Here is a 115,343-nt window from a genome sequence, read left to right on the forward strand (position 1 = left end):
GCTGCCCAGGACGATCAGGAGCAGGACCCCGGTGAAGACGAGCAGGGGGAGCGGCTGGCGGTCCCACACGGACAGGACGTACAGCGCCATCGACGCGAGCAGGGTCACGGTCACCATCACCAGGAACAGCTCGGGCGTCGAGTCGTCCGCCAGGACCTCCCGCAGCCGGCGCACGGTCTCCACACCGCCGTCCCACTCGTTGTGCCACAGCCGCTGTACGGCGAAGTAGCCGTCCCAGCGGCCCAGGCGCAGGCCCACCCAGCCGACGTAGACGAGCCAGCCCGCCGGGGCGAGGGCGGCGGCCGCGAGGGCGCGTGCCGAGAAGCCGCGGCGGAGGGAGAGCAGGGCCGTCACGGTGACCGCGGCGGCCAGCGCGATGCCCGTCGGGCGGGTCAGCCCCGACACCGCGGCCAGGGAACCCGCCCACAGCCAGCGGCCGGTGAGCACCGCGTACAGCGCCCACGCGGCGAACGCCGTGAACAGGGACTCCGTGTAGCCCATCCACTCGACCAGGCCCACCGGGAGCGCCGCCCACAGGACGGTCAGCAGCACGCCCACACGGCGGCCGTGCAGATGGCTGCCCACCGAGTGGATCCCCCACGCGGCGAGGAACGAGCTCGCGACCGCGATCACCAGGCCCGTCGTCGCCCGGGTGCCCGGCGTCAGCACCGCGACCGCCTTGACCAGGAAGGGATAGAGCGGGAAGAAGGCGAGGTTGTTCGCGTCGTAGGCGGTGCCCAGGCGGTGCGTGTAGCCGTGTTCGGCGATGCCCAGGTACCAGCCCGCGTCCCACTCCGTCGCCAGGATCGGCCAGAGGCCGTGGTGCTGCCGGTGGGCCCACAGGGCGAGCAGCAGCAGGCCGGTGACGCGTACGGCCGCGTAGGCCAGGAGCGCGGGGGCCGCGCGGCGCAGATGGGCCAGGAGTCTGGCGGCGCGGGTGGCGTCCCGCGGCGGGCGCCGGATGTTCGGGACGAGTCCGCCCGGGGCGTTCCGATGTGGGGCGGATGTCGGCCGGGAAGCGGTCGAGGGCACGCGGCAGCTCCTGGGACTCGGTGTGCGCTACCGGTAACCGTTCCTCGGTCACGCGGTCGCGCACGGGAGCGCTGCGTCAACTGCCGTGCGGAAATCACCCGTAAGGGCGGCGGGAAGGGGTTCGCTGCGGGTGGGCCCGTCACTGTCTGCTCGACGGTGACGGGCCCACCCGGGCGGTGCCAGCGGTGTCAGATGCCGGCCGCGGCCGACAGGTCCCGCTTGATCGCCGTCAGCAGCTCGGTGGCCTTCGCGTGGGCCGCCGGGAGGTCGTCGTGCGTGCCCACGGGCACCACGACCTCCAGGTAGCACTTCAGCTTCGGCTCCGTGCCGCTCGGGCGGACGATGACGCGGGCGCCGTCCAGCGTGTAGCGCAGACCGTCCGTCGGCGGGAGCTTGTCCGTGCCCTTGGTCAGGTCCTCGGACTTCGTGATCGCCAGACCCGCGAGCTCGGTGGGCGGCTGTTCGCGCAGCCGCCGCATGGCGTTCGCGATGACCGACAGGTCCTCGACGCGGACCGAGAGCTGGTCGGTGGCGTGCAGGCCGTACTCGACGGCGATGTCGTCGAGGAGGTCCAGGAGCGTGCGCCCCTGCTCCTTGAGTTCGGAGGCGAGCTCGGTGATGAGGAGGGCGGCGGTGATGCCGTCCTTGTCGCGTACGCCGTCCGGGTCGACGCAGTAGCCCAGCGCCTCCTCGTACCCGTACCGCAGACCCTCCACGCGGGCGATCCACTTGAAGCCGGTGAGGGTCTCCTCGTACGGCAGCCCCGCCTTCCCGGCGATCCGGCCGAGCAGGGAGGAGGACACGATCGACTCGGCGAACGTGCCGCGCGCGCCCCGCCGGACCAGGTGCTCGGCGAGCAGCGCGCCGACCTCGTCGCCGCGCAGCATCCGCCAGTCGGCGCCCGCCTTGACGGCCACGGCGCAGCGGTCGGCGTCCGGGTCGTTGGCGATGATCAGGTCCGGGCCGGTCTCGCGGGCCTTCGCGAAGGCGAGGTCCATCGCGCCCGGCTCTTCCGGGTTGGGGAAGGCGACGGTGGGGAAGTCCGGGTCCGGTTCGGCCTGTTCGGCGACGAGGACGGGGGCGGGGAACCCGGCCCGGGCGAAGGCCGCGAGCAGCACGTCCTTGCCGACGCCGTGCATCGCCGTGTAGACGGTGCGGGCGGTGCGGGCGGAGCCCCGCGCCAGCACGGCGTCCGTACGGGCCAGGTAGGCCTCCAGGACGCCCTCGTCGAGGGTGTCCCAGCCGGAGTCCGGGCGGGGTACGTCGGCGAGTGCGCGCACCGCGTCGATCTCCGCCGCGATCTCGGCGTCCGCCGGGGGCACGATCTGCGAACCGTCGCCGAGGTAGACCTTGTAGCCGTTGTCGCGGGGCGGGTTGTGGCTGGCGGTGACCTCCACGCCGGCCGCCGCGCCGAGGTGCCTTATGGCGTAGGCGAGGACGGGGGTGGGGAGCGGGCGGGGGAGTACGGCTGCCCTGAGGCCGGCGCCGGTCATCACGGCCGCGGTGTCGCGGGCGAAGTCCGCGGACTTGTGGCGGGCGTCGTAGCCGATGACGACGAGGCCGTTCGTCTCGCCCTTGCTCTTCAGGTACGCGGCGAGGCCGGCGGCGGCGCGGATGACGACGGAGCGGTTCATGCGCATGGGGCCCGCGCCGAGTTCGCCTCTCAGGCCGGCGGTGCCGAACTGGAGGGTGCCGCTGAAGCGGGCGGCGAGCTCGGGCAGGGCCTCGGCGTCGATGAGCTTGGCGAGTTCGTCACGGGTTTCCGCGTCGGGGTCCTCGGCCAGCCACGCCTTGGCCCGTGCGATGAGTTCGTCCTGCACCTCGGGTGCACCTCTCTCTTCGTTCGTACGTTGCTGTGTACCCGGTTTTCCTCGCCCCCGCCGCCCCTACCCGTCCCATCCCCCAGGGGCTCCGCCCCTTCGACCCCGGGGGTTGTGTTTCGTCTGCGGGCCGGTGGGGGCCGTTCGCGCAGTTCCCCGCGCCCCTAAAAGGGGCGCGGGGAACTGCGCAATCTTTTAGGGGGGTCTGGGGGCGCAGCCCCCAGGGACGGGGCGAGGAAAGTCCTACAGGCGGTCCAGGACCTTGGTCAGGAGTTCGCCCATGCGGGCGGCGGAGTCGCGGCCGGCCTGGAGGACTTCCTCGTGGTTGAGGGGCTCGCCCGTCATGCCGGCGGCGAGGTTGGTGACGAGGGAGATACCGAGCACCTCGGCACCGGCCTCACGCGCGGCGATGGCCTCAAGCGTGGTCGACATCCCGACGAGGTCCGCCCCGATGACCCGCGCCATCCGGATCTCGGCCGGCGTCTCGTAGTGCGGGCCGGGGAACTGCGCGTACACGCCCTCCTCCAGCGACCTGTCGATCTCCTTGCACAGGGCGCGCAGGCGAGGGGAGTAGAGGTCCGTCAGGTCCACGAAGTTCGCGCCGACGATCGGCGACGTGGCCGTCAGGTTGATGTGGTCGCTGATCAGCACCGGCTGCCCGGGGCGCATGCCCTCGCGCAGACCGCCGCAGCCGTTGGTCAGCACGATGGTCTTGCAGCCCGCGGCGACGGCGGTACGCACGCCGTGCGCGACGGCGGCGACCCCGCGGCCCTCGTAGTAGTGGGTGCGGCCCAGGAAGACCAGGGCCCGCTTGTCGCCGATCTTGTACGAGCGGACCTTGCCGCCGTGGCCCTCCACCGCCGGCGGGGGGAACCCGGGCAGCTCGGTGACCTGGAACTCGGCGTCGGGGGAGCCGAGCGCGTCCACGGCCGGCGCCCAGCCGGAGCCCATCACGAGGGCGACGTCGTGGGTCTCGGCGCCCGTGAGTTCGCGCAGGCGCGAGGCGGCGGCGTCGGCGGCGGCGTAGGGGTCGCCCTGGATGTCGTCCGGAAGAAGAGATGCGTTCACGCGCATGAGGGTAGCTGGTCCAGGCCTACGCGCGTAGATGACAGAGCTCACGGTCTTGCGATCGTTGTCTTGTCGTTTCCAACAAAGGGGACCCTTGGTTGGAGACGGAGGATTCCCGGGGCGCCACTGCGCCGGAGATTTCAGCAGGGGCGCTTGCGCAGCTCCATCACATAGTCGTGCGGCGCTCCCGCCGACTCCGCCGCGTCCGCGATCTCACCGAGGTACCGCGCGGAGGGCAGTCCCCCCTCGTACCCGTTGAGTACGTACACCCACGCCGGCTCCTCCCCCTCCAGCGTGTGCACGCGTACGCGCATCCGGCGGTAGATGTCGAGGCCCACACCCTCCCAGCGGTCCATGGAGTCCTCGTCCAGGGGCGCGATGTCGTACAGCGTCACGAAGACCTGGGAGCGCGGTGCCTCGACGATCGTCACGAGCGCGCCCTCCCAGCCCATGTGCTCGCCCCCGAAGGTCAGCCGCCAGCCGTTCAGCCAGCCGGTGGCGCGCAGCGGCGAGTGGGGAGCGCGGCGTGTCATGAGCCGCGGGTCGAGATTGCCGGCGTACGCGGCGTAGAGCGACATGGGGTCGAGGGTACGGCAGCGACACGTACGCCTCTTGCGTAACAGAAGGAGCTCGGATGCACGCGCGGTGCCCCCCTGGGCGGAAGCACCTTGAAGCGTGCGGGACAATGGAGTACGTGACTCGGATCGTGATCATTGGTGGCGGACCCGGCGGGTACGAGGCGGCGCTGGTCGCCGCGCAGCTCGGCGCGGAGGTGACCGTCGTCGACTGCGACGGTCTGGGCGGGGCGTCGGTGCTCACCGACTGCGTGCCGTCGAAGACCCTTATCGCTACGGCCGAGGTGATGACCACCTTCGACTCGTCGTACGAGGAACTGGGGATCATCGTCGCCGACGACACCCCTCCCATGGAGCAGGCCGCCCGGGTGGTCGGGGTCGACCTCGGGAAGGTCAACCGGCGTGTGAAGCGGCTCGCGCTCGCGCAGTCGCACGACATCACGGCCTCCGTGACCCGGGCCGGCGCGCGCGTCCTGCGCGGTCGCGGCCGGCTCGAAGGCATGCAGGGCCTGGACGGCTCGCGCAAGGTCGTCGTTCGGGCCGTGGACGGCACCGAGGAGACTCTCACCGCCGACGCCGTGCTCATCGCGACCGGCGGTCACCCGCGTGAGCTGCCCGACGCGCAGCCCGACGGCGAGCGGATCCTGAACTGGACCCAGGTCTACGACCTCGATGAACTGCCCGAGGAGCTCATCGTCGTCGGTTCCGGTGTCACCGGTGCCGAGTTCGCCGGTGCCTACCAGGCGCTCGGGTCGAAGGTGACCCTCGTCTCGTCCCGCGACCGCGTGCTGCCCGGCGAGGACCCGGACGCCGCCGCCGTCCTGGAGGACGTCTTCCGGCGCCGCGGCATGAACGTCATGGCCCGCTCCCGCGCCGACTCCGCCAAGCGGGTCGGCGACCGCGTCGAGGTCACGCTGTCCGACGGCCGGGTCATCTCCGGTTCGCACTGTCTGATGGCCGTCGGCGCCATCCCGAACAGCAGCGGGATGGGCCTGGAGGAGGCCGGGGTCAAGGTCAGGGACTCCGGTCACATCTGGACCGACAAGGTGTCCAGGACCACCGCTCCGGGTGTGTACGCCGCCGGTGACGTGACCGGTGTCTTCGCCCTCGCGTCCGTCGCGGCGATGCAGGGACGTATCGCCATGTACCACTTCCTGGGCGACGCGGTGGCCCCGCTGAACCTCAAGACGGTCTCCTCGAACGTCTTCACCGACCCCGAGATCGCCACCGTCGGCTACTCGCAGGCCGACGTCGACGCGGGCAAGATCGACGCCCGGGTCGTCAAGCTGCCGCTGCTGCGCAACCCGCGCGCCAAGATGCAGGGCATCCGTGACGGCTTCGTCAAGATCTTCTGCCGCCCCGGCACCGGCATCGTCGTGGGTGGCGTGGTCGTCTCCCCGCGCGCTTCGGAACTGATCCATCCGATCTCGATCGCGGTCGACAACAATCTGACGGTCGAACAGATCGCGAACGCGTTCACCGTGTATCCCTCCCTGTCGGGCTCGATCGCCGAGGTCGCCCGGCAGTTGCACACCCGGAAGGCCACGGGCGAAGGCTGACGGTTTCCGGCGACTCTCCGCTGGTCACAGGGAGTTGTCGACCATTCGTACGGCATAGGCGGCGCGAGTAGGCGCGTATACCACTCCGTGCCCTGCCATGCGAACAACTTCTGTTATTCGGCGCAAACTGCTGAAAGCAGACGGTCGTTGGGGTTACTGTCAGTTTCGTGTTCGCTGCAGAACGTCGCCAATTGATCCTCGAAATGGTGCGAGCGAATGGAGCCGTGTCGCTCCGTGAGCTCGCCCGCGTCGTCCAGACCTCCGAAGTGACCGTACGGCGGGACGTGCGCGCACTGGAGGCAGAAGGACTCCTCGACCGCCGGCATGGCGGTGCGGTATTGCCGGGCGGGTTTACGCGGGAGTCCGGCTTTCCGCAGAAATCGCATCTCGCGACCGCCGAGAAGACGGCCATCGCCGATCTCGCCGCGGGTCTCGTCGAAGAGGGCGAGGCCATTGTGGTGGGGGCGGGCACCACCACGCAGGAGCTGGCTCGCCGGCTCGCGCGGGTGCCCGGGCTGACCGTCGTCACCAACTCCCTTCTGGTGGCACAGGCGCTGGCCCATGCCAACCGGGTCGAAGTCGTGATGACCGGCGGCACCCTGCGCGGTTCCAACTACGCCCTGGTCGGCTCCGGCGCCGAGCAGTCCCTCCAGGGGCTGCGCGTCTCCCGGGCCTTCCTGTCGGGCAGTGGGCTCACCGCCGAGCGCGGGCTCTCCACGTCCAACATGCTGTCGGCCTCGGTCGACCGCGCGTTGGTGCAGGCCGCCGCGGAGGTCGTCGTCCTCGCCGACCACACCAAGCTCGGCACGGACACCATGTTCCAGACGGTGCCGACCGACTTGATCACCCGCCTGGTCACGGACGAGCCACCCCCGCACGACGACCGCGCGGTCACCGAACTGCAGGCCCTGGCGGACCAGGGCGTACAGATCGCGGTGGCCGGGTCATCCGCATCCGGCGGCGCGGGAGGCGATCCCGTCCCGGCGGGGCGCCAGCCACGCCGGGACGTACCGCTCCCCGGGCCGCGCCGCGGCCAGGTGGTACCGGGCGCGGGACCCCAGCTGCGCAGCGCGACGGTCCTGGGCGAACAGCCCCAGGGCGAGCGCGCACGGGTGGCGGACCTCCGCCGCCGCTGAGCGCTCCGCTGGAAATCCGGTGCGTCGTCCGCGGGCCCGTCGTGGCTGGTCGAGCCCGTGCGGCGGAGCCGCATGTCGACACAGCCCCGCGCCCCTTCAGGGCGCTGCTGTACCGCACCGGACTTCGCCGGAGCCGCTGAGGCTCTGTCGTCGTGGCCGCCGACATGTGTCGGGGCGTACAGCGCCCGCCTCGCGCACCCGGCTGCCGCACCACGCGAGGCCCGAACCGTCGCTCGGCGTTCCGCGAGGGGTTGCGCCGGACGTCGGCACGTAGGACGCGTCGCGCCGCGGGGCTCTCCGGGGGCCCGGGCGCCCCCGCTCTCTCCCGCGCGGTCGCGCCCACCATGGCTTTCACCTGTTCTCTCCTGCCTCGCGGCCGCGGTTCACCGTGCCGTCGGGGGCTGCCGAACGGCCTTCCCGGGCTGGGGAAAAGCCGTATCTTGGTCTGGTACGTCCCTTGGCGGGAGCAGCGCCGGGAGAGTGTGCATGGAGATCAGCGGTGCGGACGGGCGCCGCGTGCTGCGGCTCGTCCGGGAGGCCGAAGAGGCCGGATCTGTCGAGGAGTTGCGGGAGCGCGCGCTGCTGGCGCTGATGGAACTGATCCCCTGCGACGCGGGCCAGTGGTACCGGCTCTCGGCCGACTCCCTGACCACGGGCCTCGCCGCCCTCTCCCACCCCGAGGGCTCCTTCCACGAGGACCCGATGGTGATCTACAACCATCCCCTGGACCACCCGCTGACCGAGGTCATGCTCCAGACACCGACCCCCGAGGCCTGGAAGGTCAGCGACGTGGCCGGGGACCGGCAGTGGCAGCGCACCCACTGCTTCAACCTGGACTTCCGGCCCTTCGGGATGCGCCGGCACCTCGTCGCCTCGGGCGGCTCGGACACGACGATCGTCAAGGGGTACGCCCTCGCCCGCGGCGGCAGCGACTTCAACGAGAGGGAACGCGACCTCCTCGGCTTCGCGCAGCTCCAACTCGCGGCGGCGGAACGCCACCTGGCCGAGCGCAAACGCCTGATCGCCCTCTCCGCCGTCGCCCTGGAACTGGTCGGCAGCCAGGGCCGCGGCGTCGCCGCCCTCGACGAGCACGGACACCCGTACGCCCTCAACGCGGCCGCCGCCGCCCTGCTGCCCCTCGTACGCGAGGACCCCCGCGTCACCGGGACCGTGCCCTTCGCCGTACGCCATGTCGAGGTACGGCCCCTCTCCGCGACCGCGCCCGGGCTCCCCACACTCCTGCTGCTCCGCGACCTCGCCCAAGGGCGCGCCGCCGCCCGGCTGTTCGGCGTGACCGAGCAGGAGCACCGGACCCTGGTGCACCTCGACAGCGGCCGTACGGCCACGGAGGCGGCGAACAGGATGGGGCTCTCGGCGGCGACCGTACGCGGCTATATCGCGTCCCTGCACCGGAAGCTGGAGGCCGGGCACACGGCGGCGCTGCTGCGGCGCGGCAGGGACCTGGGGCTGCTCGACGACTGACCGCAGGCAACGGCCCTGACGCGGCCCGCCCCCCGGCACGCGAGGACACGACATGTCGCGACCGGTCAGAATTGACGGATGGTCATCGGCCAGGTCCGGTCGCTTCACTGGGGGCAGGACGTCCCGACCAGGGGCGGTCTGCCAAGGGGGACTCCGATGACCGCGACGCCGTCACGCGCACATACCGTTGCCGAAACCACCGCTTCGGGGGCCACGACAGGCCGCAGGATCATGGCGGTCACGGCGGCGCTCGGCCCGCTGCTGTTCGCCGTGGCCATAGCGCTCGTTCCGTACGGGACCGCCGACTCCAACAAGGAGATGATCAACCAGATCGCCAACCACCGGTCGATCACCGAACTCACCGTCTGGGGCTGGGTACTGGGGACGATCGCCCTCGTGGCCGGCACGGTCGTCGTGGGGCTGCTGGCCATGCGGTACTCGCCGAAGCTCGGGCTGTGGGGGATGCTCCTGCTCGGTACCGGAATGCTGGCGATCTCCGTGACGCCGTCGCTGGACGTGGTCGCGCTCGGCGGGCTCGACAAGGGCGTGAGCCAGTCGGTGCTGGCCAAGATCGGGGACGGCACGTTCGAGCTGCCGGTGGTCGGTGTGCCGACCCTCTACTTCGTGCTCGCGCATGTCGTGGGCGCGATCCTGCTCGGGGTGGCGCTGCTGCGGGGCCGGGTGATCGCACCCTGGGCGGCCTGGGTGCTGATCCTGTCGATGCCGCTCAACGTCGTCGGTTACGCGGGCGGCATCATGCCCGTCACCGTCCTCTCCTTCGTGATGATGGGCATCGCCTTCGGGGTGGCGGGCCTGGTCATCATCCGGCAGGGCACCGGCTGGGTGCGTACCGCATAGCCACGGGGGACGGGGGAAGAACGAAGCGCCCGGCGGACTGACTGCTCCAGTCCGCCGGGCGCTTCGGGTGTCACACAGAGAACTGAGCGATCAGTCCTTGATTTCGCAGATCGCGGCGCCGGAGGTGACGGAGGCGCCGACTTCCGCGCTCAGGCCCTTGATGGTGCCGGAGCGGTGCGCGTTGAGCGGCTGTTCCATCTTCATGGCTTCCAGGACGACGATCAGGTCGCCTTCGTTGACTTCCTGGCCTTCCTCGACGGCGACCTTGACGATGGTGCCCTGCATCGGGGAGGCGAGGGTGTCGCCGGAGGCGACCGGGCCGGACTTCTTGGCGGCGCGGCGCTTGGGCTTGGCACCGGCGGCAAGCCCGGTGCGGGCCAGCGACATGCCCAGCGAGACGGGCAGGGAGACTTCCAGGCGCTTGCCGCCGACCTCGACGACGACGGTCTCGCGGCCCGGCTCCTCCTCGGCCTCGGTGTCGGTGGAGGTCGTGAAGGCGGGGATCTCGTTGACGAACTCGGTCTCGATCCAGCGGGTGTGGACCGTGAACGGCGCGTCCGAGCCGCCCAGTTCGGGGGCGAAGGCGGGGTCGGTGACGACCGCGCGGTGGAAGGGGATGGCGGTGGCCATGCCCTCGACCTGGAACTCCTCCAGGGCGCGGGCGGCGCGCTGGAGGGCCTGCTCGCGGGTGGCGCCGGTGACGATCAGCTTGGCGAGCAGGGAGTCCCAGGCCGGGCCGATCACACTGCCGGACTCCACACCCGCGTCCAAACGGACGCCCGGCCCGGAGGGCGGGGCGAAGGTGGTGACGGTGCCGGGGGCGGGCAGGAAGCCGCGGCCGGGGTCTTCGCCGTTGATGCGGAACTCGAAGGAGTGGCCGCGCAGTTCGGGGTCGCCGTAGCCGAGAGCCTCGCCGTCGGCGATGCGGAACATCTCGCGGACCAGGTCGAGTCCGGCGACTTCCTCGGTGACGGGGTGCTCGACCTGCAGACGGGTGTTGACCTCCAGGAAGGAGATCGTGCCGTCCATGCCGACGAGGAACTCCACGGTGCCCGCGCCGACGTAGCCGGCCTCCTTCAGGATCGCCTTGGAGGACGCGTACAGCTCCTCCACCTGCGCATCCGACAGGAACGGCGCGGGCGCCTCCTCGACCAGCTTCTGGTGGCGGCGCTGCAGCGAGCAGTCACGGGTGGAGACGACCACCACATTGCCGTGGGAGTCGGCCAGGCACTGGGTCTCCACGTGCCGGGGCTTGTCGAGGTAACGCTCGACGAAGCACTCGCCCCGGCCGAACGCGGCAACCGCCTCGCGGACCGCCGACTCATACAGCTCGGGGACCTCTTCCAGGGTGCGGGCGACCTTCAGACCGCGCCCGCCACCGCCGAACGCGGCCTTGATCGCGATGGGCAGGCCGTGCTGCTCGGCGAACGCGACGACTTCCTCCGCGCCGGAGACCGGGTCGGGGGTGCCGGCGACCAGCGGGGCGCCGGCGCGCTGGGCGATGTGCCGGGCGGCGACCTTGTCCCCCAGGTCACGGATGGCCTGCGGGGGCGGGCCGATCCAGATCAGTCCGGCGTCGAGAACGGCCTGGGCGAAGTCGGCGTTCTCGGACAGGAAGCCGTACCCGGGATGGATGGCGTCCGCCCCCGCATCCTTGGCGGCCTGCAGCACCTTGGCGATGTCCAGGTAACTGGTGGCCGGGGTGTCACCGCCCAACGCGAACGCCTCGTCCGCCGCACGGACATGCAGAGCGTCCCGGTCCGGTTCCGCATACACGGCAACGCTCGCGATCCCGGCATCCCGGCACGCCCGGGCCACGCGGACAGCGATTTCGCCACGGTTGGCGATGAGCACCTTGCGCACGATGGCTCCCTCCTTGAAACAAGCCGAGTTTAGGGACTGCCGACACGACCTTTCGACCCGTCCCCAGTGGTGAGCTTGCCCACACGGAGCGTGATGCGAGGCTCGCCGGACCCTCAAAATCCCTTGTCGCACCACGGCACGCAGGAATCCTTCCCTGAACCCTAGCCCTCCGATGTGGTCAAGGTCTCTGTCCCTCCGTGCTGCGCCCCACAACGTTTCTTTGTGGAGTCCCTACGAATGGCCCAATGATTCTTTGCCCTCGGCAGAACACTTGTCCCGCGCTTTACCCGTTAGTAGCGTTCGGGATGTCTCGAACGTACTTGGGGTAACGGCACTCGGAAGTGGGTGGGGACCGGTGGTACGCAGACCGGTGGCGTGGGTGGCGGCGATCGTGCTCTTCGTGGAGGCGCTCGGCATCGGGTTGCTGAACTGGTTCCTCGGCGTGGTCGTCGACCGCCAGGACATGTCCATGGCCGGCCTCGACTCGGACATGATGTCCGTGTCGTCGAAGGCCGGGGGGGTGGTCTTCGGCCTCTACTTCGCGGCGTGCGGCCTGGTTGCCCTGCTGGTCGCCCTGCGCGACCGCGCCCCGGGTCTCTTCGGCCGCGTCCTGCTCATCAGCGCCGCCGTGGTGCACGGCCTGCTCGGCGCGTTCACGGTGGGCCTGGTGGGCTGGGGCGCGTTCGCCTTCATGATGGTGGTGCTCGGGCTGATCGTGTTCACGCTGATGGCGTACGACCGCCGGGAGGCCGCCGGTCCCGCCGACGCCGCGCCCGGGGACGGCGAGGACCCCGAGGGCGGCAAGAACGGCGACACCGGAGGCGGAGCCCCGATCGCCGCTCCGCCGGCCCCGTCGGCGTCCTGATCGCCTCTCCTGATCACTTCTCCGGCGGCGTCCACAAGTCCGTGATGCCGACGCCCAGTTCGGCCAGCAGACGGCGCACCAGCGGCAGCGAGATCCCGATGACGTTGCCGTGGTCGCCGTCGATGCCCTCGATGAACGGGGCCGAGCGGCCGTCGAGGGTGAACGCGCCCGCCACGTAGAGGGGTTCGCCCGAGGCGACGTACGCGGCGATCTCGGCGTCGGTCGGGTCGCCGAAGCGGACCACTGTGGAGGCGACCGCGGCGACATAGCGCTTGGCCGCCGTGTCGTAGACGCAGTGGCCCGTCTGCAGCGTGCCCGCCCGGCCGCGCATCGACTTCCAGCGGGCGGTGGCCTCCTCCGCGTCGGCGGGCTTGCCGAGTGCCTCCCCGTCCAGGTCGAGGACCGAGTCGCAGCCGATCACCAGTGCGCCCTGGACCTCGGGCTTCGCCGCCACGACGGAGGCCTTCGCCTCGGCCAGCGCGAGCGCCAGTTCGGCGGGGGTGGGCGCGGTCACGGCGTCCTCGTCGACCCCGCTCACGATCACCTCGGGGGCGAGTCCGGCCTGCCGCAGCAGGTTGAGCCGGGCGGGGGACTGCGAGGCGAGCACGAGACGGCGGCGCGGCTGATCGGTCATGCGGTCAGGGTATCGGCGCCGATCGGCCCCCGTCGTACCGCCGGTTCACCCGACACGTGCCACCGGCTCACATGACGCCGAGCACGATCATCGCGAGCACCATGGCCAGCGCCATGAGAACGCCCAGGCGCCGCAACATGTCCTGCATGTCGCGGAGTTCCTTGGGGGGCTCGTTCTCCGGGTCGGACCACAGCATGTCTTCGATCGTGCGGCGGCGAGGGGGTCGCGCGCCTGAGTACGCGTACTCAACTTGCGTACGTCCCGTGTAAATGGGTCTGAGGTTTCTTTAGTGCCCGTGCGCCTGCTACGGTCATGAGGTCAGCTAAAGGAACCCTGGTCCCTTTTAGGGAGGGAACTGCCGTGTTCACCACCGCCTGGACCGCATCGCCCCAGCTCCCCAGCGAAGGCTTCACCCCCAACTGGTCGCGCGAGGGCTTCTGGCGCCAGTCGCTGCGCCAGGTCGTCCGCCTCACCGCGGGCGGCGACCGGCTCCGTGTCCGGCTCTCCCACACGTACGGCACCTCGCCGCTGCGGATCGCGGGCGCCACCGTGGCCCGTACGAGAGAAGGCGCTGCCGTCGAGGCGGACTCGGTGCGGCGGCTCACCTTCGAGGGGGCCGCCCATGCCGAGATCCCGGCGCGCGGGCTCGTCGTCAGTGACCCGGTCGAACTCGCCCTGGAATCCCTGGAGTCGGTGACCGTCACCCTCCACTTCGACACCGCCACCGGGCCCGCGACCTTCCACGCGCAGGCCTTCGCGACCAGCTACCGGGGGGAGGGGAACCGCCTCGACGACATCGACGGGCGGGGCTTCGGTGAGACCACCGAGTCCTGGTACGTCCTCTCGGCCGTCGAGGTCGACACGGGCGGCCGTACGGACGCCGTGGCGCTCTTCGGGGACTCTCTCACCGACGGCTTCGGCTCGACCCCGGGCGCGAACCGCCGCTGGTCCGACGCGCTCGCCGAACGCACCGGGCGGCCCGTGCTCAATACGGGCATCGGCGGGAATCTGCTGCTCAACGACTCGGCCTGGTACGGCGAGAAGGGCGTCCACCGCCTAGGGCGCGACGTCCTCGACCACCCCGGCGTGGACACGCTCGTGGTGCTCCAGGGCCTCAACGACATCGGCTTCAGCGAGACGGACGAACAGCCGACGTACAAGCCCGCGCCGGTGCTGGAGGCCGATGAACTCATCGACGGCTACCGGGAGTTGATACGGCAGGCGCGCGCGAGGGGGCTACGCGTGATCGGGTCCACCCTGCTGCCCTTCGGCGGCTCCGACCACGGGGGCGAGCACGCGGCGAAGGTGAGCCACGAGGTGAACGAGTGGATCCGCGGCTCGGGGGAGTGGGACGCCGTGGTGGACCTCAACCGCGTGCTGGCCGATCCGGGAGACCCGGACCGGCTGCACCCGGCGTACGACTTCGGCGATCACCTGCACCCGAACGACTCGGGGTACGCGGTGATGGCCGAAGTCCTGGCGGAACTGCTCTAGCGCGACTGCTTCAGCGCAACCGCTTCAGCGCAACCGTTTCAGCGGAACTGCTCTAGCCGGGCCAGTACGTGCGGCTCCAGGCCTTCGGGCCCGGGGCCGGTACGCGGCTCATGGCCACCCTGGCCGGGTCCGCCCAGGCGTCCGGCTCGTGCGGCGCGCCGGACGGGGTGGAGACCGCCGTCGCGGCGCGCGCCCTGACCACCGCCAGTGCGGCGGCCAGCTCCTCCGGGGTCGGATTGCCCCGTACGACCTTGATCGTCATGTCTGCTCCCAGGATCCGGGTCTACAGGGGTCTACAGCGGGATGTTGCCGTGCTTCTTCGGAGGCAGTGATTCCCGCTTCGTACGCAGCTGACGCAGACCCCGGACGACGTGGGAGCGAGTCTGGGACGGCATGATCACGCCGTCGATGTAGCCGCGCTCGGCCGCCGTGTACGGGTTCAGCAGCGTGTCCTCGTACTCCTGGATCAGCCGGGCCCGGGTCGCCTCCTGGTCCTCCGCAGGAGTCGCCGCGATGGTGCGGCGGTGCAGGATGTTCACCGCGCCCTGTGCGCCCATCACCGCGATCTGGGCCGTCGGCCAGGCCAGGTTGAGGTCGGCGCCGAGGTGCTTGGAGCCCATGACGTCGTACGCGCCGCCGAACGCCTTGCGGGTGATGACGGTGATGAGGGGGACGGTGGCCTCGGCGTACGCGTAGATCAGCTTGGCGCCGCGGCGGATGATGCCGGTGTGCTCCTGGTCGACGCCCGGGAGGAAGCCGGGCACGTCCACGAAGGTGATGACGGGAACGTTGAAGGCGTCGCAGGTCCGCACGAAGCGGGCCGCCTTCTCGGAGGCGTCGATGTCGAGGCAACCGGCGAACTGCATCGGCTGGTTGGCGACGATGCCGACGGGGTGACCCTCGACCCGTCCGAAGCCGGTGAGGATGTTCGGCGCGAACAGCGCCTGCGTCTCGAAGAACTCGGCGTCGTCCAGGATGTGTTCGATCACCGTGTGCATGTCGTACGGCTGGTTCGCGCTGTCCGGCACGATCGTGTCCAGCTCGCGGTCCTCGTCGGTGAGGGTGAGGTCCGCCTCCTCCGGGAACACCGGGGGCTCGCTGAGGTTGTTGGACGGCAGGTACGACAGCAACTGCTTGACGTACTCGATGGCGTCCTTCTCGTCCCCGGCCATGTGATGCGCCACGCCGGAGACGGAGTTGTGGGTCCTGGCCCCGCCCAGCTCCTCGAAGCCGACGTCCTCGCCGGTGACCGTCTTGATGACGTCCGGGCCGGTAATGAACATGTGCGAGGTCTGGTCGACCATGACCGTGAAGTCGGTGATCGCGGGGGAGTACACGGCGCCGCCCGCGCAGGGCCCGACGACGAGCGAGATCTGCGGAATCACGCCGGACGCATGGGTGTTCCGGCGGAAGATCTCCCCGTACATCCCGAGGGCGCTGACGCCCTCCTGGATACGGGCGCCACCGGAGTCGTTGATACCGATGACCGGACAGCCGGTCTTCAGCGCGAAGTCCATCACCTTCATGATCTTCTGGCCGAAGACCTCGCCGAGGGCGCCGCCGAAGACGGTGAAATCCTGCGAGAACACGGCGACGGGGCGGCCGTCGACCGTGCCGTAGCCGGTGACGACACCGTCGCCGTACGGGCGGTTGTTCTCCAGCCCGAAGTCGGTCGACCGGTGCTGTGCGAACTCGTCGAACTCGACGAAGGACCCTTCGTCCATCAGCAGCTCGATGCGCTCACGGGCCGTCAACTTGCCCTTGGCGTGCTGCTTTTCGACGGCGCGCTCCGAGCCGGCGTGCGTCGCTTCTTGGATGCGGCGCTGCAAGTCCGCGAGCTTGCCCGCGGTGGTGTGGATGTCGGGGTGTTGCAGCTGTTCCGGCTCGGACATCGGGATGCGGCTCCCTGCCTGATCTAAGGGGACGTGAGGGTGAGGTGCTCAGAAGGGGGGGGCTTGCTGGGGGCTTGCTACTCATCCGTAGCGTAGTGGCGTGCCTACTGTTCGGCAGTGCGGCGTTTACCACACCTAGGGTGGGTTGCATGACGCCGCGAGATGCTTCAGACGCGAACGACAATCGCTGGTCCGACCTGGACCGTCCGCCGCTGAACGCGGCCTCCTTGCGCAGGGCGCTGGTCCGCGAGGACGGGCTCTGGCGCGATGTCGACGTGGTGCAGCGCACCGGGTCCACCAACTCCGACCTGGTCGCCCTGGCCACGGAGCAGAACGCCGACGAAGGCGTCGTCTTCGTCGCCGAGGAACAGAACGCCGGGCGCGGCCGGCTGGACCGCCAGTGGACGGCGCCCGCCCGCTCCGGCCTCTTCTTCTCCGTCCTGCTCAAGCCGACCCAGGTCCCCGTCGAGCGCTGGGGCTGGCTGCCGCTCCTCACCGGCGTGGCCGTCGCGACGGGGCTCTCGCGCGCCGCCGGCGTCGACACGGCACTCAAGTGGCCCAATGACCTGCTGGTGACCGTGGGCGGGGAGGAACGGAAGGCCGGCGGCATCCTCGCGGAGCGGGCGGGCACCGACGCGGTGGTGGTCGGCATCGGCATCAACGTCACGCTCCGCGAGGACGAGCTCCCTGTGCCCGGGGCGGGGTCGCTGGCGCTCGCGGGGGCGGCGACCACTGACCGTGACACCGTGCTGCGTGCCGTGCTCCGCTCCCTGGAGCAGTGGTACGAGCGCTGGCGCGCCGCCGGGGGCGATCCCGTCGCATCCGGCCTCCAGGACACCTACGCCGCCGGGTGCGCGACGCTCGGCCGCGCTGTCCGGGCCGAGCTGCCCGGCGGGGGGTCCATCACGGGGGAGGCGGTGGCCGTGGACGGTTCCGGGCGCCTGGTCATCGCCACGGAGGAGGGCGTACAGCAGCCGGTGGGCGCGGGCGACGTGATCCACCTCCGCCCGGCGTAACCCCCATCCCGTTCCTGGGGCTCCGCCCCAGACCCGGTTCTGTTGTGTTCTGGCTGCGGGTGGGTGGGGGCTGGTCGCGCAGTTCCCCGCGCCCCTAAAAGCACCCGGGGCGGGCCGGGGGCGAAGGGGCGCAGCCCCGAGCCTTCAGGGGCGCGGGGAACTGCGCGACCAGCCCCCACCGTCCCGCAGACGACTCTCTTCAGGGGCGCGGGGAACTGCGCGACCAGCCCCCACCGTCCCGCAGACGACTCTCTTCAGGGGCGCGGGGAACTGCGCGACCAGCCCCCACCGTCCCGCAGACGACTCTCTTCAGGGGCGCGGGGAACTGCGCAATCTTTTGGGGGGCTGGGGGCGCAGCCCCCAGGAACGGGATGGGACGGGTAGGGGCGGCGGGGGCGAAAGAACCTGGTTGCCTCGGGTGCAGGCGTCAGGAGTGAGCCAGCGCACACCTGCCGTAGAGTTGACCGCGGTCGATACCTGACCGCGGCAGATCGGAAGGGCAGCAGGCGTGACCGTCGACGACACCGGCTCCGACACGGGTTCCCACCCCGCCCCCGACGGCGAGTCGCCCCGTACCGCCGGGTCGGTCACGGACGAGACCCCCACCCGACCGGACGTACGGTCCGACCCCGGCCCGGACAGCCGTTACGAACGCCGCCCCGACCCCCGGCACGACACGAACGCCCGTCTGGACGCACACCCCGACCCGGACTCCGAAGAAGACCCCCTGGCACTCCGCCTGGAAGGGCTCATCCTCGGCGCCGAACGCCGCTACACCCCGTTCCAGGCCGCCCGCAGCGCAGGCGTCTCCATGGAACTGGCCTCCCGCTTCTGGCGCGCCATGGGCTTCGCCGACATCGGCCAGGCCAAGGCGCTGACGGAAGCGGACGTCCTCGCCCTGCGCCGCCTCGCCGGTCTCGTCGAGGCGGGCCTGCTGAGCGAGGCCATGGCCGTGCAGGTGGCGCGTTCCACCGGCCAGACCACCGCCCGCCTGGCCGAGTGGCAGATCGATTCGTTCCTGGAGGGGCTGACCGAGCCCCCGGAACCGGGAATGACGCGCACCGAGGTGACGTACCCCCTGATCGAGCTGCTCCTGCCCGAGCTGGAGGAGTTCCTCGTCTACGTCTGGCGGCGCCAGCTCGCCGCCGCGACCGGACGCGTCGTACAGGCGGCGGACGACGCCGAAATGGTCGACCGCCGTCTCGCCGTCGGCTTCGCGGACCTGGTCGGGTTCACGCGGCTGACCCGCCGCATGGAGGAAGAGGAGCTCGGCGAACTCGTAGAGGCCTTCGAGACCACGGCGGCGGACCTGGTGGCCGCGCACGGGGGCCGCCTCATCAAGACCCTGGGCGACGAGGTCCTGTACTCGGCGGACGACGCCGGTATCGCCGCCGAGATCGCGCTGCGTCTCATCGAGACCATGGCGAACGACGAGACGATGCCGGAGCTGCGCGTCGGCATCGCCTTCGGCACGGTGACCACTCGAATGGGTGATGTGTTCGGTACGACCGTGAACCTGGCGAGCCGCCTCACCTCGATAGCGCCACGCGACGCGGTCCTGGTGGACGGCGCCTTCGCGGAGGAGCTGATCCGCACCGGTGACGCCCCCGCCTCCGAGGCGGAGGCCGCCGAAGCCGCGGCCGCCGCGGAGAAGGAGGGCGAGGAACCGCCCTCCTACCGCTTCGCCCTCCAGCCGATGTGGCAGCGCCCGGTCCGCGGCCTCGGCGTGATCGAACCCTGGCTGCTCGCCCGCAGGGACGCCGAGGCCTAGGTCTTCCTGCCGTCTGCCCAGGTTTTCCAGCCGTCCATCCGTCCAGCCCTCTAGCGGAAGCCCAGCGGCGCCGTCAGGTCGTTCACGCAGATCCCGACGATCGGTACGCACACGCCCGGCGCGCCAGGTCCCGGGGCCGGGGCGTGGGTGGTCGCGCCGGGGGCGGGCTGCGTCGCGGCGGGAGTGGTCGCGGCCGGGGGCGGTGGCGTGGCCATGGGAGCGGTGGGAATGCCCGTCGCGTCCGGTGCGGGGGCCGCGGGGGCGCTCCCGCGAGCCGACGGGATCGACGCGGGCCCCGTGGTCGTCGGAGACGACGTCGGTGCGAGGCTCACGCCCGGCGTCGGCGTCGAGCCGGCCCCGCCCATGACCGCCGTCGCCGTGGCGGCCACCGGATGTGCGGCGGAGGGCAGGGCCTCGACGGTGGTGACGGCGTCGCCGGCCGCGTCCGTGACGGTCGCCCCGGTCGGCTCGGCCTCCGCGCTCCCCCCACCCCCGATCATCGACTCCGGCGTCATCCGTACGAGGCTCAACACCCCGGCGGCGAGCGCGAGTCCACCCACGGCGAACAGCACCCGCCGCGGCCGGGGCCTGCGATGCCGCCCCCTGACCGGGCGCTGCCAGAGGGGAGCGGGGGCCGGACCGCTTGCGGGAGTGCGCTCGGCGGATGTGGCGGATGTGGCGGATTCGGTGGACGTGGCGGGCGTAGGCGCAGGCCTGCTCGGTGTGCGGCGCCTCGCCGCTCCGTCGTAGGCGGCTGCCCCGCTCGTGGACGGCGACGCCTCCGTCGCCGGGCCGGCCCATGCGCCCCCGCCGGTCGGAGCGGCGAGTCCCTCGCTGCCGCTGCCGGTCGGTCCGGCGAGTCGGTCGTTGCCGGTCGTCATGAGATCCGCCCATGTGCCGTCCACCGCCTTGGGCTCCGCCGACGCCTCCCTTGGGGGTGTGCGTCGCGGCTCCGGCCGGGTCTTCGTGGCCTGCGTCGTCTGTCGGTTCGTCATGGTCGTCCCTCCCCAATGTGCCCGCGCCCCCCGAACGCGTTGTGGCGGTGCGCAGGTTATGTGCGGTTTGGGGGTGGCGGAGCGGAGTTGGGCGGGATGTCACCCGAACGGGGAGGTGCGGGGCGAGGGGACGGGTTTCGTCGGGCGGCGTCGGCTGCGATGATCGGAGGCGTCGGAAGTTAACCCGCGTTAACCAGTCATCGGGAGGGTGTCATGGCGGAGCAAGGGGACGAGCGGCGGTTCGGGGAGTTCGTCGCCGTACGGCGGCACGAGTACGTCGCGGAGCTCGCCCTCGACCGGCCCAAGGCCATGAACGCGGTGTCCACGGACATGGCCCGGTCGATCGCCGCCGCCTGCGAGGCGCTCGCCGCCGACCGTGACGTACGGGTGGTCGTGCTGACCTCCACCCACGAGCGTGCCTTCTGCGTCGGCGCCGACCTGAAGGAGCGCAACTCCTTCACCGACGCCGACCTGGTGCGGCAGCGGCCGGTGGCGCGGGCCGCGTACACCGGTGTCCTGGAGCTGCCGATGCCGACCGTCGCCGCCGTGCACGGCTTCGCGCTGGGCGGCGGGTTCGAGCTGGCGCTGTCGTGCGACCTGATCGTGGCCGACCGTACGGCGGTCGTCGGGCTGCCCGAGGTGTCCGTCGGGGTGATCCCCGGTGGGGGCGGTACGCAGCTGCTGCCCCGCCGGGTCGGTGCCGCGCGTGCGGCCGAGCTCATCTTCTCGGCGCGGCGTCTGGAGGCCGCCGAGGCGCGGGAGTTGGGCCTTGTGGACGAGCTGGTGGCGGAGGGCGAGGACCGGGCTGAAGCCCTCGCGCTCGGTGCCCGCATCGCCGCGAACTCGCCCGTCGGGTTGCGGGCGGCCAAGCGTGCGCTGCGGCTTGGGCAGGGGCTCGATCTGCGTGCGGGGCTTGAGGTCGAGGATGCCGCCTGGCGTTCCGTGGCCTTCTCGGGGGACCGGGCGGAGGGTGTGGCGGCGTTCAACGAGAAGCGTGTGCCGCGGTGGCCGGGGGAGTAGGCGTTTCTCGCCCCCGCCGCCCCTACCCGTCCCATCCCTGGGGGCTGCGCCCCCAGACCCCCCTGAAAGATTGCGCCGTTCCCCGCGCCCCTCAACAGTCGGCTGCGGGCCGGTGGGGGTTGCTCGCGCAGTTCCCCGCGCCCCTAAAAACCCGGGGCGGGCGGGGGATCGCGGGGCGCAGCCCCGCGCCGTTAGGGGCGCGGGGAACTGCGCGGCCAGCCCCCACTCACCCGCAGTCGACACGCAACCTCACCCGAACCACCGCCTCGGACCCCTGTTCGCCGCATCAATGTCCCGAAATGCCACAGTTTTACCTAGCCTGGAGTGATGGGTGAGGACAGGCGGCTGAGGGCTGTGGTGGAGCTGTCGCAGGGGATGGCGGCGGCGCACACCCCGCGCGAGTCGTGGCGGGCCGCCGCGCTCGGCGCGTGCCATGCGCTGGCCGGAAGCTTCGCCGCGCTCTCCGTGTGGGAGCGCGAACTGGGCCGGCTGCGGGTGCTCGCCAATGTCGGCGAGCGGGCCCCGGACGAGGACGAGTTCCCCGACGGGGAGGCCTACCCGGTGCACCAGTTCCCGGAGATCACCGAGTTTCTGCACGAGCGGTGGGCGGGCGGCGGTGAGCCCAACGCTTGGGTGGAGACGGCGGACGGCCCGGCGGGAGGCGGCGCCGGGTACTGCCATCAGCGTGTCGCCGCGCTGCGCCGCCGCGGGCGCGGCTGCTGTGTCGTCGCGCCGATCGTGCTGCACGGTCGTGCGTGGGGCGAGCTGTATGTGGCCCGGCCGGCAGGCGTTCCCGTCTTCGACCGGGGCGACGCCGACTTCGCGACCGTTCTCGCCTCCGTGGTCGCGGCCGGGATCGCCCAGACCGAGCGGCTGGAGGAGGCGCGGCGGCTGGCGTTCACCGACGCGCTCACCGGGCTCGCCAACCGGCGTGCCGTGGACGTGCGCCTCGACGAGGCCGTCGAGCGGCACAAGGAGGACGCGGTCGTCGTCAGTCTCGTCGTCTGCGACCTCAACGGGCTCAAGCGCGTCAACGACACCCAAGGGCACGCGGTGGGTGATCGGCTGCTCGAACGGTTCGGGTCGGTGCTGTCCCTGTGCGGGGCCATGCTCCCGGGCACCCTCGCCGCACGCCTCGGCGGCGACGAGTTCTGTCTGCTGGCGGTGGGCCCGGCGGCGGACGAGGTCGTCCGTATCGCCGATGAACTCTGCCGCCGTGCCGCCGAGTTGGAGCTGGGGGAAGGCGTGGCGTGCGGGGTCGCCTCGACCGAGGATCCGATCGGGCCCGTGCGGTCCGCCCGCCGGCTGTTCCGGCTGGCCGACGCCGCGCAGTACCGGGCCAAGGCCGTGCGCGCGGCGAAGCCCGTGGTCGCCGGGCGCGAGGGCCCCGACGACCCGGTCGTACGCCTCGCGGACGCGCCGTCGCCCACGGAAGGGGAGCGCCGCCGCTTCCGGGGACGGCATGAGCGCCGCCCGTGAGGGACGTCGGACGCGGAGGGGGCGCCCTGTGTGACGTACGTCGAAGTAAGGGGTAAACCGGCCACCCGCTAGTGACATCATCGAATTCACTGCGTACGCTCCTGAATATGGATATGCACACTGTGGTGGTGGGGACGTCCGGGGTGACCGCGTCCGACGTTCTCGCCGTGGCGCGCGACGGCGCCCGGATCGAACTCTCCGACGAGGCGGTGGCGGCCCTCGCCGCGGCCCGCGAGATCGTGGACGCGCTGGCGGCCAAGCCGGAGCCCGTCTACGGCGTCTCCACCGGTTTCGGCGCGCTCGCGAGCCGGCACATCAGCCCGGAGCTGCGCGCCCAGCTGCAGCGCAACATCGTCCGCTCGCACGCCGCCGGGATGGGCCCGCGCGTCGAGCGCGAGGTTGTCCGCGCGCTGATGTTCCTGCGGCTCAAGACCGTCTGCTCGGGGCACACGGGCGTGCGGCCCGAGGTCGCGCAGACCATGGCGGACATCCTCAACGCCGGGATCACCCCGGTCGTCCACGAGTACGGCTCCCTCGGCTGCTCCGGCGACCTGGCGCCGCTGTCCCACTGTGCGCTCACGCTCATGGGCGAGGGCGATGCCGAGGGTCCGGACGGTGTCGTACGGCCCGCGGGCGAGCTGCTCGCCGAGGCCGGCATCGCGCCCGTCGAGCTCCGCGAGAAGGAGGGCCTCGCCCTTCTCAACGGCACCGACGGCATGCTCGGCATGCTGGTCATGGCCCTCGCCGACCTGGAGATGCTCTACAAGTCCGCCGATGTGACGGCCGCGCTCTCCCTCGAAGCCCTCCTCGGGACGGACAAGGTCCTCGCCCCCGAGCTGCACGCCATCCGCCCGCACCCCGGGCAGGGAGCGGCGGCCGCCAACATGCTGGCCGTGCTGAAGGGTTCGGAGCTCACCGGGCACCACCAGGACGGCGCCCCGCGCGTCCAGGACGCCTACTCCGTGCGCTGCGCCCCGCAGGTCGCCGGCGCCGGCCGCGACACCCTCGCCCACGCGCGCACGGTCGCCGAGCGCGAACTCGCCTCCGCCGTCGACAACCCGGTCGTCCTCCCCGACGGCCGCGTCGAGTCCAACGGCAACTTCCACGGCGCCCCGGTCGCGTACGTCCTCGACTTCCTCGCCATCGCCGCCGCCGACCTCGGCTCCATCGCCGAGCGCCGCACCGACCGGCTGCTCGACAAGAACCGCTCGCACGGCCTGCCGCCGTTCCTCGCGGACGACGCCGGCGTCGACTCGGGCCTGATGATCGCCCAGTACACGCAGGCCGCGCTGGTCAGCGAGATGAAGCGGCTCGCCGTACCGGCGTCCGCGGACTCCATCCCCTCCTCCGCGATGCAGGAGGACCACGTGTCGATGGGGTGGTCGGCCGCGCGCAAGCTGCGTACCGCCGTGGACAACCTCACCCGGATCGTCGCCATCGAGCTGTACGCCGCCACCCGCGCGATCGAGCTGCGCGAGGGCCTGACCCCCGCCCCGGCGTCGCAGGCGGTCATCGACGCCGTCCGCGCGGCCGGCGTCCAAGGCCCCGGCCCGGACCGCTTCCTCTCCCCGGACCTGGAGGCGGCGGACGCCTTCGTGCGCGGCGGCCACGTGGTCGCGGCGGTGGAGCCGGTGACCGGACCGCTGGCCTGACCGGAGCACTTCCGGGCCGCCGCTGTCACAGCGGCGGCCCGGAGTGTGCTACTGTCTCATTGATACGTTTTTGGTACCCATTTACTTTGTGCGCCTGATCGGAATCCTCCGCAGGCGCGTTTTGTTTTACCGGCATCTCCGGCTTTCCCGGTGCATCTCCGGATGGGACCCTCACCTATTCAGGAGAAAAACTATGGCTACTGGCACCGTGAAGTGGTTCAACGCGGAAAAGGGCTTCGGCTTCATCGAGCAGGACGGCGGCGGCCCCGACGTCTTCGCCCACTACTCCAACATCGCCAGCTCCGGCTTCCGTGAGCTGCTGGAGGGCCAGAAGGTCTCGTTCGACGTCGCCCAGGGCCAGAAGGGCCTGCAGGCGGAGAACATCATCCCCGCCTGATTTCGGGGACGCGCTTTTCCAGAGCCGGGGCCCCGCACCTTCGGGTGCGGGCCCCGGCTCGTGCTGTGACTGCTCATGAATGTGGTGAGCGCTGTGCGTGCAGTCCGTGGGGCCCAGGAAGGAAATCCAGATCCAGCATGACTCGATCCGAACGTCCCGTCCGTAAGCGGCCGGCAAACGCGCGCGGCGCCCAGACCGGCGGCTCCGCGAAGACCGGCGGCTCCGCGAGGAGCGCGGGCCGGAACACCGGCCGGGGCGCCGGCAAGGGCGGTGCCCGCAAGGTCGCGCCGCCGCAGGAGTTCTCGCTGCCCGAGACCATCACGCCCGCGCTGCCCGCCGTCGAGTCCTTCGACGCGCTGGACATGCCCGCCGCGCTGACGAAGACCCTCGCCGCCCAGGGTGTCACCGAGCCCTTCCCGATCCAGGGCGCGACCCTGCCCAACTCCCTTGCCGGGCGCGACGTTCTCGGCCGGGGCCGCACCGGCTCCGGCAAGACGCTCGCCTTCGGGCTCGCCCTGCTGGCGCGCACCGCGGGCCGCCGCGCCGACTCCAAGGCGCCGCTCGCCCTCGTCCTGGTCCCCACCCGTGAGCTCGCGCAGCAGGTCAACGACGCGCTGACGCCGTACGCGACCGCCGTGAACCTGCGCGTGGCCACGGCCGTCGGCGGTATGTCGATCAGCCGGCAGTCCGGCACGCTGCGCCGCGGCGCCGAGGTGCTGGTGGCCACCCCCGGGCGGCTCAAGGACCTCATCGAGCGGGGCGACTGCCGCCTCGACCAGGTCGCGATCACGGTGCTCGACGAGGCCGACCAGATGGCCGACATGGGCTTCATGCCGCAGGTCGTGGCGCTGCTCCAGCAGGTCGAACCGGGCGGTCAGCGACTGCTGTTCTCGGCGACGCTCGACAAGAACATCGACCGTCTCGTGCGGATGTTCCTGACGGACCCCGTGGTCCACTCGGTCGACCCCTCCGCGGGCGCGGTGACCACCATGGAGCACCACGTGCTGCATGTCGCCGACGAGACCGACAAGAAGGCCGTCGCCCTGCGGATCGCGGCCCGCGACGGCCGCGTCATCCTCTTCGTCGACACCAAGCGCGGCGCCGACCGCTTCACCAAGCGGCTCCTCGCCAACGGCGTACGGGCGTCCGCGCTGCACGGCGGGCGCAGCCAGCCGCAGCGCAACCGCACCCTCGACCAGTTCAAGACCGGTCAGGTCACCGCGCTGGTGGCCACCAACGTGGCGGCCCGCGGCATCCACATCGACGACCTCGACCTCGTGGTCAACGTCGACCCGCCGACCGACCACAAGGACTACCTGCACCGCGGCGGCCGTACCGCCCGCGCCGGTGAGTCCGGCAGCGTCGTCACCCTCGTACTGCCCGAGCAGAAGCGCGAGATGACCCGCCTCATGGCGGACGCCGGCATCACCCCGCGCACCGCCCGCGTCAAGTCCAGTGACGAGGAACTCACCCGCATCACCGGCGCCCGCGAGCCCTCCGGCGTCGCGGTCGTCATCGAGGTCCCCCAGCCCGCCGAACAGCCGAAGCGCACCAGCAAGCCCCGCCGCGCGACCGGCGGCGGCGCCAGGCGCCCATCGGTCTCGGGCACGGGCACGGGCGGCGGCACGGAGTCCCAGGGCCGTCAGCAGCAGCGGTCCCGTCGCGGCGCGAACCCGGCCGCCACGACGAACGGCGGCACCGCGGCCCGCCGCTCCAGCACCACCGGCGGCACCAACGCCCGCCGCAGCGACACCGGCGCAGCGAGCCGCAGGCGCCGGGCGGCTTAAGCGGATCCGGAGACGCCCCGCGCCCCGTAAGGGGCGCGGGGCGTCGACATGTGCGGCTCCGCCGCGTGGGCGCGCCCAGCCACAAACGACCCGCAGGCTCTCAACGGGCCGGTGGCGCCCCGATAAGGGGCGCGGGGCTGTGACATGTGCGGCTCCGCCGCGTGGGCGCGACCAGCCACGAATCACCCGCGGCCAACAAACGACCCATCACGGCCGCCCCGTCACAGGTTGCCGAAAAACCCGGGATCCACCGAGTCCAGCTTCAACGCGAAATCCCGGTGCAGACTCAGGAGTTCCGCAAGCGGCACCGCCCGCCGACTCGTCGAGTGAAGGTCCCGCCGAGCCTCCGCCGACCACAGGAACGGCACGACCGACAACCCCTGCCTCCCCGTCAGCGCACCGGACTCGCCCCGCCACCCGGGCCACCGCAGGGTGTCGTAGAACGCCTCCGTACCCTCGGTGAGAAGCCAGTTGAGCCAGGCTCCATGGCCCACCTCAAGGGCATCCCACCGCAGCGAGTCCGGCGCGAAGTACACCATCTCGCCAGGACGTCCGGGACGGCCCGCCGCCTCGGGGTCGGCCCCGTTCAGCACGAAGACCCCGCCGAGCACGTCATGCCCGACCACAAGCCCGTTGAAGGGCCGCCAGGCCGGATCGAGCCGCTCGGGGAACCCGTTGACCTCGGCGAGGCTCGGCAGGCCCGTCACCCCGCCCGGCAGCCCCGTCGGCACACCGGCGCCCGGGCTGCCGTAGATCCGCAGCCACCCGCTGTCCAGCACCACCCCACCGCAGTTGAGCACCATGCCGCCCAGCCAGGAGCGCGCGGTGATCTGCAGCTGGTGCAGGGTCGAGCGGCCCTGGGCCGGGTCGCCGGGCAGCACCTCCATGGACACCCCGCTGGAGGCGAGTGCCTCGGACAGCAGCGGCCAGGCAGGTTCCTCGACATCGGTCAGCTCGGTCAGGTCACGCATGGGTTCCCCGTGGATTCTGGGTATTCCGGGTCGGGCGTACCGACCTCAGTAGGCCATCGTGCGCTCCCGGCGCACCGAATAGGTCACGAACCCTGCGCCCAGGCCGAGGAAGAGGGTGCCGCCGACGACGTACGGCGTCGTGTCGACGCTTCCGGTGTCAGCGAGCTGAGTGTCATCGCCACCCGACTCCGTGCTCGACTCCGTTGACGCCTGGACCGCGTTGGTGGTCGTCGTCCCGGAAGTCGAGGTATTCGCGGTGGTCGTGGAAGTCGACGCCGAGACGCTCGGGCTGGGTTCGTCCTGGGTCGCGTTGGCGCTCGGGACGAACCACAGGGCCCCCAGGAGGGTCCCCGCTGCGGTGGCGGTCAACAACGATCGACGTGCGGCGGACACGAAATATCGATCCCCTTGTGGCGCTGGCGAATTGGCCGTGTGGGGCGATGCTAATGAAAGGCGCGGGTCGTGGGAAAGTCGCGCAACCTGTGGGTCGTACGCTCCGTCCCATGAGTACTCCTGAGACATCACAGTTTGTACGGCTTCGTGTCGAACTGGTGCTGGAAGTCGACGACGCCGACTCCGTCACCAAGGCCGCGCTGCGCCGGATCGCCGACGACACGGGCATGCCCGTCGACGAACGGACGCACGCCGAGAATGCAGTGACGGAAGACACTGCCGAGGCTCTCGCCTATCTCGTCGATCCGTTCGACCTGGTCAGCGAGGTGCCGGGGATCGAGCTCGCGCAGGCCTCCTGGAGCAGCGAGCCCATTGACTACGACCCCGATTCGCCGGATTGGGATCTCGACGAGGATGATGCTGACGAGGACGACGAGGAAGACGTACTCGGCTGACGCGGCTTGGGGGAATCGTGACCCCGGGCGGCAACCTCCGTCCGGGGTTTCGTCGTCTCAGGAGACGCACTGACCACCTCCGCACCGCTCGGTCCACCTGTCTGGACGTGGTGTGCCCCACACATCCAAGGGATGTGGAACGGGACGAAACGGTCGTAGCGTTGATTGTTCTTACGGGGCTCTCGTGCTCTTTTGGGGATTCGGCGACGATGGAGAAGCGTGTGATGACGGACAGTAAGCGGCGCAAGGGCCTGATGGCCGCGTCCGCACTGCTCGGCGGGGTGCTGGTGCTCTCTGCGTGCAGCGGAGGCGACGCCAAGGCCAGTGGCTCGGACGGCGGCGACAGCACGTCGCAGGCCAAGGTCGACGAGGCCGCGGCCAAGAAGGCCTCCGAGGCCCAGATCAAGATCACGCCCAAGGACGGCTCCGACAACGCCTCCATCAACAACGCCGCGGCGGTCACCGTGAGCAAGGGCACGCTCACGTCCGTCAGCATGAAGACCGCGGCCGGCACCGCCGTCGCCGGTCAGATATCCGCCGACAAGAAGAGCTGGAAGCCCTCCGCCCAGCTCGACCGCGCCACCACGTACAAGGTCGCCGCCGAGGCCACCGACTCCGCGGGCCGCACCGCCCACGAGAACGCCTCGTTCACCACGGTCTCCCCGGCCAACAGCTTCATAGGCAATTTCACGCCGGAGGACGGCTCCACCGTCGGCGTCGGCATGCCGGTCTCGATCAACTTCGACAAGGCGATCACCAACAAGGCCGCCGTGCAGAAGGGGATCACCGTCTCCTCCACCAGCGGCCAGGAGGTCGTCGGCCACTGGTTCAGCGCCAACCGCCTGGACTTCCGCCCCGACGACTACTGGACCGGCGGCTCCACCGTCACCCTCAAGCTCAACCTCGACGGTGTCGAGGGCGCGAGCGGGGTCTATGGCGTGCAGCAGAAGACGGTCACCTTCAAGATCGGCCGCAACCAGGTATCCATCATCGACGCCAAGACCAAGACGATGAAGGTCACCCAGGACGGCAAGACCATCAAGACCATCCCGATCTCCGCCGGTTCGCCCGAGAACACGACGTACGAGGGCCAGATGGTGATCTCCGAGAAGTTCAAGGAGACCCGGATGAACGGCGCGACGGTCGGCTTCACCGACGACGACGGCAAGGGCGAGTACGACATCAAGGACGTACCGCACGCCATGCGTCTGTCGAACTCCGGCACCTTCATCCACGGCAACTACTGGGGCGCGAAGTCCATCTTCGGCGCGGTGAACACCAGCCACGGCTGTGTCGGCCTGTCCGACACCAAGGGCGCCAACGACCCCAACACACCTGCCGCGTGGTTCTACAGCCACTCGCTGATCGGTGACGTCGTGGTCGTCAAGAACACCGGCGACAAGACCATCGCTCCGGACAACGGCCTCAACGGCTGGAACCTGGACTGGGCGGCATGGAAGGCCGGTTCGGAGGTCTGATCCCGCATCAGTCCGGCTTCACCCCCGCATCAGCCCCGCTTCACCCCCGCATCAGCCTCGCTTCCGACGGCGGCGGTCCCCTTCACGGGGGGCCGCCGCCGTCGCGTTTGTGTGGATTGCTATGCGGAGCACAGCATTCCGAGGCTGCGCACAGTTCAATCAACCGGTAAACCACAGCCTTCTCATCGTTCTCTTATTTCGGCCTTATCCCATCATCACGCGCCGTACCTAGCTTGCGGCCCATGTTCTTCACCTACCTGAGGCGCGAACTGCGCCGCCGCAGAAAGGCGGCCCTCGTCGTCGCCTCCGGGCTCGCCCTGGGCATCGCCCTGGTCATCGTGGTCAGTTCCGTGTCCTCGGGCATGGAGAAAGCCCAGGGCAAGGTGCTCCAGTCGCTGTACGGACTGGGTACCGACATGACGGTCACCAAGGCCGCGGCACCCGCCGCGAGCAGCAGCGACCGCCCGCGCTTCAACTTCGACGCGCAGGACAACGGCGACGACTCGGAGCAGAGCAGCGACCGCGTCATGGTCCAGGGCTTCCAGACCCTGGCCTCCTCGACCGTCACCAAGGTCAACACCCAGAAGGGCGTCGCGGACTCCGTCGGCGGGCTGAGCCTCCAGGTCATCAAGGTCAACGGCTCGTTCACGCGGGGCCAGTTCCAGCAGGACCAGAACAGCGGCGGCAACAACCAGCAGGGCGGCGGGCAGGGCCAGCCCAACGCCCAGCAGTCCCCGCAGGGCCGCGTCGAGGGCGGCGGCGCCAACTTCGACGTCAACAACTACTCGGTCTACGGCACCGATGTCACCAAGCCGGCCCTCGGCCCGCTGACCTCGTCGAAGATCACCAGCGGTCGTACGTTCAAGACGTCGGAGACCAACGCCAAGGTCGTCGTCGCCGACAAGTCGTACGCCAAGGAGAAGAAGCTCAAGCTCGGCAGCACCGTCACCATCAAGAGCGTCAAGTACAAGGTCATCGGCATCGCGACGCCGGACAGCGGTGACGCGGCGGCCAACCTCTACATCCCGCTCAAGCAGGCCCAGACGATCAGTGACTCCAAGAACAAGGTCACCACGATCTACGTCAAGGCGTCCGACTCGCAGCAGATCAGCAGCGTCAAGAGCACCATCCAGAAGAACATCTCGGGTACGACCGTGACGACCTCCGCGGACCTCGCGGACACCGTCTCGGGTTCCCTGTCGACCGCCTCCAGCCTCGCCTCGAACGTCGGCAAGTGGCTGTCGATCGCGGTGCTCGTGGCCGCGTTCCTGGTGGCCGGTCTGCTCACCTCCTCGGCCGTCTCCCGCCGTGTGCGCGAGTTCGGCACCCTCAAGGCGCTCGGCTGGAAGTCGCGCCGGGTGACCGGCCAGGTCGTCGGTGAAGCCATCGTGAACGGTCTGGTCGGCGGCGCCCTCGGTATCGGGCTCGGCCTCGCGGGCGCCTATGTCGTCACCTCGATCAGCCCGACCCTGTCGGCTCAGGTGGGGAGTTCGGGCGGCGGCGCGGCCGGCGGTCCCGGCGGTGGCGGCGGCTTCGGCGGTCCCGCACGGCAGACCGCGTCCAAGGCCCTCGACGTCGCGCTCACCGCGCCCGTCAGCCTCAACACCATCGCCGTCGCGGTCGCCCTCGCTGTCGCGGGCGGTCTGATCGCCGGTGCCTTCGGCGGCTGGCGTGCCTCCCGGCTGCGGCCCGCGGACGCCCTGCGCCGCGTCGAATAAGCCCAGCCCCCTTCCGTAAAACAGGAGTTGCACGATGTACGAACTCAGAGGCGTCACCAAGCGCTATATGCGGGGCAAGGATACGGTCGACGCGCTCGCCGGTATCGATCTGACCATCGGGGACGGCGACCGGCTCGTCATCCAGGGTCCCACCGGTGGCGGAAAATCGACCCTTCTCCAGATGCTCGGCGGGCTCGACCGTCCCACCGCGGGCAGTGTCGAACTCGACGGCACGGACATGGCGAAGCTTTCCGAGGCGAAGCTCACCAAAGTGCGCAGTGAGAACATCGGTTTCGTCTTTCAGAGCTTCAACCTGATTCCCACGCTCACCGCGCAGGAGAACGTGGAGACCGCCCTCGTACCCCTCAAGGTGAAGGCGAAGGAACGGCGCGAACGGGCCGCCGCCGCGCTGGAGTCGGTGGGCCTGGCCGAGCGCCTCGGGCATCTGCCCGCCGAGCTCTCCGGCGGCCAGCAGCAGCGTGTCGCCATCGCCCGCGCCCTGGTCAAGCAGCCGAAGGTGCTGCTCGCCGACGAGCCGACCGGCAACCTCGACGAGTCCATGCGCGACGAGATCATGGACGTACTGGAAGCCATGTGGAAGGAGCACGGGCTCACTTTCATCATGGTCACGCACGATTCCGCGATCGCGAAGAAGGCCCCGAGGCTTGCGACGATCCGCAAGGGCAAGATCACCGTCAAGGAGAACGCGGGAGCATAAAGGAGTACAAAAGGGGGAGCGCGGGAGCGTAGCGGAACAACTCCGTCAACTCTTCACTGCCACCTCTCTATTGAGCGGCCGATCACCCCCCGGGCATACTTGCGTATTCCGGGGGGTGTACGCGCATGCGTACGGGACGTCCCCCCGGCCGGACGAATGGGGAATTCGCCCGGACCTCATCTCAGGGGGAGACTTGCGCAGACAAGTGAAAAGGGCGTGCGCGGCGACCATCGCCACGGCGGCTGCCGTGGCTCTGGCGGCGGGAATGACCAGCCCGGCGTCGGCGAAGGCAGAGCGTGCGAGCAGCGCTTCCGCGGCCAAGGCGGCGGGGCTCACGGCCCGGCACCACATCACGCTGATCACCGGTGACCGGGTGGCCGTCGACGCGAAGGGCCGCGTCGTCGCCATCGAGCGCGCCAAGGGCCGCGCCCACATACCCGTGATGGTCCGCAAGGCGGACGGCCACACCCTCGTGGTGCCGGCCGACGCCCAGCGACTGATAGCCACCGGCAAGCTCGACCAGCGGCTGTTCGACGTCACCGAGCTGAACAAGGCGGCGACCCGCAAGGCCCAGAAGCAGGGCCTGAAACTGATCGTCGGCTACAAGGGAGCCGCGACGGCCGCCAAGGCCGACGTCCGCGAGGCGGGCACGCTCCGCCGGACCCTGAAGTCGCTGAACGCGGACGCGGTGCTCACTCCGAAGCAGGACGCGGCGGAGCTCTGGTCGGCGGTCACCAACGGCGGCAGTACGGCCTCCGGCATCGCGCACGTCTGGCTGGACGGCGTCCGCAAGGCGAGCCTCGACAAGTCGGTGCCGCAGATCGGCGCCCCGAAGGCGTGGGCGGCCGGTTACGACGGCAAGGGCGTCAAGATCGCCGTCCTCGACACCGGTGTCGACGCGACCCACCCGGACCTCAAGGACCAGGTGATCGCGGCCAAGAACTTCTCCACCTCCGCCGACGCGACCGACAAGTTCGGCCACGGCACGCACGTCGCCTCGATCGCGGCGGGCACGGGTGCGAAGTCGGGCGGCAAGTACAAGGGTGTCGCGCCCGGCGCGAAGATCCTGAGCGGCAAGGTCCTCAGCGACGACGGCTACGGCGACGACTCCTCCATCCTCGCGGGCATGGAGTGGGCCGCCGACCAGGGCGCCGACGTCGTCAACCTCAGCCTGGGCGGCGGCGACACCCCGGAGATCGACCCGCTGGAAGCCGAGGTCAACAAGCTCTCCGAGGAGAAGGGCATCCTCTTCGCGATCGCCGCCGGCAACGACGGCGACTTCGGCGAGCAGACGATCGGCTCCCCGGGCAGCGCGGCCGACGCGCTCACCGTCGGCGCCGTCGACGACAACGACAAGCTGGCCTCCTTCTCCAGCCGCGGCCCCGGCCTCGACGGCGCCATCAAGCCCGACGTGACCGCACCCGGCGTGGACATCACGGCGGCCGCGGCCCCGGGCAGCCTCATCGACCAGGAAGTCGGCGAGAAGCCCCCGGGCTATCTGACGATCTCCGGTACGTCGATGGCGACCCCGCATGTCGCGGGGGCGGCGGCGATCCTCAAGCAGGAGCACCCGGACTGGACGTTCGCCGAGCTCAAGGGCGCGCTGACCGGCTCCGCCAAGGGCGGCAAGTACACGCCGTTCCAGCAGGGTTCCGGCCGGATCGCCGTCGACAAGGCGATCAAGCAGTCCGTGATCGCCGACCCGAACTCGGTGAGCTTCGGCATCCAGCAGTGGCCGCACACCGACGACAAGCCGGCGACCAAGCAGCTCACCTACCGCAACCTCGGCAAGACCGATGTCACGCTGACTCTCTCGGCGACCGCCACCAACCCCAAGGGCCAGGCGGCTCCTTCGGGCTTCTTCACGCTCGGCGCGAAGACGGTGAAGGTCCCGGCGGGCGGCAAGGCCTCGGTGGACGTCACCGTCAACACCAAGCTGGGCGGCACCACGGACGGCGCGTACTCGGCGTACGTGACGGCCACGGGCGGCGGCCAGTCGGTGCGGACCGCGGCCGCGGTGCAGCGCGAGGTGGAGTCGTACGACGTCAAGCTGAAGTACCTCGTGCGAGACGGTGAGCAGCCCATCCACCTCACCGACCTCTACGCCTACTCGGGGCTCGGCAACGGGCGGGACTACTTCTCGCAGGGCACCGCGAGCACCGAGACCATCCGCGTGCCCAAGGGCACCTACATCCTCAACTCCCAGCTGGTCAAGGACCTCACCTCGGTCGACGGCGGAGTGGACTGGCTCGTCCAGCCCAAGCTGACCGTCACCAAGAACCAGACGGTGACCATCGACCAGCGCACCGCCAAGTCCGCCGACATCACGGTGCCGGACGCCGGGGCGAAGCCGCTGTCGGCGATGGTCTCCTACATGTACGACCCCGCCGGCATCGGTATGGGCCTGGGCCTGGACTCCTTCGCGGCCCTGCGGGTGGCGCACGTCGGCCCCGCGGTCACCTCCGGCCTCTCCCAGAGCTGGTCGGGTATGTGGGCCAAGGGCGACGACTCCGAGTACGACGTGTTCACCGGCGGCAAGGTCACCAAGCTGCAGGGCGCGCACGTCAAGCACTACAAGGCGAGCGAACTGGCCACGGTCAAGACCAACCTGGGGGCCGCGGCCTCCGGCAAGACGGGCGCCGTGAGCGCGTACGGCTACCTGCCCGACGACTTCTCCTTCGGGGTCGCCGTCGAGCAGAAGCTGCCGGGCACCCGCACGCTGCATGTGTCCACCGGTGACAAGGTCCAGTGGAGCCTCGACTTCGAGCAGTACGGCGGCAAGGACGCCGACGGCTTCCCGATCAGCGAGGCCTTCTACACCCTGGGCGAGCCGCAGACCTTCAAGGCGGGCGACAGCTACACGAAGACGTTCAACACCGGCGTCTTCGGCCCGAAGCTCAGCAGCCTCTACGGCATCTACCGCAACGGCAAGTACATCTACGGCTATCTGCCGGTGTTCGCCGACGGCCAGTCGCACGCCGGTTCGTCCGTCTACAGCTCGGTCAAGACGACCCTGTACCGCAACGGCACCAAGATCGCCGAGACCGATGACGCGCTGGACGGCAGCGGCCAGTTCAAGGTGCCGGACGCGGACGCGGCGTACAAGCTGACCACGTCCATCAAGCGTTCCGTGAAGGTGGCCGCGGCCTCCACACGGATCGACGCGAGCTGGACGTTCCACTCCAAGAAGGTCGACGACGCGAAGCTGCCCATCTCCACGGCCCGCTTCGGCGCGTCCCTCGGCCTGGACAGCCGCGGCCCCGCCGACAAGAAGGTCACCATCCCGGTGACCGTCCAGGGCGCGGCCGCGGGCACCAACCTCAAGTCCCTGGCCGTGTACGTGTCGTACGACTACGGCCAGACGTGGACCAAGCTCGACGTCAAGAACGGCAAGATCACCTTCAAGAACCCGGCGAAGGGCAAGGGCATCTCGTTCCACGCCAAGATCGCCGACAAGAAGGGGAACAAGTCGACGATCTCTATCTACAACGCGTACTACGGGAAGTGAGCCAGTACAGGTAGTGAGCCCATAGCGAACGGCCCGTCGGAAGGAAAGCTTCCGGCGGGCCGTCCGTGTTTGGTTGGGGCCATGACCGTTTCGACTGTCGAATACATCCGGTACCGGATTCCCGAGCAGCAGTCGGCGGAGTTCCTCGCCGCCTACACCCGGGCCGCCGCCCAGCTCGCCGCGGCCCCGCAGTGCGTCGACTACGAACTCGCGCGCTGCGAGGAGGACTTCGAGCACTTCACCCTGCGGATCACGTGGACCTCGACCGAGGACCATCTGGAGGGCTTCCGGAAGTCGCCGCTCTTCCCCGACTTCCTCGCCGAGATCCGCCCCTACATCGGCAACATCGAGGAGATGCGCCACTACAAGCCGACGACGGTGCGTGGCACGGGCGCCTCCGTCCCCACCCTCTACGCCTGGGCGGGCGGCGCCGAGGCCTTCACACGGCTGACATCGGCGTTCTACGACAGGGTCCTCAAGGACGACCTCCTCGCGCCCCTCTTCGCCGACCTGGCCCCCGAACACGCCGTGCATGTCGCGCTCTGGCTCGGTGAGGTATTCGGTGGCCCCGCCGCGTACTCCGAGTCGCAGGGGGGTCACGGCCACATGGTCGCCAAGCACATGGGCAAGGGCATCACTGAGGTCCAGCGCCGCCGCTGGGTGAACCTGCTCCAAGACGCGGCCGACGACGCCGGCCTCCCCACCGACGCCGAGTTCCGCTCGGCGTTCGTCGCGTACGTGGAGTGGGGTACGCGGCTGGCTGTCTACTTCTCCGGCCCGGACGCGGTGGCTCCGGGGGAGCAGCCGGTGCCGCGGTGGACGTGGGGGGCAGCACCGCCGTACCAGCCGTGAGGCGGTTTTCGCCCCCGCCGCCCCTACCCGTCCCATCCCGTTGCTGGGGGCTGCGCCCCCAGACCCCCCTAAAAGATTGCGCCGTTCCCCGCGCCCCTTAACAGTCGGCTGCGGGCCGGTGGGGGTTGCTCGCGCAGTTCCCCGCGCCCCTTTTAGGGGCGCGGGGAACTGCGCGAGCTTTTAGGCGCGCCCCCACCCACCCGCACCCGACACACAACCCACGGGGTCTGGGGCGGAGCCCCAGAAGGATGGGACGGGTAGGGGCGGCGGGGGCGAAGGAACCCTACTGAGGGGACGTCGCGCCGGCGCGGGTCGCGTCCGTGCCCCAGCTGGCGAGCAGGCGGAGGGCGTCCGCCGAGGCGGAGCCCGGCTCGGCGTGATACGTGATCAGGGCCAGCTCGCTGTCGTCGGTCAGCCGGAACGACTCGAACTGGAGCGCGAGGTCACCCACCAGGGGATGCCGCAACCGCTTCACCCCATGGCTCTTCTCCTTCACGTCATGCGTCGCCCACAACCGCCGAAAGTCCTCACTCTTCACGGACAGCTCCCCCACCAGCGCGGACAGCCGAGGATCGTCCGGATGGCACCCCGCGTCCATCCGCAACACACACACGATGTCGATCGCCTTCTGCTCCCAGTCCACAAACAGATCGCGATACTCGGGCTTGAGAAACACCATCCGCGCCCAGTTCCGCTCCTGCGGCGGCAGCTCCGACCAGTCCCCGAACACGGCCGCGGCCATCCGGTTCCACACGAGGATGTCCGACCGCCGCCCGGTGATGTACGCGGGGACCCCGTCCAACGTGTCCAGCAGCTGCCGCAAGGCACCCCGTACCTGCTGCGGCCGAGCAGTCTGCTTCTTCTTGTGCTGCTTGGGCTTCGCGAGGTGGGTGAGATGCGCGTGCTCGGCGTCGGAGAGCCGCAGCGCGCGGGCGATCGCGTCCAGCACCTCCGCCGACACGTTCCGCCCGTTCCCCTGCTCAAGGCGCGTGTAGTACGCGACGGACACCCCCGCCAGCTGCGCCAGCTCCTCGCGGCGCAGCCCGGGCACCCGGCGGTGCCGCCCGAAGTCCGGCAGCCCCACGTCCTCCGGCTTCAGCCGGGCCCGGCGGGTGCGCAGGAACTCGCTGAGCTCGGCACGCCGGTCCAGCGGCAGCCCGGGCTCGCCCGCGGGGCCCTGGGAGGGCAGTTCATCCATACGTCCAGTATTCATGGTCGTACGCAGAGAAGCCTGACCCCATCAGTAGTAGGACCAGCGGACGTACGCAGAGCCGTGGCCTGGGTGAACCCTGTGAACTGGGGCAGGCTGAACGCCGTGCCCGGCCGAAGGCAGCCGGGCACAGCACAGACCACTCCTGAGGAGAACCCCCGGCATGACCACTGTTGCTGCGTACGCCGCTCCCGCCGCCAAGGCTCCGCTGGAGCGCACCACCATCGAGCGTCGCGAGGTCGGCGAGTTCGACGTCCTGATCGACATCAAGTTCGCCGGTATCTGCCACTCCGACATCCACCAGGCCCGCGAGGGCTGGGGCGAGGCCATCTTCCCGATGGTGCCGGGCCACGAGATCGCCGGCATCGTCTCCGAGGTCGGCCCCGGCGTCACCAGGTTCAAGGCCGGCGACCGCGTGGGCGTCGGCTGCCTGGTCGACTCCTGCCGCGAGTGCGAGAACTGCAAGGCGGGCCTGGAGCAGTACTGCACCGGCGGCAACGTCGGTACGTACAACTCGGTCGGCAAGGACGGCGAGCCCACCTACGGCGGCTACTCCGAGAAGATCGTCGTCGACGAGAACTTCACCGTCCGCATCCCCGACGGCCTCTCCCTCGACGTGGCCGCACCGCTGCTCTGCGCCGGCATCACCACGTACTCCCCGCTCAAGCACTGGAACGCCGGCCCCGGCAAGAAGGTCGCCGTCCTCGGCATGGGCGGTCTCGGCCACATGGGCGTCAAGATCGCGCACGCGCTGGGTGCCGAGGTGACCGTCCTGTCGCAGTCCCTGCGCAAGAAGGACGACGGGCTGAAGCTGGGCGCCGACCACTACTACGCCACCAGCGACCCGGAGACCTTCAAGGAACTGCGCGGCACCTTCGACCTGATCCTGTCGACCGTGTCCGCCCCGCTCGACCTGGACGCCTACCTGTCCCTGCTCAGGACCGACGGCGCCTTCGTGAACGTGGGCGCGCCCGAGGAGCCCGTCTCCCTCAACCTCTTCTCGGTGATCGGCGGCCGCAAGACCCTCGCGGGCTCCGGCATCGGCGGCATCCAGGAGACCCAGGAGATGCTCGACTTCTGCGCCGCGCACGGCTTGGGCGCCGAGATCGAGCTGATCGGCGCGTCCGAGATCAACGACGCGTACGAGCGGGTGCTGGCGAGCGACGTCCGCTACCGCTTCGTGATCGACACCGCCACGATCTAGTGACATCGCAACGATCTGGCTAGTACTTCTGGCGTGGACGGCGCCGACCGGTCGTACGACCGGTCGGCGCCGTCGGCGTTTCCAGGGCCCGTACTGCCCGTACGGCCGGTCAGCGCCTGCCCGAGCGTCCCAGCAGCCACAGCAGATAAGGGCCGCCCACCAGGGAGGTGAGCGCCCCGACCGGAATCTCCAGTGGCGGGATCAGGGTGCGGGCCACCAGGTCGGCGGCGACCACGACGACCGCTCCCGTCAACGCCGAGGCGATGAGCGGCAGTTGAGGGGTGCGGGTGAGGCGGCGGGCCAGTTGGGGGCCGGTGAGGGCGACGAAGCCGATCGGGCCCGCCGCGCCTGTCGCGGTCGCGGCGAGCACCACGCCCAGGACGGTCAGGCCGAGTTGGGCGCGGTGCACGCGGACACCGAGCGCGGCGGCCGTGTCGGCGTCCAGGCCCAGCGGCCGCATCGCCCGGTTCGCCCACACCAGGGCGGGGAGCGCGAGCAGGAGCACCAGGCCGAGGGGCCCGGCCTGTTCCCAGCCCCGCCCGTTCAGGCTGCCGGCCAGCCACAGTTTGAGCTGCTCGGCGGCGGCCAGTTCGCTCTCGGTGAGGTAGAGCTGGACGACCGCGGAGAGCGCGACGCCGATGCCGACTCCGGTCAGCACGAACCGGCTCGGCTGCATCCCGTGCCGCCAGGCCAGCACATACACCAGCGCGGCGGCCACGAGCCCGCCGGTGACCGCGACGGCCGGCAGCGCGCCGGGGGAGGCGACCGTGCCGGTGGCGAGCGCGAGGACGGTGGCCGCGGCGGCCCCGTGCCCGACGCCGATGACGTCCGGGCTGGCCAGCGGGTTGCGCGTCACGGTCTGCACCAGCGCCCCGGACAGCCCGAGCGCGGCGCCGACCAGCGCGCCGAGCACGATCCGCGGCACCCGCAGCTCCCCGACGACCAGGTCGTACGGGCCTCCGTGGCCGCGCAGCACCCGCCAGACCTCGCCCGGTGGGACGTACGACTGGCCGGCGCACGCCGAGAGCAGCATGACGCCCGCGAGGAGGAGCACGAGGACGGCGGCGACGGCGGCGGAGCGCCGGTGCAGGAGGAGGGAGAGGCCGCGGAAGCGGAGTACGGAGAGTCCCGCCGGGCGCGGGCGGCCGGGCGCGGTGGTGGTCACGCGCTCACCCCGGATCCCGCGCTCACTCCGGATCCCGCGCTCACTCCGGTGGCTGCCGCCGTCACGCGACCGTCCCCTTGCGCCGTACGAGCACGACCAGCACCGGAACCCCCACCAGCGCGGTCATCACCCCGGCCGGGACCTCCGCGGGCGCGCGGACCACGCGCCCGGCGACATCCGCCGCGAGCAGCAGGGCCGCGCCGAGGAGGGCGGAGAGCGGGAGGGTCCAGCGGTGGCCGCCGGAGACGAGGCGGCGGGCCAGATGGGGTACGGCGAGGCCGATGAACGCGATGGGGCCCGCGGCGGCGACCGCCGACGCCGTGAGCACGGTCGCGCCGAGCGCCGCGCAGCCCCGTACGAGCGCGACCCGGTGGCCCAGCGCCCGTGCGGTGTCGTCGCCCAGCGCGAGCGCGTCCAGGCCGCGGGCGCAGGCCAGCACGAGGAGCGCGCCCGCGAGGAGGAAGGGGAGCATCCGCCCCACCGTTCCCGCGTCGCGTCCGCCGAGCGCGCCCACCTGCCAGAAACGGAACTGGTCCAGCGTGGCGGAACTCGACGTCAGTACGACGGTCGTGGCCCCCGCCGTCATCGCCGACAGCGCGGTCCCGGCGAGCGCCAGCTTCACCGGGGAGGCGCCGCCGCGCCCGCGCGAGGCGATGGCGTACACGACACACGCGGCGACGACGGCACCGGCGAAGGCGTACCAGACGTACCCGGCGAAGCCGTTCGCGAGCCCGAGCGCGATCGCGCACACGACACCGGCCGCCGCGCCCTGGCTCAGCCCGAGGATCCCCGGATCGGCGAGCGGATTGCGGCTGACCGCCTGAAGTGCCGCCCCGGCGAGCCCGAGCGCGGCCCCGGCCGTCAGCCCGATCGCGGTGCGCGGCACCCGCAACGACCGTACGACCAGGGCGTCCGGCGTACCGCCGCCGTGCACCAGGGCGTCGAGGACGGCGGACGGCGGGACGGGCCGGGTGCCGACGGCGAGGCTGAGGGCCACGGCCGTGACCGTGAGGAGGAGAGCGGCGGTGAGCCAGGCGGTGCGCCGGGCGGCCGTCGTACGACCGGTCACGTGCCCAGGGTGTCCGCGAGCTGCTTGATGACGAGCCGTGCGGCGGTCGGACCGGCGTTCAGGTACCACGGGTCGTCGTCGACCTTCACCGCGTGCCCGGCCTTGACGGCCTTCATCGACTTCCACAGCGGTCCGGCGAGCACGCTCCCGGCGTCGGTCCTGGACGCGTCGCCCTGCACCGAGTAGAAGATCCAGTCCCCGTCGGCGACATCGATGCTCTCCGCGCCGATGTCCTGCGAAATCGCCTTGAACCGCTGCGACTTGGGCCGGCCGAGCCCCATGTCGAAGGCGAGGGACCCGGTGAAGGACGAGACGCCGAACATCCGCGTGCGGCCTGGCGTGAACCGCACCATGGAGACGGCGGTATCGCCGAGACTCCTGCCCCGCTCGGCGGCGTCGCCGGTGATGTCGTCGAGCATCTCCCGCGCCTGGCCGTCCTTGCCGATGGCGTCGCCGACGAGCAGCAGGTCCCGCTTCCAGTTGATGCCGTTGCCGGCGGTGATGACGGTCGGGGCGATCTTCTTGAGCTTCGGGTAGAGATCGCCGAGCGAGTCGTTGGCGAGGATGAGATCAGGCTTGGCGGCGGCCAGGCTCTCCAGATTCGGCGCGGTACGGGTCCCCGCGTCGGTCATCTTCGCGAGCGCCTTCTTGTACGTCGGGAAGGCGTCCTGGAGATAGTCCGGCACGAGCCCCGCGTTGTCGGCGCGCGTGGTGGCGGCCGGTACGACGCCCAGGGACAGCAGGTCGTCCAACTGGCCGGTGCTGAGCACGGCGATCCGCTTCGGCGCCGCCTTGACCTCGGTCGAGCCCTCGAAGTGCCCGACGGTGCGCGGGAACTTCCCGTCCGCGTCGGTGTCCGACCCCATCCCCTTCGCGAGGGCACTCGGCGCGGCGGACGGCCCCTCCGAGGCCCCGGCGACGAGATTGCGCGACCCTCCGCCGCCCGCCTCCTTGGCATCGTTGTCAGCGCCCGCCGAGCAGCCGACCACCATTCCTCCGACGACGGACACGGCCAGAACGGCCTTCCACCTCAACGCGCGCACAACCACTCCGACCAACCATTCCGATCAGCGACTAAGGCAAGGCTTACCTTAGTCGCATGTCGGCGGGGCGTGGGACCAGGGGGTCGGGAGCCGTCTCCGGTCGCGGGCTCAGTGAACGGAGAAGCCGCCGTCAACGAAGATGGACTGTCCGGTGACGTAGGCGGAGGCGCGGCTCGCCAGGAACACCGCCGCGCCCTCGAAATCCTCGGCCAGACCATTGCGGCCGACCATCGTGCGCGCGGCCAGCGCCGCCACCTTCTCCGGGTCGGTCGACAGTCGTGCGTTGAGCGGCGTCATCACGAACCCCGGCACCAGCGTGTTGCAGGTGACGCCGTAGGGCGACCAGGCCTCGGCCTGCGAACGGGCCAGCGACTCCAGCGCCCCCTTGGAGACACCGTAGGCGCCGCTCTGGACGAACGCCCGATGCGCCTGCTGGGAGGTGATGTGGATGATCCGCCCGAAGCCCCGTTCGGCCATACCGGGCCCGAACCGCTGTCCCAGCAGGTAGGGCGCCTCCAGGTTCACCGCCATCGTGGTGTCCCACACCTCGTCGCCCAACTCACCCATGGGCGGACGCAAGTTGATACCGGCGGAGTTGACGAGGATGTCGGGCTCCCCGAATGCCCCGGCTGCCTCCTCGGCCGCCGTACGCACGCCGTCACGCGTGCTCAGATCGGCGCTCACCCAGGCCGCCCGACAGCCGTCCGTCGTCAACTCAGCGACCGTCGCCGTCAGCTCCGCCTCCTTGCGCGCCACGACCACGACACTCGCCCCCGCACGCGCCAGGGCCCCGGCGATGGCCCGGCCGATACCGGAACTGCCACCGGTCACCACGGCGACGCGTCCGTCCAGCGAGAACAGTTCGGAGAGATAGGTCTGCGAGATCATTCCCGCACCCTAGAGGGGGAGTGCCGGCGGAAGTGGTTGGGGGCGCCGGACGGGGCGTTCCTGGGCAACAGGAACGCGAGTCACCTCTTCGGCAGCGGGAGTGGGAGCCACCCGGCACAGACACGCCGTCGTCGCGGGTCATGCGTTCGGCAGAGGCTGCTCCGTCCAAACGGTCTTGCCGTCGTGGGTGTAGCGGGTGCCCCACCGCTCCGTGACCTGCGCGACCAGGAAGAGCCCGCGGCCGCCCTCGTCCGTGCTGAGGGCCCGTCGAAGGTGAGGGGAAGTGTGGCTGGTGTCGGACACCTCACAGATCAGGCAGTGCGTACGGATGAGGCGCAGAGTGACGGGGCCGGCCGCGTACCGGTAGGCGTTGGTGACGAGCTCGCTGGCGACCAGCTCGGTGGTGAAGGCCAGTTCCGACAGCCCCCATTCGGTCAGTTTCGCCGTGGTCAGCTCCCTGGCACGGGCAGCGGAGGTTGCTTCCAGGGGCAGCTGCCATGTGGCGACATTCTGTGGGGGCAGCACCCGGGTACGGGCGATGAGCAGCGCGATGTCGTCGATGGGGAGGTGCTCCTTGGGCAGCAGCGCTTCGACCACGGCATGGCAGGTGCTGTCCAGGGGATCGGCGGAGTGGGCGAGACATTCGTGCAGGTGCTCCAGCGCGGCGTCGATGTCGCCGTTGCGCGCCTCCAGAAGACCGTTGGTGTAGAGCGTGAGCAGGCTTCCCTCGGGGAGGTCGAGGTCGTACGTCTCGAACGGCAGTCCGCCCAGTCCGAGCGGTGGGCCTGCGGGCAGGTCGAGCACGGTCACCTGGCCGTCCGGCGTGGTCACCATCGGCGCCGGGTGGCCGGCACGCGCCAGGGAGCAGTGCCGGGAGACCGGATCGTAGACCGCGTAGACGCAGGTGGCCCCCAGCATCTGCTCGATCATCGACCCATTGCCGCCGGTGTTCGCCTCCAGCTCGGTGGCCAGCAGACTGACCAGATCGTCCAGCCGCGCCACCACCTCGTCCGGTTCCAGGTCGAGGCTGGCCAGGGTGCGCACGGCGGCGCGCAGGCGGCCCATCGAGGCCGCAGCGTGGATCCCGTGGCCGACCACGTCTCCCACAACGAGGGCGACCCGGGCCCCTGACAGCGGGATCACGTCGAACCAGTCACCGCCGATGCCCGGTTCACCGCTCGCTGGGAGGTATCGGCAGGCCACCTCGACGGCCGGCAGGTCGGACGCCGCGCTCGGCAGCAGACTGCGCTGCAGAGTCAGGGCGGCGCTCTGCTGCTGGGTGAAGCGGCGCGCGTTGTCTATGCAGACGGCCGCACGCGAGGAAAGCTCCTGGGCCACGGCGGCATCGTCGTCCTCAAAAGGCTCCGAATGGCGCGATCGCCACAGGCTCACTACGCCCAGTACCAGACCGCGCGCAACCAGGGGCGCCGCGATCAGCGAATGAACTCCGAGACCCAAGGCGATCTCGACCCGCCGCCGGTCCATGGCGTACCACTCGGGGCGGAGGGACAGCAGTCCTTCACAAATCGGGCGACGCTCGAACAGGCACCGCGCCTGCGGAGATTCCGGAAGCAGCGGGACCACATCGCCTTCCTGGAACGGGACGCGGTGTTCTGGGGGTGAGAGGGCAGCTCGGAGCAGCGGACCTGACGCACCGGGAACCGGGTCGTCACCCAGTGTCACCGGCTTGAGGAGATCCACCGAGCAGTAGTCGGCCAGGCCGTGGACGGCCACCTCGGCCAGTTCCCGGGCGGTCTGTGTCACGTCCAGTGAGGTTCCGATCCGGGCGCTTGCCTCATTCAGCAGGGCGAGCCTGCGTTGGGCCCGGTGGCGGTCGGTCACGTCCTCGATCGTCTCGGCCACGCCGAGAATCCGGCCCGAGGGGTCTTCCATCCGGAACGCCGAGACGGACACGATCCGCTCCCGGCCCGGATCATGGCGTGCCCGGGCCGACTGCTCCGTGAAGATCAACGGCTCGCCGGTCTCCAGGACGTGCCGGACCCGCTCCTCGGTCGGCCCCGCGTCCTCGTCGATCATGAATTCGCGAGGGCGACGGCCCACCGGCGCCTCGGCCGGGACACCGCTTGCCTTCTCGACCGCGCGGTTGACCCGAATCACTCTGCTGTCCGGGCCGTAAGTGACCAGACCGATCGGGGACCGGCGGTAGAGGCCGTCCAGCAGCGCACGGTCCCGCTGCCAGGCAATGACCTCCGCGGCGGGGGCTCCGACCAGAACCCACTCCTGACCGTCCCCGCCCCGAGTGACCGCGCGGGCCCGGAAACCCATCTCCACCCGCCGTCCGTCGCGGTGTCGGACGGGCAGGACCCCGAACCAGCCCCCCGTCCTCATGGCGTCCACGACGACGGACCGCACGACAGGCAGGTCAAGGGCGTCCACCAGGAGGTCCTGCCACGCCCGTCCGATCACTTCCTTGGCCGGATAGCCCAGCAATTCCTGTGCACGTGCGCTCCAGCCGACCACGGTGCCTTGATCGTCGAGCACCGCCGAGGCGCCACGCCTGAGGGCGAACGGATCCTCCGGACTCTCGCTGAAATGCATCGACGGCATCGCCATAGCCACCACCTTGCCTACATGACTCCGATGTTCCTCCCCGCGGTCTCCGTTCGCGACCCTCCCGCTTCTCTCGGCCCGGCAGTCCGGCAGGAGTGGCATGGCGACGCTCGGCGTGCATCGAATGGGGTGGCCGCGTTCGCTGCCTCAGCAAGACGATCCGGCCGTGGCACCGCGGCAATGGCGATCGGTGCCACGGCCGGTCGGGCTGTGCTCGGGCCGGTTCGGCTACTGCTCCGATGCCTCCGGCACCCCGCCCCCACACGACCGGCCAGCGGGAGCTTGGCAGCGTGCACCTGAAGCGGTCCGTCATCCCCTCAGGTGGGCAACGAGTTCGTCTCCAAGGGGGTAGGGGCGTTCCTGGGGCAGCAGTCGGGCGGCGGAGTCCAGGTCGCCGCCGCTGACGAGGGCGTGGACCTCGTGGGCGAGCGGGGTGACGTCGCGGATGGCGACCGTCCACTCGTCCGCGTAGCGTCGCGCAGCCTCACCCGAGAGGCCGAGTTGCAGGGACCGGTACGGCAGGGGCCGCAGGTGCAGGTCCCGTTCGGGGTCCCATTGGACGCGAGCGGGCGCGCGCTTCAACTGGCGCTGCCAGGCGGCTCGGTCGGGGTGTACTCCGTGGACGTAGCTCGACAGGCACGCGTGGCGCAGCGCCCACTCGAAGCCGTCGCGGGTGATCTCCACGGCCAGGACGGTCTCCTGACCTGCCTTCGTGCCCCAGCCGCAGCGGTACATCATCCACAGGAACGACGGCTTGATCCACGTCATCCTGTCCCGTTTCCACGCGGCGGGGAAACGGCCCTCGCGGACGGCGGGCAGGCCGATCTCCGGGGAGTACGCCTGGTAGACAGTGATCGTGGATTCCGCGTGGGCCGCGCGGATCCTGCGTTGCGGTTCTTCCATGGCGTACAGCGTGAGGTCGGCCCCGTTCAGGCGGCCATCGATTTTCCACCGTCGTCGGGTACCGCTGGTGTCATTTCCTACTCGGACAGCGGGACTTGGCCGACGGTGTTGCGTCACCAGCCCGCTCGACCTGAAGTCATTGCAGGTCGAGCAGACCGACAGCGGCGCGGTCCTCCGGAGTGGGACGACGGTCCAGGGCGTCGACCTCGGACGACCTCGCGCCTGTCATCCGTCGGCGGGCGCCACGCCGATCGGGCACGAAACGCCCGTCCCGCCGATCCCGCAGTACCCCGCCGGATTCTTGTCGAGGTACTGCTGGTGGTACCCCTCCGCCGGATAGAAGGTGCGCCCCTCCGCGGGGAGCAGCTCCGTCGTGATCGTGCCGTAGCCCGAGCCCGTGAGGACCTTCTGGTAGGCCTCGCGGGAGGCGGCCGCCGTCGCGGCCTGGGCCGGGGTGTGGGTGTAGATGGCGGAGCGGTACTGGGTGCCCACGTCGTTGCCCTGGCGGAAGCCCTGGGTCGGGTTGTGGGACTCCCAGAAGACCTGGAGGAGCCGCTCGTACGACACCACGGACGGGTCGTAGACCACGCGGACCGCCTCCGTGTGGCCGGTCAGGCCCGAGCAGGCCTCTTCGTACGTGGGGTGCTCGGTGAAGCCGCCCTGGTAGCCGACCAGGGTCGTGTACACGCCCGCCGGGAGCTGCCAGAACTTGCGCTCGGCGCCCCAGAAGCAGCCCATGCCGAAGTCGGCGATCTCCAGGCCCTCGGGGTAGGGGCCGAGGAGCGGGGTGCCGAGGACCGTGTGGCGGTCGGGGACCGTGAAGGTCGGCTCGGGGCGGCCGCGCAGAGCCTGCTCGGGGGTCGGGAGCTGCGGTGTACGGCTGTGCAGGAACATGCGGTCTCCACGGGGGTTACTGGGGCACGGGGCCGGGGGGTGGGGTCCGTGCTGTTCAACGTATGAACCCCGGCCGGAATTCCGACGGCCCGGTGGCCGGAGTGCGGGCTGCCTGGTGGCCGAAATTCCAGCGGCTTGGGGGCGCGGGCGCCCTGCCTCAGTGCGACAGCGTCGCCGGGCTCCCACCGTTCGCCTCGTACCCCGCCACCGCCAGCGCCCGGTATATCGCGTAGTCGGCCGCCGGGTCGGCGGTGAGGGTCCAGGGCAGTGCGCCCACGTGGCCGTCCACGTGCACCAGCTGGTTCATCGCCTCCGACCAGCGCTCGCCGCGGACGAGGAAGAAGACCAGGAGGTGGCGGACATGCGCCAGCATCGGGTCGTCCGGGCGGGCCGCGTGGACCGCGAAGAGCGCGCCGTGGACCGCCTTCGTCACGACCTCGCTCTGGTAGAAGCTGCGGACCAGGTTCACCTCGGGGAGGTGCTCGAAGACCGCGAAGAGGGGCATCGCGGCGAGGAGGGAGCCTTGGGGGGCGCGCGCTGCCGCCGCCTCCGCGAAGGAGTTCGCCACCTCCCGCGTGCCGTGCCACTTCTCGCACCAGTAGTGCAGGGCCGCCAGGTGCGCTCCCATGTGGGACGGCGCGCGGTCCAGGATCTTCAGCCAGAGCTTCTCGAACTCCGGCTGGGGGTAGGCGAGTCCGCGGGCCACCGACAGTTCGATGATGTACGGGACCGGGTCACCGGGGGAGAGGAGGGCCGCCTCTCCGCACGCCGCCCGCGCCTCCTCCATGATGATCCGGAACTCGTCCGTCCCCGGCGTCGACGTACGCCACGCCTGCTGTACCAGGAACTCCGCGTGCACCGCCGCGCTGCCCGCGTCCTTGGGCTTCTCGGCCCGCCACACCCGCAGCCACTGCCCGCCCGGCGTCTCGCTGACCCCGCCGGGGCGCTGCTGGAGCTCCAGCGACGCGGCGCCCGCGAAGGCCTGCACACGCTGCCAGCGCCGCTCGCCCTCCACTTCCGTGCCCGCGAGCAGCTGCGAGGCGGAGCGGTAGTCCTGTGTGCGCTGCACCAGGTCCAGCACGTCCAGCAGGTCGTGGTCCGGGCCCGGCATGCGGATGTCCAGCTCCTCCTGCCGCAGGAACCCGTAGTTCGCCGGGTCCGCGGCGTCCGGGTCGCTGGGCGCGACCTGCTGTATTCCGGCGCGCCTGCGCATCAGCACCGGCAGCAGAACCAGGCTGAACATGGCCAGCGCCATCAGGACCCAGAGAATCTCCATGCCTCAAGCGAACCAGACGGGTCCGACAATTGGCGAACCCGGTCGGACTCCGGCCGGTTCCGGCGGGCCCGAGGCCCTTGCGAAGGGCGTAGGACGTCATCAACCGCGCGGGCGCACTACGCTCGGGACCCATGAGCGACAGGCACATCAGTCAGCACTTCGAGACCCTCGCGATCCACGCGGGCAACACCGCCGATCCCCTCACCGGCGCGGTCGTCCCGCCGATCTACCAGGTCTCGACCTACAAGCAGGACGGCGTCGGAGGGCTGCGCGGCGGCTACGAGTACAGCCGCAGCGCCAACCCCACCAGGACCGCCCTGGAAGAGAACCTCGCCGCCCTGGAGGGCGGCCGCCGCGGCCTCGCGTTCGCGTCCGGACTGGCGGCCGAGGACTGCCTGTTGCGTACGCTGCTCAGCCCCGGCGATCACGTGGTGATCCCCAACGACGCGTACGGCGGCACGTTCCGCCTCTTCGCGAAGGTCGTCTCCCGGTGGGGCGTGGAGTGGTCCGTGGCCGACACCAGCGACCCCGACTCCGTACGAGCCGCCCTCACCCCGAAGACCAAGGCGGTCTGGGTCGAGACGCCCTCCAACCCCCTCCTCGGCATCACCGACATCGCCGCGGTCGCGCAGATCGCGCGCGAGGCGGGCGCCAAGCTCGTCGTCGACAACACCTTCGCGACCCCCTACCTCCAGCAGCCGCTCGCGCTCGGCGCGGACGTCGTCGTGCACTCCCTGACCAAGTACATGGGCGGCCACTCGGACGTCGTGGGCGGCGCCCTGATCGTCGGCGACCAGGAGCTCGGCGAGGAGCTGGCGTACCACCAGAACGCGATGGGCGCGGTCGCCGGGCCCTTCGACTCCTGGCTGGTGCTGCGCGGCACCAAGACGCTCTCCGTGCGCATGGACCGGCACAGCGAGAACGCCGGCAAGGTCGCCGAGATGCTCACCCGGCACGCGCGCGTGACGCGCGTTCTCTACCCGGGCCTCCCGGAGCACCCGGGTCACGAGGTCGCCGCCAAGCAGATGAAGGCGTTCGGCGGCATGATCTCCTTCCAGGTCGAGGGCGGCGAGGAGGCGGCCGTCGAGGTCTGCAACCGCGCCAAGGTGTTCACGCTCGGCGAGTCTCTGGGCGGCGTGGAATCCCTGATCGAGCACCCCGGGCGCATGACGCACGCGTCCGTCGCCGGTTCCGCCCTGGAGGTCCCGGCCGATCTCGTACGCCTCTCCGTGGGCATCGAGAACGTCGACGACCTGCTCCAGGACCTCCAGCAGGCCCTCGGCTAGGCATCAGGAGGCAGGCAGGCCGGCTGGCAGGCCTACCAGCCCGTCAGCGGTGGAGTCGTCTCCGACGGCGGCTCCACCCACGGACGGGCCACCGACGCCCAGACGATGAAGGCGACGGCCGCGGCGAACAGCAGCAGCCACATCAGACGCCGGGCCACCGTCCTGCGGCGCAGCATGCGCCCGCCACGGCGTACGACGTCCGCGTACAGGTCGGGCGGCACCGGGGGCGGCGCCTGCTCCAGCATCCGCCGTACGGCCGCCTCGCGCTCGGGCCGGTTCACGGAAGATCACCTCGCAACGGGCGCACCGGGCGCGCCGGACAAGCGGTCCGGCTTGTTTCCGCTGACGGGGGTCCGGGGGGTGTCCCCCGAGAGGGCACAGTCGGCACAGTCATGAGGGTGCCACCTCCACCCTGGTCGGTGCCGGGCCCCGCGGCGGGTGCAGCAGCGTCGCCATCGCGCGGGCGCAGATCGCACTGACCCGTTCCGTGGGGAGCCCGAGCAGGGCCGCCGTCTGTTCCTCGGCGACCCCCTCGTACAGCCTGAGGACCAGAATCAGCCGCTCCTGGGGTGTGAGCCGTGCCAGGACGGTGTCGGCGGAGGGACGGAACCTGAGCCGCCCGAAGCTCCCGTACTGGTGCCAGGCCGCGCGCGCGAAGCGGACCGCCAGCTGCTGGCGCGCGCAGTCGTACGGGTCCTCGCCGCGCAGCCGGTCCCAGGAGGCGTACGTGTGGGCGAGGGCCAGCGTCAGCAGGCGCCGGGCACGCGGGTTGGCGTCCCGGGGCTCCGCCGTGAGCAGCGTGGCGGCATGCAGCAGCCGCCCGGCCGCGCCCGCGACGAACGCCTCGAACTCCCGGGCCCGGCGGGCGCCTTGGGACGCATGCCGTTCTCGCACCGCGCCTCCCGTCTGAGGGCGACCCTGAGGGAAACGGAGCCCCGGCCGCGTACGACATGCCGCACCACGTACGACAAGGACCCGGTCTCATATGAGGCCAGGCGCCGCCTTCCGGTCAAGAGTCCGACGCACATGCACGCGCGTAAGGGGAGGAAGTGGGGAGCAGGGGGAGGGTTCACGCGCGCGTGGAGGCCTCGGGAAGATCTCCGTGCGCGTGCAGAACCGGCAGCGAGCCGCGGCCGCGCCACGCCCCGCCCGCGCCGGACGACCTACGTGCGCGGGGACCCTGGAAATCACCCACCCGCGCGTGAAGCCATGAAGTCACCCGCGCGCCCGGCGAACCCTGGGAAATCACCCTCACGCGCGTGGAGACCGCGGACACGGTGAAGTGCCCCGCGGAAGTTCAGGAAGTCGGCTCCGGCTCCGGCTCCGACACCGGCATGCCCTGCGCGGCCTGGCGGGCGGAAAGCGCGCTGTTGAAGCGCGTGAGGAGCGTGCAGAACGCCTCGCGCTCCTCCGGCGCCCAGTCGTGTGTCAGCTCGGCCATCAACTGACGCCTGGAGGAGCGCACTTCGTCGAGCCGGGACTGCCCGCGCGGCGACAGCTGGAGCACCACCGCGCGCCCGTCCTCGGGGTGCGACGTGCGCTTGACGAGCCCGGTGTCGACCAGCGGGGCCACCTGCCGGGTGACCGTCGAGGAGTCGATGCCCATGCTCGCGGCGAGCGCCTTGACGCCCATCGGGCCTTCCTTGTCGAGGCGGTTGAGCAGCAGGTACGCGGCGCGGTCCATGGAGTTGCGCACCTGCCCCACCCCGCCGAGCCGGGTCTGTTCGGCACGGCGGGCGAATACCGCTACCTCGTGCTGAAGCGTGTCCAGGAGACCGGTGTCACCGACGGTCGTCATGTCCATCGACATTTCTGGTGTTGTGGGCATGGCCGGGGGCTCAATTCATGCGTGGGGAGCTGGGTTGGGGGACAGGGTACGCGGCCGGGAGGCGGGTCGTACCGGGGCTGCGCAAACCGGTCTCGGAGCGTGGTCACACCAGGAGGGGACCCGCGTGAACTGCGAGACTGGTGGTCATGAGCTACAGCACGGCTGACTCCTTTCCCAGCGTGACTCTCGACGACGTACGTGGCGCGCAGAAGATGCTCACGGGTGTGGCGCGGGTGACCGCGATGGAGGGCAGCAGGTATCTGACCCAGCTGGTGGGCGCACCGGTCCACTTCAAGTGCGAGAACCTCCAGCGCACGGGTTCGTTCAAGCTGCGCGGCGCGTATGTGCGGATCGCGGGGCTGCTTCCCGAGGAGCGCGCCGCGGGTGTCGTCGCCGCGAGCGCCGGAAACCACGCGCAGGGCGTCGCCCTGGCCTCCGCGCTGCTCGGCGTGCGCTCCACGGTGTTCATGCCCACCGGCGCCCCGCTGCCGAAGGTCGCGGCCACGCGCGACTACGGCGCCGAGGTGAGGCTGCACGGACAGGTGGTCGACGAGACGCTGGCCGCCGCGCAGGAGTACGCGGCCGAGACGGGCGCGGTGTTCATCCACCCCTTCGACCACCCCGACATCATCGCGGGCCAGGGCACGGTCGGTCTGGAGATCCTGGAGCAGTGCCCCGAGGTGCGCACGATCGTTGTCGGGATCGGCGGCGGCGGGCTGGCCGCGGGAGTCGCGCTCGCGGTGAAGTCGCTGCGTCCGGACGTACGGATCGTCGGTGTGCAGGCGGAAGGCGCGGCGGCGTACCCGCCGTCGCTGGCGGCCGGGCGCCCGGTGTCGATCAAGAACCCGGCGACGATGGCCGACGGCATCAAGGTCGGACGGCCGGGCGATGTGCCGTTCCGCCTTGTCGAGGAGCTGGTGGACGAGGTGCGCACGGTCTCCGAGGACAATCTGTCCAGCGCGCTGCTGCTCTGTCTGGAGCGCGCGAAGCTGGTCGTCGAACCGGCCGGCGCGAGCCCCGTCGCGGCGCTGCTGCGCGAGCCCGGGGCCTTCGAGGGCCCGGTGGTGGCCCTGCTGTCGGGCGGGAACGTGGACCCGTTGCTGATGCAGCGCATCCTGCGGCACGGCATGGCGGCGGGTGGCCGCTACCTGGCGGTGACGCTGCGGCTGACCGACCGTCCCGGCGCCCTGGCCACACTTCTCGGGGTGTTGTCAGTGGCGGACGCTAACGTCCTCGATGTGAGCCACGTACGGACCGATCCACGGCTCGGACTCACGGAGGTGGAGGTCGAGCTGCACCTGGAGACGAAGGGGCCCGAGCACTGCGCCGAGGTGAACCTGGCGCTGCGCGAGGCGGGTTACACGGTCATCGACTGAGGTCAGGGCCGCGTCAGGGCCACTGTCAGTCCCGGGTGGAAAAATCTGTTGAGCGACGCGATACATCGCGTTACGGTGTGTCTCTTGCTGCTCATTTCGTGAAAATCCCCAACGACGTGGAGAACTCACATGCCAGGCGCCATCTATGCCGAAGGCCTGGTGAAGACCTTCGGTGACGTAAAGGCTCTGGACGGCGTCGATCTCGATGTCCCGGAAGGCACCGTTCTGGGCCTGCTCGGGCCGAACGGCGCGGGAAAGACGACCGCGGTCCGCTGTCTGACGACCCTGTTGCGCCCCGACAGCGGCACGGCGGTCGTCGCGGGCATCGACGTACTCAAACACCCCGACGCGGTCCGGCGCAGGGTCGGCCTCTCCGGACAGTTCGCCGCGGTCGACGAGTACCTGACCGGCCGCGAGAACCTGCAAATGGTCGGCCAGCTCTACCAGATGAAGGCGAAGGCCGCGAAGGTGCGGGCGGACGAACTCCTGGAGCAGTTCAACCTCGCCGACGCCGCCGACCGCACCGCGAAGACGTACTCGGGCGGTATGCGCCGCCGGCTCGACCTGGCGGCCGCCCTGGTCGTCTCGCCCCCGGTGATGTTCATGGACGAGCCGACGACCGGCCTCGACCCCCGCAACCGCCAGCAGCTGTGGGACGTCATCAAGCAGCTGGTCTCCGGCGGTACGACGCTGCTGCTGACCACCCAGTACCTGGAAGAGGCCGACCACCTCGCCCACGACATCTGCGTGGTCGACCACGGCCGCGTCATAGCCCGCGGCACCGCCGACCAGCTCAAGGCGCAGACCGGCGGCGAGCGTGTCGAGGTCGTCGTGCACGAGCGCGAGCACATGGAGACGGCTTCCGAGGTGTTGCGCGGCTTCGGCAAGGGCGAGACCACGGTCGAGGAGCACACCCGCAAGCTCACCGTGCCCGTCACCGGCGGCGCGAAGCTCCTCGCGGAGGTCATCCGCGAACTGGACACCCGCGGCATCGAGATCGACGACATCGGCCTGCGCCGCCCCACCCTGGACGACGTCTTCCTCTCGCTCACGGGCCATATGGCCGAGGAGCGGGAAGAGGGCAACGGAGCGGCGGGCGGCAGCAAGGGTCCCAAGCGCCAGAAGGAGGCCGGCAAGTGAGTGCCGTGACCGACGCCGTGCAGATCGCGGCGCCCTCGAACCCGTTCAGCCAGTCCATCCGCGACTCGCTGGTCGTCGCCAAGCGCAATCTGATCAGGATGTCCCGGATCCCGGAGATGGTGATCTTCGGACTGATCCAGCCGATCATGTTCGTGGTGCTGTTCAGCTATGTCTTCGGCGGCTCCATGCAGATCGGCGGCAGCACCAGCCCCACCGACTACCGCAACTTCCTGATGGCCGGCATCTTCGCGCAGACCGTCACCTTCGCCACCGCGGGCGCCGGCGCGGGCATCGCCGACGACATGCACAAGGGCCTCATCGACCGCTTCCGCTCGCTGCCCATGGCGCGCGGCGCGGTGCTGACCGGGCGCACACTCGCGGACCTCGTGCAGACCGCGCTGACCCTGCTGGTGCTCGCCGTGGTCGCCCTGCTGGTCGGCTGGCGCGTGGGCTCCGACGGCGACACCAACGCGGGCAAGGTTCTCGGCGCCTTCGGCCTGCTGCTCCTGCTGGGGTACGCGTTCACCTGGATCGGTGCGCTGATCGGCCTCTCCGTCCGTACGCCCGAGGCGGCCACGTCCGGCGGACTGATCTGGCTCTTCCCGGTCACGTTCATCTCGAACGCGTTCGTGGACTCCAGCAACATGACGCCATGGCTGCGGCACATCGCGGACTGGAACCCGTTCAGTGCCACGGTGCAGGCCTCCCGTGTGCTCTTCGCCAACCCGGGCCAGTCGAAGTCGGACGCCTGGCCCATGCAGCACTCGATCTGGGCCTCGGTGATCTACTCGGTCCTGATCGTCGTGATATTCAGGACGCTGGCGGTGCGCAAGTACCGCTCGGCGACGGCGTGAGGGCGATGACCGGCCGATCGTGACCTGGGCATGACGGTGCCCCCGGCCGCGCGGCCGGGGGCACCGTCGTAGTCGCTGGTCCTGGGCTCAGCCCTGGTACGGCTCGGCCTTGAGGATCTTCACCGAGGCGAACTTGCCGTTCGGCAGTTCGTACTGGGCGTCCTCGCCGACCTTCTTGCCGTTCACACCGGAGCCCAGCGGGGACTGCGGGGAGTACGTCTCGATGTCGGAGCTGGCGTACTCGCGCGAGGCCAGCAGGAAGTCCAAGGTGTCGTCCTCGTCGCCGTCGAAGGCGATGGTGACGACCATGCCCGGCGCGACCATGCCGTCCGCCGCGGGAGCCTCGCCGACCTTGGCGTTCTCCAGGAGCTGGGTCAGCTGGCGCACACGGAGCTCCTGCTTGCCCTGCTCTTCCTTGGCCGCGTGGTACCCGCCGTTCTCGCGCAGGTCGCCCTCTTCGCGCGCGGCCGCGATCTTGCCGGCGATCTCCGTGCGCGCGGGACCAGACAGGTACTCCAGCTCGGCCCTGAGCTGGTTGTACGCCTCCTGGGTCAGCCAGGTGACGCTCTCACTGGTCTGGGTCACAGGTGCTCCTCGTAGGTACTGGGAATACAAAGCATCGCCCTACCCAGAAGAATGTTCCTTCACGGGTGGGCGAAACCACGAGCCTAACAATTCAGTGGCTCGGAGGGGAGGACATAAGACATCAGAATTACGTCAATGCAGGTCAGGGGCTAGGTGCTGAGGGTGATGTCAGCCCGTGTCCGTTCCCGTTCCGTGTCTGTTCGGTTCCGCTCAGTCCGCATGGCAGCCGAGCAGCTCCGCCGTGGAGCCCCGGGCCGTCGTACGCAGGGTAACCACCTTGTCGATACGAGAGGAGTGCTGGTCGAAGCGGAAGTCCGCGCGGCCCACCTCGGTGCCGTCGGCACTCTGGGAGCGGACCGTGCAGTAGCCGCTCGCATCCGTGTCCTTGCGCACCTCCAGGTGCGCCTCGACCGCGCTGTCGGAGACGGCCTTGAAGGTGATCACCTCGGCGCTGATCTTGTTGCCGCCGACGTAGTAGTAGGCGAACCAGCCCACCAGTACGAGCAGGGCCACTCCCAGCACACTGCCGACGACCTTGAGCTTGCGGTCGGCGCGTTCGTCCGCGGAGCGGCCGTACCGGCCCTCGGGCAGTTGCACCGTACTCATGATCGTCCTCTCCGCGAGGTCCACGAGGCAGGACCCCGGAATTATTCGCCCCCCGATTCCGTCACTATAGAAGCCGCCCATCAAGCCGATTAACGCCGGGCGCCGACTTGCCGACTGGCCGACTTACTGAGGATTGAGTCTTGACTGACCAGCTGCGACTGATGGCCGTGCACGCCCACCCCGACGACGAGTCGAGCAAGGGCGCGGCCACCATGGCGAAGTACGTGTCCGAGGGGGTGGACGTGCTGGTCGTGACCTGCACGGGCGGGGAGCGCGGCTCCATCCTCAATCCGAAGCTTCAGGGCGACAAGTACATCGAGGAGCACATCCACGAGGTACGCAAGAAGGAGATGGACGAGGCCCGCGAGATCCTCGGCGTCAAGCAGGAGTGGCTCGGCTTCGTGGACTCCGGCCTGCCCGAGGGCGACCCGCTGCCGCCGCTCCCCGAGGGCTGCTTCGCCCTTGAGGACGTGGACAAGGCGGCCGGTGAGCTGGTCAGGCAGATCCGCTCGTTCCGCCCGCACGTGATCACCACGTACGACGAGAACGGTGGTTATCCGCACCCCGACCACATCATGACCCACAAGATCTCGATGGTGGCGTTCGAGGGCGCGACGGACCGTGAGAAGTACCCGGAGTCGGAGTTCGGCCAGGCGTACCAGCCGCAGAAGCTCTACTACAACCAGGGCTTCAACCGCCCGCGCACCGAGGCGCTGCACAACGCCATGCTGGACCGCGGCCTGGAGTCGCCGTACGGGGAGTGGCTGAAGCGCTGGTCGGAGTTCGAGCGCACCGAGCGCACGCTGACCACACACATCCCGTGCGCCGAGTTCTACGAGATTCGCGACAAGGCGCTGATCGCGCACGCCACGCAGATCGACCCCGAGGGCGGCTGGTTCAAGGTCCCCATGGAGGTCCAGAAGGAGGTCTGGCCGACCGAGGAGTACGAGCTCGTGAAGTCCCTCGTCGATACCTCCCTCCCCGAGGACGACCTCTTTGCGGGCATCCGCGACAATGCCTGACATGAGCGCAAGCCTGGCACTGACGCACCTCGTCCCCCTCGCCAAGGAGGTCGACCAGAACAAGGTCACCCCCGGCGTCCTCGGCTTCATCGTTTTCGCGGTGATGGCCCTGGCGGTATGGGGCCTGATGAAGTCCATGAGCAAGCACATGGGCAAGGTCACCTTCGAGGAGGACCCCGAGAACGACGCGGCGGCCTCCGGCAAGGGCGCCGGCGCGGGCTCCGGTCCCGCCTCGGCCTCGGCCTCGGCCTCGGCCTCCGCCTCCGGCGGGAAGGCCTCACCCGCGAAGGGCTGAGCCACCGGGCGACGAACGGCTCGTTCGTGCGAGCCGTTCGTTCGTGCGCACGCCTTCGGCGTGCCTCAGCGCGAGTGGTCCGCCAGTGACAGCAGCAGGTGCGCGGACTCCGGCCGCAGATGGTCGGAGTGCGCGCCCGCCGGGCCGCTGCCGCGGACGTACACCTCGCTCGCGTCGACGCTGACGAAGCGGTGGTCGAGGACGTCGTGCGGATACGGCTCCTCGACGCCCCGCATCGTGATGGCGGACACCGGCGCGGGCGCGGTGCCGATCCCCGCGTACCCGATGCCCGCCCGCTTCTCGGCGCGCAGATGCCAGAAGCCGGTGGCGCGGTCGTGCTGGGAGTAGGTCGCCACGACGGGGCCGCGCAGGGGGGCCTCGGCGAGGGCGGTGAACGTCGACGCGAAGGCGTCGCGGGGGCTGGCCATCTGCAGGAGCAGCATCGAGTCGACCGTGAACGGGCGGCCGGGCGGCTGCGGAGTGGACCAGCCGAGCGTGGTGCCGTCTCGCCGGTTCGCCGCCCACTGAACCGCCTCGCACAGGAATCGGCAGCCGAACGAGTGCCCCACCAAGTGCAGGTACTGGCCGCCGCGGTTCGCCAGGACAGGAGCGGCCGCCGGATCCGCCCGACGGGTGTCCAGATAGCCGAGCAGTTGCCCGATGACCCCCGCGGCATGGCCGCCGCCGGTGGACATGGCGTGGGCGCGGTCCCGGATGCGCCGATAGCCACCTAGCGACGGCAGAGAGCGGGACGGCCAGCGAACCAGGACCGGCCACGGGACGAACGGTCGCCCCGGAGCGTCGAGCCGCGGATAGATGTCGCGGCGCCCGTCGTACTGCCGCGAGACAAGGCCGAGCAGGTCGCGTACGGCTTCCAGCGCCGAATCCCGGGAGGTCTGCCAGCCATGGACGTACACGACGATGTCGCTGGCCCATGGCGGCGGGGTGAGCTTCTGGGCGAAGTACGCGTCGAGCTGTGCGGCGGGCACCGGGCGCGGGCCCGACCGAGTGGGCCGTAGCGGCCAGCCGGACTCATCGAGGTCGAAGGTGTGGACGTCGAAGGCGTGGCCGTCGAGGGCGCGCACCCCGGCCGCCATGGCGTTCATAGGGTGGTCCGCTCCAGTCTGTTGTCCATGCCGCAGTGCAGGGTGTAGGCGAAGCCGAGCGGGTTGCTCCAGGTGTCGGCGAAGTGCCGGGCCAGTGCGTGGGCGATCTCGCCGGCGGTTTCCTGGCCGCCGAGATAGCGCTTGACGTACGCGTACGCGTACTCGGCGGCGAACATCTGCGGCATCTCGATCTGGGGCCCCAGCACGCCGCCCGCGCCCGCTCCGATGAGGGCGCCCCCCAGGTGAACCAGCTCGGCGGAGCCGGGCAGCCCCGCGTAGCAGGCGTTGAGCAGGACCAGGGGGCGGTGGGAGAGCAGCGGGTCGGCGGTCGCACGCTGAGCCAGGAGGGTGCGGGCGTTGATGTCCTTGTGGTCGCTCAACTGCACCACGAACGAGGGGGAGTTGTCGTCGGGGGCGCTCCGGAAGTGTCCGTGGCACCAGAAGTACATCAACTGCTCATCGAGCCCATCCGATCGAAAGGCGTCCAGCAGCTGTTTGCGCAGGGTGCGTTCGACGGGAGTGGTGTCCGTGGTGAGGGGGGTCTCGACGTCGGCGGCTCTGGTGACACCCTCCGGATCGATGCCCTTGTCGTGGTTCAGGCTCACCACCGGTACGGGGGGCGGCAGCGCGGACTCGTCGTCCGCGAAACACGGGCACGAGCTGCCGGTCTGTTCGATCTGGTGCCGGTAGCCGAGGAAGCGGCGGAAGACGTCGTCCGGGCCGTCGGGGTCCTCCGGCAGACAGAGCATCGGCCACGGCAGGAACAGGTTGGAGTCGACGCGGATGCGCAGCGGCTCTTCGCGGCTCAGCGCGCTCGTCAGGATGTCGCGGAAGCGCCGAGTGCCCGGACCGCCGTCGCCGAGGAGCTCGCCGTACAGCAGGTAGGCGCCCTGCCGGGCCAGCTCGTCGAGGATCTCGCGCCGTTCCTCCCTGGGCTCCGCGGTGAGATCCGGGCAGGTGGCGTACGGGAACCGGGGGCGGTCGGCGACGGGGATGCCGTGCTCGTCCACGGGCTGGAAGTCGACCAGTTCCCGCTTCCACAGCGCCCTCAGGTCCGCCGCGGCGGCGGTCACCGAGGCGGGCTTCACGTTCAGCTTCAGCGCGTGCTCGGTCGGGGACGGGGGAGTGGCCGGGCCGTACAGCCGGGCCCTTATGTGGTCGTCGGCGTACGCGTCGAGGGCGAGGACCAGGTCCGGGTGGCGGACGGAGGCAGCCGGGTGCCGGGTGAAGCCGTGGCTCGGGTCCTGGACCACCCGGGTGGGAAGTTCGCGCGCCATGGGGCTCAGGCCCTCCGCGCGGGTTCGGGAGCCGTCATCCGCGGGACCGGGCTGGACGACGCGATCACGTCGATCTCCGTCTCCACCTGTTGCAGGACGGTCCCGGTGGCCTGGTCGGCGAGGGTGAAGCGGATGCGGTGGCGGCCGGGGCGGTGCGGGGTGAAGCGGAACTCCGCGGCTTCGGTGCTGATGGCGTGGAGGGGCTCGATGTCGGCGTGCGTGAGGGGGACGGCGCGGGCGGTGAGCGGGGGGAGGGGGCCGGTGGACCACGGATGGTGGACGCCGGGAACGACCTTGAGGGCGATACGGGAGGCGGTGTCCGGGGCGGGGATGTCGTCGAGGAGGGTCAAGCGGACGTGGGACCTGGCGGCATCCGGGTGGTAGGTGCCGGGGCGGGGTTCGGGCTGGGTGTAGCGGGCGGCGCGGGGGATGAGCAGATCGCCGTCCTCGGTCCACTCCACGGCGTCCAGCAGGGCGGGGGGACAGCGGCGGGCCAGTTCGTACGGTGGCGCCGTGCCGATCGCCGACTCGGCGAGGTCGACCCAGGCCTCGCCCGCCTCGTCGCCGATGACGCGGAACGAGTCCCGGACGTCACCCGCCCATCGGTGGTTCAGGAACCGGTGGGAGGGGTCGTGGAGGGCGCGCTCCAGCAGGGTCCAGGCCCTGCCGTGGGGGCAGTCGGCGGCTTCGAAGAGCTGGGTGGCCTCGTCGAACAGCAGGTCGGCTTCATTCCGGCCTTCGTCCGTCCCGGTCTCCCGGGCGAGGGTCAGGGCGTGGTGGTGCAGCGCCCAGGCCTGGCCGAGTCGGTCGGACACGTCGCGGAAATGCTGTGTCACGGCAGGGAAAAGGTTCTTCCACGTGGATCCGAACCGGTCCACCTTGGCGAGAACCCACCACAGGTCGGCCCATGCCGCACCACGACGGTCGCCTTCTGCCTCGTGCAGGAAGCGAGCCTCCTCGACGAGATCCTCCGGGCCGGTGAGGCCCAACTGGAGTGACAGCCGCCCGAGTTCTGTGCCGGCCCAGGCCACGCCCCGTGCCTCACCGACCGCGTGGAACGCCTCCCGCGCGGAGTACAGGAGCTTCTCCGCGTCCTCGACCTCGCCGCGCAGCAGGCACAGCCGCCCGTACTGGAACACGGTCCATGCCTCGCCGCGCCGGTCGCCCGCGACCTGGTGGGCCTCCACGGCACGCCTGAGTAGCGGTCCGGCGGCGCGCAGGTCGCCTCGGTCGCAGTGCACGGTGGCGCGGGTGAGGAGGGTCCAGGCGTCGGCGCCCCGGCCGGAGGGGAGGGTGGAGAGGTGGTGGTCGGCCTCTGCGAGGAGGCCTCTTTGACAGGCGGTGACGGCCTGTTCCAGGAGGGCGTCGCCCTCGGGCGCGTGCGCTCCGAGGAGTGCCGCCGCCAGCTCCGGCTGTCCGGATTCCCGCGTGGCGACGGCGAGGGGCACCTCCAGGGTCACTTCTCCCGTCCTGGCCCACAGGACCTGCCGGAGCACCAGCAATTCGGCGAGTCGGCCGCGTTGGGCCAGTTGGTCCGCCAGAGGATCGACGAATTCGTTTGCCACGATCGCACGATCGACAAGGCCGACGAAGGCGGCCGGATGGTCGCCGAACGCGGCGGGGTTCTCCTCCGCGGCGTCGACGAGTGCCTGTGCGGCATCGGCCGCCCTGCCATCTAGTTCGGCGTCGCTCCAGTCCCGTACGACGAGCGAACGGATCAGGGGGTGCAGCCGGAGGGTCCCCTCGCCGGTCGGGTGAAGCAGTTCGTAACGGCACAGCTCCCGGACTGCCGTGGCGGGCCGGTCCCCTAGCGTGTGCACGAGATCCGCGGGCAACTCCTCGGCGCCCAGGGCGGCCAGGGAGTCGAGAAGCCCCCTCGCCTCATCGCTCATCCACGTGGGGGCCGGTAACCGGAAGACAGTGGGGAGACGCCCACTCTCCATCGCGGCCGCCAGCTGGGCTCCCACGACCCGGGCGAGCAGAGGATTGCCGCTCGCGGCCTCCACCAGCTCTTCGGGGAGTTCCGCCACGGCTGTCGGGCCACGGCTCCCTGCTGTCTCGAGGATGAGCGCCGAGGCGTCGGCTCGGTCCAGCGGGCGCAGGTGACAGAGCGCCACCTGCGCGCCTTGAGGTGGCCGGGCGTCCGCCGAGCCCACCAGAAGGAACGACAGCGTCCTGGAGAAGGCGCTGACCAGGTCGGCGAGCAGGCGATCCGCCGCGGTGCCCGTGGGGACTCCGTCCACGACAACGACCGCGGGGTGGGCGAGGAACAGCTGCCGACAGACATGGACGACCGCGTTCGGAACCATCGCCGGAACGTGTCCGACCACCTCGGCGAGAGCCCTCGAACCGGCCTCACCACATGCCCCCAACAACCGCAGCAGCGTGACATCGGAACGGAGCCCGAAGTCCGCGACGCGCACGCGGTGCACCGGAAGTCCTCGCTCCTCGGCGAGCTGCCGCGCGAGCACGCCGAGAAACGCGGACTTGCCCATGCCGGGCTCCCCGGTCACCACCAGGGGGCGACCACCTGCCAACTGCCTTCGCACACCGGCCAGTTCGCGCGACCGCCCGACCAGCACCACCGGATCCCCCTCGTCCCCGAACATCCCCGTACGCCCTACCGAGCCGTGCTCACCGCCACCCCCATAACATCCCGGGCATGCCGCCCCGGCACCATCCCCAACCGCCAGGCCTGCCACCCGGCGTCCAGGTCCACCCCCCGCTCCAGCAACAGCTGATACGCCTCGATGTAGTCGTCCAGCTTCGCGTCCCGGGACGCATGGCCGGTGCGGGAGAGCTGGGCGAGTTCCTCCTGGGCGACCGCCGCGCCGACCTCGTAGCCGCCCGGGGCGGCGTACGGCAGGAGCGTGCACCTCAGGAACTTGGCCCAGTCCTCGCCCCGGTGGTCGCCGTACGACGTGAAGAGGGCGATCGCCTCCTCGCAGAGGGTCAGGGCCTGTTGGGTACGGGCGTTTCCGGCGTCCACGACCGCGAGCTCCAGGCAGGTCCATGCCTCGCCGTGGGCGACGCCGATGCGCTGGAAGTCGGCGCGGGCGTCGACGAGGAGCTGGCGGGCGAAGCCCGAGTTGCGCAAGGAGCCGGTCTGGGCCGCGCGTTGGTCGCGGGTGACGCGGGCCGAGTGGTGGCGGGCGCACGCCAAGCCGTAGACGTCGCGCATGCGCGAGAACATGGTCCTGGAGCGCTCCAGTTCGCGCACCGCCTGGTCCAGGTTGCCCGTCTCCTCCAAGGCCTGGCCCAGGTAGTAGACCGTCCATGCCTCCCCGCGCGCGTCCTCGTTCTCGCGGTGACGGGAGGCCGCCTGGCGCAGGCCGGCGACCGCGGTGGACGGGTCGCCGTCGACGAGGCGGGCGCGGGCCAGCTGGGTGAGGGCCCAGGCCTCGCCGCGGGCGTCGCGGGTGCGGCCGTACAGGTCGAGGGCCTCGCGCAGTTCGCGTTCGGCGCGCGGTACGTCGCCCATGCGCAGGCCCAGCTGGCCGAGCTGGAAGTGGGCCCAGGCCTCGCCGTGCACGGACTCGCCCTCGCGGTGCAGGACCAGGGCCTGGGTGAGGAGTTCCAGGGCCCGGGCGAGCCGGGAGCGGTCCCGCTCGACCGCCGCCAGCGCGTGCATCGTCCAGGCGCGGTCGGCCGCGAGGTCGGGGGAGGCCTGGAGGTCCATGGCCTCCTGGAGTTTGGCCGCCGCCTCGGTGAGGTTTCCCTGGTGGTGGAGGGTGATGCCCAGGGAGCACAGCGCCCTTGCCGCGCCCGCGTCGTGGTGGGCCTCGAAGTAGAGGTCCACCACCGAGGTGAGGGTCGTGCGGGCCTTGTCCAGTTCGCCCAGCTGGCGGGCCGCGATGCCCGTGCGCCACTGGACCGAGCGGACCAGCAGGCCCTGGTCGACGGCCTGCGTCAGCTCGCTGATCTCGCCCAGGCGGTAGAGGTCGCCGCGCAGGAGGCAGTAGTCGCACAGGGCGCCCAGCAGGTTCAGTACGGCTGCCTGGTTGACGCCTTCCGCCTGCCGCAGTGCCGCCGTGATGAAGCTCGACTCGTCGTCCAGCCAGCGGAGCGCGGCATCCAGAGACGTGAAGCCGTGCGGCCCAAACTGATCCGCGCGTGTCGACGTCTTGCCGTCCACCAGGCGGATCACCGAGTCCGCCAGCTCCGCGTAGTTCACGATCAGGCGTTCCTGTGCCGCCGTACGCTCGGACGGCTCCTCCTCGTCCAGGAGGCGGGCGCCGGCGAAGGCCCGTACGAGATCGTGCAGGCGGTAGCGGCTGCCGCGGACGTGGTCGATGAGGCCCGCCCGGGAGAGGGCGGTGAGGTGGCGGGTGGCCTCCGGCTCGTCCGTGGCAAGCAAGGACGCCGCCGCGGCCGTGCCCAGGGAGGCGCGGCCGGCGAGGGCCAGGCGGCGCAGGAGCCGTCGTGCCATGTCCGACTGGTCCGTGTAGCGCAGCCAGAGGACTCGCTCGACCGGTTCCACCGGGCCGTACGCCGCCAGGTCGGAGGCCAGTTGGCGCGGGGTACGGGGGCCGAGGGAGGAGCCCGCGATGCGCAGGGCCAGGGGCAGTCCGCCGCACAACTCCCGTACGCGGTCGGAGGATTCGGCGTCGTAGGGACCCGAGGCGTCCTGCGCCGACGCGTTCAGCAGCTCCTCGGCGCCCCCCGCGTCCAACGCCTCGACGGGCATCTGGTGCACCCAGGCGGGGAGGTCGGCGGGCAGGTCGAGCGGTTTGCGGGCGGTGACCAGGACCAGGCTCTCGGAGCGCTCGGGGACGAGCACCCGTACCTGCTCGGCGTCCGACGCGTCGTCGAGGACGATCGTGACCGGCAGCCCGGTCAGATGCTGGTGGTACAGCTCGCTCAGTCGCCTGACCTGCTGGTCCTGGGAGGAACGCTCGCGGAAGAGGAGCTGTTCGCGGGGTGCGCCGAGGCGGTTGAGGAGGTGGAGCAGTGCGTCGCGGGTGGTCAGCGGCGGGTCGTCCGGGCTGTCGCCCCGCAGGTCCACCACGCACGCGCCCCGGAACTGGTCCTTGAGATCGTGCGCCGCCCGGATCGCCAGCGTGCTGCGGCCGGAGCCGGGCGCGCCGTGCAGCACGACGACCGTCGGCTTCGACTCCGTGCTCGCCCGTGCCGCGTGCACCCACTGCGCGACCCGCGACATCTCGGCCCGGCGGCCCGTGAACGGGCCTTCCGGCTCGGGAAGTTGGCCGAAAGACTGCTCCAGGACACTGCGCCGCCGCGCCGCCGCGCTCTTGTCGGTGCGCCGCAGCTGGGGCGCACCCTGCTTCGCGCCCGTGGAGGCGCTGAGCACCCGCTGCTGGTCGAGGAACGGGCGGATGCCCCGCACCTCCAGCGCTGTCAGCCACTGCAGGCGCAACTGCTCGGCGCCGCCGGGCTGGCCCAGGGCACCGGCGCGGCGGCTCGCGGCCGGCAGGTGCGAGGCCGTCACCTTGAGCACGGTGGCCGCCGCGCCCGCCACCGCCACCGTGGCGCCCGCGCAGAACGCCGTCCCCGCGCCCGTATCGAGCGCCAGGTCCGCGACGACGGCCGCGACTGCCGCAACGGCCGTGACCAGTAAGGACGTTCCGGCGCCCTCCCGGGCGTAGCGCTGTCCGAACGTCAGCCGTCCCGCCTCCGCCTCGTCGAGGGCCCGCGTATATGCCCCGTACTCCTCGGCGGCCGTCTCTCCCATGGCGTCGAGCGCGGCCCGCGCCCTCGACAGCAGCACGGCCCCGTCGAAGCGTCCTCCCGAGCGCCGTACCTCTTCCTCCACGGCCCGGGCCAACAGCCGCTCGGCCTCCGCCCGATGGCTGTCCCGCATGTCACGTCCCCCTCCGGCAGCAACTCCCTTGCCTATGAGTGTCCTTCGTGCGGGACGCGAAGGCGAGAGGCCCGGCGATCATTCGGGCAGGGCCGCCCCGGTCATTCACGCACCGCGTGCCCCTTGGACAGCGCGAGGAACACGCACGCGCAGGCGAGCGCCGCCTCCGCCACCGCGCAGGCCAGGGCCTGGACGAGAGGGGCGCCCGGCTGCGCGGTGGTTATGTCGAACCAGGCGTCGAGCACCGCGACCGAGGCCGTCGCCGACGCGGTCAGCCGGGCGTGCGGACTGCCGCGCAGGCCCAGCGCGGCGGTGGCCGCGCAGCCCGCGGCCATCAGCACGTCGAGTCCCACCCAGGCCACCTGCCAGTTCCGCACCTCGGCGCTCGCCGGGAGCGTACGGACGAGGAGCACCATCCACGGCACGAGCGCCACGGCGGTGGCGCCGAGCAGCACGAGAGCCCACTTGGTCCGCATCCCGGCGCGATTCGTTCCGGCACGATTCGTTCGCATGCCTCCACGATAGAACCGCAGAGGAAATTCTGCAAAGGAAATTTTGCAGAACTCATTCTGCGGAAGGAAGCGGGCCGGGGATACTGGTCGCATGCCCGACCCCGAGCTGACCAGCCTCGAACGCACCGCCCTGTACAAGTCCCTCGGCAACCCCCTGCGCCGCCGCATCCTCGACTACCTGGGCCGGCACGGCGAGGCGAACTCCACCGTGCTCGCCAGGGAGCTCGGCGAGAGCTCCGGCACGACCAGCTACCACCTGCGCAAGCTCGCCGAGCAGCACCTCATCGAGGAGATCCCGGAGAAGTCGGGCGGCCGTGAACGCTGGTGGCGGGCCCTCCCGTTCAGCCACACCGCACCCGATCCGGCCACGATGCGCCCCGAGGAGTACGCCGCCGCCGAGGGCGTGGCACGCCTGAAGATCGAGATGGACACCGAGCTCTATCTCCGGGCCCACAAGGAGTACGCGGGGCCCGAGGGGTGGTCCCAGGTCCAGCGCTCCGGCAACTGGATGACCAGGGACGAACTCGTCGACTTCGTACGCGAGTACCGCGCGCTCCTGGACCGGTACGGCCACCCTCGTGAAGACGCCCCCGAAGGGGCACGCCAGGTGTACCTGCGCTTCTATGCCGTCCCGGAGGCCGTGGCGGAGCGGGGGAGTGAGCCGACCGGCCCATGAGGGCGGCCTTCGATCCCCGTCCCGGGCCGCGAAATTGCGCGGAACGCGGGTAAGTCCTAGCGCCGGTTGTCGTCCTGATGTTCCGCAGCCCCTGGCACTTCCTCGGCGGCGGAGCCCTCTTCGTGAGACAGGCGGTAGGCGACGGCGAGTCCCCAGGGGACGCCGAAAAGGAGGACGAGGGCGAGGCCGAGAACGAGTGGAGCCGGGCGTGCGGCACCGACTCCCGCACACACGACGGCCATGGCGACACAGGTGCGGGCCAGCGGCCGGTAGAGCCCGCGGTCCGGGCGCCAGACGCGCAGGGAGGTCGCGAGCACCGTCGTCGCGCAGAGCACGACCGCCGCGCCCCCGCAGAGCACCCAGGCCGTGGCGGCGGGGGTCCTGCTGTCGTGGGCGTGCTCGACGAGGCCGACCATCGCGGCCCCCATGGCGGCCATCGCGGCCATGAGCGGCAAGTGGATCAGCATCCACTGCACGGTGCTCGCGCGGGTGGGCCTGGGCCGCCGGTGTCCGGCGAAGTCGAAGTACGTCCACCAGGCACCGAAGCCGACGACGACGGCGACGAGTCCGACGGCGAGGGTGAGCGCGTTGGTCGGCTCGTGGGTCAGTCCGTCGACCACTCCGGTCACGGTCTCGCCGAGCACGATGATGATGAACAGCCCGAACCGTTCGGTGAGCGCGTCGGTCACGCTGAGAGCGACCGCCTGTACCGGGGTGGCCGTACCGACCATGACCGCGAACCCCACCAGGTAGACGACGGCCCAAAGGCCCCACGTCAGCACGCGGACGCCTGCGGGCAGGGCGGCGCTCGCGGCCAGGAGGACCGCGGAGACTGCCGTCCCGGTCACGAACAGCGTGCTGGGGCGGCGGAATTCGGGGCTGTCACCGCGTGCGGCCAGCAGCCACAGCACCGCCAGCACGGCGAACAGCACCCCCGCGGCCACGGCGAACGCGACTCCGCGTGCGCCACCCGCCTCGGGGATGAACGCACCCAGCGGCACGAGTACCAGGATCTGCAGCAGGAACATGATCCGGCCGCGAGCATCCTCGCGCCCGTGCAGTTCGTGGTGGAGGGTGCCGTTGAACCAGGCGATCCACACCAGCGCGAACACCGCGGCGAACTCACCCAGCCCGTGCCAGGTCAGGTGCCCGGCCAAGTGGTGGGCAGCCTGGGCGACCAGCACGACCACCACCAGGTCGTAGAACAGTTCGAGCGGGCCGACCACCCGCTCGCGCGGCTGCTCGCCATGGGCGCGCGGAGGCTGCCACAGCTGACGGCGCAGCCGGGCCCACTGCTCGTGTCGCGAGGCCATGCGCGCAGGGTAGATCGGCTAGCGGACGAACGCCTCGGATACGGCCCACAGCCGGGCCGCGTTCCCCGGGTCCAGGGCGTACGGCGCGACGCCGGCGACGGCACCGGCTCGCTCGGTGACGGGCCGGGACTGCGCACAGTCCTCGAAATAGCGGCCGGTGATGCCTTCCACCGTCGGCGAGGCGGCCAGCAGCACCGAGGTCGCGGCGCCCTGCTCCACCGTCTTCTGGGGTGGCAGCGCGAGTTCGCCCGAGGCGATGAAGTCGGCCACCTGCTGCATGTCCATGTGCCGGGCGAGGGACGTGTCCGCGATGTTGCCCGGCATCAGCGCGTTGGCGGTGATGCCGTCGTCGGCCCAGCGTTCGGCGGCACCGACGGCGAACAGGGCGTTGGCGGTCTTCGACTGACCGTAGGAGGTCCAGGGGTCGTAGGGACGGAAGCGGTAGTCCAGGTCGTCGAAGACGACCGGTGAGAAGAGGTGGCCGATGGAACTCACCGAGACGATCCGTGCGCCGTCCGCCGCCGCGAGTGCCGGGTGGAGGCCGGTGGCGAGGGCGAAGTGGCCCAGGTGGTTGACGCCGAACTGCGTTTCCCGGCCGTCAGATGTGCGGGTGAGTTCCGGCGGGGCCATCACTCCGGCATTGTTGACCAGGATGTGCAACGGGCCTTGCCAGGCCGCCACGAACGCCGCGACCGTCGACCGGTCGGCCAGGTCGAGCCGCCCCACCGTCAACTGTCCTGAGGCGGGCGGCAGTTCCTTCTCCAGGCGCTCCGCCACGCGGGCACCCGCTTCGGTGTCCCGCACGGCCAGCGTGACGTCGGCGCCCGCCGCGGCGAGCGCCCGGGCCGTCTCCACCCCGATTCCGGAACTGGCTCCGGTCACCACGGCCCGGCGGCCGCGCAGGTCGACGCCGTCGATCACTTCGGCGGCGGTTGTGCTTGCCCCGAACGTGTGGGGCGTCTGAGGTGCGGACATGAGGTGAGTCTCCTGAACCGAATGAACTTGAACTGAATGAACCGAATGACATGCGTGAAGTGGGCCGGCCCCGCGACGGGAACCCGTGAGGCGCCGACCGGCCCTCAGCCGTTGAGCGTCCCCATGAACTCGGGTGCGTAGCGGTCGCCGGTGACCGCGCCGTGCGGGGCGACCGCCTCGATCGCGGCGATGTCGTCGGCGGTGAGAGTCACCTCGGTCGCGGCGACGTTCTCCTCCAGGTAGCGGCGGCGCTTGGTGCCGGGGATGGCGACCGCGCCCTGGTGCTGGACCCAGGCGAGTGCCAGCTGGGAGGGCGTGACGTCCTTGCCGGCGGCGATGCGGCGGACCTCGCGGACGACATCGAGGTTGCGGTCGAAGTTCTCGCCCTGGAAGCGGGGGTCGGTCCGGCGCCAGTCGTCCTCGGCGAAGTCGTCGGGGCTGGTGATCGAGCCGGACAGGAAGCCGCGCCCCAGCGGGGAGTAGGCGACCAGACCGATCCCCAGTTCCGAGAGGGTGTCGCGCACTCCGTTGTGCTCGATGTCGCGCTCGAAGAGCGAGTACTCGGTCTGCACCGCGGCGAGCGGGTGCACGGCATGGGCGCGCCGGATCGTCTCCGCGGACGCCTCGCACACGCCGATGTGCCGGACCTTGCCCTCGGCGACCAGCTCGGCCAGCGCGCCGACGGTTTCCTCGATCGGCACCTTGGGGTCGATGCGGTGCAGGTAGTAGAGGTCGACGTAGTCGCTGTCCAGGTGCCGCAGCGACCGGTCGAGCGCGCGGCGTATGTAGTCCGGCCGGCCATTGAGGTCGCGTACCTCGCCGTCATCGGTGATCTCCACGCCCGTCTTCGTGGCGAGGACGACGGCATCCCGGCGCCCGGCCACCGCCTTGCCGACCAGCTGCTCGTTGACGAACGGGCCGTAGCTCTCGGCGGTGTCCAGCAAAGTGACGCCGAGTTCCAGCGCACGGTCGATGGTGGCCAGCGACTCCGTCTCGTCGGTGGCGCCGTAGAAGACGCTCATGCCCATGCAGCCCAGGCCTTGGGTGCCTACCGTCAGGCCCTGGCTGCCCAGTGCTTGCCTTTCCATGGCTTCTCCTCGCGTAACGGGCCGGGGTGGGCACCTCGGCCTCACATCTCATTGACATGTGTATATTAGACGCGTTTATGGCATATTGCACTCTTCTGCGGCTTTCCTGGACGCAAGGATCGAGCTGTGGGCGGACACGTGGAGGCCGTAGTGGTCAGTGAGCGCACCGACCCGCGCATCACGCGGACCACCGGCGCCCTGCGGCAGGCCGTCGTCGAACTCGCCTCGCAACGGCCCGTCTCCCAGATCACGGTCGCCGACCTGGCCGAGCGCGCGGGCGTGACCCGGGCGACCTTCTACAACCGCTACGGCACCGTGTTGGATCCGCTCATCGAGGTGCTCGACGCCGACCTGGAGACCGGGCACCGGCGGGAGGACCGGCGCCGCGCCGAGGGGTACCCGGGCCTGGAACTCCTGCGTCTGGCCGTCTCGGAGGTGGCCGACCACGTCGAGCGGTTCGGGGACCTCTACCGGCACGCCCTCGGCGACCCCGCGGACCGCGGTGTCTACGACGCGCTGGTGCGCCACTTCAACGACTACGCCCTGGCCTACCTGGCGCGCGGCGCAGACCGCGGTCTTCCCGGCGTTCCCGGCACAGGCCACCACCAGGTGGTCGCGCAGTTCCTGGCGCACGGTTTCGCCGGAGCCGTCAAGGCGTGGCTCAGTGACCCGGACGTCACCCGGGAGGACCTCGTCGACGCCGCCGTGACGTGCGCACCCGCCTGGTGGGCGTCCGCGGGCGAGGCCCGGGACGCCGACAACTGCGTGTAGGCGTGGGTGAGCGCGGTCCGAAGGCCGCTGTCATCTCCGCACCCCGATGCCTTCCGTCCCTGGTCAGGACGGATGCCGCCTGACCTATGCTGACGTGGTGAGCAGCGAACCGGTCCCGCCGCAGGACACCGCCGTCGAGCTGATGCGGGCGATGACGCGGCTGCGGGCGCGGCTGCGCACCGAGGCGCCGATCGACGACCTGCCGTGGAACTGGTCGCATCTGACCACGCTGCACCGGGTCGTGACGGACGGTCCGATGACGGTGAGCGAGCTCGCGCAGGCCGAGCACGTACGGCGCCAGTCGATGGCGGAGACCGTGACCGCTCTGCGCGACGGTGCGCTGGTCACCACCGCCAAGGACCCGAACGACGGGCGCAAGTCCCTGGTGAGCGCGACCCCCGCCGGACGGGCGCTGACCGAGCGGATCCCGGCGGCCCGTGAGGCATGGCTGGCCGGCGTGATCGGGACCGCGCTCAGAGCCCCCGAGCGTCGGTCGCTCGACAAGGCCGCCGAGATCATGAATCGCCTGGCCGACTACGAGACTCCTTAGCGTGAGTGCCCTTGGCGTCCTGCCGCGCTCAGGGCGGCGAGGTCCGCGGTGCTGATGATCTCGGCCTGGCTCGGGAAGACCTTCTCCACGAGGACCTGGTGCACCTCCGGGTCGGGGTCGGCGGTGGCGTCGGCCAGGAGGAACAGGCGGTAGTCCTCGTCGGCCGCCTGCCGCAGGGTCGTCAGCACCACGCCGCCGGTGGAGAGCCCGGCGAGTACCAGGGTGTCCACGTTCCGGGCGCGGAGCTCGGCGCGCAGATCGGTGTCGCCCGCGAAGGCGCTGATCCGTATCTTGCGCACGGTCAGATCGCCCTCCTCGGCCTTCAGGGACTCGTGCACCGCCGTCGCAGGGGTGCCGTCGGTGAGGTACCCGGCCGCGGCGGCCTGGGAGAACGTCTTGTTGTGGGCGGGCACGGCGGCGGCGTCCTCCTCCGTGAGCGCGACGCGTACGAAGACGACGTGCGCACCGTGGGCGCGGGCCCAGGCCAGTGCCTCGCCCGCGCGGGCGAGCACGCCCTCCGGGTCGGGCACGGCGCCGAGCACGAGGGGCTGGAAGTCCATCAGCAGCAGTGCGGTGCGGGCCGGGTCGATGGTGGGGGTGGTGTGCGTACCAGTGGTCATGTCGGTGGATCGGCTTTCTGTGCTGTGTGGGGGGTCTCTGGATGGGCCGGCGCCCGGGGTCGGGCTCCGGGCGGCGTGGGTTCAGTTCGTGTGCTGCCGGTCGGCCCCGGCCAACTGGCGGTCAAGGACGGTCATGATGAGGACGAGGGCGGAGATCGCGACCAGCACCCACGCGATGAGGTGCAGGCCGCTGTCGTCCACGCCGCTGTGGAAGGCGGTGCCGGTGATCGCCGCTGAGGCGATGGACCCGAGGTAGCCGAAGGTGCGCAGCAGTCCGGAGGCGGTGCCCAGCGCGTTGGCGGGGGCCTCCTGGTAGAGGACGCTCTGGTTGGCGACTGTTCCGGCGCCGGAGGTCAGGCCGAAGACCGCGGTGACGCAGACGACCACCGCCATCGGGGTGCCGCTGTCCAGGAACAGCGCGGCCACCGCGCCGACGAGCAGCAGAACAGCGCAGGCGGTCAGCGGCAGCCGCACCCCCGCCCGCCGCGACACCACCCGGGCGGCCAGGGCGGTCAGCGCGCCCATCGGCATCAGCGCGAGCCCGGCCTGGTAGGCGGAAAGGCCGCGGGCCACCTCCAGCCACTGCGTGAGCCCGTACAGGATCACGTACGTGCCCATCAGGGTCAGGCCGTTGCGCAGATAGGTGCGGGTCAGGGCCCCGTTGGTGACGAGCAGGCGTACGTCGAGGAAGGGCTGGGCGGCGCGCAGCTCCCAGCCGACCAGGGCCACGGCGAGGACCAGGGCGGCGGCGAGCGCGGGCCGGTCGAAGTGCGGCAGCGCGGAGAGGAAGATCATCAGCGCGGTGAGCGAGCCGCCGAAGCCCAGCATGCCCAGCAGGTCGATGCGGGACGCGAAGGCGCGCAGCGAGCCGAAGCGCACCGGGTCGGGGTCCCGCGCGATCCCGGCCCGCGCCAGGATCAGGGCGACGGCCGCGACCGGGATGTTGATCCAGAAAGCGGTGCGCCAGCCCGACCAGCCGATCAGCAGTCCGCCGATGGCGGGACCGATGGCGACGGTGGCGGCACCGGTGATCGACAGACCGCCGAGCACCCCGCGCGGCGGGGCCTCGTGCCCGGCCTGTTCGGCGCGGCGGCGGATCAGCAGCATCGCCGCCGGGTAACCCGCCGAGGTGCCCGCGCCGATCAGTACCCGGGCCACGATCAGCGCTGTCAGCGAGTGGGCCAGCGAGCCGACGATCCCGGCCACGAGCACCAGCGCGATACCGGCGACGAAGATCCGCCGGGGCCCGAACACCTCGGCGAGGCGCCCGGCGGCCGGCTGGGCCAGTGCACTGGTGAGATAGAGGCTGGAGATCAGGATCGCGGTGTCCCCGACGGGGATGCGCAGGGCCGCGGCGATGGAGACCAGTGCCGTCGCGATGATCGAGCTGTTGACCGGATTGAGCGCGGCCCCCAGGTACAGCGGCGCCACAAAGCGTGCGCCGAAGGGATTGCCATGGGGCGCTCCGGCCTCGGCCGCCCGCTCCGGAGCGTGGGTGTCACCGGCGAGGGGCATGGCGCGGTTCCTTCCTCCGGGACCTCCGGGACCTCTGTGGCGGGGGTGGCCTGCCGGGGAGATCCCGATGCTAATGCGCAGGCTGCCTGACAAAGATAAGCAGGATGCCTGCCTATTTCAAGTCCACCCGGGAGTGGCCGGAGGGTTCGGTCGACGGGGGATCGGAGTGCACCTTCCTGAGCCGCGGCCGTGCGTCGTGAGAAGCTGGGCGCCATGAACCGGTTGGCTGATGTGACCTCGCCTTATCTGCTTCAGCACGCGGAGAATCCGGTCGATTGGTGGCCCTGGGTGCCCGAGGCGTTCGAGGAGGCTCGGCGCCGTGATGTACCCGTCCTGCTGTCGGTCGGTTACAGCGCGTGCCACTGGTGCCACGTCATGGCCCACGAGAGCTTTGAGGACGCCGAGACGGCGGCGTTCATGAACGAGCACTTCGTCAACGTCAAGGTCGACCGCGAGGAACGCCCGGACGTCGACGCCGTCTACATGGAGGCCGTGCAGGCGGCGACCGGGCAGGGCGGCTGGCCCATGACCGTGTTCCTCACGCCGGAAGCCGAGCCCTTCTACTTCGGTACGTACTTCCCGCCCGAGCCCCGCCACGGCATGCCCTCCTTCCCGCAGGTCCTGGAGGGCGTGCATGGCGCCTGGACCGGCCGGCGGGACGAGGTCGCCGAGGTCGCGGGGAAGATCGTGCGGGATCTCGCCGAGCGGGAGATGAGTTTCGGGGACGACCAGGTGCCCGGCGAGGAGGAGCTCGCCGGAGCGCTGCTCGGGCTCACCCGGGAGTACGACGCCTCGCGCGGCGGATTCGGCGGGGCGCCCAAGTTCCCGCCGTCCATGGTGATCGAGTTCCTGCTGCGCCACCACGCGCGGACCGGCTCCGAGGGCGCCCTCCAGATGGCCGCCGACACCTGCGAGCGGATGGCGCGCGGCGGCCTCTACGACCAGCTCGGCGGTGGCTTCGCCCGCTACTCCGTCGACCGCGAGTGGGTCGTACCGCACTTCGAGAAGATGCTGTACGACAACGCCCTGCTGTGCAGGGTGTACGCGCACCTCTGGCGCGCCACCGGCTCCGAGCTCGCCCGCCGCGTCGCCCTGGAAACCGCGGACTTCATGGTGCGTGAACTCCGAACCAACGAGGGCGGGTTCGCCTCGGCCCTCGACGCCGACAGCGACGACGGGACCGGCAGGCATGTCGAGGGCGCGTACTACGTGTGGACGCCCGAGCAGCTCCGCGACGTGCTCGGCGAGGAGGACGGCGGGCTCGCCGCCCATTACTTCGGGGTGACGCCGGAGGGCACCTTCGAAGAAGGGGCCTCCGTTCTTCAACTTCCGCAGCACGAAGGCGTTTTCGACGCCGGCCGGATCGCCTCGATCCACACCCGGCTGCTCGCCGCGCGTGCCGAGCGGCCCGCCCCCGGCCGCGACGACAAGGTGGTCGCCGCCTGGAACGGGCTCGCCGTCGCCGCCCTGGCGGAGACCGGCGCCTACTTCGAGCGCCCCGACCTCGTGGACGCCGCGATCGGCGCCGCCGACCTCCTCGTACGCCTGCACATGGACGATCGCGCACGGCTGTCCCGTACCAGCAAGGACGGTCAAGTCGGCGCGAACGCGGGGGTGTTGGAGGACTACGCGGATGTCGCCGAGGGGTTCCTGGCGCTCGCGTCCGTCACGGGGGAGGGGGTCTGGCTGGAATTCGCCGGGTTCCTGCTCGACCACGTGATCGTGCAGTTCACGGATTCCGAGTCGGGCGCGCTGTTCGACACGGCCGCCGACGCCGAGCAGTTGATCCGCCGGCCGCAGGATCCGACGGACAACGCCACGCCCTCCGGCTGGAGCGCGGCGGCCGGGGCGCTGCTGAGCTATGCCGCCCAGACCGGCGCCGGGCCCCATCGCACCGCCGCCGAGCGGGCGTTGGGCGTGGTGAAGGCGCTCGGGCCGCGCGCGCCCCGGTTCATCGGCTGGGGTCTGGCGGTGGCCGAGGCGCTCCTGGACGGACCGCGTGAGGTCGCGATCGTGGGGCCGGGCGATGATCCGGCCACAAAGGCCCTGCACCGTACGGCACTTCTGGCCACCGCGCCGGGTGCCGTCGTGGCCGTGGGAGCGCCGGAGAGTGATGAGCTGCCGCTGCTTTCCGGCCGACCGTTGGTGAACGGGAAACCGGCCGCGTATGTCTGCCGTAACTTCACTTGTGACACCCCGACGACCGATCCCGACAGGCTCGGCACGGCGCTGAGCGGCTGAAACGGCCCTCCCCCAACCGGGCCAAACGCCACCAGTGTTCAGATTGTTCAGTTACTCGACCGAGTGTGATGAAACACGCTCTTCACCAGGACAACCCGTGCGCTTCACAGTTCAACCATAGTCTCTGCACCGTGACGCGACAGGTGTGACCCACTGTCGCGACTGGGGGCTTTTGGGGATCTGGGGGGATCTGTTGCTCACGTCTGTCTTCATCGCTGCCGTTTCGCTGGCCTTGTTCTGGATGGCCGCCTTCACCTTGTGGTGGCAGATGCACGCGTGGCGTACGCCCGAGGTGCTCGCTTCCACCCGGTTCAGCAGTCCGGACGGCGGGGAGAGCCTGTCCTTCTCGCTGCTGCTGCCCGCGCGGCACGAGCAGGCCGTGCTCGACCACACCATCCAGCGGCTGCTGGAATCCAGCCACACCGACTTCGAGATCATCGTGATCGTCGGCCACGACGACCCGGAGACCACCGCGGTGGCCCGGAGCGCCGAGGAGCGCGACCCGCGCGTCCGTGTCGTCGTCGACCACCACGAGAAGAAGAACAAGCCGAAGGCCATGAACACGGCCCTGCCGCACTGCCGCGGCGATGTGGTCGGGGTCTTCGACGCCGAGGACCAGGTCCATCCCGAGCTGCTCGCCCACGTCGACCACGCGTTCCGCACCACGGACGCCGACGTCGTCCAGGGCGGTGTCCAGCTCATCAACTTCAACTCCAGCTGGTACAGCCTGCGCAACTGCCTGGAGTACTTCTTCTGGTTCCGCTCCCGGCTGCATCTGCACGCGCAGAAAGGGTTCATCCCGCTCGGCGGCAACACCGTCTTCGTACGGACGAACGTCCTGCGGGAAGCCGACGGCTGGGACCCCAACTGCCTCGCCGAGGACTGCGACCTGGGTGTGCGGCTCTCCAGCGTCGGCAAGAAGGTCGTCGTCGCGTACGACTCCGACATGGTGACCCGGGAGGAGACCCCGGGCAGCCTGATGTCGCTGATGAAGCAGCGCACCCGGTGGAACCAGGGCTTCCTCCAGGTCTACCGGAAGAAGGACTGGAAGCAACTGCCCGGTTTCGGCCAGCGGTTGCTCGCCCGCTACACGCTGATGACGCCGTACCTCCAGGCCGTCTCCGGTGTGGTCATCCCGCTCAACGTGGCCATCGCGCTCTTCCTCGACGTGCCCGTCGGCGTCGCGTTCATCACGTTCCTGCCGGCCGTGACCGCCCTGGTCACCTTCGTCTTCGAGCTCGTCGGACTGCATGACTTCGGCAAGCAGTACGGGCTTCGAGTCCGCTTCATCCACTACCTGAAGCTCATTGCCGGCGGTCCCTTCTACCAGGTGCTGCTGGCGGGCGCGGCCGTGCGTGCCGTATGGCGCGAGCAACGGGGGCGCAGTGACTGGGAGTTGACCAGTCATGTCGGCGCGCATCTCACCGAAGTGATCCGAGAGGACGTTCCTGCGTGACCTCCACTCTTCCCGCGGCGACCACCACCACGGTCCCCGCGCAGCGGCCCCGTGCGCCCAAAATCATCCCCAACCCCACTCCGGGCTTGCGTTTTCGCAGTTCGCGCTCGGATCTGATCCTGTGCGCGGTGCTCCTCGCGGCGATCCTCGTCGTCCAGGGCTGGAACATCGCCGACTACCCCACCCTCAGCGACGACGAGGGCACCTATCTCGCGCAGGCGTGGGCCGTGCAGCAGGGCAAGGGCATGGCCCACTACACGTACTGGTACGACCACCCGCCGCTCGGCTGGATCCAGATAGCCGTGCTGACCTGGATCCCCGCGCACCTCAGCCCGTCGCTGATGACCGTCGGCTCGATGCGGGTCGCGATGCTGCTGATCAGCGCCGTCAGCGCGGTCCTCGTCTACGTCCTCGCACGCCGTCTCTCGCTGCCGCAGTGGGCGGCCGGGCTCGCGATGCTGCTCTTCGGGCTCTCGCCGCTGTCGGTCGTCCTCCAGCGCGAGATCTTCCTGGACAACATCGCGGTGATGTGGACGCTGCTGGCGTTCTGCCTGGCGGCCTCGCCGAGCCGTCATCTCTGGCACCACTTCGGTGCGGGCATCGCGGCCGCCGCGGCCGTGCTCACCAAGGAGACGATGCTCGTCATCCTGCCCGCGCTGCTGGTCACCATGTGGCGCCACGGCCACCGTGACACCCGCAAGTTCGCGCTCACCGGAGCCATCACGGCCTGCGCCCTGATCGGCATGGCGTATCCGCTCTTCGCCCTGCTCAAGGGCGAGTTGTTCCCGGGCTCCGGCCATGTGTCGCTGTGGGACGGCATCGCCTACCAGATGAGCCGCCCCGGCTCCGGATTCATCCTCGACCAGGGCACCGGCTCGTACGGCGTCCTGCACTCCTGGCTGTACTACGACCGCGTGCTGCCCCTCGGCGGCCTCGCCGGCGCCCTGCTGCTCCTGGTCACCTGGCGCTGGTCGGTGACCGCGCGCGCCCTCGCCGGACCCGCGCTCACCGTAGCGATCCTCGCCCTGGTGGCACTGCGGCCGAGCGGCTACCTGCCCGCGATGTACGTCATCCAGGCGCTGCCGTTCCTCGCCCTCGTCCTCGCCGGCGGCACCGCCAGCGTCGCGCACGCGGTGCTGCGCAGGTGGCGGAGCGAGCAGGAGAAGACGTACGTCACCTGGTCGCGCCGCGGGCTGGCGGCCGTACTCGTCGTGGCGGCGGGCGCCTATGTCGTGCCCCGCTGGTACGACGGCGACCACACCGCCGTGACCACCGACGCCAACGCCCCCTACCGGGCGGCCTCCGCGTGGCTGAAGACCGAGGTGAAGGACCCCAGGAGCACCCGGGTCCTCGTCGACGACGCGCTCTGGCTCGACCTCGTCCACGACGGATACCGGCCCGGCCTCGGCGTCATCTGGTTCTACAAGGCCGACCTCGACCCCGCGGTGACCAAGACGATGCCGCGCGGCTGGCGCGACCTCGACTACGTCGTCGCCTCCCCGACGGTACGGCGCGACGCGGTCGACCTGCCCAACGTGAAGGCGGCGATCGAGCACTCGACGCCGGTCGCCACCTTCGGCAAGGGCGCGGACCGCATCGAGATCCGGCACATCAACGACACCACCACCACGTCCAGTTCCGGAGGCAGTCGATGAACAGCTTCGAGAGCTTCGAGAGCACTGTCCCGGACGAACTGGGTGATCCGGCCATACGCGCCGCCGAGGTCCCCGAACCCGGCGCGGTCACCATCGTCGTACCGACGTTCAACGAGTCCGCGAACATCCGCGAGCTGCTGCACCAGATCACGGAGTCGGTGCCGTCCCGGCTGCCCTGCGAGGTCGTCTTCGTGGACGACTCCACGGACGACACCCCTGAGGTGATCTCCCAGGCGGCGCAGGACTGCCCGTTCCCCGTCACCGTGCTGCACCGCGACGAACCCGTGGGCGGGCTCGGCGGCGCGGTCGTGGAGGGGCTGAAGGCGGCGAGCTCCGACTGGATCGTCGTCATGGACGGCGACTGCCAGCATCCGCCGTCCCTGGTACCGGAGTTGGTCGCCTCCGGTGAGCGCGCGCACGCCGGGCTCGTCGTCGCCAGCCGCTACATCAAGGGCGGCAGCCGCGAAGGGCTCGCGGGCGGCTACCGCATCGCCGTCTCGCGCGGCGCGACCTGGCTGACCAAGACGCTCTTCCCGCGCAAGCTGCGCGGCATCAGCGACCCGATGAGCGGGTTCTTCGCGATCCGCCGCAGCGCGGTCACCGCGGACGTCCTCCAGCCGCTCGGCTACAAGATCCTCCTCGAACTCGCCGTGCGCAGCCGCCCCCGCCAGGTCACCGAGGTGCCCTTCGTCTTCCAGGACCGGTTCGCGGGCGAGTCCAAGTCGACCGCGCAGGAAGGCTTCCGGTTCCTGCGCCACCTCGTCGGGCTGCGCACCGCCTCGCCGGTCGCCCGCATGGTGGTCTTCGGACTGATCGGCGCCACCGGCTTCGTACCGAACCTGCTCGGCCTGTACGCGCTCACCGCCGCCGGCCTGCACTACGTACCGGCGGAGATCCTCGCCAACCAGCTCGGGGTGGCCTGGAACTTCCTGCTCATCGAGCATCTCCTCTTCCGCGAACGCCGGGGGCACCGGCACTGGTGGGACCGTGCCGGCCGGTTCGCGCTGCTCGCCAACGCCGATCTGGTGCTGCGCATCCCGCTGATCGCGCTCTTCGTCGACCGCTTCGGGATGGGCGCACTCTCCGCCACCGCACTGGCCCTGGTGACGACCTTCGTCCTGCGCTTCGCGGGGACCGAAGCGCTGGTCTATCTGCCGCGCCGCAGCGGCAAGCACGCGGGCGAGAGCCGCGGCCGCACAACAAGGAGAACCGCGTGAGATACCGGGTACGACCAAGGCGGAGAACCTCACTCCTGGCCGTGGCGGGCCTGGCCGCCGGACTGCTGCTCGTCTCGCCGCAGCCCGCGTCCGCCGCCAACCTCGTCACCAACCCCGGCTTCGAGACCGCCGGCAGCGACGACATGCCGTACTGCTGGGAGAAGTCGGGCTGGGGCGACAACGACTTCACCTTCTCGACCGTCGCCGACGCCCACTCCGGCGGCAAGGCCATGAAGGTCTCGCTGACCCGGCGCGCCGACGGCGACCGCAAGGCGCTGATCACGGAGTCCGCCAGCTGCGCGCCGACGGTCACCGCGGGCAAGCAGTACGACCTCGGGCTCTGGTACAAGACGACGACTCCCGACGCCGCCGTCACACTCTTCCGGCACGACACGACGGCCGGCTGGCAGTACTGGACCGACCTCAAGACCCTGGACATGGCGGGCAGTTACACCCGGGCGAGCGTCCGGACCCCTGCCGTTCCGGCGGGCACGGACCGCATCACCTGGGGTGTCTCGGTGTACGGCACGGGCTCCGCGACCACCGACGACTACACGATGGAGCAGGTCTCCGACCCGATCCCGCCGGCCAGTTGCACCGGCACGGCCGACGAGTGCGCCAACGGCAAGTGGACGGTTCTGCCCACGCAGAACCCGGTCCGCTCCATGCACTCGGTCGTCCTCAACAACGGCAAGGTCCTGCTGATCGCCGGGTCCGGCAACAGCGAGGAGAACTTCAACGCGGGCACGTTCACCAGCGCGGTCTACGACCCGGCGAACGGCACGTACAAGACGATCCCCACGCCCAAGGACATGTTCTGCTCCGGTCACGTCCAGCTCGCCGACGGTCGGGTGCTGGTGATGAGCGGCAACAAGGCGTTCCCGGTCGCGGGCGGGCACGGGTACGAGGGGTACAAGGACTCGTACATCTTCGACCCGGTCACCGAGACGTACAGCAAGACCAACGACCTGAACGACGGCCACTGGTATCCGTCCGCCACCGAGCTGGGCAACGGTGACATCATCTCGTTCGGCGGGCTGCGCGAGGACTCCACCGGTTCGGTGACCGCCGAGCGCTGGTCGGCCTCGGAGCAGCAGTGGCTCCCGCTGTGGAAGGTCAACCAGACCTGGTCGTACTGGGGTCTGTACCCGTCGATGATCCTGATGCAGGACGGCCGGCTCTTCTACTCGGGCAGCCATGTCTTCGGCAACGGCACCCCGGGCACCGGTTCGGCGATCTACGACTACGACGCCAACACCACGACGGCGATCCCAGGACTCCAGAACAAGGACGAACGCGACCAGTCCGCCAGCGTGCTGCTGCCCCCGGCCCAGGACCAGAAGGTCCTGACGATCGGCGGCGGCAACATCGACTCCAACCCGGACGCCAACCGGCTGACCGACATCATCGACCTCAAGGCCGCGAACCCCGCGTACACCGTCGGCCCGCAGATCCCGCAGGGCACGGTGGACCTGGGCAACGGCCAGGTGGCCGAGACCGGCAACCAGGGCAAGATGTACGTCTCCGCCGTACTGCTGCCCGACGGCAAGGTCCTGGAGACGGGCGGCGCTCTGCACAACCGCGCCAACCCCGTCCACGAGGCGTCGATCTTCGACCCGGCGTCCTCGACGTTCGACCCGGTGACCGCCGACCCGGAGGCCCGCGGCTACCACTCCTCCGCGTTCCTGCTGCCCGACGGCCGGGTGATGGCGACCGGCGACAACCCGGGCAACGGCACCTGGAACCACAACGTGTCCATCTACACCCCGCCCTACCTGCTCAAGGGCACCCGCCCGACGATCACTTCGGTGATCGACAACGAGTGGGTGTACGGGGACACGCAGCGGATCACGGTCGACCGGCCCATCGTGAAGGCGGAGCTGATCCGGCCCGCCGCGGTGACACACTCCTCCGACCCGAACCAGCGGTACGTCGATCTGCCGCTGTCCGTCGACGGCAACAACGTCGACCTGAACGTGACGAGCAACCCCAACCTGGCACCGCCCGGCTGGTACATGCTCTTCGCGGTCGATGCCAACGGTGTGCCGTCGGTGGCCAAGTGGGTGCACCTCCAGGGCCCGTCCGCGCTGGCCACGGACACCGCGTCGGCGCATGTCCACTCCTTCGCCGACTCCCTGGAGGGCACGGTCACGAAGGCGGGCAAGAAGCGCGCCGGGCAGAAGGTGAGCACCACGATCTCCGGCTGCGACCGCCACTACGGGACGGTCAACGTCTGCGTGCCGACCGTCTTCCCGGACGGCGTGAAGAAGACGACGGCCTCCCGCTGCACCTGGCTGAAGAAGAACGACTACGGGCGCCTGAAGGTCAACGGCAAGGACGATCCCCTGGGCCTCAACCCCAGCAAGGACGGACTGGCCTGCGGGGCGAAGGATCTGGTGAAGCGTCAGTAACCGTCAAGGGGCTGCTGACTGGTGCTGGTACGGCCTGTACCTGAGTCAGCTCCCGAACTCGGCTAGGGCGTGCTCCACGATGGCCTCAAGGCGGTCGTGGTGCGCGCCCTTCCAGTACGCGCGCCCGCAGTCCCCGCACTGGGCGAACACGTCGTACGACCGCTGTGTGCCGCCCTCCAACTGGCCCGCGACCTGCTCCTTCGTGGCCTCCCCGAGCAGGCCGTTGCACGCCGTGCAGCGCGTCCAGGGCTTCAGTTCGGGCGCGAACCGGCCCAGTACGTCGCGGAGTTGGTCGTCGGGCCGGGTGCTGTAGACGAACGCGCCCGCCCACAGCTCGCGGCGGCGCAGCAGTCCGCGGTCGCGGCTGAGCATGACGCGCCGCTCGGCCGCCGAGCGGGCGGAGAGGGCCGGGTCGCCGATGTCCGTCGACTCGTACGCCGTGTCGACGCCCAGCAGCCGCAGCCGGCGGGCGAGGGTGCCGAGGTGGACGTCGAGGAGGAAGCGGAGCGGGGCGCCGGGTACCTGCTGAGGGCGCTCGACCGCGCGCACCTCCACCGACTCGCCGGCCGCCGGGATGTGCGAGAACGGCACCTGGCGGCCGTCCACGAACAGGGCGCCGGCCTCCGTCAGCGGGACGCCCAGCGACTCGACGACATGGCCGAGGGTCGAGACGCCGTCGGTGACGAGGGCGGTGGCGCCCCGGCGGCGGTCGTTCGGGACGAACACCGTCAGCTCGGGGGCGAAGTCGACTTGGATCTCGGGTCCGTTCACACCGTTCACCGGGTCAGGATGCCACGGGGCAGGGCCCCTGCCTCAGGGCTTTTCGGTGGGGAGGCCGTGTTCCAGGACGTCCATGGTGCGGTCGATGAGGGTCAGGAAGTCGTCCTGGTGGCCGTTCTCGGCCCAGTACAAGGAGGTCTCCATCAGGCCGCCGATGAAGGACATCGCGTAGACCCGCACCTCCAGGCTCTCCGGGTCCCGGCCGGTGCGCTCGCCGATGGCCTGGCAGAGCATGCTGCCGGTGACCGACATGCTCTCCATCATCCGCGAGCGCACCGCCGGGACCTCGGCCAGCAGCTGGGTCCGCAGCCGGGCCACCTCGACGTCCTCCTCGATGCCGACCTGGGCGGCCTTCCGCATCACATACCGGATGGTGTCCGGCCAGGGCTCGTCGGCGGGCCGGGCCCGCACCTCCTCCATGATGAGCGGGTCGTACTCGTCCGTGAGGACGATGTCCTCCTTGGTCGGGAAGTAGCGGAAGACGGTCGACGGCGACACCTCGGCGCGCTCGGCGATCTGCTCGATCGTCGTCGCGTCGTACCCCTGCTCCATGACCAGTGCGTAGGTCGCGGTGCGGATCGCCTCGCGGGTCTTGATCTTCTTCCGCTCGCGGAGTCCCAGCTGGGGGCGGTCGGCGGGGGCGGAGGTTCGTGCGGCCGTCATGACGCTCATTCTCCGGCATCCGCCGGAACAGTGGCCATGGCCGGGTCCTCGTCCTCCTTCGTGACATGCGTGAGTGGAGTGTTGGGGAGGAACGCGGCGGCCAGCAGGGCGGTGACGAGGGCCGCGATGCCGCACACCAGCAGGACCAGGCTCATGCCGTGGACGTACGCGCTGTTCGCGGAGGCCACGAGATCGGCCGAGCCCGCCTTCTGGGCGACGATGTGCGCCGCGACCACGGACTCCCCGGCGGTGTCGGCCGCCTTCGCGGGCAGACCGGTGACGTCGAGGCGGTCGCGGAAGGTGCTCGCCAGCAGGCTGCCGAGGAGGGCGATGCCGACCGCGCTGCCGACCTGGCGCGTCGTCATGAGGAGCCCGGAGCCGCTGCCCGCCCGGTCGCGGGGCAGGGCGCCGAGGGCGCCGTCCATCGCGGGGACGACCGAGAAACCGAAGCCGAAGCCGGTGATCGACAGCCACAGCGCGGTGAAGCCGTAGCCCGAGTCGACCGTCGTACGGCTGCCGAGCAGCGCGGCGAAGGCCAGCACCACCAGTCCCGCGCTGACCACCGCACGGGAACCGAACCGGGCGACGACCGGCTGGGCGGCCCTGGCCGCGACGATCAGACCGCCCATCATGGGCAGCAGCCTGACGCCGGTGCCGAGGGCGTCGTTGCCGAGCACCGCCTGGAGGTACGGCGGCAGCACGAACAGCAGGCCGGACAGGACGAACATCACCAGGGTCGCCGCGAGTGTGTTGAACAGGAACCCGCGGTGGCTGAGCAGTGTCATGTCGAGCATGGGGCGTTCCACGCGCCGCTCGCGCAGCACCAGGGCGGCGATCAGGACCACGGCCGCGCCGAGCATGCCCACGATCAGCGGGTCGCCCCAGCCGCGGCCGGGTGCCTCGATGATCGCGTAGATGAGGGCGCCGAGCCCGGCCGCGGTGAGCGCGGTGGAGAGGATGTCGACCTTGGGGGAGGCGGGGTCGCGGGTCTCGGGCAGCAGGAAGACGCAGGCGGCGATGCCGATCGCGGCCATCGGGACGTTGACCAGGAAGACCGAGCCCCACCAGAAGTGGTTGAGCAGCCAGCCGCCGATGATCGGGCCGAGCGGCAGACCGAGCGACGAGGCGGCGGAGATGATGCCGACGGCCTTGGTGCGCTCGTCGGGTCCGAAGAGCGAGGGCAGCACGGACAGGGCGAGCGGCATGACCAGCGCGGCGCCGAGGCCCATCACCGTGCGGGCCGCGATGACCCAGTTCACGTCGCCGGCCAGGGAGCCCATCACGGAACCGGCGAGGAAGACGCCGAGTCCGACGACCAGCATCCGCCGCCGCCCGAACCGGTCGCCGAGCAGTCCCGCCGGGAGCATGAGGGCCGCGAAGACGATCACATACGCGTCCGCCATCCACTGCTGCTGGCCGGTGGTGGCGCCGAGCTGGCCCGCCATCGTCGGCAGGGCCACGTTGAGGATCGTCGTGTCGAATCCGAGCGTGAGCATGCTCGCGACCAGGGCCCCGAGGGCCCACCAGCGGCGGGGGTCGCGCCGTACGGCATCGTCCTGAGTGACAGTAACCATGAAATGAGAGTAGCTCTCAAAAGATGGTGCCTGTCAATGGGGAGACACTTTCAAGACATGGCAAAGGGCCGCGGCTCGTAAGCCGCGACCCTGGAAAGAAGCTGGTGGGAGGGGGTTACCCGTGCTGGTAGGCCACCAGCGAGATCCCGACGTAGTGCACGACGAACGCCGCGAGGGTGAGGGAGTGGAAGACCTCGTGGAAGCCGAACCAGCTCGGTGACGGGTTGGGGCGCTTGATCCCGTAGATCACACCGCCCGCGCTGTAGAGCAGACCGCCGACGATCACCAGGACGAGGACGGCGATGCCGCCCGTGCGCATGAAGTCCGGGAGGAAGAAGACGGCCGCCCAGCCCATCGCGATGTAGCAGGGGGTGTAGAGCCAGCGCGGGGCGCCGACCCAGAACACCCGGAAGGCGATGCCGGCGGCCGCCGCGGCCCAGATGCTCCACAGGAGCCACTGTCCCTTGGCGCCCGGGAGCAGCAGCATCGTCAGCGGGGTGTAGGTGCCCGCGATGATCAGGAAGATGTTCGCGTGGTCGAGTCTGCGCAGTACGCCGTCCATGCGCGGGCTCCAGTTGCCGCGGTGGTAGAGCGCGCTCACCCCGAACAGCAGGCAGGCCGTCAGGGCGAAGATCCCGCACGCGATGCGGCCGCGGGTCGAGGGCGTGAGCGCGGTGAGCACCAGGCCGGAGATGAGCGCGGCCGGGAACATGCCGAGATGCAGCCAGCCGCGGAGCTTGGGCTTGACCGGATGCGGCTGGGAGAGCGCGTCGGGACCGTGGCCGGCGGCCGGCGAGTCCGTGGGCGCGTCGGGGACGGGCGCAGTCATAGGCGGAATCCTACCTACGGAACCGTAAGTTACGTGTCAGTACGGCGCACTGAACAGCCAAGAGTGGCCATGCTCTCACGAGTGTCGCGCAAGGCGGCGCTCACGCAAAGAATCCTTCAGCTGAACCCAACGTGGACGCAAAGAATCACGGATACACGTGGTGATGCTCACTCCGCTCAGCTGTGAAGCCCTCTGGACATATGGGCGGACCCGTCGGATGATCATATGAGTGCGGTTGGCACCGGATGAGCGCCAGAGATCAACCTTCGTGAAGCATCCGGGTCACGGCCCCCACGGGGCACAACAATAAAACCCTTCATTTAGGAGCAATCGTGGCGCGCGACATCGCGGCTCCCACTACGGTCCCCACCCAGCACAAGGAACTGATCTCGTGGGTCAACGAGATCGTCGAACTGACCCAGCCAGACAGCGTGGTCTGGTGTGATGGATCCGAGGCCGAATACGAGCGACTGAGCGAGGAGCTCGTCCTCAAGGGCACCTTCAAGAAGCTCGATCCGATCAAGCGCCCCAACTCGTACTACGCCGCTTCCGACCCGACCGATGTCGCGCGGGTCGAGGACCGGACGTTCATCTGCTCCGAGAAGGAAGAGGACGCGGGCCCGACCAACCACTGGAAGGCCCCCGCCGAGATGCGGGAGATCTTCGCCGGTGAGCAGGGTGTCTTCCGCGGCTCGATGAAGGGCCGGACGATGTACGTCGTCCCGTTCTGCATGGGCCCCCTCGGCTCGGACCTCTCCGCGATAGGCGTCGAGATCACCGACTCCGCCTACGTCGCCGTGTCCATGCGCACCATGACCCGCATGGGACAGCCCGTCCTCGACGAGCTCGGCACCGACGGCTTCTTCGTGCGTGCCGTGCACACGCTCGGAGCGCCGCTGGCCGAGGGCGAGGCGGATGTGCCGTGGCCGTGCAACTCCACGAAGTACATCTCGCACTTCCCCGAGTCCCGCGAGATCTGGTCCTACGGCTCGGGCTACGGCGGCAACGCGCTGCTCGGCAAGAAGTGCTACGCCCTGCGCATCGCCTCCGTCATGGCGCGCGACGAGGGCTGGCTCGCCGAGCACATGCTGATCCTCAAGCTCACGCCGCCGCAGGGTCAGTCGAAGTACGTCGCCGCCGCCTTCCCGAGCGCCTGCGGCAAGACGAACCTCGCCATGCTGGAGCCCACCATCTCCGGCTGGACCGTCGAGACGATCGGTGACGACATCGCGTGGATGCGGTTCGGCGAGGACGACCAGCTGTACGCGATCAACCCCGAGGCCGGTTTCTTCGGCGTCGCGCCCGGCACCGGTGAGCACACCAACGCCAACGCGATGAAGACGCTGTGGGGCAACTCCGTCTTCACCAACGTCGCGCTGACCGACGACAACGACATCTGGTGGGAGGGCATGACGGAGGAGACTCCGGCCCACCTGACCGACTGGAAGGGCAACGACTGGACGCCGGAGTCCGGTACGCCCGCCGCGCACCCCAACGCCCGCTTCACCGTCCCCGCCTCGCAGTGCCCGATCATCGCGCCCGAGTGGGAGGACCCCAAGGGCGTGCCGATCTCGGCGATCCTCTTCGGCGGCCGTCGTGCCACCGCGGTCCCGCTGGTGACCGAGTCCTTCGACTGGAACCACGGTGTCTTCCTCGGGGCGAACGTCGCCTCCGAGAAGACCGCCGCCGCCGAGGGCAAGGTCGGCGAGCTGCGCCGCGACCCGTTCGCCATGCTGCCGTTCTGCGGCTACAACATGGGCGACTACATGGGTCACTGGATCGACGTTGCCAAGGACAAGGACCAGGCGAAGCTCCCGAAGATCTACTACGTGAACTGGTTCCGCAAGAACGACGCGGGCAAGTTCGTGTGGCCGGGCTTCGGTGAGAACAGCCGCGTCCTGAAGTGGATCGTGGACCGTCTGGACGGCCGTGCCGAGGGCGTCGAGACCCCGATCGGCATCCTGCCGGCCAAGGGTGCCCTCGACACCAAGGGTCTCGAACTGTCCGAGTCCGACCTGGACTTCCTCCTCACGGTCGACAAGGACGTGTGGCGGGAGGAGGCCGCGCTGGTGCCCGAGCACCTCAACACCTTCGGCGATCACACGCCGACGGAGCTGTGGGACGAGTACCGCGCGCTGGTGCAGCGCCTGGGCTAGGCCCGACCAAACTCCGCGGCCGGTCAGACTTGCCCTGACCTGCGACGTCATCACGACCGGCCGCGGTGACGTGGGCGCCGGGAGGTTTCTCGCCCCCGCCGCCCCTACCCGTCCCATCCCTGGGGGCTGCGCCCCCAGACCCCCCTAAAAGATTGCGCAGTTCCCCGCGCCCCTAAAAGGGGCGCGGGGAACTGCGCAATCTTTTGGACCAGCCCCCACCCACCCGCAGCCATCACACAACCGAACGGGGTCGAAGGGGCAGAGCCCCTGGGGATGGGACGGGTAGGGGCGGCGGGGGCGACAAAAGGGGCGCCGCTGGAAAGATCGCGCCGCTACGACGAACGGTCGGTCGCGTTCCGGGCCTTGGCCGCCGCCGCGCCCAGCCTTGAGGTGCAGGTGCCGACCTGCCCCGGGAGCGCGAGGCCCTGCTGGCCTGGTCGGCCGAGTCCACGCAGCAGTTGCTGAGCGCACTGCGGGAGTCCGGCCCGGATCGCGGCTGCTGGACGTGGTGGGGCGGGTCGCAGTCGCCGCAGACCAGCGGTGCCGTCGCCCGGCACCAGGTCCAGGAGGCCGCGGTGCACACCTATGACGCCCAGACCGCCCTGGGTTCCCCGCAGCCGCTGCCGGACGAGGCGGCACTCGACGGTGTCGACGAATTCCTGTCCACCTGCTGCGCGGGGCCGTACACCTGGCCGTACGAGCCCTGTGCCGTCGACTACCACGCCACCGAGGGCCGAGCCTGGCGCCTCTCGCTCTCCGCCGACGGCGTACGGGCCACCACGATGCCCGCCACCGCTGCCGTCGAGGACCCGGACGGGGCCGACGCCTGCCTCCGGGGCACGGCAAGTGAGCTGGTTCTGGCCTTGTACGGCCGCATCCCGGTGGACTCCCTGAAGCTCGACGGCGACCGACGTCACTTCGACCTGCTCATAGCCTGGGACCCGGATGCGTAGGACCTGACGGTCAACTGGTCGCTCGCGCAGTTCCCCGCGCCCCTTCAGGGGTGCGGGCGAACGTAATCCCGCTCCTCATTTCCGCCATCACCTCTGCCGCGCACGGCATTTCGCGGGACACTCGGGACATCCTGCAACGAACCCCCGAAACGAGGTGAGCGGGGTGCGGACACCCGTCAGTGACCCCATGAAGATCGGCCCGTACCGCATCGTGGGGCGGCTGGGCTCCGGTGGCATGGGATGGGTGTATCTCGGCCGTTCGCCGGCCGGACGCGAGGTCGCGGTGAAGGTGGTGCGACCCGAGCTCGCGGCGGAGGGCGAGTTCAGAGAGCGCTTCGCGCGCGAGGTCGCCGCAGCGCGGGTGGTCAGCGGCGCGTACACCGCGGCCGTGATCGACGCCGACACCGAGGCCGACCTGCCCTGGCTGGCCACCATGTACGTGCCCGGACCGTCGCTCGCCGAAGCCGTCCGCACCGACGGCCCGCTCCCCGAGCCGCAGGTACGAAGGCTCGGCGCGGGCCTGGTCGAGGCGCTCCAGGCCATCCACGCGGCCCGCGTGGTGCACCGGGACCTGAAACCGGCGAACGTGCTCCTCGCCTCCGACGGACCCCGCGTCATCGACTTCGGGATCTCCCGCGTCGACGGCGCCCCCGGACTCACCCAGGCCGGCATCGTGGTCGGCACCCCGCCGTTCATGTCCCCCGAGCAGATCAAGGGAGCACAGGCGGGCCCGCCGAGCGACGTCTTCTCCCTCGGCGGAGTCCTGGTGTACGCCCTCACGGGCCGCGCGCCGCACGGCAGCGGGGAGGCCGTGCGCTACCGGGTCGTCCTCGCCGCGCCCGAACTCGACGGCGTACCCGAGGCAATGCGGGACCTGATCGCCCACTGTCTGGCCAAGCGTCCGGAGGACCGGCCCCAACTGGCCGAGCTGCTCGCCGAGTTGCTGGAGCAGACCCCCAAGTCGGCGTCCTGGCCGCCGCCCACCGTGGCCCACAGCATCAAGGTGCGCACCCATGAGCTGGCGAACCGCCGCAAGCAGGGCGTCAGCGAGTCCGTGCCCTCCTGTCTGCTGCTGCACGCCCAGGCGCTGCTGGACGCCGGGCTGACCGATGCGATGGTCGCCGAGGCGGTGGGCCGTGGCGACGCCTGAGTCCGTTCCCAGCCGGGGCTCCCTCGGCGGGCGGGGCCACGAGATCCTCGAAGTAGGAACGCACTGGCGGCAGTTGGTGCAGAACTGGGTCGGCCGGCGGAATTACCACACCGTGACCGACACCGTTTCCGTGTCCATGCAATTCGATCTCGAGGAAACGGGACGGATGGTCACGGTGAGATTCATGACCACCAAACGGCTTCTTGTCGCCTTTGCGACCGACGGCCATTATCTGCGCCAGGATCAACTGGCCGTCGCCGCAGCGGCGTCGAACGCATGGAATACCGAACAACTGAATCCCATGCTGTCCGTATGGGACGTACGAGGACCACGACCTTGTCTCGCCGGGGTCTGCGATCTCCCGCTGACCTGCCGTATGACACAAGCGGATTTCGATGCTTTGGCCAGTGATTGGGTGGAACGGGCGCGACAGATGTTCATCCGCTGCCATCAGGTTTTCAAGTTGTAGAAGTGAAACCCGTCGTGTGCCCCGAACCCCTTCCGGGCGCACGCCGGTTGCCCCCACTATGGGCGAGTGCCTTTCAAGGCCACGGGGGTGTGCCTTTAGGCCACGGGGGGTTGCCCATGCGACGTTCGCTGTGTCTCACGGTGCTTTTCGGAATGGCGGTCGCGATAGCTTCCGCGGGGGCGGTGGCGGCGGCCGACGACTTGTGCGGCAACACCTTCAAGGAGCGGCTCCAATGCTGGTCCAAGTCGATCGACAAGGGTGCCGTTCATGTCACGCTCGACGGCCAGGTGCAGTTCGACAGCGATGCGCGGGACCGTCAGAACCGCAGGGACGTCGAGCGCACCGTCTGGAACAAGCGCGACAACCTCGTCGTCGAGGTGCCGGCGGGCGCGAGTACCGGTGAGGGCGGGACGGTGCTGCTCCTGCTGGCGAAGACCGGCTGGGTGGCCGAGAACGCACAGATCGCCAAGCTGCCGCCCGAGGCCGTGAAGGATCTGCAGAGCGTCAACGCCTGCCCCAGGACCCCGAAGAATCCCAAGGACCTGTGCACCCGGCTCGCCACCGGCCCGCTGCCGGGCAGTGAGCTCATCGCCGCGAACCCGGGCAGCTACCGGCCCCTCCACGCGTACTCCATCGCCGCCGAAGGCAGCAACGGCAATGGCAACGGCAACGGCAACGGCAATGGCAATGGCAATGGCAATGGCAACGGCAACACCCACTCCTCGCCCCCGGCGTCCACCAAGCCCCCCTCCTCCCCGCCACCCGGCGACACCTCTTCCGGCAAGGGCCTCGACCGCGCCACCCAGATCCTCGCCGGCCTGTGCGTCGTGCTCGTCCTCCTGCTCGCCGCCCTCCTGTTCCTGATCCGCCGTTCCTCCCGCGCGGTGGGCACTCTGTCCCGCCGCGCGCTCGCCGCGCCGGGCGTCGGCGCCGTGCCCGTCACCACTGCGCGCGCCCATGCGCCCGACGAGACGACCACCCGCCTCAGGGTGACGCCGACACCCCGGTACGGGCGGCGGGTCGGCAACGTACCGGGGCCGGCGCGCTCCGCCGTCGTACGCACCGAACTGCACCCGCAGGGCTATGTCGAGCTGGACCGCGTGCTGTACCGGGCGGTGTGGGCGGAGCCCGGGCGGCCGCCACCGGCTCCCGGCGGACTCGTCGACGTCACCGACGCGCGCGAGCGGGACTCCGACGTCCTGTACGCGTTCCCGCCGACCACCGGACGGCACGCCAAAGGCACCCGGCCCTAGAGGGTGCTGTGTGAGCCCCGAGACGCCCTGAACTGCCCTGAGACCAGGAGAAACAGAGATGCACAGCGAATACCCGCCCACGCTGCCGGCGGAGTACGCCGACATCGAGTTCGAGAACAACGCGCAGCGTCTGCCGCTCGTGCTCTGTCTCGACACGTCGAGCTCCATGGCGGGACAGCCCATCCAGGCGCTCAACAACGCGCTGATGGAGTGGACCCGGGAGCTGCACGACGACGTCAGCCTCAGCTACAGCGTCGAGGTCGCCGTGGTCACCTTCGGCGGCCAGGGCGTCGTCGCCTGGCGCGGACCCCAACTCCTCGCCCCGCGCGCCCCGGTGAGCCCCTTCGTGCCCGCACACACCTTCCAGCCGCCGCAGCTGACCGCCGCCGGCGTGACGCTGATGACGGAGGCGCTGGAGCTGTCGATGCACATCGTCGCGGCCCGCAAGGCCGAACTGCGCGCCTCCGGACTCCAGTACTACCGGCCGCAGATCTGCCTGGTCACCGATGGTCTGCCGACCGACGGAACCGGCCATCTCACCGACTCCTGGCACCGGTTGATCCCGGTCCTCGCCGACGAGCAGCGCGCCCGCCGCTTCCGGCTGTACGCGATAGGCGTCGGCGGCATCACCGACATGGGCGAACAGGTGCTCCAGGCGTTCGCGCCGAAGTTCAACGCCCGGTTGCAGGGATTCCCGTTCCGCGAGCTGCTCCAGATGATGTCCGCGAGCGCGAACGCCGAGCAGAAGGGCGCGGGCGACGAGGTCTTCGAGAAGATCTTCAGCCAGTTCAAGACCCAGCGCCCGGCCTGGGAATCCTGACCGATGACCGAATGGGAATCCTGACCAATGGCCGGAGCGGAAAAGCTGGAGTCACCGTGGCGGATCCACGGCATGAGCGTCGAGGGCTATCGCCACCGCCGCCAGGGACTGCCCTGCCAGGACGCCTGCGCGTACACGGCGTCGCCGTCCGTGGCGGTCCTCGCGGTGGCGGACGGGGCGGGCAGCAGGCCGCGTTCCGAGGAGGGTTCGCGGCTCGCGGTGGAGCTGGCCGCGGAGCACTTCGCCCGCCGGGCGGCCGCCGCGGCGGACTGCCATCCCGGTGAGGCCGTGCACGAGCTGCTCGAAGACGCCTTCCACGACGTCAGCAAGGTGTTCCTGGACCGGACCGGGGCCGACGCCGCGGACTTCGCGACCACGCTCACCGTCGTGGTGCTCGCCCCGGGCTGGCTGGGCCATCTCACCGTGGGCGACGGCTTCGTCGTACTCCGGGCGGGTGTGGAGGACGGGGAGCGGCAGTTCCATCTGCTGCCGCAGACGCGGGCGGCCAGCGAGTACAGCAACGAGACGGTCTTCCTCACCTCGACGGACGCGGCCCGCTGGATACACACCGACTGTGTGTCCGACGACGGGATCGACGGGGTGCTGCTGTCCACCGACGGACTCGTGCAGGCCGCGCTCAACCGTGCCGCGCCCAACCCTGCCGGGGGAGGCGCGCTGTCCCCGAACACCTCCTTCGTCGACGCCGTGTTCCGCTCCCTCGACGCTCCCGGACCCGTGACCGACAACGCCCACGAGGGTCTCGCGACCCTGCTGAGGTCGGACCGCCTCACCGCCCTGAACGCCGACGACAAGACCCTGCTGCGGGCCGTGCGCAAGGCGCGGCCATGACCGGCCTCACGGTGTTCCTGGACGGCAAGCCCGTCACCCTCGCGGAGCTTCCGCTCAAGGGCGGCGGCCAGGCGGCCGTCTTCCCGGTCGTCGGCGACGAGACGATCGTCGTCAAGCTCTACCGCGAACCGCCGGGCCTCGAACAGGAGCGGCGGCTGATGCGGATGCTGACCATGTCACCGCTGGCCGCGCGCCCCACCGACGTCTCCCAGCCGCCCGAACTGGCCTGGCCCACCGCCATCGCCCGCGGCCCGCAGGGGGAGTTCCTCGGCTACGCCATGCGCCGCTTCGGCGAACCCCACCACGTCCAGCTGATCGGCCTGTTCACCCGCGCCCAGCGCCTCAAGCTCTTCGCCGACCGGGCCGACTGGCGCTTCCTGCTCGGCGTCGCCTGGAACCTCGCGTTCATGACCGCCCGTATGCACTACGACAACCTCGTCATCGGCGACTTCTCCAGCAGCAACGTGGTCGTCGACGCCAACGGCTTCGTCACCTTCCTCGACTGCGACTCGATCGCCTTCAACGACCCGGTGTCCGGGGAACTCTTCCCCTGTCTGATGCACACCACCGACTACTCGTCCCCCGAGCGCCAGGCCGGCGGCCCCGCCACCCGCGCCACCGACGACTTCGCCCTCGCCGTCCTCGTCTACCAGCTGCTGACCGCGGGCAACCACCCCTTCGGCGGCGTCCCGCACGACAGCGCCTCCGAGTCGACCGTCAAGGACAACATCGCCGCCAGCTGCTCCTACGTCGTCCGCCCCGAGCGGGTCGTCATCCCGCGCGGCACCATCGACCCCTCCGTGCTGCCCCCCGAACTCCTCACCCTGGCCCGCGCCGCCTTCGGCCCCGGCGTGCACGCCCCCGCCGCCCGCCCCCCGGCGGAGGCCTGGCTGCGCGCCCTCAACAAGGAGCGCTCCCTCGTACGGGTCTGCCAGAACCGCCCGCTGCACGCGTACGGCTCCCATCTGATGTCCTGCCCGTGGTGCACGCGGGCGGCGGTGACGGGGCACGACGTGTTCAACGGGCCGGTACCGGTGCCCGTGCCGGACGTGCCGCCGCAGGGGGCGACGGGCGGGGCGTGGTCCAAGGCGCTGAAGGTCGCCCTGCTGATCGCGGTGCTGGTGATCCTGGTGATCATCGCGGTCCAGGGGGGCGGGAACTGAGTCGCTGTCAGGATTGAAACGGGAGCCCTCTGGTCAAGCGAACGCAGTGCTGTGGCACCCGGTCCGCGCGACGCTTAAAGTGCGCGCGGACCGGGGCCGTACGGGGGAGCCGTGGGCTCAGTGGGACGCGAGGGCGCGGGAGCCGGCGGCGGACGCGTGGGCGTCCATCTGCTCGGCCGCCAGAATCGCGGCCGCCGTGTCCGCGCGGGACGCCGCGACGACGAGGGCGCGGCCGGCGAGGGCGTGTGCGCGCTGGTGGAGAGTCACGAGCTGCGGCTCGTGGGCGGCGGCCGGGGAACGGACCGGGGTGACGCCCTCCCGCAGCCGGGCCACCTGCTGCGCGAGCCGCTCGGCGGCCGCGTCCAGCGCGGGGGAGGGCGCGAGCGAGCGGATCTCGTCCGTCACGGCGAGCAGCGCCGCGAGGTGGCCGGCGAGCTGGATGTCCAGCTCCTCCTCGCGCGACCGGTGGGGGAAGTCGGAGGGGGCGGTGCCGGCCATCGTGTGGACCGACTTGGTGCGGATCGGTTCGTACATGGGATGGCCTCCTGTGCTGACAGGAAACCATCCTAGCTTAGATTTCGTCTAAAGTTGAGCCTGGTCGCAAAACTGGCCGTCCCGCGCACACAGGGTGAGGGTCACGGCTGGCTGTAGCCGTCCAGGAAGTTCCCGATCCGGGTCACCGCGTCGGTCAGATCCCCGACCGTCGGCAGCGTGACCACCCGGAAGTGGTCCGCATCGGGCCAGTTGAAGCCCGTCCCCTGGACGACCATGATCTTCTCGCGGCGCAGCAGGTCGAGGACCATCCGCCGGTCGTCCTTGATCTTGAAGACCTTCGGGTCCAGGCGCGGGAAGAGGTACAGCGCCCCCTTCGGCTTCACACAGCTCACGCCCGGGATCTGCGTCAGCAGCTCGTAGGCGACATCCCGCTGCTCCTTCAGCCGCCCGCCCGGCAGCACCAGGTCGTTGATCGTCTGGCGCCCGCTGAGCGCGGCGACCACCCCGTGCTGGCCCGGCATGTTCGCGCACAGCCGCATGTTCGCGAGGATCGTCAGGCCCTCGATATAGGAGTCCGCGTGCGCGCGCGGGCCGGAGATCGCCATCCAGCCGACCCGGTAGCCCGCCACCCGGTACGCCTTCGACATGCCGTTGAAGGTGAGAGTGAGCAGGTCGGGGGCGATCGCGGCGGTCGACGTGTGCGTGGCGCCGTCGTAAAGGATCTTGTCGTAGATCTCGTCGGAGCAGACCAGCAGGTTGTGGCGGCGGGCGATGTCGGTCAGCCCGCGCAGCATGGCGTCGTCGTACACCGCACCCGTCGGATTGTTCGGGTTGATGATCACGATGGCCTTGGTGCGGTCGGTGACCTTCCGCTCCACGTCCGCGAGGTCGGGCATCCAGTCGGACTGCTCGTCGCAGCGGTAGTGGACGGCCGTACCGCCGGAGAGCGACACGGCGGCGGTCCACAGCGGATAGTCCGGCGACGGTACGAGCACCTCGTCGCCGTCGTCCAGCAGGCCCTGCATCGCCATGACGATGAGCTCGGAGACGCCGTTGCCGATGAAGACGTGCTCGACGTCCGTCTCGATGCCGAGGGTCTGGTTGTGCATGACCACTGCCCGGCGGGCCGCGAGCAGGCCCTTCGCGTCGCCGTAGCCGTGCGCCGACGAGACGTTGCGGAGGATGTCCTCAAGGATCTCGGGCGGGCACTCGAAACCGAAGGCGGCCGGGTTGCCCGTGTTGAGCTTGAGGATGCGGTGTCCGGCCGCCTCAAGCCGCATCGCCTCCTCAAGAACCGGACCCCGGATCTCGTAGCAGACGTTGGCGAGCTTCGTGGACTGGATCACCTGCATGTCCGTGAGCTTACGGCCGCGTAACGCTCGGCGGGGCGTGTTTTTCACCACGTGAGACGTGCCGGTTTGGTCGGCTTTGTCTGCTCGCTACGCCGCAAGCCCTTGCGGTCTCTACAATGCGCGCCCATGTCCAGGCAGCACGGCGAACCCGACGCCCCGCCGAGGGTGTACCTCCCGCAGGGCGACGGCGAGGCGTCCCCGGCCTATGAGTCGTACATGGACCCGGCCGAGGCGCACGGCTGGCAGAAGGGCTACGAAGACGGCGTCGAGGGTGGTGACGGCGACGACACCATCGAGCAGGAAGCCGTCCCTGGCGGGTACGAGATCCTCCCCGGCGAGCCGTCGGGCGACACCTCGGGCCGCCACGAGCGGCTGCTGCGTCGGCGCCGTGCCCGGCTGCTGCGCCGGCTCGCCGTGGCCGGCGGGGCGGCGTGCGTCGTCCTTCTCGCCGTCCTGATCTCGGGGGCGTTCGACTCCGGGTCGTCCAAGGGGTCGGGTGGTGCGACCGGGCGGACGGCATCGCCCCCGCGACTCGCCACGGGGGCCGCCGCGCCCACGGAGGGTTCCGCCTCGACCGCGGGAGCCTCCTCGGCGAACCCGTCGCCCACCGCGTCGACCGGCGTGTCCGCGAGCGCGGGCGCCGCTTCCGCCTCCTCGAGTGCGTCCCCGTCCGCGAGCGCCTCGACGGCCCCCGCGTCCACGGCTCCGGCGACCGCCTCCGCGACCGCCACGACCGGGACCGGCCCGGGCAACTCCAACGGCCACGGCCAGGGATCCACCAAGCGACCCAAGTAGCCGCCGGTTCCCCGCGGCCGGGCCGATGGTCTTTCAGTTCGCCGGCAGGGCACTCGTGGCACTCGAACAAGCCGCCCCCTAGGCCAAAAACAACTCCTTGCCCCTCAATCCCCCTCCCCTCACAATGCGCATGACAAAACAGAAGGTGACCGGAAGATCTCCTGTCACCCAAGTCGCAAGAGGGGACCCCCACATGAGAAAGCCTCTCGTTGCCGCGCTCTTCGCTCTGGTGATCGCCGGAGCGGGCGCGTCACCCGCGGTCGCGGCACCCGCTCCCGAGTCGGCGTCGGTATCGACGTCCGCGTCGGCATCCGCGGTCAAGGCGGACACCAAGGCGGCGGCGCCGACTCTCCAGGCCGTCAACCTCGCCGGGACCGTCGCGCTCAGCAACTGCTCCGGCTCCGTCATACGCTTCCCGAACTCCCTGGACACCGCCCCGGCGCTCGTGCTCTCCAACGGTCACTGCCTGGAGACCGGCTTCCCGGACCCCGGTGAGGTGATCGTCGGCCAGTCGTCCAGCCGTACCTTCGGCCTGCTCAACTCGGCCGGCACCCGGGTCGCCACGCTGCGCGCCAGCAAGGTCGCGTACTCGACGATGACCGACACGGACGTCACGATCTACCAGCTCACCAGCACCTACGCGACGATCAAGAGCTCGTACGGCATCAGCCCGCTGACCGTGCAGGACACGCACCCGACCGCCGGCACCGCCATCACCGTCGCCTCCGGCTACTGGAAGCGGCTCTACAACTGCAACATCGACGGGTTCGTATACCGCCTCAAGGAGGGCGACTGGACCTGGAAGGACTCGGTCCGCTACACCTCCGCCTGCAACACCATCGGCGGCACCTCGGGCTCGCCCGTCATCGACCAGTCCACCGGCAAGGTCGTCGCCGTCAACAACACCGGCAACGAGGACGGCGAGACCTGCACCGTGAACAACCCCTGTGAGGTGGACGCGAGCGGCAACGTCACCATCCACCAGGGCATCAACTACGCCGAGGAGACCTACCAGATCCCGGCCTGCTTCACGACCGGCAACGTGCTCAACCTGAGCGCGAGCGGGTGCACCCTGCCCAAGCCGTAACTCCTGTGCGGCGGCGGGCGGTCACCGGGGAGTCCGGCGGACCGCCCGCCCCGCCAGTACGTCCGTCCTGCGCCCGTCCTCGATCACGAAGCGGCCGTCGACGATGACGTGTGGGATCCCGGCCGGGAGCGTGCGCGGCGCCTCGAAGGTCGCACCCGCGGCGACCGTGGCCGGGTCGAAGAGGACCAGATCGGCGCGGTAGCCCTCGCGGACCAGGCCGCGGTCGGGCAGCCGCAGCCGGGCGGCGGGGCGGCCGGTGAGATGGGCGACGCACTCCTCCAGCGAGAGGACGCCCAACTCCCGTACGTACCGGCCGAGATACCGCGGGAAGGTGCCGTACGCCCGGGGATGCGGTTTGGCGCCCCGCAGGATGCCGTCGGAGCCGCCCGTGTGCACCCGGTGGCGCATGATCTGCCGGACGTTCTCCTCGTGGCCCACGTGCTGGAGGATCGTCGGGCCCAGGCCGTCCTCGATGAGCAGGCGGCGGGCGGTGGCCCAGGGGGCCTCGCCGCGCAGGTCGGCGGAGTGCCGGACCGTCCTGCCGACGTAGGGCGCGAGCGCCGCGTCGCCGACGCCCGAGATCTCGATCGTGTCCCACTCGATGGGCACGCCGTGACAGCCGTCCGCGCCGACGACCTCCATGTGGTGCCGGATCCGGTCGGCCGTCGTGTCGTCCTTCAGGCGGGCCAGGATCGCCTCCGGGCCGCCCTCGCCCGCCCAGCTCGGCAGCATCGCCACGAGGGTCGTGCAGCCGGGGGTGTAGGGATAGGTGTCGAGGGTGATGTCCGCGCCCTCCGCCAGCGCCTTGTCCAGGAGGGTGAGCAGGTCCGGGGCCTTCCCCTTGTTCACGCCGAAGTTCATGGTGGCGTGGGCGAGGTGGAGCGGGCAGCCGGCCTCGCGGGTGAGGGCCACCATCTCCTCGTACGCCTCCAGGGCGCCCGCCCCGTACGAGCGGTGGTGCGGGCAGTAGTAGCCGCCGTGTGCGGCGACCACTCTGCACAGCTCGGTGAGTTCGGCGTCCTTGGCGTACATCCCGGGGGTGTACGTCAGCCCGGACGACATGCCGACGGCGCCCTCCCGCAGGCCGTCCGCGACCAACTGCCGCATCCGGTCCAGCTCCTGGGGCGTCGCCTCGCGGTCCTCCCAGCCCACGGCGAGCATCCTGACCGTCCCCTGGGGGATGAGATACGCGGCGTTCACGGCGATGCCCTCGCCGTCGAAGCCGTGGTCGAGGCGGTCCAGGTACTCCCCGACCGACCGCCAGCTGAAGTCGATGTCGTCGCCGTCGCCGTTCCAGCCGGTGATCGCCCTGCGGACCTCGGCGAGCGTACGGTCGTCCACCGGTGCGTACGACAGGCCGTCCTGGCCGAGGACTTCGAGGGTCACCCCCTGCGCCGCCTTCGCGCTGTGGTCCGGGTCCCTCAGCAGTGCGAGGTCGCTGTGCGCGTGCATGTCGATGAAACCGGGGGCGAGCACGAGGCCTTCGGCGTCCAGCTCCCGGCGCGCGGTGGGGCGTTGGCAGCCCGCCGCCGCGGCCTCCTTGACGATCGAGACGATCCTGCCGCCGTCGACCACCACATCGGCGCGGTACGAGGGTGCGCCGGAACCGTCCACGACGTCCGCGTCACGGATGACGAGCTCTTCCACGCCAGGCCTCCTAGAAGAACGTGCGGATGTAGTCCACGACCGTGCCGTCCGCCTCGGCCACGGGAATCAGCTGCCACTTGTCGAAGGACGTGCACGGGTGGGAGAGGCCCATGCCGAGCCAGTCGCCGACCTGGAGGTTCGCCTCCTCGGTGGTGCCGAGCCAGGCGTGCTGGTCGGAGAGGCCGGTGACGGTGACGCCGGTCGCGGGGCGTTCGGCGCCCTCCCGGCGGAGGACCTGGGCGAACGGCAGGTCCAGGTCGTACGCCGCGTCCCGCTTGCCCGCGTTGGCGAAGGCCTGCTCGGGGGAGGGGCGGGAGACGACCTGGGCCCAGAGCCGGAAGGCGGGGTGGAGGGCGCCCTCCTCCGGGACACGGATGAAGGGAGTGATCTTGCGGTAGTGGCCGTCGTCGTGCGAGACGTACGCGCCGGAGCGCAGCAACTTCAGTACGGGGACGGAGAGTTCGGTGATCTCCGCGAAGACGTCGGCGACCGCGTCGAACCAGGCGCTGCCGCCCGCGCTGACCACGATCTCCTCCAGGCCGGTGAACCGGCCCGCCTTGTCGAAGTCCGCCGCCAGGGAGGTCAGGCGGCGCAGCCAGCCGTGGACGCGCTCGGGGGTCGCCTCCGGGACCTCGCCCTCGTAGCCCGCCACGCCGACCAGGCGAAGCGTCCGCGTCGCGCCCACCGCGTCCGCGACCGCCGCGCACTCCGCCTCCGTACGGACGCCGGTGCGGGCGCCCTCACCGGCGGCGAGTTCGACGACGACGTCCACGGGGCGGGAGGTCCCGCGCAGCGCGGCGTCCATCAGCTCGACGCCGCGTACGGAGTCGACGTAACAGATGAAGCGGAAGTTCTCGTCCGCCGTCAGCTCGGCGGCGATCCAGCGCAGGGCCGCCGTGTCGACGAGCTCGTTGGCGAGGAAGATCCGGTCGATCCCGAACCGCCTCGCCACGCGCACCTGGTGGGGGACCGCGAGCGTGATGCCCCAGGCGCCGTGCTCGATCTGCCTCCAGAACAGCTGCGGGGCCATCGAGGTCTTGCCGTGCGGGGCGAAGGCGAGGCCGTGGCGGGCCGCGTACGTCTCCATCAGTTCGAGGTTGTGCGTCAGACGCTCGGCGGAGAGAGCGAGAACGGGGGTGGTGAAGCCGTCCGTGAAGAGGTTGCGGCGCTGGGCGGCCAGCTCGCCGACGGTGAGGCCCTCGGCGTCCAGGGGGAGGCCCTTGAAGCGGTGGTCGACGCGGTCCGCCGTGAGAGCGGCCAGCTGTGCTGCGGCGGTGTCGGCGCCCATGGGGCCTCCTTGGTGAAGTGCGTGGCGATGAGGTGCGTGGCGATGAAGTGCGTGGCTATGAGGTGTGCTGCCCGTGCGTTGTTGGCGTGCGTTGCACTGTCTGCAACGGTCATTGCGTATGTCGCTTACTGCTGTCTAACATCCCAGCCAACGCAGGGTCAACGGTGCCGTTGACCGCGAGAGCGAGGAGCCCCAGCCATCGTGACCCCCAACTTTGTCGATGTCGGCACGCTTGATGTCGTCGCGCTCGGCGAGTCCATGGTCACGTTCCTGCCGTCCCGCCCGGGGCGCCTCGCCGACGTGCCGTCGTTCGAGCGGGGGATCGGCGGGGCGGAGTCGAACGTGGCGTGCGTGCTCGCCTCGGCCGGGCACACCGTGCGGTGGGTCGGCCGGGTCGGCGCCGACGGGTTCGGCGACCACCTAGTCGAGGCGATCGCCGCGTACGGCGTCGACACCTCCGCCGTGCGACGGGACCCGGCGCGCCCGACGGGCATCTACTTCCGCACGGCGGGCGACCGGGCGACCGGCGCCCACGAGGTCGCGTACTACCGGGCCGGGTCGGCCGCCTCCGCTATGGCGGTGGAGAACGTGGACCTGGACACCGTCCGCGCGGGACGCGTGCTGCACCTGTCCGGGATCACCGCCGCGCTCTCCGACGACTGCCTCGCCCTGATGCGCGAGCTCACCGAACGCCGGCCCGGCCGCCCGCTGGTCTCCTTCGACGTCAACCACCGCCCGGGGCTGTGGCGGGACACCGCGGGACCGCACGTCCTGCTCGACCTCGCGCGCGGCGCCGACATCGTGTTCGTCGGCGAGGACGAGGCCGAAGCGGCGTGGGGGGTCACCGGCGGCCCGGCCGACATCCGCGCCGCGCTGCCCGAACCCCGAGCCCTGGTCGTGAAGCAGGGGTCCCGGGGTGCCACCCTCTTCGACGGCGACACGGTCACCTTCGCCCCCGCCCTGCACGCCGACGTCGTGGCCCCGGTCGGCGCCGGCGACGCCTTCGCCGCCGGGTTCCTCTCCGCCACCCTGCGGGGGCTGCCCGCCAGGGACCGGCTGCGGCACGGGCACTTGATGGCCGCCGCCGCCCTCACCGTGCCCGGTGACCTCGCCGAGCCTCCCGCCCGCGACCACGCCGACCGGCTGGCCGCCCTGGACGAGGACGCGTGGGGGAGACTTCGACTCGGCCCCGGCTGGACCGAAGCCGTCACGCGGGCCGACGAGGAGGTACGTACGCCATGAGCCAGACCGTCGACCGAGCGCTGAGCATCCTGCCGCTGCTCGCCGAGGGGCCCGCCGACCTCGGGCAGGTCGCCGACCGCCTCGGCGTCCACAAGTCCACGGCGCTCCGCCTCCTGCGCACCCTCCACGAGCACGGCCTCGTCTACCGCCAGTCCGACCAGCGGTACCGCCTCGGCGCCCGCCTCTTCGCCCTCGCCCAGGAGGCCGTCGAGAACCTGGACGTCCGGGAGATCGCCCACCCCCACCTCGTACGCCTCAATGAGCAGTGCGGGCACACCGTCCACCTCGCGGTGTACGAGGAGAACGAGGTCCTCTACATCGACAAGGTGGAGAGCCGGTATCCGGTGCGGATGTACTCGCGGATCGGGAAGCCGGTCGCCATCACCGTCGCGGCGGTGGCGAAGCTGCTGCTCGCCGATCTGACCGAGGCCGAGCGCCGCGTGCTCGCCGAGAAGCTCGACTACCCCATGTACACGGCCCGTTCGATCCCCAACGCCCCCGCCTTCCTCAAGGAGCTGGCGACGGTGCGCGAACAGGGCTGGGCCACCGACCTGGGTGGCCACGAGGAGTCCATCAACTGCGTCGCCGCCCCCATCCGCGGCGCCGACGGACGCGTCGCCGCCGCCATGTCGGTCTCCGCGCCCAACGTCGTCGTCACCGCCGAGGAACTCCTCACGCTGCTCCCGCTGGTGCGCCGCACGGCGGACGCCATCAGCCGCGACTACTCCGGCAAGTCCCCCACGAAGGAAGACCCGAAGAAATGAGCACACCATGACGGACAAGATCGCGCTCACGCCCAAGACCCACACCACTCCGCCCGCCAAGTTCTCGCACGGCGTGAAGAAGGGGAACATCCTCCAGGTCGCCGGACAGGTCGGCTTCCTCCCCGCGGAGGAGGGCAAGCCGCCCACGCCCGCCGGTCCGACGCTGCGCGAGCAGACCCTCCAGACCCTCGCCAATGTCCGGGCGATCCTCGAAGAGGGCGGCGCCACCTGGGACGACGCGATGATGATCCGCGTCTACCTCACGGACGTCGACCACTTCGCCGAGATGAACCAGATCTACAACACCTACTTCGAGGAGCAGGGCCTCACCGCGCCCCCCGCCGCCCGCACGACGGTCTACGTCGGACTGCCGGCCGGCCTCCTCATCGAGATCGACGCGCTCGCCGTACTCGGCTGAGGTCACTGGCTGACATCACTGGTCATCCGCTGAGCTGACGCTCCTTCAATTCCCGCACTCCGTACGTCATCACGGTGCGGCGCCTCTCACCTGACATCCCTTGTCATCCCTGGGGCGCCGTTCCGCGATTCCCCCTGCCCGAAAGCCCCATGGACTTACGAAACAGAGGTCCCCCTTGTCCTCGTCGTATCCGCTCGCAGCAACAGCACCGGCCACCCCCGAGACCCCACCCCACACCGGCGGCCTGCTCCTCCTCATCGACGGCACCGCCGGGCTCCTCACGGTCGCCGCCCTCGGTATCGCGTTGCTCCTGGTCCTGATCATCAAGGCCAGACTCCAGCCGTTCGTCGCGCTGCTCGCCGTCTCCATAGCCGTCGGCCTCGCGGCCGGACTCCCGGTCACCGAACTCTTCGGCACGGTCCAGCGCTCCACCGCCGTCTCCGTCATCGAAACCGGCATGGGCGGCATCCTCGGCCATGTCGCGATCATCATCGGCCTGGGCACCATGCTCGGCGCGATCCTCGAAGTCAGCGGCGGCGCCGAGGTGTTGGCGTCCCGGCTGCTCAACCTCTTCGGCGAGAAGCGCGCCCCGCTCGCGATGGGCCTGACCGGCCTGATCTTCGGTATCCCGGTCTTCTTCGACGTCGGCATCTTCGTCCTCGCACCGATCGTGTACGCCGCCGCCAAGCGCTCCGGCAAGTCGATCCTGCTCTACTGCCTGCCGCTGCTGGCCGGCCTGTCGATGACCCACGCCTTCCTGCCGCCGCACCCGGGCCCGGTCGCCGCCGCGGGACTGCTCCACGTGCAGCTCGGCTGGGTCATCCTCATGGGCATCGTCTGCGGCATCCCCGCCGTGCTCGCCGCCTGGGTCTACGCCGCGTGGGTCGGCAAGCGGATCTTCGTCGCCGTACCGCAGGACATGGTCGAGGCCGCCGCCGAGGCGAAGCTTGCCGTCATCAACGAGCAGCGCGAGGCAGGCGTCGAGCCCCGCGAGAAGCCCGTACCGCTCGGCACGGTTCTCGGCATCATCGGTACGCCGCTGGTGCTGATCCTGGCCGCCACCTTCTCCTCGATCGCCCTCGACCCCTCCACGGGCCGTTCGGTCATCGAGTTCTTCGGCAGCCCCTTCGTCGCCCTCACGATCGCGCTGCTGCTCGCGTACTACCTGCTCGGCATCCGGCGCGGCTGGTCCCGCAAGTCCCTTGAGACGGTGTCGACTTCGTCGTTGAAGCCGGTCGGCAACATCCTGCTCGTGGTCGGCGCGGGCGGCATCTTCGGTGCCGTACTGAAGGCCAGCGGTGTCGCCCAGGCCCTCTCGGACACCTTCAACGACGTCGGCCTCCCGGTGATCGTCCTCTCGTACCTGATCTCCGTGGTCCTGCGGGTCGCCCAGGGCTCGGCGACGGTCGCGATCGTCACCACGGCCGGCATCGTGGCGCCCCTGCTCGCCGAGGGCCATCACTCCCAGGCCTTCGTCGCCCTCGTCATCATGGCGATCTCGGCGGGCTCGATCTTCGCCTCGCACGTCAATGACGGCGGGTTCTGGATGGTCGCCAAGTACTTCGGCATCAGCGAGCGCGACACCCTCAAGACCTGGACCGTCCTGGAGACGGTGTTGTCGGTGGTGGGCTTCGCGGTCGCGGCGGTGCTGAGCCTGTTCGTCTAGGGCCCCGTCCCTCCGCTCCCCCTGTCACGCCTGACCAGCAGTATGGTGACCCTCTCGCAGGCAGGGCAGGGGGAGTTGAGGGTGGCCGCCGCACGCATCGGTCCGTACACCGTCGAGCGCGAACTGGGCGCGGGTGGCATGGGCACCGTCTTCCTGGCCCGGACCCGCTCGGGCCGCCCGCTCGCGGTGAAGGTGGCGCGGGAGGAACTCGCCGCCGACGCCTCCTTCCGGGCCCGCTTCCGTGCGGAGATCGACGCCGCGCGCCGGGTCAACGGCTTCCACACCGCGCCGGTCGTGGACGCCGACCCGGACGCCAGCCCACCGTGGATGGCCACGGCCTACGTCCCCGGGCCCACGCTCGCCGCCCTGCTGGCCAGTCAAGGGCCCATGGGGGAAGGGGAGTTGAGGTCTCTCGGCGCCGCGCTCGCCGAGGCCCTCCAGGCCATCCACGCCTGCGGCATCGTCCACCGCGACCTCAAGCCGGGCAACATCATCATGGCGGAGGACGGACCCCGCGTCCTCGACTTCGGCATCGCCCGGGCCGTGGAGAACACCCGGCTGACGGCCACGGGATACGCCTTCGGAACGCCCGGCTTCCTCGCCCCCGAACAGGCCTTGGGTGACGACGTCACCGGTGCCGCCGACATCTTCGCCCTCGGAGCGATCCTGGTCGCGGCGGCGCGCGGGCGCGCTTTCGGCGAGGGCACGCCCATGGGGCTGATGTACCGGTCCGTGCACGAGCCGGCGGATGTGTCGACGGTCCCGGCGGGGCTGCGCGACGCGGTGGCCGCCTGCCTGCTGAAGGAACCGGCGGCGCGCCCCGTTCCGGACGCGCTGCTGGACCTGTTCGTCCCGGACGGCGCGGCTCCCCCGGAACCCCCGACACCACAGGACGCCCGGCCGCCCGTACCCGCGCCGGTGGGAGTCCCGCCGCGTCCCGCCACGCCGCCGGGGGGATTCGCGGACGCTCCGCCCCCTGGTGCGCCCGCGCCGTTCTTCGGCGCCGCGGACCAGCGGAACTCCGTGGCCGTCGACGAGAACGGGGTCACCCTGGAGGTCGGCGAGGCCCAGGCCGACTTCGCCTGGGACGAGATCGGCGCCGTGGTCTCCACCGCCTTCGGGTTCGGCAAGGGCCTGCGGGTCGAGCTGAGGCTGTACGAGAGCCAGGAGCCGTTCGTCTGTGAGATCAAGGCGCCGAGCCGCGGTGTTCGCGACGACTGGATGGCCGGCCTCGATCTCGTCCTCGGCTACTACCTGGACAAATAAGGACCACATCGGTCAACGGACCTCGCCTGTGGGGTCCCTGTGCCGGATGAGGTGCGGGGCCGACTGTTCCCGACACAGGATCGTCGACCATACTGCCCGCTGTGGAGCAGCGCATAGGTTCGAAGAGCCAGCCCCTGGACGCCGCCGCGGTGAACCCGGCGTACATCCCCGGGCTCACGTCACCCGCGCCCGCGGAGCCGAAGGACGCGGTGGAGGACACCGTGGCCGAGGAAGCCGCGGAGACCGAGGAGGCCGAGGAGACCGAGGCGGAGCACTCGGAGGAAGCCGAGACGGAGGCTTCGGAGGAAGCCGCGCCGGATTCGGCTTCTGAGTCGGAGTCGGAGTCGGAGTCTGAGGCCGAGGCTGACCCCGACCCCGACGGTCCCGTCTTCGAGGCCTCCGACCGGCGCGCCTCGATCAAGGCCGACCACAGCGGCGTACACCTGCGTCTGGACGACCAGGCGGCGGAGTTCCGCTGGGAGGAGATCGGCGCCGTCGAGACGGAGTCCCCGCGCTTCGGGAAGCGGTTCACCATCACGGTGCACACGCCGGACCGCCGCTGGTACCCGATCGAGATCGAGGCCAAGTCCCGCTCCCGCTTCCAGGAGTGGGAGAACCAGCTGGACGCGGTCCTGGACGCCTACTTCGACGAAGACGTGGCGGACGAGGAAGCCGTGGCGGACGAGGAAGCCGTGGAAGAAGGCGCCCCGTAAGGGGCGCGGGGAACTGCGCGACCAGGCACAACCGGCCCGCAGTTCCCCGACTACCGATTCACCCCAGTCCTAACTGCAGTACTGGGCCGCCTTACCGATGGACCGGTACATGCAGTCCGCGTTCTCCAGCAGCTGCAGCACCGCATCCCGGTTCCGTGAGGTCTCCCGCTCGATGACCTCGTCGGGCGGGTAGAAGCCGCCGCCGGAGCTGGACGTCGGGTACATCTCGAAGGTGTAGTCGAAGATCTTCTGGGAGCCCCAGAGATAGTCGTCGATCGAGCCGTCGGTGATGTACAGGTCGCTGGACTGCTCGGGGGTGTACCCGTTGCTGGCGGCCATCTTCTGGCCGACGGCCTTGAACGCGGCGGCGTCGTCCGCGGTCATGCCGGTCGCGGTGTCGGCGGTGGTGTACCCGAAGGGCCACAGCACGAGCTCGCTGTAGGTGTGGAAGTCGATCCCGGCCTTGATCTGCTGCGCGCCGCCGACGACCCGGCTGCGCACGAAGTCCGCGACCACCTTCACCTCGGGCGCCGACTCGGCGGACGTGCCGCGGTAGGTCTCGGAGGACGTGGAGCCCGAGGAACCGCCGCAGCAGCCCCACTTGTAGTTCCAGTTCCTGTTGAGGTCCGTACCGACGTACGAGGAACCGGAGTTGGGCTGACGGTTCTTGCGCCACGAGCGGTACGAGCCCGTCGCGATGTCGTACTCGCCGCCGTCGGGGTTGAGGTCCGGGACGATCCAGATCTCGCGGTTGTTCACCATGCTGGTGACGCGGGAGTCGGAGCCGTAGCCCGCGCCGAGTTCGCGCAGCAGGTACAGCGCCATCTCGACGGTCATGTGCTCACGGGCGTGCTGGTGGAAGGTGAGGAGGACCTCGGGCTCGGCCTCGTCGGTCGCGACGTTGTCGCTGACCTTGATGGCGACGATGTCCCGGCCCTGGTAGGACTTGCCGATCACCTTCTTGCTCATGATGCTCGGGTACGCCGCGAGACGCTGGTCGATCTCCGTGTTCATCTCGGCGTAGTTGTGGTACTTCGAGTCCGCCGTCGGGAAGTCGAGGATCCGTACGTCGTCGGCGCTGCTCGCCCGGTTCGGTGCCGAGCCCAACAGCGAGACGTCATAGCCCTGTTGGCGCAGCTTCTTGATCTGGTCGGCACGACCGGAGACGACGACGGTCTCCTCGTCGGCCTCGTCCACGGTGACCCCGGCCTGCTGGATCGCCGTACGGGTCAGGGGAGTTGTGCTCTGGTGGATCTCGTACTGCTTGATGTCGTCGGACGAGGGTGCGGGGGCCTTCACTCCGCTCGCCGTGGCGTCGGTGGCCGTGGCGGTGAGGGGAGCCGCGAGGGCGAGGGCCGCGAGGACGGCGAGAGCGGCGGTGCGCCGCCCGCTTCTGCCTTTGCCGTCGGGGCTGCCGTTGCCGCTGCCGCGTATGCGAAGTCGCATGAAGTCTCCTTGTTTCTCCAGGAATTCCGGGATCTCCGGAATGTGGGGAGTGGAGCGGGGGGTGGTTCATGGCGACGTGCCTGGTGCGGGTGTGGCGCTCATCGTGAGGCCATGGCATGAGCAGGTCAAGACGCGACAAAGAGCCGATGGCGGGATCCGGCCGAAAATCGGCCGGGCGGCGGCATGCGCGCTTGTGCCGCCCTGCCCTTTACGCTTTCTTGAACCGCATGACGGAGACCACTGGGAAGTCCGGGCAGTCAGTGTCAGGTGAGGCCATCTCCCGCCCTCGTAAGTCCAGTTGGAAGTACATCGGCCCCGGCATCGTCGTCGCCGCGACCGGCGTCGGCGCCGGTGACCTCGTCGCAACACTCATCGCGGGCAGCAACTTCGGATACACCCTGCTCTGGGCCGCCGTCGTCGGCTGCGTCGTCAAGATCTCGCTGGCCGAGGCAGCCGGCCGCTGGCATCTGTCCACCGGACGCACTCTCTTCGACGGCTGGGCGAGCCTGGGCCGGTGGACGACGTACTTCTTCGTCGTCTACGTGGTCGTCTGGGGCTTCGTCTACGGCGCGGCGGCGATGTCGTCGAGCGCGCTGCCGCTCCAGGCGCTGTTCCCCGACGTCTTCCCGGCCGACTGGTCGATCAAGCCGTGGGCGGTCATCTGCGGGCTGGTCGGCCTCGTCTTCGTCTGGTTCAACAAGTACGAGGTCTTCGAGAAGGTCATGACCGTGCTGGTGGGCGTGATGTTCGTGGTCACGGTCTATCTGGCGATCCGCGTCACCCCGAACCTCGGCCACGCCTTCGCGGGTCTGCTCCCCGTCCTCCCCGACGAGAAGGACGCGGTCCTCAACACGCTCGGCCTGATCGGCGGGGTCGGCGGCACCATCACCCTTGCCGCGTACGGCTATTGGGTCAACGCGAAGGGCTGGACGAACACCGGCTGGATGAAGGTGATGCGGCTCGACAACCGTGTCGCGTACGCCACCACCGGCATCTTCGTCATCGCCATGCTCTTCGTCGGCGCGGAGCTGCTCCACTCCGCGAACGTGGCGATCGCGAGCGGCGACCAGGGCCTCATCCAGCTCGGCGACATCCTGGAGGCGGAGTACGGCACGGCGACCGCCAAGTTCTTCCTGATCGGCTTCTTCGCGACCTCCTTCACCTCACTCATCGGCGTCTGGCACGGCGTGAGCCTGATGTTCGCCGACTTCGTGGAGCGCTATCGGTCGCGGGGCCGGGCCACGGGCGAGGAGGTCGCCTCGGGTGCGCGCGAGAAGTCCTGGCCCTTCCGCGCCTACCTCCTCTGGCTGACCTTCCCGCCCATCGTCCTCCTCTTCCAGGGCCAGCCGTTCCGCCTGGTCATCCTGTACGGCGTCCTGGGCGCGGCCTTCCTCCCCTTCCTCGCCCTCACCCTGATCTGGCTCCTCAACTCCTCCCGCACGCCGCGCGAATGGCGCAACGGGACGCTGAGCAACGTCATGCTCGCCGTCGCCGGACTGCTCTTCCTGGTCCTGTGCGTGAAGCAGATCTGGGACCAGCCGTGGTCGGAGTTCTTCTAGGAGCCCTTCCAGAAGCCCTCAGAGCAGGTGGTCGGCCTTGCCCGCCTTGATGTCGAGGATGAGAGTGCGGAGGGCTTCACGGCTGTCGGTGAGAGCGTGACGTTGTCCTGCCTACGGCAGCCATCGGTCACTTCAGCAGCGTCCGCCACTTCCCGCTGACCGCGATCGTCCTCAGCTCCTTCATGGTCAGCGCGGGGGTGGTGCGGGTCGCGTCGGTCTCCTGGCTGCCGGCGTTGAAGGCGCTGACGACCACCCGCATACCGTCGGTCCTGATGGTGTCGACGGTCCACATCACGACCCCCGAGCCGCCCTTCTCGCCGGGCTCCTGGCGTGTCGTGACCTTGGTGCCGTCGGCCAGGGTCTCCGCGTCGGAGCCGAAGAGCTGGTCCTCGACGTCGGACATGTCGGACTGCACGTTGATCTGGACCATGCTCCGGCCCTTGCCGTCGTCGACGACCACGTAGGCGTACTCGCTCTCCTGGCTGCCCTTCGCCTTCACCTGGACGCTCTTGGGGAGCAGCGCGACGAGAGCGGACTCGACCGCCTTGCCGTCGGCTTGAGGGCGCTCGTTCGGCATCAGGGTGTCCTTCGGGCTCTCGGGGATGGTGTCGACGGCCGTGCGCCATGCCTTGGCCGTGACCACGGTCTTCAACTGGGCCGGTGACAGCGGGGGGTTGGACCTGGTGACGGGCGAGCCCTTCTCCGCGGCGGCGTTCCACTCGTTCACGCTGATCTGCTGCCCCTGCGGGGTGACGAGCTGGGCGTACCAGGTCTTGGTGTCCTCGCGGTGGTCCGGGTATTCGTACCCCTGGTAGATCATGAGCGTGGAGCCGTCGGTGAGTCGGTCCGTCGTGCAGGAGTCGTACGCCACCAGGTTCTTGTCCGGGCAGGTGGTCAACTCCTCGGCCTTGCCGCTCAGGTCGATCCGGCCCAGTCCGACCTCGATGGCAGCCTTTCCGCGGCCGTCGTCGTAGACGAGATGGATGTACGGGCCGACGGGGGCGTCGGTCGGGCGGGTCTCCTCCTTGCTGAACTCACCCTCGGGGAGCAGCCCTTTGAGGATCTTGAGGAGCTCCGGACCCGACACCCCGGTCGCGTCGGCGTCGGCGTCAGTGCCGGCGTCGACGCCGGACCGTACCTTCGGCGGGCCCGCGGCAGCCCGCCCTTCCCCGCCGTCCGCCCCGGGCACCAGCAGCGCCCCGCCCACTCCCACCAGGGCGAGCCCGGCCACACTTCCGGTGACCGCCATCCGGCGCCGCAGCCGGAGCCTTCGGCCGCGTGCCTCCCCAGCGGTGGCCAGCGCCCGCCGGTCGGTCTCGAAGCCGTCGCCCGCGTGACGCAGGGCTTCGCCGAGTTGGTCCTCGAAGCGGGAGTCCTCGGCGGGGGAGTCGTCGACATGCATGGCAAACCACCGTTTCAGAAGGCCGGAGGGGGAGCGGGAAGAAGGCAAGGAGAAGACGGGAAGCAGAGCGGTAGCGATCAGGGCGTCGCGTGTTCGCTGAGGCTGTCGCCCAGCAGGACCCGCAGCTTGGCCAGCGCGCGGACGCAGCGGGTGCGGACGGCGGCCGAGCTGGTGTGCAGGGCGTCGGCCGTCTCCTCGATGCTGCGGTCCTCCCAGTAGCGCAGGACGACCACGGCCCGGTCCTTGGCCGGCAGCCGGCGCAGCGCCTCGACCAGGGTGAGCCGCAGGGGCGTGTCACGGGCGGCGCTGCCCGGGTCGGGGACGTCCGGAAGCACGTCGGTCGCCCGCTCCTTGCTGCTGCGCAGCCGCTGATGGGCGAGGAAGGTACGGGTGAGCACGGTCTGCGCGTACGCCGCCGGGTTGTCGCTGCGGGACACCCGCCCCCAGCTGACGTACATCCGCCCCAGTGCCTCCTGGACGAGATCCTCCGCCAGATGGGTGTCGCCGCCGGTGAGCAGACAGGCCGAGCGGTACAGATGTCCGGCGCGGGCCGCCGCGAACTCCGGATACCCGTCCGCACGGATCTGCCTCATGCGTCCCCCCGCCCCGCGCCACGGCCACCGTCGTCACTTCATAGATGCGCCGGCCCCCCGGAAATGTTTCACCCCGCTCGCCGCGGATGCGAGGAGCGGGGTGAAGGAGGAGCTGTCCGATGCCTATGCCATGCCGAAGGCTGTCCCTGTGCCTACAGCGCGTGCACGTGCGGACCCACCGAGTTCGACCAGGCGTTGCCCGCCGACGCGTCCCAGTTCGTCGACCAGGTCATCGCGCCGCGCAGGGTCGGGTAGGTCTTGGACGGCTTGAAGGAGCCGCAGTTGGTGCCCTTGGCGAGGCAGTCGAGGGCGTTGTTGACGATCGTCGGGGAGACGTAGCCGCTGCCCGCGCCGCTGGTGGAGGCGGGGAGGCCGAGGCCCACCTGGGACGGGTCGAGGCCGCCCTCCAGCTGGATGCAGGCGAGGGCGGTCAGGAAGTCGACCGAGCCCTGCGAGTACACCTTGCCGTCGCAGCCGAGCATCGAACCGCTGTTGTAGTACTGCATGTTGACGACGGTGAGGATGTCCTTGATGTTCAGGGCCGTCTGGAAGTACGTGTTCGACGTGGACTGCATGTCGATGGTCTGCGGGGCCATCGTGATGACGAGGGACGACCCGGCCTTCGAGGACAGGGACCGCAGGGCCTGTGACATGTACGTCGCGTTGAGGCCGTTCTCCAGGTCGATGTCGACGCCGTCGAATCCGTACGTCTGCATCAGGGAGTAGACGGAGTTGGCGAAGTTCGTCGCGGACGCCGAGTCGCTCACCGACACTGTGCCGTTCTGGCCGCCGATGGAGATGATGACCTTCTTGCCGGCGGCCTGCTTGGCCTTGATGTCCGCCTTGAACTGGTCGACGGTGTAGCCGCCGAGCCCGGCCGAGTCGAGGGTGAAGCTCACGGCGCCGGGTGTCGAGGTCGCGTCCGCGAAGGCCACCGCGATGATGTCGTACTGGGACTGCACGGCGGCGATCGTCTGGACCGTCGCGCCATTGTTGAAGTTCTGCCAGTAGCCGGTCACGGCGTGCGCGGGAACCGTTCCGCCGCCACCACCGCTGGACGCGGTCGTCGTGCCGGTGACCGCCGACGACTTCGCCGACTCACCGGCCGAGTTGGTCGCCGTGACCTGGAAGGAGTACGAGGTCGAGGCGGTCAGACCGGTGACCGTCGCCGAAGTCCCCGTCACCGACTGGACCTTGGTGCCGCCCTGGTAGACGTTGTAGCCGGTCGCGCCCGAGACCGTGCTCCAGGAGAGCGAGACGGACGACGACGTCGTGGAGGAGACGGCCAGACCGGCCGGGGTCGCGGGGACGGTCGGGGCCGGGTCGGTGCCACCGCCGCCGTCGGGGCCGTACACCGACAGGTCGTCCGCGTAGTAGGCGGCCTGCGCGTACCAGCCGTGCGTGTACACCGTCACCGAGGTCGTCGACGCGCCCGTGGTGAAGGTGGTCGTCAGCTGCTTCCAGGAGGAGGAGTCGGGCGTCCAGGTCGACACGTCCGTCGTGCCCGTGCCCGTCACGCCGAGGTAGGCGTACCCGCCCTGCACCCAGGCGCTCAGCGTGTACGTCGAGTTGGCCTTGACGGCGACGGACTGGGTGCACTGGGCGTTGTCCTGCCCGGCGGGCGTGGCCTTCAGCGCGGCCGAGCCGCCGTGCACCGGTGAGGAGACGGTCGTACCGCTGCTCGCGGAACACGTCCAGTTGCTCAGGCCCGACTCGTAGCCGCCGTTCTTGGCGTTGTTGATGTCCGCGGCCTGGGCCTGGCCCGCCAGGCCGGTGAGGGAGAGGACGGATGCGGTGACGATGGCGGCGAGGGCTCCGGCCCATCTCCGTTTGGGCATACGTGTGACGCGGTCCACTGGTCCTCCGGGAGGTGGGAGAGGTGGGGGAGGGGAGGGGAGGGATACGGAACGGTGGCCACCGTTGGAAGTACAAGTTGGTCCAGACCAATTGGGTTGTCAAGACCTCTTGAGCCCTCAACCTCCTTTTCGGAGTGCCGAGTTGTGGCATATTCGCCTCACTCTCCGTTGATCACGCCCCCACCTTC

The 115,343-nt window shown here is 70.4% G+C and carries 97 protein-coding genes and 2 pseudogenes (1 of these 99 running past the window's edge); 51 read left to right on the forward strand and 48 right to left on the reverse strand.

Translation table 11 applies throughout. The features are described from left to right. From OG975_RS30080 to OG975_RS30095, 4 genes are all read right to left on the reverse strand, one after another. On the reverse strand, positions 1-1,032 hold the 5' portion of the coding sequence (locus OG975_RS30080) for a hypothetical protein (RefSeq protein ID WP_406332504.1). The gene continues 180 nt to the left of window position 1, outside the view; only the first 1,032 of its 1,212 coding nucleotides appear in the window; it begins with the start codon at positions 1,030-1,032; its stop codon lies off the left edge, out of view. 188 nt (positions 1,033-1,220) lie between these two features. Next, complete coding sequence (locus tag OG975_RS30085) at positions 1,221-2,852, reverse strand: phospho-sugar mutase (RefSeq protein WP_406332505.1); 1,632 nt, start codon at positions 2,850-2,852, stop codon at positions 1,221-1,223. A 243-nt stretch (positions 2,853-3,095) separates the two neighbouring features. Next, complete coding sequence (locus OG975_RS30090) at positions 3,096-3,920, reverse strand: purine-nucleoside phosphorylase (RefSeq protein WP_406332506.1); 825 nt, start codon at positions 3,918-3,920, stop codon at positions 3,096-3,098. Between the two features lie 140 nt (positions 3,921-4,060). Continuing rightward, positions 4,061-4,498, reverse strand: coding sequence for a gamma-glutamylcyclotransferase (locus tag OG975_RS30095; protein ID WP_406332507.1), 438 nt, complete (start codon positions 4,496-4,498; stop codon positions 4,061-4,063). Positions 4,499-4,548: 50 nt separating this feature from the next. Between OG975_RS30095 and OG975_RS30100 the strand changes: the two are divergent. From OG975_RS30100 to OG975_RS30115, 4 genes and pseudogenes are all read left to right on the forward strand, one after another. Beyond that, positions 4,549-6,054 (forward strand): annotated as a pseudogene (locus OG975_RS30100) (NAD(P)H-quinone dehydrogenase); the annotation flags it as partial. Positions 6,055-6,221: 167 nt separating this feature from the next. Next, positions 6,222-7,190 (forward strand): DeoR/GlpR family DNA-binding transcription regulator, encoded by a 969-nt coding sequence (locus OG975_RS30105; protein ID WP_327431223.1) that lies wholly within the window; start codon positions 6,222-6,224, stop codon positions 7,188-7,190. 486 nt (positions 7,191-7,676) lie between these two features. Next, complete coding sequence (locus OG975_RS30110) at positions 7,677-8,672, forward strand: helix-turn-helix transcriptional regulator (protein ID WP_406332508.1); 996 nt, start codon at positions 7,677-7,679, stop codon at positions 8,670-8,672. A 156-nt stretch (positions 8,673-8,828) separates the two neighbouring features. Further along, entirely contained in the window at positions 8,829-9,530 is a 702-nt protein-coding gene (locus OG975_RS30115; protein WP_406332509.1) for a hypothetical protein, read from the forward strand. 90 nt (positions 9,531-9,620) lie between these two features. On the opposite strand, the gene OG975_RS30120 is transcribed toward OG975_RS30115, so the two are convergent. Then, the gene (locus OG975_RS30120) at positions 9,621-11,393 is read right to left on the reverse strand and encodes an acetyl/propionyl/methylcrotonyl-CoA carboxylase subunit alpha (RefSeq protein ID WP_406332510.1); all 1,773 of its coding nucleotides are present in this window, start codon (positions 11,391-11,393) and stop codon (positions 9,621-9,623) included. A 355-nt stretch (positions 11,394-11,748) separates the two neighbouring features. On the opposite strand from OG975_RS30120, the gene OG975_RS30125 reads away from it, so the two are divergent. Next, entirely contained in the window at positions 11,749-12,258 is a 510-nt protein-coding gene (locus tag OG975_RS30125) for a hypothetical protein (RefSeq protein ID WP_406332511.1), read from the forward strand. Between the two features lie 13 nt (positions 12,259-12,271). Here OG975_RS30125 and OG975_RS30130 read toward each other — a convergent pair whose 3' ends face one another. Together OG975_RS30130 and mmpB are read right to left on the reverse strand one after the other, a co-directional pair. Then, complete coding sequence (locus OG975_RS30130; protein WP_330306920.1) at positions 12,272-12,892, reverse strand: nucleoside triphosphate pyrophosphatase; 621 nt, start codon at positions 12,890-12,892, stop codon at positions 12,272-12,274. Positions 12,893-12,959: 67 nt separating this feature from the next. Continuing rightward, a complete protein-coding gene (gene mmpB / locus OG975_RS30135) occupies positions 12,960-13,088 on the reverse strand; it encodes a morphogenic membrane protein MmpB (RefSeq protein ID WP_148010176.1) in 129 nt (42 codons plus the stop codon). A gap of 164 nt (positions 13,089-13,252) precedes the next feature. Between mmpB and OG975_RS30140 the strand changes: the two genes are divergently transcribed. After that, positions 13,253-14,386 (forward strand): SGNH/GDSL hydrolase family protein, encoded by a 1,134-nt coding sequence (locus OG975_RS30140; RefSeq protein WP_406332512.1) that lies wholly within the window; start codon positions 13,253-13,255, stop codon positions 14,384-14,386. A 52-nt stretch (positions 14,387-14,438) separates the two neighbouring features. Here the strand turns inward: OG975_RS30140 and OG975_RS30145 are convergent, their stop codons facing one another. Both OG975_RS30145 and OG975_RS30150 read right to left on the reverse strand, forming a co-directional pair. Beyond that, complete coding sequence (locus tag OG975_RS30145) at positions 14,439-14,648, reverse strand: acyl-CoA carboxylase epsilon subunit (protein WP_327431231.1); 210 nt, start codon at positions 14,646-14,648, stop codon at positions 14,439-14,441. Positions 14,649-14,679: 31 nt separating this feature from the next. Continuing rightward, positions 14,680-16,278, reverse strand: a complete 1,599-nt coding sequence (locus OG975_RS30150) for an acyl-CoA carboxylase subunit beta (protein ID WP_406332513.1) — start codon at positions 16,276-16,278, stop codon at positions 14,680-14,682. Between the two features lie 149 nt (positions 16,279-16,427). On the opposite strand from OG975_RS30150, the gene OG975_RS30155 reads away from it, so the two are divergent. Both OG975_RS30155 and OG975_RS30160 read left to right on the forward strand, forming a co-directional pair. Continuing rightward, on the forward strand, positions 16,428-17,294 hold the full coding sequence (locus OG975_RS30155) for a biotin--[acetyl-CoA-carboxylase] ligase (RefSeq protein WP_406332514.1): 867 nt from the start codon (positions 16,428-16,430) through the stop codon (positions 17,292-17,294). Between the two features lie 688 nt (positions 17,295-17,982). Continuing rightward, on the forward strand, positions 17,983-19,065 hold the full coding sequence (locus OG975_RS30160) for an adenylate/guanylate cyclase domain-containing protein (RefSeq protein ID WP_406336532.1): 1,083 nt from the start codon (positions 17,983-17,985) through the stop codon (positions 19,063-19,065). A gap of 50 nt (positions 19,066-19,115) precedes the next feature. Here the strand turns inward: OG975_RS30160 and OG975_RS30165 are convergent, their stop codons facing one another. Next, a complete protein-coding gene (locus OG975_RS30165; protein WP_406332515.1) occupies positions 19,116-20,060 on the reverse strand; it encodes a hypothetical protein in 945 nt (314 codons plus the stop codon). 213 nt (positions 20,061-20,273) lie between these two features. Here OG975_RS30165 and OG975_RS30170 point away from each other — a divergent pair, with 213 nt between their 5' ends. The 5 genes from OG975_RS30170 (at position 20,274) to OG975_RS30190 (ending at position 26,395) form a co-directional block, all read left to right on the forward strand. Continuing rightward, entirely contained in the window at positions 20,274-21,080 is an 807-nt protein-coding gene (locus tag OG975_RS30170; RefSeq protein ID WP_406332516.1) for an enoyl-CoA hydratase/isomerase family protein, read from the forward strand. Between the two features lie 327 nt (positions 21,081-21,407). Then, a complete protein-coding gene (locus OG975_RS30175) occupies positions 21,408-22,559 on the forward strand; it encodes a diguanylate cyclase domain-containing protein (protein ID WP_406332517.1) in 1,152 nt (383 codons plus the stop codon). 113 nt (positions 22,560-22,672) lie between these two features. Next, complete coding sequence (gene hutH / locus OG975_RS30180; protein ID WP_406336533.1) at positions 22,673-24,211, forward strand: histidine ammonia-lyase; 1,539 nt, start codon at positions 22,673-22,675, stop codon at positions 24,209-24,211. Positions 24,212-24,404: 193 nt separating this feature from the next. Further along, positions 24,405-24,608 carry a cold-shock protein gene (locus tag OG975_RS30185; protein WP_054234742.1) on the forward strand — a complete coding sequence of 68 codons (204 nt, stop codon included), beginning with the start codon at positions 24,405-24,407 and terminating at the stop codon, positions 24,606-24,608. Between the two features lie 137 nt (positions 24,609-24,745). Next, positions 24,746-26,395 carry a DEAD/DEAH box helicase gene (locus tag OG975_RS30190; RefSeq protein WP_406332518.1) on the forward strand — a complete coding sequence of 550 codons (1,650 nt, stop codon included), beginning with the start codon at positions 24,746-24,748 and terminating at the stop codon, positions 26,393-26,395. Between the two features lie 221 nt (positions 26,396-26,616). Here the strand turns inward: OG975_RS30190 and OG975_RS30195 are convergent, their stop codons facing one another. Then, entirely contained in the window at positions 26,617-27,366 is a 750-nt protein-coding gene (locus OG975_RS30195; RefSeq protein WP_406332519.1) for a DUF2625 family protein, read from the reverse strand. A 45-nt stretch (positions 27,367-27,411) separates the two neighbouring features. Next, positions 27,412-27,759: a hypothetical protein gene (locus tag OG975_RS30200; RefSeq protein ID WP_406332520.1), complete on the reverse strand. Its 348-nt coding sequence runs from the start codon at positions 27,757-27,759 to the stop codon at positions 27,412-27,414. 110 nt (positions 27,760-27,869) lie between these two features. On the opposite strand from OG975_RS30200, the gene OG975_RS30205 reads away from it, so the two are divergent. The 6 genes from OG975_RS30205 (at position 27,870) to OG975_RS30230 (ending at position 36,488) form a co-directional block, all read left to right on the forward strand. Beyond that, positions 27,870-28,214, forward strand: coding sequence for a hypothetical protein (locus OG975_RS30205; protein ID WP_406332521.1), 345 nt, complete (start codon positions 27,870-27,872; stop codon positions 28,212-28,214). Positions 28,215-28,423: 209 nt separating this feature from the next. Further along, entirely contained in the window at positions 28,424-29,692 is a 1,269-nt protein-coding gene (locus OG975_RS30210; RefSeq protein WP_406332522.1) for an Ig-like domain-containing protein, read from the forward strand. Positions 29,693-29,934: 242 nt separating this feature from the next. Continuing rightward, on the forward strand, positions 29,935-31,410 hold the full coding sequence (locus OG975_RS30215; protein WP_406332523.1) for an ABC transporter permease: 1,476 nt from the start codon (positions 29,935-29,937) through the stop codon (positions 31,408-31,410). Between the two features lie 34 nt (positions 31,411-31,444). Continuing rightward, positions 31,445-32,128 (forward strand): ABC transporter ATP-binding protein, encoded by a 684-nt coding sequence (locus tag OG975_RS30220; RefSeq protein WP_406332524.1) that lies wholly within the window; start codon positions 31,445-31,447, stop codon positions 32,126-32,128. Between the two features lie 265 nt (positions 32,129-32,393). Continuing rightward, the gene (locus OG975_RS30225; protein ID WP_406336534.1) at positions 32,394-35,636 is read left to right on the forward strand and encodes a S8 family peptidase; all 3,243 of its coding nucleotides are present in this window, start codon (positions 32,394-32,396) and stop codon (positions 35,634-35,636) included. A gap of 81 nt (positions 35,637-35,717) precedes the next feature. Beyond that, a complete protein-coding gene (locus tag OG975_RS30230) occupies positions 35,718-36,488 on the forward strand; it encodes a group II truncated hemoglobin (protein WP_406332525.1) in 771 nt (256 codons plus the stop codon). Between the two features lie 283 nt (positions 36,489-36,771). On the opposite strand, the gene OG975_RS30235 is transcribed toward OG975_RS30230, so the two are convergent. Then, positions 36,772-37,686: a helix-turn-helix domain-containing protein gene (locus OG975_RS30235; RefSeq protein WP_406332526.1), complete on the reverse strand. Its 915-nt coding sequence runs from the start codon at positions 37,684-37,686 to the stop codon at positions 36,772-36,774. Positions 37,687-37,861: 175 nt separating this feature from the next. On the opposite strand from OG975_RS30235, the gene OG975_RS30240 reads away from it, so the two are divergent. After that, entirely contained in the window at positions 37,862-38,902 is a 1,041-nt protein-coding gene (locus OG975_RS30240; RefSeq protein ID WP_406332527.1) for an NAD(P)-dependent alcohol dehydrogenase, read from the forward strand. Between the two features lie 109 nt (positions 38,903-39,011). Here OG975_RS30240 and OG975_RS30245 read toward each other — a convergent pair whose 3' ends face one another. From OG975_RS30245 to OG975_RS30280, 8 genes are all read right to left on the reverse strand, one after another. Beyond that, positions 39,012-40,067, reverse strand: coding sequence for a FecCD family ABC transporter permease (locus OG975_RS30245; protein ID WP_406332528.1), 1,056 nt, complete (start codon positions 40,065-40,067; stop codon positions 39,012-39,014). 61 nt (positions 40,068-40,128) lie between these two features. Then, positions 40,129-41,136: a FecCD family ABC transporter permease gene (locus tag OG975_RS30250; RefSeq protein WP_406332529.1), complete on the reverse strand. Its 1,008-nt coding sequence runs from the start codon at positions 41,134-41,136 to the stop codon at positions 40,129-40,131. Next, positions 41,133-42,179 carry an iron-siderophore ABC transporter substrate-binding protein gene (locus OG975_RS30255; RefSeq protein WP_406332530.1) on the reverse strand — a complete coding sequence of 349 codons (1,047 nt, stop codon included), beginning with the start codon at positions 42,177-42,179 and terminating at the stop codon, positions 41,133-41,135. Before OG975_RS30255 ends, OG975_RS30250 begins: the two co-directional genes overlap by 4 nt. A gap of 108 nt (positions 42,180-42,287) precedes the next feature. Beyond that, positions 42,288-43,067: an SDR family NAD(P)-dependent oxidoreductase gene (locus OG975_RS30260; protein WP_406332531.1), complete on the reverse strand. Its 780-nt coding sequence runs from the start codon at positions 43,065-43,067 to the stop codon at positions 42,288-42,290. Between the two features lie 138 nt (positions 43,068-43,205). Next, on the reverse strand, positions 43,206-45,641 hold the full coding sequence (locus tag OG975_RS30265; protein ID WP_406332532.1) for a SpoIIE family protein phosphatase: 2,436 nt from the start codon (positions 45,639-45,641) through the stop codon (positions 43,206-43,208). Positions 45,642-45,947: 306 nt separating this feature from the next. Beyond that, the gene (locus OG975_RS30270) at positions 45,948-46,541 is read right to left on the reverse strand and encodes a DUF4291 domain-containing protein (protein ID WP_406332533.1); all 594 of its coding nucleotides are present in this window, start codon (positions 46,539-46,541) and stop codon (positions 45,948-45,950) included. A 225-nt stretch (positions 46,542-46,766) separates the two neighbouring features. Further along, positions 46,767-47,435, reverse strand: a complete 669-nt coding sequence (msrA, locus tag OG975_RS30275; protein ID WP_406332534.1) for a peptide-methionine (S)-S-oxide reductase MsrA — start codon at positions 47,433-47,435, stop codon at positions 46,767-46,769. A gap of 157 nt (positions 47,436-47,592) precedes the next feature. After that, entirely contained in the window at positions 47,593-48,711 is a 1,119-nt protein-coding gene (locus OG975_RS30280; RefSeq protein WP_406332535.1) for a hypothetical protein, read from the reverse strand. A gap of 131 nt (positions 48,712-48,842) precedes the next feature. Here OG975_RS30280 and OG975_RS30285 point away from each other — a divergent pair, with 131 nt between their 5' ends. Next, entirely contained in the window at positions 48,843-49,997 is a 1,155-nt protein-coding gene (locus OG975_RS30285; RefSeq protein ID WP_406332536.1) for a cystathionine gamma-synthase, read from the forward strand. A gap of 32 nt (positions 49,998-50,029) precedes the next feature. On the opposite strand, the gene OG975_RS30290 is transcribed toward OG975_RS30285, so the two are convergent. The 3 genes from OG975_RS30290 to OG975_RS30300 all read right to left on the reverse strand — a co-directional run bounded on the left by OG975_RS30290 (position 50,030) and on the right by OG975_RS30300 (position 51,807). After that, positions 50,030-50,278, reverse strand: coding sequence for a hypothetical protein (locus OG975_RS30290; RefSeq protein ID WP_406332537.1), 249 nt, complete (start codon positions 50,276-50,278; stop codon positions 50,030-50,032). A 109-nt stretch (positions 50,279-50,387) separates the two neighbouring features. Further along, positions 50,388-50,891, reverse strand: coding sequence for a sigma factor-like helix-turn-helix DNA-binding protein (locus OG975_RS30295; protein ID WP_406332538.1), 504 nt, complete (start codon positions 50,889-50,891; stop codon positions 50,388-50,390). A 403-nt stretch (positions 50,892-51,294) separates the two neighbouring features. Beyond that, complete coding sequence (locus OG975_RS30300; RefSeq protein ID WP_406332539.1) at positions 51,295-51,807, reverse strand: MarR family winged helix-turn-helix transcriptional regulator; 513 nt, start codon at positions 51,805-51,807, stop codon at positions 51,295-51,297. A gap of 164 nt (positions 51,808-51,971) precedes the next feature. Here OG975_RS30300 and ilvA point away from each other — a divergent pair, with 164 nt between their 5' ends. The 3 genes from ilvA (at position 51,972) to OG975_RS30315 (ending at position 55,195) form a co-directional block, all read left to right on the forward strand. Then, entirely contained in the window at positions 51,972-53,201 is a 1,230-nt protein-coding gene (gene ilvA / locus OG975_RS30305) for a threonine ammonia-lyase (protein WP_327431262.1), read from the forward strand. 129 nt (positions 53,202-53,330) lie between these two features. Then, positions 53,331-54,341, forward strand: coding sequence for an ATP-binding cassette domain-containing protein (locus OG975_RS30310; protein ID WP_406332540.1), 1,011 nt, complete (start codon positions 53,331-53,333; stop codon positions 54,339-54,341). Continuing rightward, positions 54,338-55,195: an ABC transporter permease gene (locus OG975_RS30315; RefSeq protein ID WP_406332541.1), complete on the forward strand. Its 858-nt coding sequence runs from the start codon at positions 54,338-54,340 to the stop codon at positions 55,193-55,195. The genes OG975_RS30310 and OG975_RS30315 overlap by 4 nt, the downstream gene beginning before the upstream one ends. An 87-nt stretch (positions 55,196-55,282) precedes the next feature. Here the strand turns inward: OG975_RS30315 and greA are convergent, their stop codons facing one another. After that, positions 55,283-55,780, reverse strand: coding sequence for a transcription elongation factor GreA (greA, locus tag OG975_RS30320; protein ID WP_327431265.1), 498 nt, complete (start codon positions 55,778-55,780; stop codon positions 55,283-55,285). A gap of 210 nt (positions 55,781-55,990) precedes the next feature. After that, a complete protein-coding gene (locus OG975_RS30325) occupies positions 55,991-56,386 on the reverse strand; it encodes a DUF4307 domain-containing protein (protein ID WP_406332542.1) in 396 nt (131 codons plus the stop codon). 161 nt (positions 56,387-56,547) lie between these two features. Here OG975_RS30325 and mca point away from each other — a divergent pair, with 161 nt between their 5' ends. Further along, positions 56,548-57,408 carry a mycothiol conjugate amidase Mca gene (gene mca / locus OG975_RS30330; RefSeq protein WP_406336535.1) on the forward strand — a complete coding sequence of 287 codons (861 nt, stop codon included), beginning with the start codon at positions 56,548-56,550 and terminating at the stop codon, positions 57,406-57,408. Position 57,409: 1 nt separating this feature from the next. Further along, positions 57,410-57,703: a hypothetical protein gene (locus tag OG975_RS30335; RefSeq protein ID WP_406332543.1), complete on the forward strand. Its 294-nt coding sequence runs from the start codon at positions 57,410-57,412 to the stop codon at positions 57,701-57,703. A 65-nt stretch (positions 57,704-57,768) separates the two neighbouring features. On the opposite strand, the gene OG975_RS30340 is transcribed toward OG975_RS30335, so the two are convergent. From OG975_RS30340 to OG975_RS30360, 5 genes are all read right to left on the reverse strand, one after another. Then, complete coding sequence (locus tag OG975_RS30340; RefSeq protein WP_406332544.1) at positions 57,769-58,809, reverse strand: hypothetical protein; 1,041 nt, start codon at positions 58,807-58,809, stop codon at positions 57,769-57,771. Further along, entirely contained in the window at positions 58,806-60,086 is a 1,281-nt protein-coding gene (locus tag OG975_RS30345; protein ID WP_406332545.1) for a CHAT domain-containing protein, read from the reverse strand. The genes OG975_RS30340 and OG975_RS30345 overlap by 4 nt, the downstream gene beginning before the upstream one ends. A gap of 5 nt (positions 60,087-60,091) precedes the next feature. Beyond that, on the reverse strand, positions 60,092-62,695 hold the full coding sequence (locus OG975_RS30350; RefSeq protein WP_406332546.1) for an AAA family ATPase: 2,604 nt from the start codon (positions 62,693-62,695) through the stop codon (positions 60,092-60,094). A gap of 11 nt (positions 62,696-62,706) precedes the next feature. Then, positions 62,707-65,907: a tetratricopeptide repeat protein gene (locus tag OG975_RS30355; RefSeq protein WP_406332547.1), complete on the reverse strand. Its 3,201-nt coding sequence runs from the start codon at positions 65,905-65,907 to the stop codon at positions 62,707-62,709. 101 nt (positions 65,908-66,008) lie between these two features. Next, positions 66,009-66,419 carry a hypothetical protein gene (locus tag OG975_RS30360; RefSeq protein ID WP_330306958.1) on the reverse strand — a complete coding sequence of 137 codons (411 nt, stop codon included), beginning with the start codon at positions 66,417-66,419 and terminating at the stop codon, positions 66,009-66,011. Between the two features lie 91 nt (positions 66,420-66,510). Here OG975_RS30360 and OG975_RS30365 point away from each other — a divergent pair, with 91 nt between their 5' ends. Then, the gene (locus OG975_RS30365; RefSeq protein ID WP_406332548.1) at positions 66,511-67,095 is read left to right on the forward strand and encodes an ArsR/SmtB family transcription factor; all 585 of its coding nucleotides are present in this window, start codon (positions 66,511-66,513) and stop codon (positions 67,093-67,095) included. 56 nt (positions 67,096-67,151) lie between these two features. On the opposite strand, the gene OG975_RS30370 is transcribed toward OG975_RS30365, so the two are convergent. The 3 genes from OG975_RS30370 to OG975_RS30380 all read right to left on the reverse strand — a co-directional run bounded on the left by OG975_RS30370 (position 67,152) and on the right by OG975_RS30380 (position 70,471). Then, entirely contained in the window at positions 67,152-68,408 is a 1,257-nt protein-coding gene (locus OG975_RS30370; protein ID WP_406332549.1) for a low temperature requirement protein A, read from the reverse strand. A gap of 18 nt (positions 68,409-68,426) precedes the next feature. Further along, a complete protein-coding gene (locus OG975_RS30375; RefSeq protein WP_406332550.1) occupies positions 68,427-69,383 on the reverse strand; it encodes an SDR family NAD(P)-dependent oxidoreductase in 957 nt (318 codons plus the stop codon). 104 nt (positions 69,384-69,487) lie between these two features. After that, positions 69,488-70,471, reverse strand: coding sequence for an aldo/keto reductase (locus tag OG975_RS30380; protein ID WP_406332551.1), 984 nt, complete (start codon positions 70,469-70,471; stop codon positions 69,488-69,490). A 126-nt stretch (positions 70,472-70,597) separates the two neighbouring features. Between OG975_RS30380 and OG975_RS30385 the strand changes: the two genes are divergently transcribed. Both OG975_RS30385 and OG975_RS30390 read left to right on the forward strand, forming a co-directional pair. Beyond that, positions 70,598-71,242, forward strand: a complete 645-nt coding sequence (locus OG975_RS30385) for a TetR/AcrR family transcriptional regulator (RefSeq protein ID WP_406332552.1) — start codon at positions 70,598-70,600, stop codon at positions 71,240-71,242. Positions 71,243-71,339: 97 nt separating this feature from the next. Continuing rightward, positions 71,340-71,792 carry a MarR family winged helix-turn-helix transcriptional regulator gene (locus OG975_RS30390; protein WP_406332553.1) on the forward strand — a complete coding sequence of 151 codons (453 nt, stop codon included), beginning with the start codon at positions 71,340-71,342 and terminating at the stop codon, positions 71,790-71,792. On the opposite strand, the gene OG975_RS30395 is transcribed toward OG975_RS30390, so the two are convergent. Both OG975_RS30395 and OG975_RS30400 read right to left on the reverse strand, forming a co-directional pair. Next, positions 71,789-72,412 carry a cysteine hydrolase family protein gene (locus tag OG975_RS30395; RefSeq protein WP_406332554.1) on the reverse strand — a complete coding sequence of 208 codons (624 nt, stop codon included), beginning with the start codon at positions 72,410-72,412 and terminating at the stop codon, positions 71,789-71,791. The genes OG975_RS30390 and OG975_RS30395 overlap by 4 nt on opposite strands. 81 nt (positions 72,413-72,493) lie before the next feature. Next, the gene (locus tag OG975_RS30400; protein ID WP_406332555.1) at positions 72,494-73,927 is read right to left on the reverse strand and encodes an MFS transporter; all 1,434 of its coding nucleotides are present in this window, start codon (positions 73,925-73,927) and stop codon (positions 72,494-72,496) included. 213 nt (positions 73,928-74,140) lie between these two features. Here OG975_RS30400 and OG975_RS30405 point away from each other — a divergent pair, with 213 nt between their 5' ends. The 5 genes from OG975_RS30405 to OG975_RS30425 all read left to right on the forward strand — a co-directional run bounded on the left by OG975_RS30405 (position 74,141) and on the right by OG975_RS30425 (position 82,907). Beyond that, positions 74,141-76,168, forward strand: a complete 2,028-nt coding sequence (locus tag OG975_RS30405; protein WP_406332556.1) for a thioredoxin domain-containing protein — start codon at positions 74,141-74,143, stop codon at positions 76,166-76,168. A 193-nt stretch (positions 76,169-76,361) separates the two neighbouring features. Further along, entirely contained in the window at positions 76,362-77,624 is a 1,263-nt protein-coding gene (locus tag OG975_RS30410; RefSeq protein WP_406332557.1) for a glycosyltransferase, read from the forward strand. Next, entirely contained in the window at positions 77,621-79,279 is a 1,659-nt protein-coding gene (locus OG975_RS30415; protein ID WP_406332558.1) for an ArnT family glycosyltransferase, read from the forward strand. The genes OG975_RS30410 and OG975_RS30415 overlap by 4 nt, the downstream gene beginning before the upstream one ends. Then, complete coding sequence (locus OG975_RS30420) at positions 79,276-80,496, forward strand: glycosyltransferase (RefSeq protein ID WP_406332559.1); 1,221 nt, start codon at positions 79,276-79,278, stop codon at positions 80,494-80,496. The genes OG975_RS30415 and OG975_RS30420 overlap by 4 nt, the downstream gene beginning before the upstream one ends. A gap of 143 nt (positions 80,497-80,639) precedes the next feature. Further along, positions 80,640-82,907, forward strand: a complete 2,268-nt coding sequence (locus OG975_RS30425) for a galactose oxidase-like domain-containing protein (RefSeq protein ID WP_406336537.1) — start codon at positions 80,640-80,642, stop codon at positions 82,905-82,907. Positions 82,908-82,952: 45 nt separating this feature from the next. Here the strand turns inward: OG975_RS30425 and OG975_RS30430 are convergent, their stop codons facing one another. The 4 genes from OG975_RS30430 to trhA all read right to left on the reverse strand — a co-directional run bounded on the left by OG975_RS30430 (position 82,953) and on the right by trhA (position 86,753). Continuing rightward, positions 82,953-83,678, reverse strand: a complete 726-nt coding sequence (locus OG975_RS30430) for a Mut7-C RNAse domain-containing protein (protein ID WP_406336538.1) — start codon at positions 83,676-83,678, stop codon at positions 82,953-82,955. A 42-nt stretch (positions 83,679-83,720) separates the two neighbouring features. Continuing rightward, on the reverse strand, positions 83,721-84,359 hold the full coding sequence (locus OG975_RS30435) for a TetR/AcrR family transcriptional regulator (protein ID WP_406332560.1): 639 nt from the start codon (positions 84,357-84,359) through the stop codon (positions 83,721-83,723). Next, positions 84,356-85,924: an MFS transporter gene (locus OG975_RS30440; RefSeq protein ID WP_406332561.1), complete on the reverse strand. Its 1,569-nt coding sequence runs from the start codon at positions 85,922-85,924 to the stop codon at positions 84,356-84,358. The genes OG975_RS30435 and OG975_RS30440 overlap by 4 nt, the downstream gene beginning before the upstream one ends. 115 nt (positions 85,925-86,039) lie before the next feature. Then, the gene (trhA, locus tag OG975_RS30445; protein WP_406332562.1) at positions 86,040-86,753 is read right to left on the reverse strand and encodes a PAQR family membrane homeostasis protein TrhA; all 714 of its coding nucleotides are present in this window, start codon (positions 86,751-86,753) and stop codon (positions 86,040-86,042) included. 332 nt (positions 86,754-87,085) lie between these two features. On the opposite strand from trhA, the gene OG975_RS30450 reads away from it, so the two are divergent. The 8 genes and pseudogenes from OG975_RS30450 (at position 87,086) to OG975_RS30485 (ending at position 95,566) form a co-directional block, all read left to right on the forward strand. Beyond that, a complete protein-coding gene (locus OG975_RS30450; RefSeq protein ID WP_406332563.1) occupies positions 87,086-88,909 on the forward strand; it encodes a phosphoenolpyruvate carboxykinase (GTP) in 1,824 nt (607 codons plus the stop codon). Positions 88,910-89,182: 273 nt separating this feature from the next. Beyond that, positions 89,183-89,862: pseudogene (locus OG975_RS30455) on the forward strand (maleylpyruvate isomerase family mycothiol-dependent enzyme). Positions 89,863-90,025: 163 nt separating this feature from the next. Next, positions 90,026-91,012 (forward strand): serine/threonine-protein kinase, encoded by a 987-nt coding sequence (locus tag OG975_RS30460; RefSeq protein WP_406332564.1) that lies wholly within the window; start codon positions 90,026-90,028, stop codon positions 91,010-91,012. After that, the gene (locus tag OG975_RS30465) at positions 90,999-91,481 is read left to right on the forward strand and encodes a hypothetical protein (protein WP_327431305.1); all 483 of its coding nucleotides are present in this window, start codon (positions 90,999-91,001) and stop codon (positions 91,479-91,481) included. The genes OG975_RS30460 and OG975_RS30465 overlap by 14 nt, the downstream gene beginning before the upstream one ends. A gap of 116 nt (positions 91,482-91,597) precedes the next feature. Continuing rightward, positions 91,598-92,734, forward strand: a complete 1,137-nt coding sequence (locus tag OG975_RS30470; protein WP_406332565.1) for a hypothetical protein — start codon at positions 91,598-91,600, stop codon at positions 92,732-92,734. 58 nt (positions 92,735-92,792) lie between these two features. Next, a complete protein-coding gene (locus OG975_RS30475; RefSeq protein ID WP_327431307.1) occupies positions 92,793-93,554 on the forward strand; it encodes a hypothetical protein in 762 nt (253 codons plus the stop codon). Between the two features lie 27 nt (positions 93,555-93,581). Then, positions 93,582-94,403 (forward strand): PP2C family serine/threonine-protein phosphatase, encoded by an 822-nt coding sequence (locus tag OG975_RS30480; protein WP_406332566.1) that lies wholly within the window; start codon positions 93,582-93,584, stop codon positions 94,401-94,403. Next, positions 94,400-95,566 carry a hypothetical protein gene (locus tag OG975_RS30485; RefSeq protein WP_406332567.1) on the forward strand — a complete coding sequence of 389 codons (1,167 nt, stop codon included), beginning with the start codon at positions 94,400-94,402 and terminating at the stop codon, positions 95,564-95,566. Before OG975_RS30480 ends, OG975_RS30485 begins: the two co-directional genes overlap by 4 nt. Positions 95,567-95,683: 117 nt before the next feature. On the opposite strand, the gene OG975_RS30490 is transcribed toward OG975_RS30485, so the two are convergent. Both OG975_RS30490 and OG975_RS30495 read right to left on the reverse strand, forming a co-directional pair. Continuing rightward, on the reverse strand, positions 95,684-96,100 hold the full coding sequence (locus OG975_RS30490) for a hypothetical protein (protein ID WP_406332568.1): 417 nt from the start codon (positions 96,098-96,100) through the stop codon (positions 95,684-95,686). 101 nt (positions 96,101-96,201) lie between these two features. After that, positions 96,202-97,413 (reverse strand): pyridoxal phosphate-dependent aminotransferase, encoded by a 1,212-nt coding sequence (locus OG975_RS30495; protein WP_406332569.1) that lies wholly within the window; start codon positions 97,411-97,413, stop codon positions 96,202-96,204. A 126-nt stretch (positions 97,414-97,539) separates the two neighbouring features. On the opposite strand from OG975_RS30495, the gene OG975_RS30500 reads away from it, so the two are divergent. Next, positions 97,540-98,208 (forward strand): hypothetical protein, encoded by a 669-nt coding sequence (locus tag OG975_RS30500; protein WP_406332570.1) that lies wholly within the window; start codon positions 97,540-97,542, stop codon positions 98,206-98,208. A 193-nt stretch (positions 98,209-98,401) separates the two neighbouring features. Then, on the forward strand, positions 98,402-99,295 hold the full coding sequence (locus OG975_RS30505; protein ID WP_406332571.1) for a serine protease: 894 nt from the start codon (positions 98,402-98,404) through the stop codon (positions 99,293-99,295). 21 nt (positions 99,296-99,316) lie between these two features. Here OG975_RS30505 and OG975_RS30510 read toward each other — a convergent pair whose 3' ends face one another. Both OG975_RS30510 and OG975_RS30515 read right to left on the reverse strand, forming a co-directional pair. Further along, positions 99,317-100,942, reverse strand: coding sequence for an amidohydrolase family protein (locus OG975_RS30510; RefSeq protein ID WP_406332572.1), 1,626 nt, complete (start codon positions 100,940-100,942; stop codon positions 99,317-99,319). 10 nt (positions 100,943-100,952) lie between these two features. Continuing rightward, positions 100,953-102,230 carry an amino acid deaminase gene (locus OG975_RS30515; protein ID WP_406332573.1) on the reverse strand — a complete coding sequence of 426 codons (1,278 nt, stop codon included), beginning with the start codon at positions 102,228-102,230 and terminating at the stop codon, positions 100,953-100,955. Between the two features lie 258 nt (positions 102,231-102,488). On the opposite strand from OG975_RS30515, the gene OG975_RS30520 reads away from it, so the two are divergent. The 6 genes from OG975_RS30520 (at position 102,489) to OG975_RS30545 (ending at position 108,299) form a co-directional block, all read left to right on the forward strand. After that, a complete protein-coding gene (locus OG975_RS30520) occupies positions 102,489-103,472 on the forward strand; it encodes a sugar kinase (protein WP_406336539.1) in 984 nt (327 codons plus the stop codon). Beyond that, positions 103,469-104,236 (forward strand): IclR family transcriptional regulator, encoded by a 768-nt coding sequence (locus OG975_RS30525; protein WP_406332574.1) that lies wholly within the window; start codon positions 103,469-103,471, stop codon positions 104,234-104,236. The genes OG975_RS30520 and OG975_RS30525 overlap by 4 nt, the downstream gene beginning before the upstream one ends. 7 nt (positions 104,237-104,243) lie before the next feature. Further along, positions 104,244-104,654: a RidA family protein gene (locus tag OG975_RS30530; protein WP_327431318.1), complete on the forward strand. Its 411-nt coding sequence runs from the start codon at positions 104,244-104,246 to the stop codon at positions 104,652-104,654. Positions 104,655-104,829: 175 nt separating this feature from the next. Further along, entirely contained in the window at positions 104,830-106,320 is a 1,491-nt protein-coding gene (locus OG975_RS30535; protein WP_406332575.1) for a GntP family permease, read from the forward strand. 81 nt (positions 106,321-106,401) lie between these two features. Then, positions 106,402-107,586 carry a serine/threonine-protein kinase gene (locus tag OG975_RS30540; protein ID WP_406332576.1) on the forward strand — a complete coding sequence of 395 codons (1,185 nt, stop codon included), beginning with the start codon at positions 106,402-106,404 and terminating at the stop codon, positions 107,584-107,586. A gap of 101 nt (positions 107,587-107,687) precedes the next feature. After that, positions 107,688-108,299, forward strand: coding sequence for a hypothetical protein (locus tag OG975_RS30545; protein ID WP_406332577.1), 612 nt, complete (start codon positions 107,688-107,690; stop codon positions 108,297-108,299). 69 nt (positions 108,300-108,368) lie between these two features. Here the strand turns inward: OG975_RS30545 and OG975_RS30550 are convergent, their stop codons facing one another. Then, positions 108,369-109,745, reverse strand: a complete 1,377-nt coding sequence (locus tag OG975_RS30550) for a M14 family metallopeptidase (protein ID WP_406332578.1) — start codon at positions 109,743-109,745, stop codon at positions 108,369-108,371. Between the two features lie 227 nt (positions 109,746-109,972). On the opposite strand from OG975_RS30550, the gene OG975_RS30555 reads away from it, so the two are divergent. Continuing rightward, entirely contained in the window at positions 109,973-111,304 is a 1,332-nt protein-coding gene (locus OG975_RS30555; protein WP_406332579.1) for an Nramp family divalent metal transporter, read from the forward strand. A 127-nt stretch (positions 111,305-111,431) separates the two neighbouring features. Here OG975_RS30555 and OG975_RS30560 read toward each other — a convergent pair whose 3' ends face one another. The 3 genes from OG975_RS30560 to OG975_RS30570 form a co-directional block, all read right to left on the reverse strand. Then, complete coding sequence (locus OG975_RS30560; RefSeq protein WP_406332580.1) at positions 111,432-112,706, reverse strand: hypothetical protein; 1,275 nt, start codon at positions 112,704-112,706, stop codon at positions 111,432-111,434. A gap of 77 nt (positions 112,707-112,783) precedes the next feature. Beyond that, positions 112,784-113,299: a SigE family RNA polymerase sigma factor gene (locus OG975_RS30565; protein ID WP_406332581.1), complete on the reverse strand. Its 516-nt coding sequence runs from the start codon at positions 113,297-113,299 to the stop codon at positions 112,784-112,786. Positions 113,300-113,451: 152 nt separating this feature from the next. Continuing rightward, positions 113,452-115,137, reverse strand: coding sequence for a chitinase (locus OG975_RS30570; RefSeq protein WP_406332582.1), 1,686 nt, complete (start codon positions 115,135-115,137; stop codon positions 113,452-113,454). Positions 115,138-115,343 lie beyond the last annotated feature (206 nt).

Source organism: Streptomyces sp. NBC_00203, from assembly GCF_045206325.1.
Taxonomy (GTDB): domain Bacteria; phylum Actinomycetota; class Actinomycetes; order Streptomycetales; family Streptomycetaceae; genus Streptomyces; species Streptomyces lutosisoli.

Bases quoted from the DNA above. Each gene is read 5' to 3' on its own strand.
- OG975_RS30095 (WP_406332507.1), bottom strand. From the start codon at position 4,498: ATGTCGCTCTACGCCGCGTACGCCGGCAATCTCGACCCGCGGCTCATG.
- OG975_RS30110 (WP_406332508.1), top strand. From the start codon at position 7,677: ATGGAGATCAGCGGTGCGGACGGGCGCCGCGTGCTGCGGCTCGTCCGG.
- OG975_RS30115 (WP_406332509.1), top strand. From the start codon at position 8,829: ATGACCGCGACGCCGTCACGCGCACATACCGTTGCCGAAACCACCGCT.
- OG975_RS30130 (WP_330306920.1), bottom strand. From the start codon at position 12,892: ATGACCGATCAGCCGCGCCGCCGTCTCGTGCTCGCCTCGCAGTCCCCC.
- mmpB (WP_148010176.1), bottom strand. From the start codon at position 13,088: ATGCTGTGGTCCGACCCGGAGAACGAGCCCCCCAAGGAACTCCGCGAC.
- OG975_RS30145 (WP_327431231.1), bottom strand. From the start codon at position 14,648: ATGACGATCAAGGTCGTACGGGGCAATCCGACCCCGGAGGAGCTGGCC.
- OG975_RS30150 (WP_406332513.1), bottom strand. From the start codon at position 16,278: ATGTCCGAGCCGGAACAGCTGCAACACCCCGACATCCACACCACCGCG.
- OG975_RS30155 (WP_406332514.1), top strand. From the start codon at position 16,428: ATGACGCCGCGAGATGCTTCAGACGCGAACGACAATCGCTGGTCCGAC.
- OG975_RS30165 (WP_406332515.1), bottom strand. From the start codon at position 20,060: ATGACGAACCGACAGACGACGCAGGCCACGAAGACCCGGCCGGAGCCG.
- OG975_RS30170 (WP_406332516.1), top strand. From the start codon at position 20,274: ATGGCGGAGCAAGGGGACGAGCGGCGGTTCGGGGAGTTCGTCGCCGTA.
- OG975_RS30175 (WP_406332517.1), top strand. From the start codon at position 21,408: ATGGGTGAGGACAGGCGGCTGAGGGCTGTGGTGGAGCTGTCGCAGGGG.
- hutH (WP_406336533.1), top strand. From the start codon at position 22,673: ATGCACACTGTGGTGGTGGGGACGTCCGGGGTGACCGCGTCCGACGTT.
- OG975_RS30185 (WP_054234742.1), top strand. From the start codon at position 24,405: ATGGCTACTGGCACCGTGAAGTGGTTCAACGCGGAAAAGGGCTTCGGC.
- OG975_RS30190 (WP_406332518.1), top strand. From the start codon at position 24,746: ATGACTCGATCCGAACGTCCCGTCCGTAAGCGGCCGGCAAACGCGCGC.
- OG975_RS30195 (WP_406332519.1), bottom strand. From the start codon at position 27,366: ATGCGTGACCTGACCGAGCTGACCGATGTCGAGGAACCTGCCTGGCCG.
- OG975_RS30205 (WP_406332521.1), top strand. From the start codon at position 27,870: ATGAGTACTCCTGAGACATCACAGTTTGTACGGCTTCGTGTCGAACTG.
- OG975_RS30210 (WP_406332522.1), top strand. From the start codon at position 28,424: ATGGAGAAGCGTGTGATGACGGACAGTAAGCGGCGCAAGGGCCTGATG.
- OG975_RS30215 (WP_406332523.1), top strand. From the start codon at position 29,935: ATGTTCTTCACCTACCTGAGGCGCGAACTGCGCCGCCGCAGAAAGGCG.
- OG975_RS30220 (WP_406332524.1), top strand. From the start codon at position 31,445: ATGTACGAACTCAGAGGCGTCACCAAGCGCTATATGCGGGGCAAGGAT.
- OG975_RS30225 (WP_406336534.1), top strand. From the start codon at position 32,394: ATGACCAGCCCGGCGTCGGCGAAGGCAGAGCGTGCGAGCAGCGCTTCC.
- OG975_RS30230 (WP_406332525.1), top strand. From the start codon at position 35,718: ATGACCGTTTCGACTGTCGAATACATCCGGTACCGGATTCCCGAGCAG.
- OG975_RS30235 (WP_406332526.1), bottom strand. From the start codon at position 37,686: ATGGATGAACTGCCCTCCCAGGGCCCCGCGGGCGAGCCCGGGCTGCCG.
- OG975_RS30240 (WP_406332527.1), top strand. From the start codon at position 37,862: ATGACCACTGTTGCTGCGTACGCCGCTCCCGCCGCCAAGGCTCCGCTG.
- OG975_RS30260 (WP_406332531.1), bottom strand. From the start codon at position 43,067: ATGATCTCGCAGACCTATCTCTCCGAACTGTTCTCGCTGGACGGACGC.
- OG975_RS30265 (WP_406332532.1), bottom strand. From the start codon at position 45,641: ATGGCGATGCCGTCGATGCATTTCAGCGAGAGTCCGGAGGATCCGTTC.
- OG975_RS30270 (WP_406332533.1), bottom strand. From the start codon at position 46,541: ATGGAAGAACCGCAACGCAGGATCCGCGCGGCCCACGCGGAATCCACG.
- msrA (WP_406332534.1), bottom strand. From the start codon at position 47,435: ATGTTCCTGCACAGCCGTACACCGCAGCTCCCGACCCCCGAGCAGGCT.
- OG975_RS30280 (WP_406332535.1), bottom strand. From the start codon at position 48,711: ATGGAGATTCTCTGGGTCCTGATGGCGCTGGCCATGTTCAGCCTGGTT.
- OG975_RS30285 (WP_406332536.1), top strand. From the start codon at position 48,843: ATGAGCGACAGGCACATCAGTCAGCACTTCGAGACCCTCGCGATCCAC.
- OG975_RS30300 (WP_406332539.1), bottom strand. From the start codon at position 51,807: ATGTCGATGGACATGACGACCGTCGGTGACACCGGTCTCCTGGACACG.
- ilvA (WP_327431262.1), top strand. From the start codon at position 51,972: ATGAGCTACAGCACGGCTGACTCCTTTCCCAGCGTGACTCTCGACGAC.
- OG975_RS30310 (WP_406332540.1), top strand. From the start codon at position 53,331: ATGCCAGGCGCCATCTATGCCGAAGGCCTGGTGAAGACCTTCGGTGAC.
- OG975_RS30325 (WP_406332542.1), bottom strand. From the start codon at position 56,386: ATGAGTACGGTGCAACTGCCCGAGGGCCGGTACGGCCGCTCCGCGGAC.
- mca (WP_406336535.1), top strand. From the start codon at position 56,548: ATGGCCGTGCACGCCCACCCCGACGACGAGTCGAGCAAGGGCGCGGCC.
- OG975_RS30335 (WP_406332543.1), top strand. From the start codon at position 57,410: ATGAGCGCAAGCCTGGCACTGACGCACCTCGTCCCCCTCGCCAAGGAG.
- OG975_RS30340 (WP_406332544.1), bottom strand. From the start codon at position 58,809: ATGAACGCCATGGCGGCCGGGGTGCGCGCCCTCGACGGCCACGCCTTC.
- OG975_RS30345 (WP_406332545.1), bottom strand. From the start codon at position 60,086: ATGGCGCGCGAACTTCCCACCCGGGTGGTCCAGGACCCGAGCCACGGC.
- OG975_RS30350 (WP_406332546.1), bottom strand. From the start codon at position 62,695: ATGTTCGGGGACGAGGGGGATCCGGTGGTGCTGGTCGGGCGGTCGCGC.
- OG975_RS30355 (WP_406332547.1), bottom strand. From the start codon at position 65,907: ATGCGGGACAGCCATCGGGCGGAGGCCGAGCGGCTGTTGGCCCGGGCC.
- OG975_RS30360 (WP_330306958.1), bottom strand. From the start codon at position 66,419: ATGCGAACGAATCGTGCCGGAACGAATCGCGCCGGGATGCGGACCAAG.
- OG975_RS30365 (WP_406332548.1), top strand. From the start codon at position 66,511: ATGCCCGACCCCGAGCTGACCAGCCTCGAACGCACCGCCCTGTACAAG.
- OG975_RS30370 (WP_406332549.1), bottom strand. From the start codon at position 68,408: ATGGCCTCGCGACACGAGCAGTGGGCCCGGCTGCGCCGTCAGCTGTGG.
- OG975_RS30375 (WP_406332550.1), bottom strand. From the start codon at position 69,383: ATGTCCGCACCTCAGACGCCCCACACGTTCGGGGCAAGCACAACCGCC.
- OG975_RS30380 (WP_406332551.1), bottom strand. From the start codon at position 70,471: ATGGAAAGGCAAGCACTGGGCAGCCAGGGCCTGACGGTAGGCACCCAA.
- OG975_RS30395 (WP_406332554.1), bottom strand. From the start codon at position 72,412: ATGACCACTGGTACGCACACCACCCCCACCATCGACCCGGCCCGCACC.
- OG975_RS30400 (WP_406332555.1), bottom strand. From the start codon at position 73,927: ATGCCCCTCGCCGGTGACACCCACGCTCCGGAGCGGGCGGCCGAGGCC.
- OG975_RS30405 (WP_406332556.1), top strand. From the start codon at position 74,141: ATGAACCGGTTGGCTGATGTGACCTCGCCTTATCTGCTTCAGCACGCG.
- OG975_RS30420 (WP_406332559.1), top strand. From the start codon at position 79,276: ATGAACAGCTTCGAGAGCTTCGAGAGCACTGTCCCGGACGAACTGGGT.
- OG975_RS30425 (WP_406336537.1), top strand. From the start codon at position 80,640: ATGCCGTACTGCTGGGAGAAGTCGGGCTGGGGCGACAACGACTTCACC.
- OG975_RS30435 (WP_406332560.1), bottom strand. From the start codon at position 84,359: ATGAGCGTCATGACGGCCGCACGAACCTCCGCCCCCGCCGACCGCCCC.
- OG975_RS30440 (WP_406332561.1), bottom strand. From the start codon at position 85,924: ATGGTTACTGTCACTCAGGACGATGCCGTACGGCGCGACCCCCGCCGC.
- trhA (WP_406332562.1), bottom strand. From the start codon at position 86,753: ATGACTGCGCCCGTCCCCGACGCGCCCACGGACTCGCCGGCCGCCGGC.
- OG975_RS30470 (WP_406332565.1), top strand. From the start codon at position 91,598: ATGCGACGTTCGCTGTGTCTCACGGTGCTTTTCGGAATGGCGGTCGCG.
- OG975_RS30475 (WP_327431307.1), top strand. From the start codon at position 92,793: ATGCACAGCGAATACCCGCCCACGCTGCCGGCGGAGTACGCCGACATC.
- OG975_RS30480 (WP_406332566.1), top strand. From the start codon at position 93,582: ATGGCCGGAGCGGAAAAGCTGGAGTCACCGTGGCGGATCCACGGCATG.
- OG975_RS30485 (WP_406332567.1), top strand. From the start codon at position 94,400: ATGACCGGCCTCACGGTGTTCCTGGACGGCAAGCCCGTCACCCTCGCG.
- OG975_RS30490 (WP_406332568.1), bottom strand. From the start codon at position 96,100: ATGTACGAACCGATCCGCACCAAGTCGGTCCACACGATGGCCGGCACC.
- OG975_RS30495 (WP_406332569.1), bottom strand. From the start codon at position 97,413: ATGCAGGTGATCCAGTCCACGAAGCTCGCCAACGTCTGCTACGAGATC.
- OG975_RS30500 (WP_406332570.1), top strand. From the start codon at position 97,540: ATGTCCAGGCAGCACGGCGAACCCGACGCCCCGCCGAGGGTGTACCTC.
- OG975_RS30505 (WP_406332571.1), top strand. From the start codon at position 98,402: ATGAGAAAGCCTCTCGTTGCCGCGCTCTTCGCTCTGGTGATCGCCGGA.
- OG975_RS30515 (WP_406332573.1), bottom strand. From the start codon at position 102,230: ATGGGCGCCGACACCGCCGCAGCACAGCTGGCCGCTCTCACGGCGGAC.
- OG975_RS30520 (WP_406336539.1), top strand. From the start codon at position 102,489: ATGGTCACGTTCCTGCCGTCCCGCCCGGGGCGCCTCGCCGACGTGCCG.
- OG975_RS30525 (WP_406332574.1), top strand. From the start codon at position 103,469: ATGAGCCAGACCGTCGACCGAGCGCTGAGCATCCTGCCGCTGCTCGCC.
- OG975_RS30530 (WP_327431318.1), top strand. From the start codon at position 104,244: ATGACGGACAAGATCGCGCTCACGCCCAAGACCCACACCACTCCGCCC.
- OG975_RS30550 (WP_406332578.1), bottom strand. From the start codon at position 109,745: ATGCGACTTCGCATACGCGGCAGCGGCAACGGCAGCCCCGACGGCAAA.
- OG975_RS30555 (WP_406332579.1), top strand. From the start codon at position 109,973: ATGACGGAGACCACTGGGAAGTCCGGGCAGTCAGTGTCAGGTGAGGCC.
- OG975_RS30560 (WP_406332580.1), bottom strand. From the start codon at position 112,706: ATGCATGTCGACGACTCCCCCGCCGAGGACTCCCGCTTCGAGGACCAA.
- OG975_RS30565 (WP_406332581.1), bottom strand. From the start codon at position 113,299: ATGAGGCAGATCCGTGCGGACGGGTATCCGGAGTTCGCGGCGGCCCGC.
- OG975_RS30570 (WP_406332582.1), bottom strand. From the start codon at position 115,137: ATGCCCAAACGGAGATGGGCCGGAGCCCTCGCCGCCATCGTCACCGCA.